Below are 115343 nucleotides of genomic sequence, written 5' to 3'. Positions count from 1 at the left end.
AGCGGGCCTCGAGTACAAACCATCCTTCGTTTTGCGGGAGCATGGCCAGAGACTGGCCACCCTCGAGTTCTAGACTGACGTAATAGGCGTCGGGTGCCCAGAGGGCGAACCGCGTGTGGCCAGAATCCAGTAAAACGGCGCCGTGGCGCCAGTTCTCGTCCGTACGCAGAGGCATCCGTTGACCCCTTAATCAATAATGAAGTGCGGCACCCACGTTCTTTTTCAACAGGTCCTGATAGAGCTCTGCGTAAGGCTCTACCGCTTGGTGCCAGTTAAACGGGGCTGCCATTGCCCGGCAACGCATGGCGTTGATCAGTGAAGGATTGGAGAACACCTTGAAGGCGCGGTTCAATGCTTCTTTGTAGCTTTCGACCGTTGACTCGTTGAACAGGAAGCCTGTCACGCCGTCTTCAATGGTGTCAGCGAGGCCGCCGGTGTTGCGGGCGACCGGCAGAGAGCCGAAACGCTGAGCGTACATCTGGCTCAGACCGCACGGTTCGTAACGCGACGGCATCAACAGGAAGTCACTGCCTGCAAACATGCGGCGGGCATCGGTTTCGTTGAAGCCGATACGGACACCTATTTTCCCGGGGAAGCGTTCTGCCAAAGCGCGCATGGCGTCTTCTTCTTCTGGCTCCCCGCGACCGATGATTGCGATCTGGCCACCATTGTTGACGATGTGTTCGGCAACACCGATGGTCAGGTCCAGACCCTTCTGGTAGACCAGACGCGAAACGACTGCGAACAGCGGGCCACTGGACGGCTCAAGCTCGAACAATTCACGTACGTGGTCGGCGTTGATTTCCTTGCGCTGCCATTCATTCGGCGCGAAGTGGCAAATCAAATGCTCGTCAGTGGCTGCGTCCCAACTGGCGTCAATGCCGTTCGGGATACCGCTGAGCTGACCGCGATTGGCTTTATGCTGCAGGAAACCTTCCAGACCGCAACCGAACTCGGGGGTGGTGATTTCCTTGGCATAGGTCGCGCTGACCGTGGTGATGTGGCTGGCGTAAGCCATACCCGCCTTGATGAAGGAAAGCTTGCCGTAGAACTCCATGCCTTCGGCGCTCAACGCTTCATCCGGAATGCCCAGTTCGCGGGCAGACGCGGTGCTGACAGTGCCTTGATAAGCCAGGTTGTGAATGGTGAAAATGGTCGGTGTAGTCTGTCCGCGCCACTTCATGTAAGCGGGAGCCAGACCCGCAGGCCAGTCGTGCGCGTGAACCAGCTCGGGACTCCACTGGGTTTTTACCGCGCCCGCCGCGAATTCAGCGGCAGCCAGGCCCAGACGGGCAAAACGAATATGGTTGTCGGACCAGTCACGTCCCTGATTGTCGGCGTAAGGCGTACCTTCGCGCTCATACAATTCCGGGCAGATCAGTACATAAATCACCAGGCCGTCCTTCATGTCCATCCGGCCAATCTTGCAAGGCGGCAGCGCTGCATGGCCACCCAATTGGCTGATGACATGAATTGGATTGCCACTGTTAAGGACTTGCGGGTAGCCGGGAATCAGCACGCGGACGTCGTGCAGGTGGCGCATGGCTCGCGGCAGCGCGGCAGAAACATCACCCAGTCCCCCGGTTTTCACCAGGTCAGCCAGCTCGGAAGTCACAAACAGGACTTTACGTCTGTTGCTCGACACGATCATGGGCTGTGTAGCGGCAGGCAGTTGCAGCATTGGAACGCTCGTCGTAGCGAAGACCGGCAGATGAGTCAGCTCGCTGGCCGGCTGGTTAAAACTCTCTCCCTTCTGGGTTTTGACAGCGGCGCTAATCATCGATTTCTCCCCATTCAATACAGTATCGGTACTGCATCAGATTTGTTATTGGCCATGTCCTATGGCCGGACACACAAGCACTACGCAAGATCAGTACCCATTTACTGTTTGCGTTCTTCACGGACAGACAGGTATTGCTAAAAAGTGCAGGCTCAGCCATCAGCATAGGCGCTGTTATCAGATGACCTGTGCGTTCATTGGAAAGTTTCGACTTTTTTTGTGGGAAATGTCTGGTCTGGGCTTCAGAGCCTGATTACAGGGGGGTGAGATCACCCGTTATGTGTGGCGAAATGCCGCACTGCGCTATGTTAGAGCGATAAAAAACACCATGGGGCAGGCGAATGACCGGCCGTCGGATTGTTGGACGATAGCGCGTTCAGGCTTAAGACGCGGGGATGGGAGGAGCCTGCATAGGGCAGAAATAATCTCCTACGACGACCTCGGCCTTTTATTGGTGCGTATGGCGCTATTTCATGGGGCAACCGTGGGTATTTCCTGATCTCAATCCGAAACATTTTCATGTGCGGCGATATAGAATCGGCTAACCGGCTCGATTCGAGTCCGGCACATTCATGATTATGCAGTTGTATAGAGGATGTAATGGATAGCCCTGAAGTTTTGGTACTGCAAGCCAGCTACACCAATCCGGTGCATGCGCAAGCGATCGGCTTCATGCTCAATCAGTACGCTGAAGATGTCATGGGAGGTGGTACATCATTATCGCTTGATGCCCAACAACAACTGGCCATCGAACTGGCCAAGCGCCCCCATGCATTCAGCGTCCTGGCATTCATCGCTGGCGAGCCGGTAGGGCTGGTCAATTGCTTCGAAGGTTTTTCAACCTTCCAGTGTCGGCCACTGGTCAACATTCACGATGTTGCAGTGCTGGGCCAGTATCGCGGTTTGGGTATCAGCCAGAAGATGCTGGCGAAAGTCGAAGAAATCGCCCGCCAGCGTGGCTGCTGCAAGCTGACCCTCGAAGTGCTGGAGGGCAATCTTATTGCTCAGGGTGCCTATCGAAAACTTGGCTTTGCCGGCTATGAACTGGACCCGCAGATGGGCAAGGCCATGTTCTGGCAGAAGACGCTTTAATCGCGGTAAACCTTCACCGGGGTTTAACGTTAGATAAGAGTGTCTGGTCGGAGATTTTGAGGTAGAGCTCCCCAGAAGCCAAACCTGGAAACGAGTGGTTCTCAGGGGGTGCCGCACTGTCTCATGTAAAGCGCCAGCCTTGTAGGAGACTCCTGTGTCCCTGATACCGCGTTCTTGCCCAGCAAAAATGGGACACTCCTGCAGAATACGTTTCAATTCCAGCAGGCGTTGCTGTGTTGAAACTCGAATTTAGAGTGGTTCTTAAGATAGATAACAAAGGAATTCGGAGGAGGGTGCTGCCAGGGGCAAGCCGACTGATAGGGCTTGCCGCTATTCGTCATGCTGCGTTGCTCGGAGGCAACGAGTGTATGGGGCTCAGGCTTGAAGGGCGTTGCTGCTGATCATCAGCTGGGATTGTTGCAGCATGAGGCTCAAATGAGCGACCTTGCTCAGCAACTGTTCGCGCTCTTCTCTAAGCTGGCGCAGTTCGTCACGACGGATAGTGACATAGAGAGTTTGTGGTGCGGTTGCCGGTAGTACAGTGCCCATTGCTCACCTCGCAAATGGCGGATTCAACATGAAAGGTCCTGGCAAATGACTATCGATCCCCGACTCGCCTCTGCTTACCTCTCTATCGGCCACAATTCTGATTTCTTTTGCGCAAAAATGGAACTTTTTTATTTTGGAGGGTCGCGAACGTTTCTTGTTCGTGATTGTGCCTGTTTTTATGGTGGTGTCCATTAGCCACCCTGTAGGCCCCGCAGTGACTGGGTTTGCGCGAATCTGCAGCTTTAAAAATCATGCTCATGGCTGGCTCACAACGAAGTGAGCTGTACAATGAGGTAACATTTTTTTGTTTTATCGCGAATTACGGAGCACCAGCATGCAACTTGGAATCATCGGACTGGGCCGCATGGGCGGCAATATTGCAAGACGCCTCATGCTCAATGGCCACACCACCGTGGTTTACGACCGTGATGAAGCGTCTCGCAGCGCCCTCGCCAAGGAAGGGTCGACTGCGGTAGCCGATTTGCCCGCGCTGGTAGCCGCCATGGACAAGCCGCGCGCCATCTGGGTCATGCTTCCAGCAGGTGAGCCAACTGAAGAAACCATCAATGTCCTGAGTGATCTGCTTGATGCAGACGACGTGATCATTGACGGCGGCAACACCTTCTATAAAGACGACGTTCGTCGTGCTCAGGCGCTGACGGCCAAGGGGCTGCATTACGTCGACGTGGGCACGTCCGGCGGCGTATGGGGCCTTGAGCGCGGCTATTGCATGATGATTGGTGGCGAAGCTGACGTAGTCACGCGCCTCGATCCGCTTTTCGCGACCCTGGCCCCAGGCATGGGTTCGGTCGAGCGCACCAAGGGCCGCAATTCTGCCGATGACCGTGCGGAGCGCGGTTACATTCACGCAGGTCCGGCCGGATCAGGTCACTTCGTGAAGATGATTCACAACGGTATCGAGTACGGCATGATGCAGGCCTTTGCCGAAGGCTTCGATATCCTCAAGCAGAAGAACTCGGAAAACCTCCCCGTCGAGCAACGCTTCGATCTGAACATGGCTGATATCGCCGAAGTCTGGCGTCGCGGCAGCGTAGTCTCCTCCTGGCTGCTGGACCTGACTGCCGATGCGCTGGCAACTGATCCGCAACTGGACGCTTATTCCGGTGCTGTGGCGGATAGCGGTGAAGGGCGCTGGACGATCGAGGCTGCCATGGAGCAGGCCGTTCCTGTCCCGGTGCTTTCCAGTGCGCTGTTTGCCCGTTTCCGTTCGCGTCAGAAGAGCTCTTACGCAGACAAGATGCTCTCGGCAATGCGCTTTGGCTTCGGCGGCCACAAGGAAGGTCCTAAATAATGGGGCTATCGCGCAGCAATACCCGGCAAACGCCTGAAGTTGCGCCACCTACCACGCTGTTCCTGTTCGGTGCCCATGGGGACCTTGTAAAGCGCCTGCTGATGCCGGCGCTGTACAACCTGAGCAGGGACGGTCTGGTTGATGAAAACCTGTACATCGTCGGCGTTGACCACAACGCGATCAGCGATGCGGATTTTGCGAAAAAGCTCGAGGATTTTATTCGTCAGGAAGCAGCCAGCAAGGTTGCTGATGACGGTAAGGATCCTCTGGATCCCGAGCTGTGGAGCAAACTGGCTGGCCGGATCAGCTATGTACAGGGCGACTTCCTTGATGACTCCACCTACGGCGATATCGCCGGCAAAATCAAAAGTACCGGTACCGGCAATGCGGTGTTCTATCTGGCAACCGCGCCGCGCTTCTTCAGTGAGGTTGCCACGCGCCTCGGGTCTTCGGGCCTGCTCAATGAAGCGGCCGGCCAGTTTCGCCGGGTAGTCATCGAAAAGCCTTTTGGCTCGGACTTGCCCAGCGCTGTCGCACTCAATGAATGCTTGCTCAAGGTCATGACCGAGAAGCAGATCTACCGTATTGATCACTACCTGGGCAAAGAAACGGTACAGAACATTCTGGTCAGCCGCTTTTCCAACGCCCTGTTCGAATCCTTCTGGAACAATCACTACATCGATCACGTTCAGATCACTGCCGCCGAGACGGTGGGGGTGGAGACACGTGGCAGTTTTTACGAAAACACCGGTGCATTGCGGGACATGGTGCCTAATCACCTGTTCCAGCTGCTGGCCATGGTCGCCATGGAGCCTCCGGCAGCTTTTGGTGCCGATGCGGTTCGCGGCGAGAAGGCGAAGGTCATCGGCGCGATTCGTCCGTGGTCTGAAGAGGAGGCACTGGCCAACTCCGTGCGCGGTCAGTACTCGGAAGGCAGCAGAGAGGGTTCTGATGTGCCGGGTTATCGCCAGGAAAACAAAGTTGATCCGGCCAGTACCACTGAAACCTACGTGGCGCTCAAGGTCATGATCGATAACTGGCGCTGGGTCGGCGTGCCGTTTTACTTGCGGACCGGCAAGCGCATGAGCACGCGCAGCACCGAGATTGCGATTTGCTTCAAGCCTGCGCCTTATGCGCAGTTTCGCGACACCGAAGTCGACCGTATCAAGCCTAATTACCTGCGCATCCATATCCAGCCCAATGAAGGCATGTGGTTTGATCTGTACGCCAAGCGGCCCGGGCCGACCTTGCAGATGGAAGATATTGAACTGGGCTTTGAATACAAAGACTTCTTCGAGATGCAGCCATCGACGGGCTATGAAACCTTGATCTATGACTGCCTGACCGGTGACCAGACCCTGTTCCAGCGTGCCGACAATATTGAAAACGGTTGGCGTGCTGTGCAGCCCTTCCTGGATGCCTGGCAGAAAAATCCTCAGGTCGAGCTGTATCCCGCAGGGGGCGATGGACCTGCTTCTGCGGATGCATTGCTGGGCAAAGACGGTCGAGAATGGCGGGATATCAATGCCTGAAGTACAGACACCGCAAGTTCGCTTCGTACTTTCCGATATCGATGGGACTTTATTGCGTCCCGACCACAGCTTGAGCCAGGCGACTGTCGACGCGGTTGCCAGATTGCGCGATGCCGGAATCCTGTTCACCGTGGCCAGCAGTCGTCCGCCGCGTGCCATGCGCGAACAGATCGAAGCCCTGGGCGTGGATCTGCCGACCGCAGGCTTTAACGGTGCAAATATCGTTGCCCCGGACGGCAGCGTTCTGGTTGCCTATCGCATTGACCCGGTCGCCGCACGGACATGCATCGAGCTGTTCTCCGGATATGCCGTAGCTGTTTGGGTATTCGCCGATGATCAGTGGTTCCTGATCGATCCGCAGGGGGATTACGTCGAGCACGAACGTACGACGCTCGGTTATGAACCGGTTCAGGTTGAAAGCTTCGAGCCGTGGCTGGATCGCGTCGACAAGATCGTCGCCGCCAGTACCGATTTCGAACTCCTGAAGCAGCTCGAAACAACCCTCAACCCGATGATTGCTGGTCAGGCCTTCGCCGCACGTTCGCAGCTTTACTATCTGGATGTGACTGCACTGGATGCCAACAAAGGCAATGCACTGGTCACGCTAGCCGGGCAGTTGGGCGTCGATATGGCTCATACCGCTGCCATCGGTGATGGCGGCAACGATGTCGCGATGTTCCTTAAAGCCGGGTTTTCAGTTGCCATGGGGCAGGCTGAGGAGAGCGTTCGCGATCAGGCCGATGTCGTTACCGGCAGTAATCAGGAAGATGGAGTCGCCAGCGCCATTGAGCGCTACATGCTGCCGCGCTGAACGGCAGTTGATGTTCCCCCGATGATGGAAGCTGTTCATGGCTGCATTGATCGAAGACTACGCATTGCTCGGCAATTGCAAAACGGCCGCGCTCGTCGCCCGAGATGGCTCGCTGGACTGGCTGTGTTTCCCGCGATTTGATTCACCGGCCTGTTTTGCCGCGCTCTTGGGTGACGTCGATAACGGACGCTGGAAGCTTGCCCCCAATGAGCCTTTGATCAGCACCGAGCGGCGTTATCGGGAGGGCACCCTGATTCTTGAAACGCTGTTCGAAACCGCTACCGGGCGCGCCATGCTCATTGACTTCATGCCGCCGGGCGAGGGTAGCCATGTGGTCAGGATGGTCGTCGGTCTGAGTGGGCAAGTGTCTTTCGAAATGGACCTTGCGATTCGCTTTGACTACGGCAGCAGTGTGCCATGGGTCGAAAACAAGGGCGGGAAGACGCTGACAGCGGTGGCAGGCCCGGAAATGCTGGTGCTGCGTGCCCCTGAACCCTTGCGCGCATTTGATCATCACACCGGCTGCCATTTCCAGATTGCTGAAGGTCAGCGCGAAGCGTTTGTCCTGACCCATCAGGCGTCCTTTGAAGGCCTCCATGACGCCATCGACGCTGAATCGGCGCTGGCCGAGACCGAATATTTCTGGCTTGAATTTTCCGAGCGCTGTCCTGACGTCGGACCTTGGACGCAGCAGGTCAAACGCTCGTTGATTACCTTGAAGGCAATGACCTATCAGCCTACGGGCGGTATTGTCGCGGCGGTCACCACGTCGCTGCCCGAACAACTGGGCGGTGAACGCAACTGGGATTATCGGTACTGCTGGCTGCGTGATGCGACGATGACGCTGCTGGCGTTCATGAATCTCGGCTTCTTCGAGGAGGCGGCCGCCTGGCGCGAATGGTTGATGCGCTCGGTGGCGGGTAATCCTGAGCAGATCCAGATCATGTATGGGCTTGGGGGTGAAAGACGACTGCCAGAGTTCGAGTTGCCTTGGCTCAATGGCTACGAAGGCTCGCGCCCGGTGCGGATCGGCAACGGTGCCGCTACGCAGATGCAGCTGGATGTCTATGGCGAAGTCGCCGACGCCATGATTCAGGCCATTAAAGGTGGTTTGCCCAGGCCGCCCCGCAGCATCGCGATTTCACGCGTGATAATGCCGTTCCTGGAGAAAGTCTGGCACATGCCTGACAAGGGCATCTGGGAGATTCGTTCCGAGCCGCGCCATTTTACCCACTCCAAAGTCATGACCTGGGTGGCCTTTGACCGCAATTCGAAGCTGCTCGCGGAGTCCGCACAAACCGAAGAAGAGCGGGCGCTGGCGGTTCATTACCGCAAGGTCGCTGATGAAATTCACGCGGATGTCTGCCTCAACGGTTACGATCCGAATGTGGGCAGTTTCACCCAGACCTACGGTTCCTCAGCGCTGGATGCCAGTTTGCTGCAGATTGCGCTGACCGGTTTTCTACCGGCCGATGATCCGCGAGTGGTTGGCACGGTTGCGGCCATCGAGAAGCATCTCATTCAGGACGGTCTTCTGTTGCGTTATGACACCGAGCGCAGCGTTGACGGTGTAGCCGGTCATGAAGGGACATTCCTGGTGTGTTCGTTCTGGCTCGCGGATGTCTACGTGCTCATGGGCCGTGAGGAGGAGGCCGCGGCGTTGTTCGATCGTCTGTGTGGGTTGTGTAATGACCTGGGGTTGCTCGCCGAGCAATACGACCCTCGGGAAAAGCGCATGCTGGGCAATTTCCCTCAGGCGTTCAGCCATATAGGCATCATCAATACCGCGCTTAACCTGCACCGGGTGGTTTGCCCCGTCAAATCACGCGCTGCCAATGAGCCTGCGGCCCGCTAGCCTAGTAGGCGCGCCTGAAGGTGAAGTTGATTCGTTGCTCGCCCAGCAACGGATGATGACCGGGCTTGATTGGCAGGACACCATGAAAGCGCAGTCGGTCTTCGCCACCCCAGACCACGACGTCGCCATGCAGCAGCGCTACGCGTTGGGTCTTGTCACTGCGCTGGTGGCCGCCAAAGAGAAAGATCGCGGGCAACCCTAGAGAAACCGAAACCACCGGCCATTCGTAGTGCGTTTCGTCTTTGTCCTGATGCAGGGACATCTTTGCCCCAGGGACGTACTGGTTGATCAGGCAGGCGTCGGGAGCAAAACCCGGAAAACCGCAGACATGGGCGGCACGCTGCGCCAGTTCCATGAATGCCGTGGGAATCTCCGGCCATGGGCGTTGGGTTTGCGGATCGGTTGGGGTGTAGCGATAGCCGCTGCGATCAGTCATCCAGCCAAAGCTGCCACAACTGCTCAAGGCTGCCGACATGGTGAAACCACCCGGCGTCACCATGTGCCGGAAGGGGGCTTTGCTGAGCGTGTCTTCCAGGGCGGGCAACAAGCGCTCAATATCCGCCAGCGCAAACCCGCGCAACACCCATGAGCAAGGGCCGATCTGCTCCATGGGGTTGCTTTGCATGGGCTCCTCAGCGAACAGGTCGAAGGTGATCGGCGTCGTGCTTTGCCGCTTCATGGAATTGGGATTCCTTCAAAGTGCCGTAGGCGCTGCCAAAGGCTGCGAAGCATTCATTCTGATACACCGCCATCGCAGCCTTCGGCAGCGCCTACAGGTGCAGTGTTTACCGCCCTTGAATATCTTGCGCCACTTGGATCAGTAGCGGAATCACAGGGCCTTACTGACCTTCACATCGCTAATGACATCGCCGCTATCACCGTGCATCTTCTCCAGAGCGCTTCTTGCCTCTTCGGCAGATGCGGACTGTAATTGAGCGAATTCAAAGCGGCGTTCGCCATTGAGTTTGTAGCTCACTGCGTATTTGGTGGTTCGTGGGGCAGGCGTGTTCACGTTGGCTCCTGATTTGCGGGTATTGATCAGCTCAGTCGGGACGTCGAACGACGAACGATTTTGATCGAATGCGTGAAATTGGTCTTGCGCCCACCATTGGTATCCATTTTGCGCCCGGCAGTATCAATGGTGATATTCCAGAACCCAGTGCTCGGAACGGCGATTTTGGCCGGAAACTTGTCGAATGCACCGCCGTGATAGGTATGACGGCCACCGTTTTTGAAGGTCCGGAAGTTCGAGTCATTCATCAGGCGGATGTTGCAGAGCTGAGAACACTCAATGACGACCAGATCGTCTTCATTGAGGTGCTCGCGCTGGTGTACGAATTTCATGGGTGTCTCCGGCGGTAAGGCTTTTTTCGAAAATCAAAACGATAACATGGTGCAGGTCGGCATTTATCGGCGATTCAGGGTTTATTGCAATCATCTCGCTAAAAACGACTTTATACGGGATTTAATTCACGTCAGGCTTGTCGTAGGACTTTTACCGGGAGGATTGTATGAAATTGGCTGTCGTAATTTTGGCTCTGGCGATGACTGGCTGCGCCACCGTCGCAGATATCGAACATTCCCCAGCGACCATGAACGTGATGTCTGGCAAAACTCCGAAGGAATACACCGACTGTTTCGTCGGCAAAATTGCTGACAGCCGCAAGCCGCCGCTGATCGAGCCTCATCATGATGGCTTGCGGGTAATCGTTGCGCAGAAATTCAGCAAAGATCCTGCAGCGATTCTGGATGTTGAAAACCGCTCAGGTGGCAGCACGATCAAGGTCTACGAGCGGTTGTCCAATATGCCGATCCGGCCCAAAGACGTACAGCATGCTGCGACGTTCTGTATTTCGGGTTAAGCCTCTTTACTTGCACACAACCAGCACGCTGCGGTTCTTGTAGTTGCCCACGTCGACCCCGAGAGTCTTGTCGCTTTCGGGAGGCTGTGGCGTGCCGTCGGTACCGACGATTTCATAGCCGGTCCCGGCGCAGGATGCATCTGCTTTTTCATAGCAGCTCGCCCATGACATCGCTTCGCCCGAGCAATCGATGTTCAAGCCCTGTCTGCCGTTTTTCAGGTATGTGTTGGAAGCGGTTGCACAGCCAGTAAGGCCCAGTACAGCAATAATGGACAAAACTCTGATCATGTCTTTGTACTTCTTCAGGATAAGCGGGGGAGTAGGTTCAAGGTTCTGGTGCTATGACTGATCTAGAGAGCCATCGTTCCGACATCATTCTATGCATCGCAAGCAGGGGTTGTTTTCAGGTCCGTCGGCGCGCAGCTTTTGGCTGATCCTGCAGGACGGCTGCCACTTCAACAGCAGCCTCTTCGCTGGCAAATGGACCCGCGATGGCTTCGCCTTCAGCCGAACATGCCCACCATTGGCCATCCTGGAGTTTTTTGATCAGGTAACCATTTATGTTTTTTACTTGTGACATTGCAGCGGTCTCGCGGTTGGCTATGCAGGTGCGCATCATAAAGCGTCAGTTGCGTGGCTGTCTCCTGCGCTTTGCCTTGAGATAATTCCTACGCGTCAAATCGCGTTCGGCTACGCTTGCATGGGGTTTCGGGCACTTGCTTAAACGACCGGATCTGTTGATCAGAACAGGGGTTTTTCGTAGGTAGGAAGTCGATGGGGTTTGTACGAAACCGGATACTCAACGACGCTTTGATGTTCTTTAAATCTACAATCGAGCGGAACTATCTGCTCGGGGATTCCTCTACCATGGCATCGAAAGGCCAGAGGCGTGCCATTGTAAGGTGATCGCCGCCTGATTAGACTGCGCCGCTAACGCCAACAGCCCTTATAAAGGACTTTTATGATCAAGAAATGCTTGTTCCCCGCAGCCGGTTACGGCACTCGCTTTTTGCCAGCGACCAAAGCCATGCCTAAAGAGATGCTGCCAGTGGTCAACAAGCCACTGATCCAATACGGCGTGGAAGAAGCTCTTGCTGCAGGCCTTAACGAAATCTCCATCGTCACCGGTCGCGGCAAGCGCGCGCTGGAAGACCATTTCGACATCAGCTACGAGCTGGAAACCCAGATCAAGGGCACCGACAAGGAAAAATACCTGGTTGGTATCCGTAAGCTGATCGACGAGTGCAGCTTTTCCTACACTCGCCAGACCGAAATGAAGGGTTTGGGCCACGCGATCCTCAGCGGCCGCCCGCTGATCGGTAACGAAGCATTTGCCGTCGTGCTGGCGGATGACCTTTGCGTCAACCTCGACGGCGAAGGCGTCCTGGCGCAGATGGTCAAGCTGCACAAGCACTATGGCTGCTCTATCGTTGCAATTCAGGAAGTCCCTGCCAACGAAACGCAGAAATATGGCGTTATCGCGGGCGAAGAAATCAAGCCAGGCCTGTTTCGCGTCACTGACATGGTTGAAAAGCCGAAGCCTGAAGATGCGCCTTCCAACCTGGCGATCATTGGTCGTTACATCCTGACTCCGGACATCTTCGCCAAAATCGAAGCGACCGAGCCAGGCAAGGGTGGCGAAATCCAGATCACCGATGCTCTGATGAAGCAGGCTGCAGAAGGCAACGTGCTGGCTTACAAATTCAAAGGCACCCGCTTTGACTGCGGCGGCGCCGAAGGCTACATCGAAGCGACCAACTTCTGCTTCGAGCACTTCTACAAGAAAGGCAGCTAAGCACCTGAGATCTTTTCAGACTTGCTTGCAGGACAAGGCCACCTTCGGGTGGCTTTGTCGTTTCTGGCTGATATGCTGTAGCTCTGCTTAGGAGATTTGCATGGCTTACGACTTCGACCTTTTTGTAATCGGTGCCGGTTCCGGCGGTGTGCGCGCCGGACGTTTTGCTGCTGGTTTTGGTGCGCGTGTGGCAGTGGCCGAGAGCCGTTACCTGGGCGGCACTTGCGTCAACGTAGGCTGTGTGCCGAAAAAGCTGTTGGTTTACGGCGCGCATTACGCTGAAGATTTCGAGCAGGCAAAAAGCTTTGGCTGGACGACGGGCGAGCCCGGTTTTGATTGGCAAACGCTGATTGCCAACAAGGATCGCCAGATCCAGCACCTCAACGGCATTTATCGCAACCTGTTGGTCAACAGTGGAGTGACGTTGCTTGAAGGGCATGCCGCGCTCAAAGGGCCGCACGAGGTTGAAATCAACGGCCAGACCTACAGCGCTGAACATATTCTGATTGCCACCGGCGGATGGCCGCAGATGCCGGATATCCCGGGTCGCGAGCACGCCATTACCTCCAACGAGGCGTTTCATCTCAATCAGCTTCCAAAACGTATCGTGGTTGTCGGAGGCGGGTATATCGCGGTCGAGTTCGCCTCGATTTTCCATGGCCTTGGCGCCGACACCACGCTGATGTATCGCGGCGAGATGTTTCTGCGCGGTTTTGATGGCAGCGTGCGCACCCATCTGCACGAGGAACTGGCCAAGCGCGGCATGGACGTGCAATTCAATGCGGACATCGAGCGCATCGAAAAGCTGGCCGACGGCAGTCTCCAGCTATTTCTCAAGAATGGTCAGCAGGTGAACACCGACTGCGTGTTCTATGCTACCGGGCGTCGACCCATGCTTGATAACCTTGGGCTGGAGCACGTTAACGTCAAGCTCGATAAGAAAGGCTTTGTCGAGGTTGATGAAAACTATCAAAGCAGCGAGCCGTCGATTCTGGCCATCGGTGACGTGATCGGTCGTGTGCAGCTGACGCCGGTGGCGCTGGCTGAAGGTATGGCTGTAGCACGACGTCTGTTCAAGCCTGAAGATTACCGGGCGGTGGAATACACGCATATTCCAACTGCCGTTTTCAGCCTGCCCAATATTGGCACTGTCGGCCTGACTGAAGAAGATGCCCGCAAGGCGGGGCATGAAGTGCGCATCTTCGAAAGCAGCTTCCGCCCGATGAAGCTGACGCTGACCGATAATCAGGAGCGGACGCTGATGAAGCTGGTGGTCGATGCCAAAACAGATGTGGTACTCGGTTGCCATATGGTCGGTCCGGAGGCAGGTGAGATTATCCAGGGCTTGGCTATTGCGCTGAAAGCCGGTGCCACCAAACGCCAGTTTGACGACACGATCGGGGTACACCCGACACTGGCTGAGGAGTTCGTCACCATGCGCTCACCGGTGGATCGTTAGGCACTGGTTGTACACATGATTTGATGCCCGGGATTCAGGATGAAGGCCGGGCTGATTACACTTTCCAGGAAGGACACCCGCGATGAGCAGTCAATTTTTTTGGGCGGCGATGCCATTGACTTTCGACGAGCAAGATATAGGTTCCATGCGCAACATTGATGCGTTGCTTGAGAGTGAGCGGCAGTTTCGCAGCCTCGCTGACAATATGAGTCAGCTGGCATGGACAGCGGATTCTGCCGGCAACATCTATTGGTACAACGAGCGCTGGTATGCCTATACCGGAGCATCCCTCGAAGCCATGCGCGCATTGGGCTGGCGTTCAGTGCATCATCCTGACCACGTCGCCCGGGTGACGGCGCGGCTGATGCATTGCTTTGCAACCGGTTCGATCTGGGAAGACACATTCCCGTTGCGTAGCAAGGATGGTGCATACAGCTGGTTTCTGGCGCGGGCGTTGCCGATTCGTGATGAGCATGGGCATATCACGCACTGGCTCGGGACTCACACCGATATCACCGCGCAGGTCAATGCTGAAGAAGCCCTCCGTGAGCTCAATGAAAGCCTTGAATTACGAGTAGCTGAGCGTACTCGCGAGCTGGCCAGTATCAATGAATTACTGCAGATCGAAATGGCCGAGCGTGAGCAGGCTGAAGAAACACTGCGTCACGCACAAAAAATGGACGCCATCGGCCAGCTCACTGGTGGTATCGCCCACGACTTCAATAACATGCTCACCGGCGTGCTGGGTGCGCTGGATCTGATGCAGCGGCGCATTGCCGCTGGCCGTAGCGGTGAAATCGATCGCTACATCACGGCCGCCATGACCTCTGCCAATCGGGCTGCCGCCCTGACTCATCGTTTGTTGGCTTTTGCTCGTCGACAATCGCTGAACAATAGCGCTGTCGATGTCAATCAGATGGTGACGTCTATGCAGGAGCTGTTGGCGCGAACCATCGGGGAGAGTATCGAGCTGTGTATCGAGCTCAACGATGGCCTGCAACTGACCAGTACAGACGAGCATCAACTGGAAAACGCATTGCTCAATCTGGTCATCAATGCCCGTGACGCGATGCCTGATGGCGGTCAACTGACCGTGTCCAGCGAGCACGTCAGTGTTGAGGGGCGGGCGAGCGAGATTTCAGCGGGTGATTATGTTCGCCTGAGTGTCCGCGATACCGGTTCAGGCATGTCTGACGATGTTCTGGATCGCGCTTTTGATCCTTTCTTCACCACAAAACCGATTGGGCAGGGCACCGGGCTGGGTTTATCGATGGTCTACGGTTTTATCAAGCAGACTGGAGGTCATGTCCTGATCGACAGCGCTGAGGGGCAGGGTACGGCGGTTCACCTTTACTTGCCTTGCCACCAGGACCTGGGTGAGCGCAGTCCGGTAGTCATCGATGGGCCGGAGGCGCCGCGCGCGGTCAATGGTGAGTGCGTGCTGGTGGTTGAGGATGAAGAGCCGGTTCGGATGCTGATGGTCGATGTGCTGCAGGAGCTGGGATATTCAACCTTGGAGGCGGCCGACAGCAAGGCCGCCTTGCCTTGCTTGCAGGGCTCCAGGCGCATTGACTTGCTGGTCAGTGACGTGGGGTTGCCGGGGCTGAACGGGCGTCAGCTCGCTGAAATAGCCCGGCAATACAGACCCGGATTGCGTGTTCTGTTCGTGACCGGGTATGCCCCTGAAGCTCAGGTTCGTGGAGACTTCCTCGGGAGCGGAATGGACATGATGACCAAGCCCTTTACGGTCGATGAGCTGGGTTTACGGGTGCGAACCATGCTCGAGCAGCGTGATCAGGCCTGATCATTTGCGGGCTTTTGGCGGTAAGGGTTTTGGATCGGGTTTGGGTTTGGACTTCGCCTGAGTCGCTCGCAGGTTTTCAAGGGCAAGCTCGGTCTTGATCAATATCAATTCCACTACCCGGTTCTGCTGTAACTGATCGGTCAGTTGCTGACGACTGTCGACGCTTTCCTGTTGCGCAATACGGGCGCGTTCTTCAAGCAGGGCGCAGCGGGTTTCCGAGTGTTGGAGCTGTTCATTGGCACTCGCTGCCTGAGCTACTGCTTTGTCCAGTTGCTCATGTTGTATGCCCAGTTCGCATTGAGCGTTGCGGGTTTCTGCAAGCAGGCGCTCATTGTCCCGATTGAGTCGGGTTATTTCTTCCTGATGCTGCATGGCGACCTTCTTCGCCTGACGCAGTTCTGTTTCCTGCTCATCATTACGTCGCTGCGCTAGCTCGCGCTGCTCTTTTGCAGATTCGCGGGCGTGCAGATTGTTCTCTTCCAGTGAGCGGATTTGCTCGTCTTTTTCGGTCAGGCGCGTCGCCGCATCCTGATTGGCTTGAGTCAGCCGGGCGTTATTGGTTTGCTCGATCTGAAGTCGCTCGCGAGTGGCAAGGAGAGTGGCGGCTTGCTCCTTTAGTTGTTCGGTCTTGCGCTCCATTCGCGTGGTGATTTCTGCGAGCTGGTTTTGGGTCTTCAGTAATTCTTCCTGTTGCAACTGGCAGGTTGCGTCGAAGCGCGACCGGGCGTCATTGATGGTTTCTTGTGCCTGACCTTGCAAGCGGTGGGCGAGGCGGGTGACCAATTCAGTCAACTCATCGCCGATATCGGCCGGGGCTGTACCTGCCCGATCGGCGGCGTCCAGCTCTTTCAAATAGCGATGAATCGTGGTTTTAGAGCCCGTGTTGCCCATTTCGATACGTACCGAATCGATACTCGGGTGTTCACCACGGGCCATCAATGCCAGCCGTGCTGTCTGCACCAATGCCTTGTTAACGCCGCCCCGGGCCATTTCGTTCGCCTTTATTTCATACTGTGGTATGTACCCTGTAATTACATACTATTTTTGCTGTTATATCGAGTAAAGTTTTATTTGTCGCAGGAGGGCACGATCCATGCGAGGCCCCATTAGCGTCAGGCCAGACGGTGATCTCTCGACAGGTCTATCGTTATCGCGAGCAAGCTCACTCCTACAGGTTCAGTGCTTTTCAGACTGAAGGCGCGGCGTCTTTGATTTATGGGTATTTCATTTCCTTCTATTAATAAGCGCCCGTTATAGAGAAAACCAATCGACTGCATCAGGTTTGCCAATGAGCCTGTATAGGTCATTATGCGTAAGCTCACTTCCATCGAATCAACAACCCACTAGGAGATCCACCGATGCCTATCATCAACAGCCAGGTAAAACCGTTCAAAGCCACTGCATTCCAGAACGGCTCTTTCGTAGACGTGTCTGAAGCTGACTTCAAAGGCAAATGGTCTGTCGTCTTCTTTTACCCAGCAGACTTCACCTTCGTATGCCCGACCGAACTGGAAGACCTCGCTGACAACTACGCTGACTTCAAAAAGCTCGGCGTTGAAATCTACGGCGTGTCGACTGACACCCACTTTGCCCACGCTGCATGGCACAACACTTCGCCAGCCATTGGCAAAATCCAGTACCCATTGATCGGCGACCCGACTCACATCCTGTCCCGTAACTTCGACGTATTGATCGAAGAAGCTGGCCTGGCTGACCGCGGTACTTTCGTGATCAACCCTGAAGGTCAGATCAAAATCGTTGAGCTGAACGACGGCGGTGTTGGTCGTGACGCATCCGAGCTGCTGCGTAAAGTCAAAGCTGCTCAGTACGTTGCTGCTCACCCAGGTGAAGTTTGCCCGGCTAAATGGAAAGAAGGCGAAGCCACTCTGGCTCCATCTTTGGACCTGGTCGGCAAGATCTAAGCCGCATGCATCGGCTGGGGGCGCTGAGCTCTTGAGCAAGTAAACCGCATCGCCCCTAAAAAACGCCCGGGCGACCATCGCCTGGGCGTTGTTTTTTCTACTACAGCAAAAAAGGAATCGCCCGCATGTTGGACGCCAATCTTAAAGCCCAGCTGAAGTCTTACCTGGAACGGCTTACCCGTCCGGTGGAGATCGTCGCGTCCCTCGATGACGGCGCGAAATCCCAGGAAATGCTCGCGTTGCTCAATGACGTGATCAGCGTTTCGAAAGACATTACCCTCAATGACAGCGGCACCGACGTGCGTACCCCGTCGTTCTCGCTCAATAGCCCGGGACAAAACATCAGCCTGCGTTTCGCTGGCATCCCGATGGGCCATGAATTCACCTCGCTGGTACTGGCGCTGCTGCAAGTCGGCGGCTACCCGTCCAAGGCGAGTGCGGACACTATCGAGCAAATTCGCGCTCTTGAAGGCGATTTCACGTTCGAAACCTATTTCTCCCAGTCATGCCAGAACTGCCCGGATGTCGTCCAGGCGCTCAATCTGATGGCTGTGCTCAATCCGAACATCAAGCACGTTGCTATCGACGGCGCGCTGTTTCAGGACGAAGTCACTGATCGCCACATCATGTCGGTGCCAAGCATCTACCTGAACGGCGAGCTGTTCGGTCAGGGCCGCATGGGCCTGGAAGAAATTCTGGCCAAGATCGACACCGGTGCCGGTGATCGTCAGGCGCAGAAGCTCAACAGCAAAGACGCTTTTGACGTATTGGTGGTTGGCGGCGGGCCAGCGGGTTCCGCGGCGGCTGTTTACGCAGCCCGTAAAGGTATTCGTACCGGCGTGGCGGCTGAGCGTTTCGGTGGTCAGGTGCTGGACACCATGGCGATCGAGAACTTTATTTCCGTACAACACACTGAAGGTCCGAAGCTCGCCGTTGCCCTTGAAGAGCACGTCAAGCAATACGAAGTGGACATCATGAACCTGCAGCGTGCTGACCAGTTGATTGCTGGCAAAGACGGCGCATTGCACGAAGTGAAGTTTGCAAGCGGGGCAAGCCTCAAGGCCAAGACCTTGATCCTAGCCACGGGCGCGCGCTGGAGGGAGATGAACGTTCCTGGCGAGCAGCAATATCGCAACAAGGGCGTTGCTTACTGCCCGCACTGTGACGGTCCACTGTTCAAAGGCAAGCGTGTTGCCGTTATCGGCGGCGGTAACTCCGGTGTTGAAGCGGCCATCGATCTGGCGGGTATCGTGGCTCACGTCACGCTGCTGGAGTTCGATGTGCAGTTGCGTGCTGACGCGGTGTTGCAACGCAAGCTGACCAGCCTGCCAAACGTCACGGTCATCACTAACGCGCAGACCACCGAAGTCACCGGCGACGATCAGAAGGTTAACGGCTTGCGGTACAAGAACCGTGTGAACGGCGAGAAAGTCACCGTAGAGCTGGAAGGTATCTTCGTGCAGATCGGCCTGCTGCCTAACACCGATTGGCTCAAAGGCAGTATCGAACTGTCGCCACGCGGAGAAATCGTTGTGGATTCACGTGGCGAAACTTCCATTCCCGGTATCTTCGCTGCGGGTGACGTGACTACCACGCCTTACAAGCAGATCATCATTGCTCTGGGGGAGGGCGCCAAAGCTTCCCTCAGCGCTTTTGATCACTTGATCCGGACCTCCGCGCCAGCCTGAGTAATGTTCAGGTAATAAAAAAGGGCCTCATGATTATTCATGAGGCCCTTTTTGTTTCTGGCTTACAGCGGCGTTGGCTGGATGATTTCTACCCAGTAGCCATCCGGGTCCTTGATGAACGCCAGGCTGTTCATACGGCCGTCAGCCAGGCGCTTCTGGAAGTCCACGCCCAGTGCTTCAAAACGTTCGCAGGCAACATGCACGTCCGGCACGGAAATGCAGATATGACCGAAGCCGCGAGGATCAGCGTTGCCGTTGTGGTAGGCGAACGCAGGGTCTTTTTCGGTGCCATGGTTGTGGGTCAACTCAAGGATGCCCGGGATCGATTTCATCCAGACGTTACGAGCGGCGTCGTCTGCCGGAATCTGGCTTTTGTCCACCAGCGCCAGGAAGTACAGGCTGAACTCGGCTTCAGCAAAATCGCGTTTTTCAACCAGGCTGAAACCCAGCACACGGGTGTAGAAGTCCAGTGAAGCGGTGATGTCCTTGACCCTCAGCATGGTGTGATTGAACACGAATTGCCGGGTCGCAGCTTCCGGCTCTGCGGTCACGCCAGGGAAGGTATTAAGGTCTTGCAGGCTCATGGATATCTCCGGTTGAGGTCTTCTGTATGTGCAAATGATAAGGGGTCACTGGTGTCCAAGCCAAACCTGAGTGGCAATTGAAGTGCGCCGGGCCTTGTTCCTGAGGAGCCGGGCGGGCAGACTTCCATGCTTATGCACTTCGGTGATGGCTTTCAGGTACTTCGGTGACGCCGCTCATGATTGACCCGCGATACAGATATTCATTCATTGGTTTTTGCCTGGCACTGATTGCTGGTGGGGCTCATGCAAGCGACGCAGTGATCATCTGGCCCAGTGGATGGGAAGTCGAAGACATGAGCGCCGGGCAGTCCGGTTCAGTTCAGCCCTCGCCACAGTCCCGGCAGCGGGCTGCCAAAAATGATCAGGCGGGCAATCCTGTAATGGTCATGGAGCTGACCGAGTCGCGTCTGGCGTCCGGTCATCAGGTGAATGTCGAGGGTGTACTGCTGGAAATGCGCAAGGCCGTGCAGGTTAATTTTGCCCGCAGCGGTTTCCAAAGCGTGTGTACCCGTGTGCACCCCACGGAGCTGAGCAAGATTCCGGCAGTCGAGACGACATGCACGATCACTCAGAACGGGGTGCACGTGATGACTCAGACACTGGTGGCGGCTGCGACAGCCAGTACTGCGTGGTCACTGTCCTACGCAGGCTCTGCTGCCGGTTACGCGCAGACGAAGGACGAGGCTTTGCAGATCCGCAGCACGCTACGTCTGCAGGCGCAATGATCGGTGCAGAAACACGAATTTCAGACAAAAAGAAGCCCGCCGAAGCGGGCATTGGGGCGCTAATCCTTTAGCAGCCTCTATCTTGGGATACGGCCTGTGAAAAAATCGTGAATCTCGTGAGAAAAAACTGGAACGACCGTACTTATAAATATCAGAATATTCTGACAAGTTCGTATGATAAAGCTGGTTGTTATTAGCAATGATTGATGATTACGTTTGGCGATTCACGTTCATCATTATTGGTGATAGGTGGGGTATATAAATAGGTATCGGTGTCCCCACCGCTAACAGTAGTAGGTGCGATGGCAGCAGTGATGGCTGTCGAACTATATTGAACGATATTGAACCGCGGTCGAGTATCAGCAGTGGTTAACTCGGAAGAGTTATATCTGACGCCAGATAGTTGTCGCTCCAATAAAAGAAGCCCTGCAATGCAGGGCTTTTTCATGCGAAGAACTTGATCACGCGCGAAGCCATGAGTCGACGGTATCAACACCGTATTGCTCTTTCCATGACTTCAGACCGCGGTGGTTACCACCTTTGGTCTCGATCAGTTCACCGGTATGCGGGTTCTGATAAACCTTGACGACGCGCGCGCGACGGCGCTTGGGCCCCGCGGGGGCTGGCAGAGATGAAGAGCCTTTAGGGTCAAGGATCGTGATGATGTCGCGTAGACCCTTGTCGTAGGTGCTCATCAAAGCCTGGAGCTTCTGTTCGAACTCTATCTCCTTCTTCAGGCCCGCATCATTCTTCAAGGACTCCAGCTGAGCCAGCTGTTCCTGAAGGGCTTTTTCTGCTGCACGAAACTCTGCAAGTCTGGACAAATAACATACTCCAACGGTGAGTGGCTGTTACCAGCGTCACAAAACGATATGACAAGAACCAGGGCTTACACGCGTATTCGATCCTCCGTTGGGGAACCCAAACGCGTTTTTTTGTCCTGATGAAAGTGTGCGTCCTGTCGTTTTCGTTTCGGTGATAAAAGGTAGTTGTAATGTGTAGCGGGTAAATCATGCACTTTTTTTTTGACTTAGAAAATAGTTTTGATGCGATTAACCAGTCGCGTTGATGATTACAGTTGGTCGCGACGCTACTCATGTTGTCTTATCTGATGAAGCCAGCTGTAAGTTATTTCTGATATTAGACTGCCACAGAAATAGACTGGTCTTATGGTCAAATCACGTCTCAAGGCTGCAGTTTCTGCTATAGCCCCTGCTGTAGCGCGGGGTCGTCAGGGTTCTGCTGTTCAAGCCCGGCTTGTAGCACCTGAACGTTTTGCAACTGCCCGGTTTCCTTCCAGTATCGAATCAACAATACCCGAGCCTTGCGGTTGGCTGGCTGACGCTGGAGGATTTCAGCCAATTGTTTTTGTGCCGCTTCTAACTGTTCCAGATCGTGAAGCGCCACGGCCAGATCATAGCGGTAGTCGGTGTTGTCAGGCTCCAGCTCCACGGCCTTGGCCAGTGCCAGCAAGGCGTACTCAGTCTGGTCATGCACCAACAGCCACATCCCCAACGCATGCTGAAGCCTTGAGGAGTGCGGGTGTTGCACCAGAAGTTGTGCCAGGAGCTGACGTGCATGCTCGGCTTGCCCTTGCTGGTCGAGCTGATCGAGGTAGGCAATGGCCACATCCAGATTTTTCGGCTCGGAGTCCATTGCTGCCTTCAGCACCGAGAGTGCAGCAGCCTTTTCACCACTGTGGGCGAGCAAGCGCGCTAGTTGCAGTTGGTTCGTGCCCGTAGCGGGCTGCGCTTTGAGGTTGGTTGTGCAGAGATCGACGCTGTGTTGCAAGGCTGCGAAGTACAGGCCGAGTTCGTCTGGAGACAGGTCGAGCAGGGCCATGGTCGCAGCCAGGCGAACCGCCGCTTCGGGATCTTCAAGCAGGGGCCCTAACAAGATACTGCGCTTGCCGTCGGGGAGCATTTTTGTGGTCACTTCAATCGCTGCCTGACGGATGAGGACTGAGTCGCTCTGCAACGCAGCATCAAGCAGCTTGAGTGCCTGGGGGCTTGGGTAGTTGGCGAGTTCGGCCAGCAGGCTGGCGCGACGAATATCGGATAGGTCATTGCGGGCAAGGTGTTGGTAGAGGACCCTTGCAGCGCCGGGTTTCCCGTTGTGCGCCAGTTCCAGGGCCTCGCCGTAAGTCTGGCTGAGCACCGGGGGAGCAGGCGGGGTGGACCATTGACGTGTCAGGTAAACGACGCCGATCAATGCGATCAGGATTAACCCGCCGATCAGCGTTATACGGCGGCGGGCCAATGTTTTTGAAAAAAAGCCTCGAACAGGCATGGGCATACCGATATCCATTTCTTTACGACTTGCAGCTTCGTGGAGGGATAGCTTGGTGTCAAACGGTGTATGTTGAGTGATGGGTATCTATAGCTCTTCCATTTAGTGATTTATGGGTACATATCCGTTATCGCGTTATTGGCTTTTATTGGTTGCGCCCTTACGGCGCCTCACTTTTGAACAGCGCAAAAGTAAGCAAAACGCTCTTGCCCCATCACTCGGCCCCTCGCTGGTGCTCGGTGTACCCGCCCGCAGATCCTGAACCGTGGGCCGCCGCAATGGGCCATCCATGGCCCGGTGCGGCTAACCCGGCGTCCTGCCGGGTTGCCCACGGTTCAGAATCTGCGTTCGGCCAGCGTGATTTAACGGGGCGCCTGAGATCAAAGTCAAAAGCGCAGCGGCCTGACAGCCGACCTGATGTTGGACTTTACCGCTGTTTTGTAGGAGCTGCCGAAGGCTGCGATGCGGTGTGTCAGACGATGCCTGTTTTGGCTGTGCTGGCGTCTCGCGAACAAGTTCGCTCCTACCGGTCCGAGGTGAAAACGCTGTTTTTGATCTGCTTTTGATTTTGATCTTAGGTGCCCCGTTAAACCACGCCGGCCGGAATTCGACATTGCTGCGTGGGGCAAACCGGCAGGGATGCCGGTTTAGCCGCCTCAGGCCATGGATGGCCGGTGGCGGCGGCCCCACGCAGCAATGTCGGATTACGGGTATGCCGAGCGACAGCGAGGCACCCAGTGGTGGGGCAAGAGCGTTTTGCTTACTTTTGCGCTCTATCAAAAGTGAGGCGCCGTAAGGGCGCAACCAATAGAAGCCAATAACGCGGTAACGGATATATACCCAAGAATAACCAAACGCCAGACACCAAAAAGCCCCGAGATCGGGGCTTCTTGGTTTAAGCATTCAATCCATCAAGCCTGTGGCTGCCAGCCTCCACCCAGTGCTTTATAGATAGCGACGATGCCGTGATAGAGCTCAATCTCTGCCTGAGCCTGCGAGTCCTCGGCCGCCAGACGCTCGCGTTCTGCGTCCAGCAGCACCAGGAAGTCTGCGGTGCCTTCGCGATACTGAATCGAGGCAAGATTGGCCGCAGCGCGACTCGCTTCACTCTGACGAATCAGCGAAACCAGCCGCTGCTGACGTTTGTCGTAATCGCTGAATGCGTTTTCCGACTCTTCCAGCGCCAGCAACACCTGTTGCTCATAGTTTGCCAGTGCGCCTTCTGCATCCGCATCGGCACCGCGAATGCGTGCTCGCACGCTGCCCAGGTCAAAAGCTGCCCAGGAAATGCTAGGCCCCAGCGACCAGGCTCTGGCGGCTGACGAGCCGATTTGCGATCCCCGGCCGGCGGTGAAACCCAGAAAACCACTCAGGCTGACGCGTGGGAACAAATCAGCCGTTGCCACACCGATACGCGCAGTGGAGGAGGCCAGCTGACGTTCAGCCGCACGAATGTCCGGCCGTTGACGCAGCACCTGAGTGGGATCACCAATAGGCAGAGCCTTGGCAATCGCCGGCAGTTTTGCCGGGCTCAGGTCGACACTCAGGCTTTCCGGACGCTCGCCCAGCAACGTTGCAATGCGGTTACGCTGACGAACCTGTTCGGCCTGCAATTGCGGAACCGACGCTTCGACGGCGGCAAGACGCGCATCAGCACGCATCACATCTAGCTCATTACCCACCCCGGCGTCGCGCAGTTGCGCCGTAACGCCTCGGGATTCCTGCTGGTTTTTCAGGTTTTCCCGAGCAATCTGTTCACGCAACTGCGCACCGCGCAACTGGCCATAGGCGTCGACCACTTCAGCCGTCAGAGTGACCTGAAGCTGATACAGATTGGCTTCGGCGGCGTCCTGATCGGCTTCGCTGGCTTCCAGTTGGCGCTGAATACGGCCGAACAAATCGAGCTCCCAGGCCATGTCCAGGCCCAGGTCGTAACGTTCACTGCTGACCCGGCGTTCAGTAATGCCTGGCTGCTGGCCTTTGCCCAGGTCACTGCTGACCCGGCTGGTAACCACGGGCATGGCGTCATTGCTGACGTCATCGCGGATTGCCCGTGCCGCTTTGAGGCGGGCGAAGGCGACGCGCAGTTCGCGGTTGTCATTCAAAGATTTGGCGACCAACTGGTTAAGCGTCGGATCGTCAAACTGCTGCCACCAGATGGTTTCCTGATGACTGCGGTCAAACTTGCCCTGGGTCGCCGAAGCGACCTTGGCAGCGGCGGTGTCAGGAGCCTTGTAGTCAGGGCCGACAGCACAGGCTGCCAGCGCCAGAACCAGCAGGCTGGGCATGAACAGCTTTAACGAATTCATCAATGCGCCTCCGGGTTCAGGTTTTGCAGGCGTTGTACCTTGGCCGCCTTGCGGGCCTCTTTGCGCTCTACATAGTTACGAATCAGCACGTAGAACACGGGCGTCAGCAGCAGGCCGAAGAAGGTCACCCCGAGCATCCCCGAGAACACCGCAACACCCATGGCGTGACGCATTTCTGCACCGGCACCGCTGGAGAACACCAGGGGCACAACACCCATGATGAACGCGAAGGAGGTCATCAGAATCGGACGCAGACGCAGGCGGCATGCTTCCAGTACGGCCTCCAGCGGCGACATGCCTTCGGTTTGCTTGTCCTTGGCGAATTCGACGATAAGGATCGCGTTCTTACAGGCCAGTCCCACCAGTACAATCAGTCCGATCTGGGTGAAGATGTTGTTATCGCTACCCGACAGAATCACCCCGGTGATGGCCGACAGCAGTGTCATCGGGACGATCAGGATCACCGCCAGTGGCAGGCTCCAGCTTTCGTACTGAGCAGCCAGCACCAGGAAGGCCAGCAGTACGCAGAGCGGGAAGACCAGCAGCGCGGTGTTGCCCGACAGGATTTGCTGATACGTGATCTCGGTCCACTCGTAGGTCATGCCATTAGGCAGTTCGTCCTTGAGCAGTTTTTCCACGGCGGCCTGAGCCTGACCCGAGCTGTAACCCGGAGCCGCAGCGCCGTTGATCTCGGCAGTGATGAATCCGTTGTAGTGCATGACCCGATCCGGCCCCGCGGTGTCGCTGACCTTGATGAAGGTCGCCAACGGGATCATCTCGCCCAGATTGTTGCGCACCTTGAGCTGACCAATCTGGTCTGCGTCCTGACGGAATTGTTGTTCAGCCTGAACGTTGACCTGATAAGTACGGCCAAAACGGTTGAAGTCGTTAGCGTACAGCGAGCCCAGATACACCTGCAGGGTGTCGAAGATATCGCTGATCGCCACGCCGTGAGTCTTGGCTTTTTCACGGTCGATGGCAGCATCGACTTGCGGCACATTCACCGTGTAGCTGGTGAACAGCCCGGCCAGTTCCGGCACGCTGTGGCTCTTGGCAATAATATTCATCGTCTCTTTATAGAGCTCGTCGTAACCCAGGTTGCCACGGTCTTCGATCTGCAGGCGGAAGCCGCCGATCGTGCCCAGACCTTGTACCGGTGGCGGCGGGAAGATCGCCATGTAGGCGTCCTGGATCTCGCTGTATTTGCCGTTCAATGCTCCAGCAATTGCACCCGCTGACAGGCTTGCGTCTTTACGCTCCTCGAAGGGTTTCAGGGTCACAAACACGATGCCGGCGTTTGGGCTATTGGTGAAGCCGTTAATGGACAGGCCCGGGAAGGCGATAGCGGCTTCTACACCTTCTTGCTTGAGCGCGATGTCAGACATGCGTTTGATGACGTCTTCGGTACGATCCAGGCTCGCCGCATCCGGGAGTTGAGCAAAGGCCACCAGGTATTGTTTGTCTTGCGGTGGTACGAAACCGGTCGGCGTGCTGGCGAACCCGAAATAGGTCAACACCATCAAACCGGCATAGAGAATCAACGCAATACCGCTGCCGCGAATCACCCGACCGACGACACCCACGTAGCTATTACTGGCTCGTTCGAACACTCGGTTGAAAGGACGGAACAACCAGCCGCCGAACATTTTGTCGAGGAATCTTGAGAAGCGGTCTTTCGGTGCGTCGTGCGGTTGAAGCAGCACCGCAGACAATGCGGGTGACAGCGTTAGTGAATTAAACGCGGAAATAACAGTGGATATGGCAATGGTCAGGGCGAACTGCTTATAAAACTGCCCAGTCAGCCCTGAAATGAACGCTGCGGGAATGAACACCGCACACAGCACTAATGCCGTGGCGATGATAGGGCCAGTAACCTCACGCATGGCGCGTTTGGTGGCTTCGACCGGGTTAAGCCCCAGCTCGATGTTTCGCTCGACGTTTTCCACGACCACGATGGCGTCGTCCACCACGATACCAATGGCCAGTACCAAGCCGAACAGAGACAACGCGTTGAGCGAGAATCCGAACATGTGCATCACAGCAAAGGTGCCGATCAGCGATACCGGAACAGCCACGAGCGGGATGATCGACGCACGCCAGGTTTGCAGGAACAGGATAACGACCAGGACTACCAAAATCAGTGCTTCGAACAGGGTGTGCACCACTGCCTCGATCGAGCCTCGGACGAATACTGTCGGGTCATACGCAATGGCGTAATCCATGCCCTCAGGAAAGCCCTTCTTGAGTTCGGCCATTTTCGCCCGAACATCATTGGAGATATTGATCGCATTGGAGCCTGGACGCTGGAAGATCGGGATCGCGACCGCAGGCTGGTTGTCGAGCAGAGAGCGCAAGGCGTACTGGTTGGAACCCAATTCAATGCGTGCTACGTCGCGCAGCCGGGTGATTTCCCCGTCAGCACCGGCGCGAATCACGATGTTCTCAAATTCTTCTTCGGTGACCAGACGACCTTGGGTATTGACTGACATCTGGAAGCTGGTGGCGCCGGGCGAGGGCGGTGCGCCCAGTTGGCCGGCTGCTACCTGACGGTTTTGTTCACGAATCGCATTGACCACGTCGGTGGCAGTCAGATTGCGCGAAGCAGTCTTGTTGGGATCAAGCCAGACCCGCAACGAGTAATCGCCCATGCCAAACAGTTGGACATCGCCGATACCGTCAAGGCGAGCCAGTTCATCCTTGATGTTAAGAATCGCGTAGTTCGACAGGTACAGCATGTCGTAGCGTTTATCCGGCGAGGTCAAGTGAACCACCATCGTCAGATCGGGCGACGCCTTGTCCACGGTAATACCAATACGCGTCACTTCTTCAGGCAGTTTCGGTTCGGTCCGGGTGACCCGGTTCTGAACCTGGACCTGCGCGTTGTCCAGGTCAGTACCCAGTGCGAAAGTGATGGTCAGGGTGATCTTGCCGTCAGCGGTGGATTGCGAGGACATGTACAGCATGTTCTCGACGCCAGTGATGGCCTGTTCCAGCGGAGCGGCGACGGTTTCGCCGATGACCTTGGGGTTGGCGCCGGGGAAGTTGGCGCGAACGACGACGGTGGGTGGCACAACTTCAGGGTATTCACTGATCGGCAACTGGAACAGTGAGATGGAGCCTGCGATCAGGATCAGCAGCGAGAGCACCGCCGCGAAGATCGGACGCGAAATAAAGAATTGAGAGAAGTTCATCAGTGGTTTCCCTTAACCGCGTGGCGCGGAGATGCCGGCAACTTTTTCAGGTGCTTTAGGCGTCACTTGCGGCAAGTTGCTGGCTTCCAGAGCCTGGCGTTGTTTGAGCAGCGCAGCGAGCGTCTCGGCGCTGGCCATCGGGGTCTCTTCCGGTGTGACCGGCTGACCGGGACGGACGCGTTGCAGGCCCTTGACCACGATGGTGTCGTCTTTGCTCAGGCCGCTGCGCACGATCCGCAGGCCTTCGACTTTCGGACCCAGTTCGACTGTGCGGTAAGTGGGCTTGTTGTCCTGACCCATGACCAGCACGAATTTCTTGCCGAGGTCAGTGCCCACCGCTTCGTCATTGATCAGCACAGCAGAGTAAACGCCGCTGCCCACCAGTTTGACCCTGGCATACAGGCCTGGGGTGAAGCTGCCGTCGCTGTTGTCGAACACCGCGCGGCCACGAATGGTGCCGGTACGCGGGTTGACCTGGTTATCGACGAAGTTCATCTGGCCCTGATGCGGGTTACCGGCTTCGTTGGAAAGGCCCAGATATACCGGGGTGGTCTGGCCACGCTGGCCCTTGCGCGCCAATTCCGTGTACTTGAGGAAGACACGCTCGTCAGCGTCGAAATAGGCGTACACCTTGTCGGTGGAAACCACGCTGGTCAGCGGGGTTACATCAGCGGTGACGATGTTACCGGCAGTGATTTCGGCGCGGCTGACTCGGCCACTGATTGGCGATGTCACGCGAGTAAAGCTCAGGTTCAGCTTTGCCAGGTCCAGTTGCGCCTGAATGGCGGCTACACCGGCGCGGGCTTCCTGTGCGGTGGTGGTGCGCGAGTCAGCCAGTTCGGCGGAAATGGCATTGTTGGTACGCAGGCGTTCACCGCGCTGGGCTTCGTTATCGCTGCGGTTTGCAGTGGCGCGAGCCTGTTGCAGCTGGGCTTCGAGGCGGCGAACTTCAGACTGGAAAGGCCGGGGGTCGATCTGGAACAGCACATCTCCTTTCTTGACCAGTGCGCCGTCGGTGAAGGCAACAGCATCGATCTGGCCGGAAACCCGAGGGCGGATTTCTACGGTTTCCGGCGCTTCGAGGCGTCCGGTGAATTCATCCCATTCGTTGACAGGTTGCTCCAGCACTTTCGCTACGCTGACTTTAGCGGCAGCAGGCGCGACCGTCGCTTCAGGTGCTCCGCCGCAAGCGCTTATCACCACCAGCGCCAACGCGGCGAGTGGGAAGCGCAATTGATTGAATTTCTGAGCCATGGGAGTGTCCGCCGGAATATTAAGATGGGCGGATTCTGTTCTTGAGGGTGGTATTGCACGAATCGAATGAAACAAAAGTTAATATCATTCGGAATGATATTGAGTATCGCTCGGCGGGTAATAATCGGGTGGTTTACAGCATCGCGCCGGATATTGAGAGTTTGCGCGCGGGTTTTAATCGGAATGCGATCTCTTGTGGGAGGGGTGCTTGCCCCCGATAAGGCTGGACGCGATCTAAAGTGAACCGCGTCCAGCCTTATCGGGGGCAAGCACCCCTCCCACATGGAAAAGTATTCGCAGGCCGTTGTCAGCCCATCAAATCAGAAATCATAAGCCAGTTTGGTGTACCAGTACCCGCCACCCGGGTAGAACGGCGGGTTGCCGTACGGTGCCAGGCCAAGGTTGCTGTAGACAGCGTTTTTGGAAGGCCGCACATCAAAGATGTTGGTGCCGCCAATACTCACCGTCAGTTGATCAATAAAGGTGTAGCTGATATCCAGATCAGTAATCCATTTGGCGCCGAAACTGCGGTCGCCGCCTGGGTTAACAGCCAGTGTCTTGACTGCTCCATAGCGGCTGGTCTGCAGGTTTACTGCCAGGTCTTCGACTTTCCAGTTGGCGCCCAGAATCCATTTGGTTTTCGGTGAGGCTTCGGTCAGGTCGCCTTCGCGGTCCCGGCCTACAAGGGTTACTCCGGAGCTGGCCAAGGCGGCGGGGGTGTTGGTCACGCCTTCGATAGTGGTCTTGTTCCAGTTGAAACCCAGGCTCCAGCGCACATCACCCCAGGCATTCAGTGGCGTGGTGTGGTCGGCAACGATATCCAGTCCGCGTGTGCGTGTGTCGAAGGCGTTGGTGTAATAGTTGACCCACGTTCCCGAGGGAACGCCTTGAGCGGCAAGGATGCTATTGATAACGCCATTACCCTGATCGTAGATGTTACTGGTCAGTGCAATGCGGTCATCAATGTCGATCATATAGGCGTCGGCGGTCACGCTGGTGCGCGGTGCCGGTTGCCAGGTCAAACCCAGTCCGAGGTTGCGCGACTTTTCAGGTTTCAGATCATCGCCGCCCAATGCTGCGGCGAGGTTGCTGCCTGACGGGGTCAGCCGGGTCACGGCAGGCACCACGTTTCCGTTCACATCGACGGCAACCCGATTGTCCGCAACCGTATAACCGATCTGGGTCAGGGAGGGCGCCCGGAAGCCGGTGCCCACGGTGCCGCGTACGGCGACCGTGTCGGTGAGTTCATAGCGGGAGTTCACCTTCAGGCCGAAGGTATTGCCTGAGTCATCATCGTAATGCTCAACCCGGCCCGCGATGTCGAGGAACCAGCGATCGGTCAGATCAAAGCCCAGATCCAGATAGCCCGCATAGTTATTGCGAATCAGGTTGACCTCATCCTCAGGGCGTATGGTGACTGCCGCCTGGGCGCCCGATGCGGCCGGATAGGTACCGGTGACATAAGCCTCGGGATCGCCTGCAAATGTACTGAAACGTTCCCAGCGATGTTCCAGCCCCGCTGATACTTGAACCGGAGGCGTCAACTGGAACAGACTGTCATAGCGACGCGTGAAGTCCAGATTGTTGACCCACTGTTCAAAGCGAAACGTCGCCAGGTTGTCGAATCTGGTGGGCGACGCGGTGCCCAGTGACGGGTTGATATTCAGGTCGCTGGAGTGATGAACGTTGTTGCGCCCGTAAGTGGTGCTCAAGTCCCAGTTCCAGTCAGCCACTTCGCCCTTGCCACCAAACAGGAACTGATAATCCGTGTCCTTGATGTTGTTCAGCGGGTAGTAACCGTCGGGGAATACTTCCGGTACTGCTGCGGTGCCTGTAGGCAGGCGAAAATAGTTAGCCGCCTCGGCGTCGCGCTCGCCATAGGTGGTGAAGGAGTACAGCGTCAGATCTTCCAGGGGCAATTCGGCGTTGTAAGCGAGGTTAAAGGCTTTAAGGTCCGGATCGCCGTTCTTGATCGCGACCCGATCCCAGGCGGCTTCTTTTACCGGATCGCTGAACGCACGAACGCTGCTGTCAGCCTTGTTGTTCCAGGAAGCCTCGCCACGTTTGCGTGCGTCGGCAGAGAAGTGGAAAAAGCCTTTTTCACCAAGGGTAAAGCCTTGGTCCCCCGCAATCTTGAGGGTTTCCCCGGCTCCGGAGAACAGCTTGCCGTAGGTGCTTTCATAGTGTCCGCCAGAATCAGCGGATTTGAGAATGATGTTGATCACTCCGGCGACGGCATCGGAGCCGTACTGAGCCGCGGCGCTATCCTTGAGCACTTCGATGTGATCTACGGCGCTGACCGGGATCAGGTCGATATCCACCGCATTGGCACCGCTGTTATCGATGGAACCGCGCTGGCCCACTGCGCCGTTGTGGCGGCGCTTGCCGTTCACCAGGACCAGTGTATAGGCGGGCCCAAGGCTGCGGTTGCTCAGTGGCCGAGTGACCGAGTTATAACCCGCAATGTTGGTGCCGAAGTTGAAAGAGGGCAGCAATTTCGCAATTGCCTCCGAAAGCTCTGCACGACCGGTCTTGAGTAGTTGCTCGCTATTAATGATGTCGATAGGTGCCGGGCTGTCCGCCACTGTTCGTTGTTGCCCGCGCACGCCGGTGGAGATGACGGTAACTGTACCGAGTCTGGACTCGTCGTCCGCGGCCACTGTGACGGGGGAGAACGCCCCCAGCAACAAAGCAGCGGCGAGTGTTGAAAGCGGAAACGTTTTGGCAGAGCTTGCAGTTAGCGTCGTTGTCATATCGGGCGGTGTCCATAGATCTGGCACTGGCCCGTGGTGAGGGTGCAGGTGAGTTGGCCTGATTAAAAAGGTTTGATGGCTGGAACGATGTCGTCTGCGATGGATAGTATTTGCATAATAAAAGCGTTGGAAATGCTATTTTGGAATATTGATATTATTCTTTATCTGCATCATTAATAACTTATAAATAAAATTAAATGATAGTTATTTGCTCGCTACAAACCTTCCATGTCCAACGCTTGCGCGCAAGGGGTACGTGATTCCCCAGCGAGGCCTTAAGGGTGGCACAACGCCACTCGTCGATAAAGCTCAATAAAAATCGAAATTCTGCCGAAACATAAATTAGTCGCGCAACTTTTTGCAGAATCCATGAGTCGGAGCTGTAACCTGAATGATGTCTCATAGCCATTATTTGAGTTAGCTTATGGAATCGTCGTTTGAAGTGCGCTTCAAGGGGCCAAAGAAGTCCCTGATTGTCTAGAGAAACGGATCGTTCTCACCCCCATCAAGAAAATATTGCCCACTAGGGCTGTGAGAATTTTCATGAACATCCTTGCACCTGCCGTGTACCTGTCCAGCCGTTTACGTTTTCCCGCAAAATTCGCATTACTTGCATTAATAGTCCTCGTTCCTTTAGCGCTATTGGGTGGCCGAATTGTCAGCCAGATCAATACCAGCATTGATGCGGTCCATTCCGAGCAGTTGGGCCAGCGCTATTTGATGGACGTCACGCCCGTGCTTCGCCTGTCGATGATGCAGCGTGCGCTGACCAATCGGTTGCTGAGTGGTGACCCGACTGTCCAGGCTGATTTTTCGGCCAACCAGGCCAAGCTGCTGGACGCTTACTCAAAGCTTGAATCCACTGACCGTCAATACAACGTAGCGCTGGAAACCGGCGACCGTGTGCAGCGTTTGCGCTCCGAGGCGCAGCGCCTTATCGATCAGGCCAAACCCGGTGCCAACCAGGGGAAGGCGTTCGACGACTGGAATGATCAGCTTGTTCAGACGCTGAACTTCATCTATTTCGTTTCCGCCACTTCCGGCATGGTGCTGGATGAAGATTACGCTTCGCTGTTCATGATCGACCAGAGCACGATCAGGCTTCCTCGCCAGATCAACGTCGTGGGGCAGCTACGAGGCTTATCCAGTGGACTGCGCAATGGGCAACCGTTGACTGACGGCACACGTTCTACATTACAGTCGCTGCTGAAGCTGGAAACCCAGATCCGCACAGAACTCCAGCAGAGCATCAGTCTGTTGCGCCGCAAGGAGCCCGTACTGGCGGACCGGATTCAACTGCCGGTGACCAACGCATTGGCAAATCTGGACAGTTTCCGCACTGATCTTGACAGGTTGATTGCTTCGACCAGCGATACGATCAGTGGTGTGCAGGACCTGCCAGCCAAAGGCAACGCTGTCGTGGCCGATTTGTACAAGGCCCAGGACATGCTCCAGGAATCACTGTCGGCTTTGCTGGATCAACGTATCGAAGAGAAGTCAGTCGAAAGAATGTTCATTCTGGGCGCCTTGGCATTCATGGGGCTGCTGCTGATTTACGGATTCAGCGGAATCTACAGCTCGATGCGTCGGGCGATTGATAGCGTGCTGAGTGCCACCCAGCTGATTGCGCAAGGCGATCTCACGGCCCGCGCAAAAGTGCAGGGTAAAGATGAGATGGCGGACATCGGCAATGGCCTCAACCATATGGCACAAGCATTCAGCGCATCGCTGACTCAGGTTGAGCAAAGCTCACATTCCGTGTCGGACGCGGCTCAACGTCTGGGGTTGTCCATTGAACGTGCCAGGCACTCAATGACTTCGCAGCAGGGTGAGACCGAACAGGTTGCCACGGCTATCAATGAAATGACCGCGAGCGTTGCGGATGTTGCCCAGAATACCGAGGGTGCCGCACGTGCAGCCGAGCAAGCCAGCCAGGCGTCGAGCACTGGCCTGGCAGTCATGCGCGACACTCGACTGACCGTTGAAGAGCTGGCCAGTGAAGTTGAAATGAGCGCTGAGAAGGTGTCGGCGTTGGCTGTGCACAGTCAGGAAATCGGTGGCGTTATCGAGGTTATCCGCAACATTGCCGATCAGACCAACCTGTTGGCACTCAATGCTGCCATCGAAGCTGCCCGTGCAGGGGAGCAGGGCCGTGGCTTTGCGGTCGTTGCTGATGAAGTGCGGACCCTGGCGTCGCGTACGCAAAATTCCACTGAGGAAATCCGCCGGATCATCCAGGAGTTGCAAACTGCAACCACGGCAGCGGTGGAGCAAATGAAAGCTGGCAGACACCGGGCGCAGGATTGTATTGCATCGGCAGATCAGGCGGCGGCCAGCCTTGATGAAATCAACGATGGTGTTGAACGGATTGTCGGGATGAACACCCAGATCGCCAGTGCGGCTGTGCAACAGCATGCGGTATCTGAAGACATCAATCGCAACGTCACTGAAATTCGCAATGGGAGCGAGGCACTCAGGGAAGAGATCGAAGATAACGCGGTGACCGCTAACGAGCTGTCGACGTTGGCGGGCGAGTTACGAATGGTGGTGTCACGTTTCAAGATGTAGAACGTGGCGCTGGCATTCATGACACGTAAATGGAGCGATCACCTTTGCCGGTCGCTCCCGTTATCTGGACAGCAGCAGGCTTGATTGCGCTATCCCGACTGAATTCTCTTTTGCTGTTCCGGTGCCCAATGCTAAATACCCTCCTGGATCGCCCAAGCGCCAAAGATCCTCAAATCCTGATCGAGGTCGAGCAGACCATCGCGTCAGGTGTGCGTGCATTGCGCTTCAGCGACGATCTTGAGCATCGCTATGAGGCCGAGACACTGGAACAGCGGCGTCAATTCATCACCATCGTCGGCATTGGAGGAGGTCTGGTTTATAACCTGTTCCTGATCAGCGACTGGCTGACCCTGCGTGATGTATTTACCTACGTAGCACTCGGCCGACTGTGCCTGATCACCCCGATGTTTATCGTGTTCCTCTTATGGGTACAGCGCCTGAAAAAGCGCTGGGCACTGGAAACCATTGCGGCAACTGGCACGGTCGTCGCCTCTTTGATGCCGCTGATCGTGATGATCCAAAGCGAGAGCCCATACCGTCTTCATTATCAATTGGGCATGCTGCTGCTCATGGTCTATTGCACCATGATCCAGCAACTGCCGCTGCGTTACGCCGCACTGGCCATGAGCCTGATGCTGGTCATCCAGCTCGTGACGACGTACATGGCTGACATCGCTGATTTTCTGATCTGGCAAGCCAATGCGTTGTTGTTCGTATCGACCGTGGCACTGCTGTTGATGGCATCGTATTTTCTTGAACGAGGTAGCCGGATGAGCTATCTGTTCGCTTTGCAAGGACGTCTGTTGCAGGTGCAATTGATGGAAATGGCCCGCACTGATGCCCTGACTCAACTGTTCAATCGCCGGTATCAGGACGAAGTGCTGACCTCGGTCTGGGACCACGCTTCGCGCTCACCCAAGAACGTTGCAGTCATCCTTCTGGATATTGATCACTTCAAAATCTATAACGACAGCTATGGTCATCCCCAGGGCGATACCTGTTTGAGACTGTTGAGCGGCGCTATCCAGCAGATTGCTAAAAAAGAGGGAGCGTTGACGTTCCGTTTTGGTGGCGAAGAGATTCTGGTGTTGATGATGAATGCTGATCTGGCCAAGGCCAGTGTGTTGGCCGAGGCGCTACGAGAGGCTGTCGCTGCGCTCAATGTACCGCACCCGGTCCTGGGCGAAGGTGCTCGGGTCAGCATCAGTCTCGGCGTGGCGGCTGCAGCCGCGCCTCAGGTCAGCGCCGGCGCCTTGATCGGGGCCGCTGACGCCGCGCTTTACTCCGCCAAGCATGCAGGGCGTGACTGTCTTCGTTGTGCTTAGACCGAGCGATCAGTCGTTGACTGCTCCTACTTGCCAACAACTATCAGCAGTCGCGACCTGAGGTTCAAATCGCTGTTATGCCACAGCCTGTTTGGAGTTTCAGACATAGTTTTCGTGCTGGCCACAGGCAGACGCAGGCGATTAACGCTAAGCCCAGTAACAGCCGTGGGTAACCCAAATAATGCGCGACTTGCAAAGTAGCCAGTGAGGCGAGCATCGCAACAGCCGCATCAGTCGATTGCAGCAGCGCATAATCAGAGGCCGGTTGATGAGGGCGCACTTGACCCATCAGCAGGTTGTACAAGGTGACGAAACCTGTCGCGGCGGCAATATTCACGGCGGTGAACAGCACCAGCCAGGCCTGCAGATCAAATATCCTCGCGCCGCATGCAGCCGCCAGCGCTATACCAGCGTGGATCAACATGCTCGGCATCAGGCAGCGCCAGGTTCCCAACCGCCGGGCCATCCAGCTTCCGAGCAAGATGCCTAGCCCGCTTGCAAACGTGCCGAAAAGGGTGGTGATGAGCCCCAGTCGGCTGAAATCCAGGCCGTTATCCAGCAGCAGGACCGTTTGCAGTGTCATCAAACCTCGCATGGCCAGGTAATAAACAGCCACCAGACAAAGGATTGGCCACAGGGCTTGAATACTTCGGCGATCCAGGCGGGGTGGCGAGTTGGTTTCAAATGGTTCCCGGCTGGCGGGTAGCCAACCCAGTGGCAGCAACAAACTGAAGGACAGCAGCGCCATCGCCATGAACCCACCACGCCAACCCCAGTGCTGGGCCAGATACAAAAAAACCAGGCTGCCGAAGACTACGCCGAGGTAGCTGCCACCCACTTGGGCGGCGTTGGCGAACGGCCGCTCATGGCTGTCACAGGTGGCAATTGTGATGGCATCGGCGTAAATATCATGTGTAGCCGACAACACCGCCAATAACAGCAGTGCTATCAGAATGGGGTAAAGCGGGTGCTCTGGTGCCAGCGCGCTGATCATCAACAGAATCGTAGCCATGCCCAACTGCAGAATGACCAGACTGCCCAGATAGCGATTACCTCGTAAGCCCAGGCAGTGCCTTTCGCACCAAGGCGCCCAGAGGCACTTACCGACCCATGGCAGAAACGTAAGCCACAACAGGCTTAGGCTGGCAAGGTCCAGCCCTTGATGGCGAAAATAGGCCACCACTCCTTGCAACATCAGGGCGGTGAGCATCCCTTGATGCAGGTAGTAACACCAGTAGGGCAGATAGCGGCGCATGTCAGAATGAAGCCTTTATGCTCAGCCCCAATTCCCTGCCATTGCCAGGCTGAGCAAACTGTTGCCCCGCCGACTCATAGGCATAGGTACGGTAGAGCTTGTCGCCCAGATTGTTACCATATAGCGCAAGTTCCAGTTCTGGCTTGGGCAGCCAGGCAAGGCGGGCGTCCATCAGGCTGTAGCCGCTTTGGGCGACGTGGTTATCGACGTCAAAATAATGCTTGCCGGTGTAGCTCAGGCCAACACTGGGGCGGATCTCGCCCAGCACGCCACTGACGTAAAGGCTGTGTTCCGCCGAAACCCGCAAAGTGCGTTTCGGGGTGAAGGTCAGTTGATTACCCTGACGGTCCGAGTTCAGCAGGTGGTTGCGGTTCAAGGTGCCCGCTACGCGCAGACGGGTCGCCTGGGTCGCTTGCCAGTCCAGGGATAGCTCGGCGCCTTCGCTGCGGGCCTTGCCGATATTGGCCAGAGACTGAGTTCCTGTACCTGCGTCGCCGACGAATTGCTGCACGTCTTCGATATCAATGCGGTACAGCGCACCATTGAGCCATACACGCTTGTCCAGCAAGCTGGCCTTGATGCCGACTTCCATGTTCAGGGATTTTTCCGGTGAGTAGGCCACAGCATCGGGAGTAATGGCGCCGATGCGGTTGTAGCCGCCAGCCTTGAAGCCCTTGCTCACCGATGCGTACAGCCGAGTGTCAGGTGTTGCCTGGAAACCCAGAGCGACCTTTGGCGTGGTGCTGGTGAAGGTGTCGTTGCCACTGTATTCAAAGCCGGGGGTGAACAACGCGTTTTGCTGCACATAGCGAGTCTCGGCTCTTTCCTGGCTGTGACGCGCACCCAAGGTCAGGTCCCAACGGGGCGCCAAATGCCAGGTGAACTCACCAAACACAGCTTTTTCGGTATTTTCGATGCGGCTGTCCGCCTGGCCGTAGACGCCGGATAAAGGTGCGCCGGCATCAGGTTCACGTTGCGAATGACTTTTGCTGTTCTGCCAATAAAGGCCCGTCACCAGATCCCATGCCCGATCAGCGCCTTGAGTCGACAGGCGCAACTCTTGGCTGAGGGTGCGCTGGGTTTCCGGCCAGAGGAAGCCCAGATCCCCGAACAACCGCTCATGCCGGTAGTTCTGCAGGGCACTGATGGAGGTCAGGCGCCAACTGTCATTAAGGCTCCAATCAACGGTGGCGCTGCTGCTTTCAACACGGCGTACGTACACAGACTCCATCAACGGCACGCTGGCCCGGCGCTTGCCATAAGTCTCGTCGGCGAGATATTGCTCATCATACGATCGTAGTTTGTCCCGCGCGTAGGCCAGACGCAGGCTCAAGTCTTCATTGGCCTTGAACAACAGGCCAGCGCGACCGCCACCATTGTCGCTGTCCCCATGGTGTTCGCTGCGGGTCAACTCGCCGTCGGTGTCGTCGTGGTAAACCGCACCTTGTATGTACAAACGGTCACTGATCAGTGGAGCGGAGCCACTGGCAGAAACTTGCTGATGCAGGTTGCTGAAACGGCTTTGTACCGTGGCGGTCGGGGTTTCTTCGGACTGACGGGTAGTGATATTCAACGCTCCCGCATGAGCGTTGCGACCATACAAAGTTCCTTGCGGGCCTTTGAGCAGTTCGATTTGTTCGATGTCCAGCAACTCCTGATTGAAGGTGCCCAGATACTGTGGAACACCATCGACATAAATTCCGACCGGAGCGTTGTAGGGGTCTGAAGATGAGATGCCGCGCATGCTCAGGCTGGGGAAAAGGCCTGCGCCGGTATTGCGCACTAATAATTCGGGAAAGACGCGTTCCAGCTCCCCGCTGCGGTAAACATTGGCTTGTTCCAGGTCTGCCGGGGTGGCTACGGCCAGAGCCAGATCTGTCTGGTTTTGAGACTGGATACGCTTGCTGGCGGTGACTTGCAGTTCAGGCAAGGTCAGTACCGAGTCAGCAGAAGCGTGGGGCGTAATGGCGAACAGTATCGCAAGGCTGAGCAAGGAGCGTTGCATGGAGATAACCTGAGGAAGGGGGATGGCCAAATGGTCGGGTTATAGCGGTTGGCCTGCGCGCGTGATCAGGGTGTCGGCGCGCGTGATCGGGTCAATTGTTGATATTGATTATCATTTGACTGGGGTCTCACAGCGATTGCGGTATTCGCTGGGAGCAATCCCGTGATGACGACGAAACACCTTGGCGAAGTGACTTGGATTGGTGTACCCGACTTCCAGAGCCGCATCGACCACTCGTTCGCCTCGCTGCAGGCGCTCAGCGGCCAACTCCATGCGCATGTCCTGAAGCAGCGTGTAAGCACCTTTGCCATATACCTGACGAAACCCTTGCTTGAGTTTGCGCACATTCAGGGTCACAGCGTCGGCCAGCGCTTCAAGCGTCCAGGGTTCGGCGGGGCGTGCTTTCAGTAATCCGTGTGCCTGTTCGATACGGGCGCGATCACGTGCACCGACGGCAGGCTGGAGATGGCCGCTTTGCAGATAGCCGACCATTTCGCCGAGCATCTCGAACGCCTTGCCCCGCAGGAAAATCTCCCGTGCTACCCCTTGTAGCGGGCAATCAAGCATTGCCATACCGACTTTGCGCAGCACGGTTGGCGCAGGGAATTGCACCAGCCGTGCCTGACCGTCAGCGGAGATGCGCCTCTCCCATAGACCCGCCTGGTCGAGCAACTGTTGGTCAAGCCCGATGCGACTGAGGACCTGAGGCGCAAAGCTGATATTGACTCCGCGCACCCGGGTATTTGCCGCCAACATTCCTTCACCTTGAATCGCAACTGTTCCGTGGTAAAGGCAGCAGGTATCAGGGCTGAGCAGCATGAATGGCGTATCGGCAAATTGCCGCCAGCCACCCCCTTGTGCGTAGTAGGCGATGGACAGCGATGGCTCACTGTTCGCCTGGATACGGCACTCCTCGGCAGGCAAAAGGTCAAGCACGCGAATGTCGAGTTCCTCATCGGCCAGATTGGCGAAGGTGGGGGAGAGTGGTTGATTGGCGACGTAATGATTGATGGACATGGCAAAAGCCCTGAATGCGCGATGACAAATGATAACACTTATCATTAAAGGCCTGATCACGCGCGTTTCATCCCTGATCGCGCGCGCTCAACCATCGCGCCGCCCGCAATCTTGACCGCATTAGCCGAGGTGCGAACGCAAGGGATAACACGTGTCAGCAAAGATTCTGATTCAAGGCGCCGGCATTGCCGGACTGGCCGCTGCCTGGTGGCTGAAGCAACGAGGATTCTCGCCAACCATTGTGGAGAAATCTCCCGACTTGCGCTGCGACGGCTTTGTCCTCAGTCTGGGCGGAAGCGGTTACCGGATTGCAGGGCTGATGGGTATCCTCGAAGGCCTTGAGGCCAAGGGCGTGGAGTTGGGTCGTACCCAGTTTCGGGACAGTCAGGGGCGCGATGTATTGCTGATCGACCACCGTAAGCATTTGCGCCAGACCAATCTGCTGCCGGTATGCCGTGATGATCTGGTGATTGCCCTGCATCGAGCATTGCGTGATCAAGTACCGATTCGCTTCAGTACACAGGTTCATGAGCTGGAGCAGCGGGACGACGGAGTGGAGGTGTGGTTCAACAACCACGAACACGAAAACTTTGACTTTGTCGTAGCGGCCGATGGCTGCTTCTCGTCTTTACGTCAGCGCTATTTTGCCAGTGATGGAGAGTGTCTCAAATCTCTTGGTTACAGCGCGGCTGCTTTTACCTTGCAAGGTCGGTCGGCTCAGGTTGGCGAGCGCCATGTATCGTTCTCCGAACCCGGCTACACTGTCGAGCTCTACGGGATGCGCAAGGACCTGCTGGCCGCGCTTTTCGTCTGGCAGGACCGAGAGGGATCAAGGGTTCCCCGCGAAAAGCGTGCTGCCTGGCTGCAGGATGTGTTCTCACATGCTCATCAGGACATTCAGGCGGCATTGGCCGCCCGGCCAGAAGGGTTTTATCTTGATCATTTGATGCAAGTGCATCTACCCACCTGGCACCGGGGCCGGCTGGTGCTGCTGGGCGACGCAGCGCATTGTCTGACCCTGGCTTCTGGGCGTGGGGCGAGCATGGCCCTCACCGGCGCCTGGTTACTGGCTGAAGAACTGACACGCAGCTATGACATTCAAGCCCTGAGCCGATACGAGGCGCGTCTGCGACCGGACATCGACATCCTGCAGGCGCTGGCGCCGCGCATGGCCAACTGGTATGTACCGAGGACACGCTCCAGCTGGCACATGCGTAATCTGTTTATGCGCTTTACCCCAGACTGGCTGGCAGGCTGGATGCTACGGCGGACTTTTACGCAACTGGACCAAGGGGGGTTGAGTGAAGCGATACGTTTGGCGGCCCCCGTGCTTCGAGTCAACCCGGTCGATTGAGCGAATCGTTTAGGCTAAGCGTGCTCGGCCAAAGGTGTATCCGGCCTCAGCGACTTGATAATAGCCTCGCGACTCGCCGCCAGAATTTCATCAGCCAATGGCGAGTCATCCGGACATGCCCGCGACAAGACGATGGCGCCCAGTGCTTGCGCCATTATGGCCAGTCGCCGGGCGCGTGCCTTGGCAGAGTCTTCATCCTCCGACTGCCCAGCGCCATCTTGCAAGGCGGCCACCTGGGTTTCGATGCCCGCAGCGAACGTGGCGCGGACCTCTTTTTCCTTGCGGGCTGCATCTGCGCACAACGCGGCCATGGTGCAACCCGTCGCGCGGTTGTCGCGATGCTCGCGGGAAAGATAAACCTCCACGAACTCCTGCACTGACGCGCTGGCTGTCAGCGCAGCAGACTGTTTGATCCCGCAGGCCGCTGCCTCCGCCATCAGATCGGCTTTCGAACCGAAGTGCTTGTAGAAGCCGCCCTGAGTGAAGCCTGCTGCCGCCATCAGATCGGCAATGCCAACTCCGTCATAACCGCGCTCGCGAAAAAGGGCCGACGCGGTTTCAACGATATGTACGCGATTTGCCTGTGCCTGTTGCTTGGTGACTTTCATCGCTCATCCAGCAGGTTGGTTCAACATGATTTCAGCACTATACATTGATGTCGTTCGACATCAAACCGTTGACATTTTAGATTGTGATCGTAATCATTGGCTTCGTTCTCACACCAGAGCCAGACCAAAATGCCCGACAAGCGCTTTTCGAACCCTGGAAAAACAGAGCACCTCGGGCGCAGCTCAATCCAGCCAAGCTCCATGGCGGCCGTGCCATCGGTTACACCGGTCAACCCGACTATTGCGTGCTGAAACGCTAGTTCCAACTCATGTAAAACCCGATTATTTGAAGGAATTCCCCATGACAAAGCCTGCAACTGTACTCATCACTGGCGCCTCCAGCGGCATCGGCGCCGTCTATGCCAAGCGCTTCGCCAGCCGTGGTCACGATCTGATTCTGGTTGCGCGTGACAAGGCACGCCTTGAAGCCCTGGCCACACACCTGCGCGAGGAAAGCGGGGTCGCTGTCGAGGTGCTTCAGGCCGATTTGACCCAGTCAGCAGAGCTTTCCGCGCTGGAAACCCGTCTGCGCGAAGACGCGCAAATCGGCATCCTCATCAACAATGCTGGCATGGCTCAGTCGGGCGGGTTCGTTCAGCAAGGGGCGGACGCTATCGAAAAGCTGATCACCTTGAACATCACCGCGCTGACCCGGTTGGCCGCCGCAGTCGCCCCGCGTTTTGCCCAGTCGGGTACTGGCTCAATCGTCAATATCGGTTCGGTAGTGGGTTTCGCGCCGGAATTTGGTATGACGGTTTACGGTGCTACCAAGGCGTTCGTGCTGTTCTTGTCTCAAGGCCTGAATCTGGAATTGTCGCCAAGTGGCGTATACGTCCAGGCCGTGCTGCCTGCGGCGACGCGCACGGAAATATGGGAGAGGGCGGGAATCGACGTCAACACCATTGCTGATGTGATGGACGTTGAAGAATTGGTCGACGCGGCGCTGGTCGGCTTTGATCAGCGCGAACTCGTCACCATCCCGCCACTGCATGTAGCAGAGCGTTGGGATGCACTGGATGCCGCGCGCCAGGGATTGCTGTCGGATATCCGCCAGGCCAATGCCGCCGAGCGCTACCAGCCGAAAGCCTGATTGAGATGAGTGGCGCCGGTGTCCGTGAGGCCACGCTGTCGCGAAGCAAACATTGGATCTGTAGGCGCACGAGCACCGCGAGGCCGCAATGGCGGTGTATCAGACAGCACGCCATCGCGGCCTCGCGGTGCTCGTGCGCTCCTACAGAAAATCATTCCAGACCGTCACGGAATCCAAGCACCATGAAAGCGCTGACCTTCAAACGCTATGGCAAATCCCCGGAAATTGGCTTTGCTGAGGTGTCCCTTCCAGTCTTGAAGTTCAATGAACTCTTGGTCGAGGTGCATGCTGCCGGGATCAATCCCATCGACAACATGATCCCTACCGGTATTTTCAAGCCTGTGCTGAAGTTTCAACTGCCCGCTATTCTGGGCAGTGATCTGGCGGGCGTGGTGACTCAGGTAGGGAGCGGCGTGACGCGCTTCAAGGCAGGAGATGAAATATATGCCAGCCTGTTCGACCTCGGTACCGGGTCCATTGCTGAGTGTGCGGTTTTACCGGAAAGTGCTGCCGCGCTGAAGCCTGCCAATCTGGACTTCGTTCAAGCAGCGTCCATTCCGATGGTAGGACTTACCTCGTGGCAAGCACTCAAAGAGCGCGGCGATCTTCAACCGGGCCAGAAAGTGTTCATCCCGGCCGGGTCCGGAGGCATTGGCAGTTTCGCGATCCAGCTTGCGAAACACCTCGGCGCCAGGGTGGCGACCAACACCAGTACGGCCAATGTACAAAGGGTCAGCAGCCTCGGCGCAGATGAAGTAATCGACTACAAGCAGCAAGCGTTCGAGGGCGTTCTGCGCGACTGTGACCTGGTGCTCGGTACGCTCAGAGGCGACGTGATCGAGAAGTCCGTTGAAGTCCTCAAGCCTGGCGGAAAGATTGTTTCTTTGGTTGGCCCTCTGGATAAAGCGTTCGCCCAGGCTCGAGGATTGAATGTCTTCCTCGGTTTTGTCTTTGGGTTGATGAGCCGCAGGATCATCCGGCTTGCGAAGAGCAAAGACGTTGCCTATTCATTCCTCTTCGTTCGCCCCGACGGCGCCCAGCTTGGGGAGATCGGTACACTGCTTGAATCCGAACGGATTCGTCCGGTGATCGACAAGGTCTTTGCGTTCGAGCGGGCGAAGGAAGCTCTGGAGTATTTAGCCAAGGGGCATGCTAAAGGAAAGGTCGTTGTGAAGATCAGATGATGTCGAACCCAGTCGGAGTTGCATTGACTCAGCAAGGCATGTGGTTTGCTTTTTAACGAGAGCCCATATTTCAGGACGAGGTTTTCAATGTCGTCTTTCTTGGGTAAGCGAGCGACAGATGTCTCATTGTGCAATGAAGGAATGCGAACCTGTCGGCGACTTCAATCGAGGCATTCTTAAGCCGTTCGCCAGTATATTCAACAGACGAACGGCCCGGGCAGTGAGTACCTGCCGCTGTTTGTGAACTACGACGTTGATCAGCCTGGAGTGATTTCAGCTGGCCTGAATAACGCCATTTTGCTTGGCTACATGTGTTGCCAAGGCGTCCATCAGTGCCGGTGAAAGGCAGTCATACGTGGGTAACCCAATTTCGTTGAAACGGTTGCGGATCTCGTCCATTTCAGTTGGCGGGGTACCTGTTTCAATGACTGATGAAACGAACGCGGCAAAACCTGGTGCCGCCCAGCCGCTCTGAGGGGACAGTTCGGTGTGCACAAAATCCAGGCCGTGGAACGCGTGGTTCTGGTTCTCGATCCGGCCGTACAAGTGTGCGCCACAGTCCTTGCAGGCGTGTCGCTGGATGGTAGCGCTTTCATCGACGATGGCCAGTTTCGCTGCGTTGGCGATGACGCTCACTTTGTTGCGAGGCACAACGGCGATCACGGCAAACCTGGCGCCTTTTGGCTTCCAGCATTTGCTACAGCCACAGGCGTGGTTATGCAGGGTTTGGGCTTCAATCTTGATCTCAACCTTGTCGGTCATACACAGGCATTGCAGAGTGCCGCCTGCGAAATCGGCAGTTGCCGGTTTAATGCCGTTATCCAGCAAGGGGTGAAGTTTTACATCGCTCACTTTGTATCTCCAGATCTATGGGTGATGTGGAATAAGTTCCGGGGCAAGTGCCCCGGAACAGGGGAATACATCAGTATTTGATGACGGTGCGGATTGACTTGCCTTCGTGCATCAAATCAAACGCTTCATTGATACGATCCAGCGACATGGTGTGAGTGACAAAAGGCGCCAGCTCAATCTCGCCTTTCATCGAGTCTTCAACCATCTTCGGCAGTTGGCTGCGACCTTTTACGCCGCCAAACGCCGAGCCTTTCCAGGTCCTACCGGTGACCAGCTGGAAGGGGCGGGTCGAGATTTCCTGACCGGCACCGGCGACACCGATGACAATCGATTGACCCCAACCACGATGAGCGCATTCGAGCGCTGCACGCATGACATGCACGTTACCGATACATTCGAAGGAGTGATCAACACCCCAGCCCGTCATCTCGATAATCACTTGCTGGATCGGCTGTTCGTGGTCTTTCGGGTTGACACAGTCGGTGGCGCCGAACGAACGGGCCAGTTCGAATTTGGCAGGGTTGGTATCGATCGCAATGATGCGTCCAGCCTTGGCCTGACGGGCGCCTTGAATTGCCGCCAGACCAATGCCCCCCAGACCGAAGATAGCGACTGTGTCGCCTGGCTGGACTTTGGCCGTGTTGTGGACCGCGCCAATCCCCGTAGTCACACCACAGCCAAGCAGGCAGACGTGCTCAGGGTTGGCATCCGGATTGATCTTCGCGACAGAGACTTCAGCGACAACGGTATATTCGCTGAAGGTCGAGCACCCCATGTAGTGATAGAGCGGCTGGCCATTGTAGGAAAAGCGCGAGGTGCCATCCGGCATGACACCTTTGCCTTGAGTGGCGCGTACGGCGGTGCACAGGTTGGTTTTGCCGGATTTACAGAACAGACATTCGCCACATTCGGCGGTATACAGCGGAATGACGTGGTCGCCAACCTTCACGCTGGTCACGCCTTCGCCTACTTCAACCACAATCCCGGCACCTTCATGGCCCAGCACTACCGGGAACAGACCTTCCGGATCATCACCCGAAAGGGTGAAGGCGTCGGTATGGCATACACCGGTATCAGTGATCTTGATCAGAACTTCACCCTTGCGCGGCGGCTCAACGTCGATCTCGACGATCTGGAGCGGCTTGCCCGGTTCGAATGCAACTGCAGCACGAGATTTCATAAGATTTTCTCCAAGTGATCATGCTCATTGACCAAGGCAATCAACAACGCCTATATCAGGTCAGCGTGCGTGTTTGAAATATTTGCGCCCATGAAACGCCCTTCCAGTCGGCGAGCGTTGCGCCTCTGTCGTTTCTATATAAAGGTGCAACGTTTAACTGCGAGGGCTTTCAGGTCTGATGAGTGTTTCAACGAATCGCCAGATCCTTGCCACTCAAAACATGTGGTCAGGCCGGTTTGCAGCTAGTTAGTGCAGTGGTTCAAGCGTAAGGAAAAGACGCCTGGCTGGTTGATGCCGAAGAGCTTAGCGCTGAATGCGATAGCCAAAAACAGCCGAGAGGCTTGGACACTCCCATCACTTTGTTTGTAATAGGGCGCTCTGAATGTTCATGCGAATATCGGCGCGGAGGGTGCCTGCTTGATCACTATCAATGCTCAACCCCGTTGATCGATGACCTTGGGCTTGAGCATCAATAAGTTCGGGTCGTTACGCTTTGGAAGCCTTCACCGCCAACGCGCCGTCACCCAACAAAGCGACAACCAGCGCGGTTACGGACAAATAGATTGGGTACTCCCAACCGCCGTTAGCATTGGTAAAGCTCCAGCCGTTGCCGAAATGCACAGTCGCTGCAACGAACAGTTGAACCACAGCGATTGCGGCAATCCAGCGGGCATACACGCCCAGAACCAGCATCAGGCCGCCGATGACTTCGAACGCCATGACCGGATAGGCCAGAAAACCTGGAAAGCCAATGGACTCGAAAAAGCCAGCGGTTCCTGCCGGGGTGAAGACCAACACTTTGGTCAGGCCATGGGCGATGAACATGATGCCCAGCGCGAGGCGCATAATCAGTGCGGCGTATGGAGCGGTGCGTGAATCAATCATGATGGAGCTTCCTTTGGTTTATTAGACGTATCAGTTGGAAAGTGAAAGTGTCTGATCCAGCCACTGAGAGAAGTCAGCCAGTTCTTCCGGAACGATTTCGTGGGCCATGTAATAAAAATGAGTCTGGTGCTCCACACCGATCCGGCTCAGCCAGGCGTCAGCTTCATGTGCCCAGTCGATCGGCAGCACGTTGTCGTGATGACCATGAGCAATAAACGCTGAGACGTTTTTCAGTTGCTCCTGTGTCGCAATTCGCGGTTCGATTTCCCGCAGCATTCGCCCGCTAAGCAGCGCAAAGCCTGCCACCAGTTCAGGCTGTGTAACGCCAACGCTGGAGCTCATGATGCCGCCTTGGCTGAAGCCTGCAATCACAGTGGGAAGCGGAGGAAGCGCCTCGATAAACCGGATTAATAGTTGGCGACTGGACTCCGCCTGTTCCTGATTGAACGAAGGTCCATTGCTGGTGAAATTGACCTGATACCAGGCGAAGCCTTGAGGGCTGACCTGCAACGGGCCGCGGAGCAACAGGATTTCGATGTCTTCTGGCAGGGACGCAGCCAGACTGGCCAGATTGGCTTCGTTTGATCCTACGCCGTGCAGCAACAACAATCGTGCTTTAGGGCTGGCGGTATTGCAGGCTTTACGGAAGAAAATACCTGATTCGGATTCGCGTGCCGGTTCAGAAAAAGTGGTGTTTTGCATGACGTTATTTCACACCTTCAACGGGTTGAACTGAATCGAACCCTTCGTTATCGATCGAGGTAAACAGGTAGCTGTCCATGGCCAGTACGCCGTGGGTGATTCCGCCATCCAGAACCATCGTCTGATAGCTGTTACCGGCTGCGCCCAGCGCAATGAACAACGGTAAAAAATGCTCATCGGTTGGATGGGCGCGTTCGGCTGAAGGCGCGTACTGCTTGTAGTCCAACAACTGATCTATGGTTCCCGCCTGCAGGGTCCTGGCGGTCCAGGCTGCGAACTGCTTGACGTAGTCCGCACCGTGGGCTGTTGCGCCACGGAATTCGTATAGGTTATGGGTGAGGCTTCCTGACGCCACGATCAAGACATTCATCTCACGCAGAGGCTTGAGTGCCACGCCAAGTTGCCATGCGCTGCGCGTATCAAGCGTTGCCGGCATGGAGACCTGAACCACCGGTATGTCTGCTTCCGGTGCCAGGTACAGAAGCGGTACCCATGCCCCGTGATCAAGGCCGCGAGCTGGATCCAGCCGGGATTTCCAGCCCGCTGTCTGCAGCAGATCAACAATATGACTCGCTAACTCTGGTGCGCCGGGAGCCGGGTAGGACACCTGATACAGCGCGTCCGGAAAACCGCCAAAGTCGTGAATGGTTTTAGGTGCGGTGCTCGCCGTAACACTGACTTCGCCACGGGTCATCCAGTGCGGCGACAGCACCACGATGGCGTCAGGTTTTGGTAGCTCGCGACCGAGCTCAGCCAGCTTTGGGCCAGCCAGGCCGGGCTCGATTGCGAACGTAGGAGCACCATGAGACACAAACAGCAGGGGGAATGAAGTGTTCATGGTGACGACTCCTGATGGATTAAATGTTGATTACTTGCTCAGCCAGACCGGAGCGACCGAAGTGCCCAGACCTGCGCCGTAACCTAGGTAGATGTTGAAACCTGCCAGGGGCTCCAGGTAGCGAGCGTTGACCAGGCCGCCAGCATCCACCGTGTTCCAGCCCAGGCTGCGAGCCAATGCGATAGCGGTCTGCTTGGCGCGCTCACTGTCACTGGCGACAAACACGCTGCCGGTCTGGTCATTGGCGAACTTCGGACCATCGGCGAGCACTTGAGCGAACAGGGTGTTGAACGCTTTCACCACATTGGCTTGCGGCACAGCCTTGGCGATCTCTTCCGAGGCACTGGTAACGTGGCCGACGGTCAGCGACATGTAGTCGGCGCTCAGCGGGTTAGTGATGTCGATGACCACCTTGCCGGTCAGATCACCCAGGCTTTGCAGCGCTGCGGCAGCATCGTCATAGGCGGTGGCGACCACGATCACATCGCTGTCGCCCAAGGCTTCGGACGCTACGAAAGCGCTGACATTTACGTACTGATCAGCCAGCGCTTGGGCCTTGCTGATGTCGCGGCCGGTGATACGCACGCTGTGCCCTGCGGCAGAAAGCTGTTTCGCAAAGGCTGAACCCATGTTGCCGGTACCAATTACTGTGATTTTCATGATTACCTCTTTCTGAGTTGAGTTGAGTTGCGTTTCGATGAGCTCAGTTTATAGATTGCCTGATAGGGATAAACTGGGCTAAATGTGATGGATAGTTCCACTAGGTGAGACAATAATGGATCGGGCGCTGGAAATGCAGGTGTTCTGCACCGTTGTAGATAAAGGCAGTTTTGTCGGAGCCGCGGAGCCACTCGACATGTCCAAAGCGGCCATATCGCGTTACGTAAGCGGGCTGGAGGAGCGGCTCGGCGCGCGGTTACTGCACCGCACGACTCGCAGGCTGTCATTGACGGATGAGGGGCGTCAGTTCTATCACCAGGCCCGTGAGGTGCTGGCAATGATGGATGAGGCAGAAGAAGCCGTATCGTCCACCTCGCCTGAGGCCAGCGGCGTTCTTCGCGTCAACGCCCCAGTGAGTTTTGGCGTGCTGCACCTGGCGCCGATTTGGGCTGACTTCATGAGCGCCTATCCCAAAGTCGAGTTGGAGATCAGCCTGAGTGATCGTCTAGTGGATTTGGTGGATGAAGGAATTGATGCAGCTGTACGTATCGCACGCATGGAAAATTCTTCGTTGGTGGGGAGACAGCTGGCCAGCACCCGGATGTGTTTGTGTGCATCGCCTGCGTATCTGGCCAGTCATGCACCCATCCGCAAATTGTCAGATGTCGAACAGCATGAGGTGGTTGCCTACAGCAACTTTGCCAGCGGGAATGAATGGCATTTCGAAGGACCACAAGGCATTGAAAGCGTAAACACGCGCTCAGTGGTCAGGTGCAATAACGGGGATACTTGCCGAGCCATTACCTTGGCCGGGGGTGGCATTTCGTTGCAGCCCAGTTTTATGGTGGCGCAGGATCTGCGGCGAGGCGATCTGATTGAAATATTGCCCGAGTACCGCTCCGTCGAATTGGGTATCTACGTGGTCTACCCGACCCGTAAACATTTGCCTGCGAAGGTGAGGGCGCTGATCAACTTTCTGGTGGAACGATTCGCCCATCCGGTATGGGAGCAGTGATTCACGCTGACCAAAAAGCCGGCTGATAAAAAGGGGAAATCAAGCCATCAGCCGGATAAAAGGAGCGCTGTATCAGGATCGTCCGCACTCCCAGAAAATCAGGGCGCGGTCATCCATCGAGTTAGTGTCGTTGCAAAAAGCTGTGCAGGTCCGCGGCAAATTTCTCCGGGTTCTTGAAGGCCAGAAAATGATCGCCTTGCTCAGCCTTGGTGTACACGTGAAGCACCGAGTCCTGGATGACCGAATTCATCCAGCGCTGACTCTCCAGCCAGTCGCTGTACTCGCCGGTGAAGATCGCGGTCGGCACATTGATCTTTGACCGGATCACATCTCGCCAGTCGTTGGTTACGTGATCGAAAAGCACCTGTGAGGTAAATGCCATGTCATCTTTGACCACCTCTTGCACGAGGCTGATGACGTTATGAAAGTGGGGTGAGTCCATCGCCATCGCACGCTCGACAACCCGGCTTCCAGAAACGAGCATGTTGGTGGCGGTGCCCTGCGCATAGGAGGCAATCATCCGCTCGGGTGACGTGGTGAACGCCCCTGCCTCCAGTCGCTCCTGCTCTGTCCAGTCAGCGTGGCAATAAATCGAGGGTGCCTGGTCAATGATGCTCAGTGTACGAATGCCTTGAGTACCGAACAGATCAATGTAGGCCCACATCACCGAAGCGCCCATGGACCAGCCGCAGTAGTTGGCCTGCGACACACCCAGGTGGTCGGCAAATTCCTTCACGTCCATGGCATAGCGGGGAATGCGATGACCAAAGGCTACCCGTTCAGAAAGACCCTGGTTTCTTACGTCCAGCACGTACACACGGTAGTGCGTGCTCAAGAGGTGCATCAGGTGAAAGTACATCGCACCATTGGCCGACCAGCCGGGGATGAAAATCAACGGTTGCCCGTTACCTGCTTCCCAGTAACTCAGGTTGATCGCGTCGCTGGTAGTGAAGCTGCTTATCTTTAGATCAGCGAAGTCAGATGTGCGAAAGGGCTGGCCAATGATCTCGTGGGGGAAGTAAAAATCTTCGGTGAGCAACGTGTTAAGCGGGACAGCTTTTAATGGGTATTTCAAGAAGGAAGCACCTGCAATCTGGAAATGGCGATGGACATGTCATGGCACCTGTCGCGACCTCTGGAAGTCCGGTTGATGATGATCTTCGCCAGCGGTTATCAGGAATGTTGATCGAGAATAGGGCTTGAACAGTATTGGAATAAATACTCAAAATGCGGCGACATTCGAAACGGATCATTGTTAATGGATCGGCTTGGCAGTATGGCGGCGTTCGTCAAAGCAGTTGAGATGGGCTCGTTCAGTGCAGCCGGTGACGCGATGCAGATGTCCGCGCAATTGATCGGCAAGCACGTACATCATCTCGAACAGCATCTGGGCGTGCGGTTGTTGAACAGAACGACCAGGCGGCAAAGCCTCACCGACTTCGGACGCGAGTTTTATGAGCGCTGCAAGACCATCCTTGCAGAGGTTGAAACCGCCGAGAACATGGCGGCCGAAACACAAGCAACGCCTACGGGAAGGCTTCGGGTTAACGCACCGGTCAGTTTCGGAATGCAATCGCTTGCACCAAAACTGCCGGAATTCATGAAAGCCAATCCCATGATCAGTGTCGAGCTGACGCTGGCAAACCGCGCGGTTGACGTTATTGATGAGGGCTTCGACGTGGTGTTCAGGGTCGGTCAGCTTTCCGACAGTGGCCTGGTGGCTCGTCCCCTGGCGCCTTATCAGCTGGTGCTGTGCGCTGCGCCGTCCTATCTGCGGGATAAGCCTGCCATCAAAACTCCATGGGACCTTCAGGATCACGAGTGTCTGGGCTTTACGCACACAGAACTAAGGACCCATTGGACGTTCGACGGGCCGGAAGGCAAGGTGATCGTCCCCATTAACAGCCGATTGATGGCGGATCACGGTGAACCGCTTTTGTGCGCGGCGCTGGCGGGTTTGGGGATATTGCTCCAGCCGGTAGAACTGGTGCGTAAGGCATTGCTGGCGGGCGATCTGGTTCCGCTCCTGCCGACGTATCCCATCCCCTCACGTCCGCTGCATGTCCTTTACGCACCTGACCGTCGGTTGACGCCCAAGCTGCGCAGTTTTCTGGATTTTGCGCTGATGACATTTGGCCCAGATGCAGTGAATCCTCAACTGTTTTGAAACGCTGCGTTTTGAATGCATCTCCAGAATCGGCATTTATCCAGCGGTCTTAACGCTCTACAGTCGTCGATTGCTTCTATACAGGCTGTGGAAGCTCCAATAGGGTGGCTTATGCCCACCCGATCATGATGGAGTGAAGATGAACATTCAGTTGAATACCAAGCGTGCGCTGGTCACCGCCTCGACCGGCGGGATAGGTTTTGCGATTGCCAAAGGACTCGCCCAGACTGGCGCAGAAGTGGTGATCAATGGCCGCAGTGAAGGTTCTGTAAAGGGTGCGGTGGCCAAATTATCCAGCGAAGTTCCGGGTGCGAAAATCACTGGCATTGCCGCTGACCTAAGCTCTGCAAATGGTGTTGAAACGCTGGTGCAAGGCGCTGGGCATATCGACATCCTGGTGAACAATGCCGGGATCTATGGCCCTCAGGACTTCTTTGAAACTGACGACGAGGTCTGGGACAGCTACTGGCAGACCAATGTCATGTCAGGTGTGCGTCTGAGCCGCGCATTGTTGCCTGCAATGGTTGCGAAAAACTGGGGCAGGGTAGTGTTCGTGTCCTCTGAGTCCGCACGCAACATCCCGGCGGACATGATTCACTACGGCGTTTCCAAAACTGCCCAACTGGCATTGGCCCGCGGTCTGGCCAAGCGCGTCGCCGGTAGCGGCGTGACGGTCAACAGTGTCCTGCCGGGACCGACGTTGTCCGACGGCGTTGCAGGCATGTTGCAAAGCGAAGTAGAGCGTACGGGCAAATCCCTCGATGACGTCGCCAGGGCATTTATCACGGAGCATCGTCCCAGCTCGATCATCCAGCGTGCCGCTACCGTCGAAGAAGTCGCGAACATGATCGTGTATGTGTGCTCGACTCAGGCGTCAGCCACCACCGGTGCGGCGCTAAGGGTTGATGGCGGCGTGGTCGATGACATTGTTTGATGCGAACCGGAGCTGTCGACAGATGTTGTAGCCACGGACGCTTTGATCTTCGTTGACGCTGTACTCGTAAACCAGTGTCCCGCCACTGGATCTAGCAGAGCGTTGGGATGCACTGATTGCTGTCGGATATCCGCCAGGCCAATGCCGCCGAGCGCTACCAGCCGAAAGCCTGATGGTTGCTGCTTGTTGCCACGAGCCTCGCCGGTTTCGTGACACCACGCTGTCGCGAAGCAAACATTGGATCTGTAGGCGCGTACGAGCACCGCGAGGCCGCAATGGCGGTGTATCAGACGGTACGCCATCGCGGCCTCGCGGTGCTCGTGCGCTCCTGCAGAAAATCATTCTCTTCTTCGTCCGCCCCGACGGGCCCCTGTTTTTTTGGTGATCAGACCTCTCGGAGGTTAACCCAGCGTTGCTCGCGTGCAGCCAATCGAATCGCCGTAGCCAGTCTCTCCACTTCCAGCGCTTGGCCGAAATCAGTGCCGAGTTGTCCCTTGCCGTCCAAGGCCATGATCAGCTCATGCACCTCCAGCGTTTTCAGCTCGTTGTAGCCCAACTGATGACCCGGCGCAGGACTGAACGCGGCATATCCGGGCAGGTCTGGTCCGGCCAGTAAACGCTGAAAACCTGCCTGGCCCATTTGGCACAGGCGCAGCTCGTTCAAGCGCTCCTGATCGAACGACAGCGTGCCTTTTGTGCCGCTTATTTCAAAACTCAGGTGGTTTTTGTAGCCGTGCTTGAGCCAGCTACTGCTGAAGGTGCCACGCGCGCCGTTGGTGAAACGCAGCAACGCATGGGTCAGATCGTCCACCGCGATTGAGCGCAGTTCCTGGCTTCCGGCCGTGGCAGGGCGTTGGCGGTGCACGGTCTGGAGATCGGCGCATACCGCTTCCACATCGCCGAGCAGATATCGCGCCATGCCCAGCAAATGGCTGCCCAGATCCGCTAGCGCACCTCCCGCGTGTTCAGCCTCACAGCGCCATGACCAGGGCGAGGTCGGGTCGCCCATGAAGTCTTCGCTGAATTCGCCTTGAAAACTGATGATCTCACCGAGCTCGCCGCTAGTGATCAGCTCTCTCGCCAATCCTATGACCGGGTTGTGCTGATAGTTGTAGCCGACACGGGTGACCACGCCTGCATCCCTTGCCGCCTGGTACATGGCAGTTGCCTGTTCAAGACTCACCGCCAGCGGTTTTTCGCAATAGACCGGCTTGCCAGCGGCAATGGCGGCCATGGCCATCGGATAGTGCAGGTGGTTGGGGGTGGTGATGGCGATCAGATTGACCGCAGGATCATTGATCAATTGTTGCCAGTCACCATGGGCGCGTTCAAACCCCCAGGCGGTCGAGCACGATTGCGCACGAACGGGATCAGCATCGGCCAGGGCAGCGAGGTGAAGCGTGAAAGGCAGCTCGAATACCGCACTGACGTTTCGAAAAGCCAAAGCATGAGCACGGCCCATAAATCCTGTGCCGATAAGTCCGATTCCGAGTTTGCGCATGACACACCCTTTTTGATTTTTATTTTCAGAGGGGTATTTATAGAATAAATATTCACTTCCAACAATTAATGGAATAAAAATTTACATCCGGGATGTCAATGAGGCGAATGAGGGCAGTGCTGGCTGCTCTGGTATGGCGCAATGTCTACGTGGGACCGGCTTTAGCCGGGAAGAGGCCCGAGTAGTCACTGAAAACGTGTCATGGTTTTCATATCCTCCCGAAGCCTCGATGCCAGCATCGGTCAGTCTTCAAAACCCGACTGCTCATGCATCTCATCGACCTTCAATTCCAACCGGTACGCCACGGCAATAAACAGCGCCTGACACAAACATAACGTCGCACTCAAAGACCGGAATGCGAACGAACTTCCTTCATTCACCAAGAGCACCGTACTCGCGCGCTTTGCCAGTGGCGACAGATTGCTGTCAGTGATAATCAGCGTCTTCGCCTGATGATGCTGGGCAATGCGCAAGCAATGCTGGGTTTCCTTGCCGTACGGCGTGAAGCTGATGGCGATCACCAGATCATTGGCCCGCACGCTGCGCATTTGCTCGCGATAGCTGCCGCCCAGACCGGAGATCAGATGAATGCGCTTATTAGTGTGCTGCAGGTTGTAGACCAGATAGTCGGCGACAGCGAAGGAGCGCCGCACGCCGACGACGTAAATGTTGTCTGCATTGACCACCAGATCTACCGCCTTGTCGAAGGCCGCATCGTCTAGCTCCATCCCCAGCCGTTCGATACCCGAAAGCGTTGCGTTGACGCATTCTCGTGCCAGGTCGCCGCCACTGGCTTTCTGCGACTTATTGACGATCATGCTGCGGATGCGTTGCTGATAGTTCTGCACCGGCGTGGTTTTGTGGGTGTACGCCTCGCGAAACAGCGCCTGCATTTCACTGAACCCACTGAACCCGAAGCGCTGGGAAAAGCGCACGATGGCTGAAGGGTGCACTTCGCATTCGCCAGCAATGTCGCTGATGCGGTCGACCATGATCCGGTCGCTCTGCTGGCTCATGTAGCTGGCGATGCGTTTGAGCTGGCGCGGCAGACTTTCGTACTCATCGGTGATCATTTGCAACAGGCGTTCGGCATTGATCGGGGGGCTGGCGAGAACGTCTTCCGAAGTCGTCTCTGGCGTGGCCGGCTGATCGGAGCGGGGCATGGGCAATCCTTCTGCTTGTTATTCTGGTGCGCTGATGGGTGGCGCAAGTCTACAGGGTAGGCGCAAAAAAATACCTTGGCACCACGTCGACCCTGACTGACTGAAACGATGCACGTCGGCTACAGGAGTATACGCCGGACCATTGGAATATAAATTCCATATAAAATAATTATGGAATAAATATTGATTGGGGCTTCTGAACGTTTTAGTCTGCTTGCACCAAGAGCGTTTGCCGTCGCGATGGCGGTGCAACGCAGGCTTATAAAAATAACAGGAGCCAGCATGGGCCAGACTCGTTTTGCCAATGGGCGTCAGTTGGATTTGATTTGCCTCGGACGCCTGGGCGTCGATCTCTATGCACAGCAAATCGGTGCGAGACTTGAGGACGTATCCAGCTTTGCCAAGTATCTCGGCGGCTCTTCCGCCAACATCGCATTCGGCACAGCCAGGCTGGGTTTGAAGTCGGCAATGTTGAGCCGGGTAGGGGACGACCACATGGGGCGCTTCCTCCTGGAATCCCTGGCTCGCGAAGGCTGTGACGTCAGTGGCATCAAAGTTGATCCCGAACGCCTCACCGCCTTGGTACTGCTGGGCCTGAAGGACCGCGAAACCTTCCCCCTGGTGTTCTACAGGGAAAACTGCGCCGACATGGCGTTGCGTGCTGAAGATATCAGCGAAGCCTTCGTTGCTTCCAGCAAAGCACTGCTGATTACCGGTACGCATTTCTCTACCGATGGCGTTTACAAGGCCAGCGTCCAGGCTCTGGACTACGCTGCCCGGCACAACGTCCGGCGTGTGCTGGACATCGACTATCGTCCCGTGCTGTGGGGATTAGCGGGCAAGGCGGATGGAGAAACCCGTTTTGTCGCCGACCAGACGGTCAGTCAGCATGTGCAGAAGATCCTGCCGCGCTTCGACCTGATCGTTGGCACTGAAGAAGAATTTCTGATTGCCGGTGGCAGTGAGGATTTGCTGACGGCTTTGCGTACCGTACGCGAGATTACTTCGGCGACCCTGGTGGTCAAGCTCGGCCCGCAAGGCTGTACAGTGATTCATGGTGCGATCCCGATACGCTTAGAGGACGGTGAAGTCTACCCTGGCGTGCGGGTTGAAGTGCTTAATGTGCTAGGCGCGGGCGATGCCTTTATGTCGGGCTTCCTCAGTGGCTGGTTAAACGATGCCAGCGACGAGCGTTGCTGCCAGCTGGCCAATGCCTGCGGTGGTCTTGTCGTTTCACGTCATGCCTGCGCGCCTGCCATGCCGACGCCCGCTGAGCTGGACTATCTTTTCAGCAGCCCGGTTCCAATTACTCGCCCCGATCAGGACCCGATCCTGCAACGCCTGCACCGGGTCACAGTGCCACGCAAGTCCTGGAAACAACTGTTCGTGTTTGCCTTCGACCATCGCTGGCAGTTCGTGGACCTGGCGCAGAAAGCTGGCCAGGAACCGGCGCGCATCAACGCTATCAAGCAGCTGTTTATCCAGGCGGTGGAGCGGGTCGAGGAAAAATTGCACACGCAGGGTGTAGAGGCTGATGTGGGTCTGCTTGCCGACCAGCGTTTCGGCCAGGATGCGCTCAATGCTGCCACTGGCCGTGGATGGTGGATCGCCCGTCCGGTGGAGATTCAGAACTCGCGTCCGTTGGGCTTTGAGCACGGGCGCTCGATTGGCAGCAACCTGATCGCCTGGCCTCAGGAGCAGATCATCAAGTGTCTGGTGCAGTTTCATCCCGATGACGAACCTGTGTTGCGTCTGGAACAGGAGGCGCAACTCAAAGCGGTGTATGAGGCTTCTCTGATCAGCGGTCACGAATTGCTGCTGGAAGTCATTCCGCCCAAGGATCATCCGTCCACCTATCCCGACGTGCTCTATCGCAGCGTCAAGCGCCTTTACAATCTGGGCATCTACCCGGCCTGGTGGAAGATTGAGGCACAGTCAGCCCAGGACTGGAGAAAGCTCGACGAACTGATTCAGGAGCGTGATGCGTATTGCCGCGGCGTTGTACTGCTGGGCCTTAATGCGTCGATCGAATCCCTTGCCGATGGCTTCAGGCAAGCCAGTCAGAGCACAACCTGCCGTGGTTTTGCTGTGGGCCGCACGATTTTTCAAGAGCCGAGCCGGGCGTGGATGGCGGGTGACATTGATGATGAAACCCTGATCCAGCAGGTGCAGGCCACGTTCGAGCAGTTGGTCAATGCCTGGCGCAGCGCGCGAGCCTGAGGCGGAATAAAGCAGCTCTCATTGCTTTCTAAAACAATAAAAGGTGCAGCCATGCCCGCAATCCGAATTGGCATCAATCCGATCTCCTGGAGCAACGACGACCTGCCGGCCTTAGGCGGTGAAACGCCTTTGAGCACTGCCCTTGAAGAAGGCAAGGACATCGGCTATGAAGGCTTCGAACTCAACGGCAAATTTCCCAAAGACGCCAAGGGCGTTGGCGATGTGCTGCGGCCCTACGGTCTGGCCCTGGTCTCCGGCTGGTACTCCAGCCGCCTGGCGCGGCGATCAGTAGCCGAAGAGATCGATGCCATTGCCGGTCACCTCGAACTGCTGAAGCAAAATGCCGCTTCAGTGCTGGTCTATGGCGAAGTCGCCGACTCTATCCAGGGTTCACCCACACGCCTCATCGAACGACCACGCTTCCATAGCGAGCAGGCCTGGCAGGATTACGCCGACAAACTCACCGAACTGGCGGGCTTCACCTTGTCGCAAGGTGTGCATCTTGCCTACCACCACCATATGGGCGCGTACGTCGAATCCCCTGAAGACATCGACCAGCTCATGAGCCGGACGGGTCCTGAAGTGGGCCTGCTGTTTGACTCAGGCCATTGCTACATGGGCGGCGGCGAGCCCATCGAAGTGCTGCGCAAACACATCGACCGTGTCTGTCACGTCCATTTCAAAGACGTGCGCAAGCCGGTGGTGCAGTTGGCTCGTAACCAGATGTGGAGCTTTCCCGACTGCATCGTCAACGGCACCTTCACGGTGCCCGGCGATGGCGATATCGACTTTGCGTCGTTGCTGGACGTACTGCTCGCTGCGAACTACAAGGGCTGGCTAGTGGTGGAGGCCGAGCAGGACCCGGCCGTGGCGCCCAGCTATATCTACGCCAAAAAGGGTTATGACACTTTGCGTGCACTTCTCAACGAGAGGGTTGGACAATGAGTCTTTTGGTCAAAAGCAATAAACATGGACAAACCATGGTCTCCCTGGAAGACGGTCGCCTGGAGTATGTAGGCTTCGCCGCTTACCACCTGAGTCTGGGCGAGACCCTGCCGGTCAGTGCTGGCGACAAGGAGCTTTGCCTGGTGCTGCTCTGCGGTCGCGTAAACATCGAGGGTGAAGCCTTCAACTGGCAAAATCTGGGGGATCGCCAATCGGTCTTTGACGACAAGTCACCGTTTGCCGCTTACCTTCCGCCGGGCACCAACGCTCAGGTGACTGCTTTGAGCGACGTGCAGATCGCCGTTTGCGCTGCACCGGGTGCGCAGGGCTATGAGCCGCGTCTGATTCGCCCCGAAGCCTGCAAGCGCAGCGTGCGCGGTAAAGGTGCCAACACTCGCTATGTGTGCGACATCCTGCCGGACAGCGAGCCAGCACATTCATTACTGGTCGTAGAGGTGCGCACGCCGTCCGGACATTCGTCGAGTTACCCACCACACAAACACGACACTGATGACCTGCCTCATCAGAGCTTTCTTGAAGAAACCTACTACCACCAGATCAATCCGCCACAAGGCTTTGTGTTCCAGCGCGTTTACACCGATGACCGCAGTCTCGACGAGGCCATGGCCGTGGAAAACAGCGATCTGGTGGTGGTGCCAAAGGGTTATCACCCGGTGAGCGTGCCGTATGGCTACGAGTCTTATTACCTGAATGTGATGGCCGGTCCCAAACGCGCCTGGCATTTCCATAATGACCCACAGCATAGCTGGCTGCTCGACCTTTAACCTTTTCGACGGAGAACAAGAACAATGAGTAGCACCCCGATAATTGGCCACTACATCAACGGACAGGTGCAGGACCGCGAAAGCGAGCGTTTTAGCAAGGTATTCAACCCGGCCACGGGCGAAGTACAGGCGCGTGTAGGCCTGGCCAGTCAGAAGACCGTCGATGCTGCCGTCGCTTCGGCCCTCAAGGCGTTTCCGGAATGGTCGGAGCAATCATCCCTGCGTCGTTCGCGGGTGCTTTTCAAGTTCAAGGAACTGCTTGAGCAGCACCATGACGAGTTGGCCGAGATTATCTGCCGCGAACACGGCAAAGTTTTTTCCGACGCCAAGGGTGAAGTGACTCGCGGCATCGAGATTGTCGAGTATGCCTGCGGTGCGCCCAACCTGCTGACCACACGTTTCAGCGACAACATCGGCGGGGGCATTGATAACTGGAGCGTGCGTCAGCCACTGGGTGTATGCGCCGGCATCACGCCGTTCAACTTCCCGGTCATGGTGCCGTTGTGGATGATCCCGATGGCCCTGGCCACCGGTAACTGTTTCATCCTCAAACCGTCCGAGCGTGATCCATCCGCCAGTTTGCTGATGGCGCGCCTGCTGACCGAAGCCGGTCTTCCCGAGGGCGTATTCAACGTGGTGCAAGGCGATAAAAGCGCGGTCGACGGTTTGCTGCAGCATCCGGACGTCGAGGCGATTTCCTTTGTTGGCTCTACGCCGATTGCCGAGTACATCTACCAGCAGGCGACGCAACGCGGCAAGCGCGTGCAGGCCTTGGGCGGTGCTAAGAATCATATGATCGTGATGCCCGACGCTGATCTCGATCAGGCAGCAGACGCGTTGATTGGCGCAGCCTACGGCTCGGCTGGTGAGCGCTGCATGGCGATCTCGATTGCCGTTGCGGTTGGCGACGTCGGTGACAAGTTGATCGACAAATTGCTGCCGCGCATCGACCGGCTGAAGGTCGGCAACGGCATGAACAACGACAGCGATATGGGGCCGTTGGTCACCGGGGAGCACAAGGCCAGAGTCGAGGGTTTTATAGAACAGGGCGTGGCACAAGGCGCCAGACTGCTTGTCGACGGGCGTGGCTTCAAGGTACCGGGTGCGGAGGGCGGGTTCTTCGTCGGGGCGACGCTGTTCGATAACGTCACCCCGGAAATGAGCATCTATCAACAAGAAATCTTCGGACCGGTGCTGGGCATTGTGCGTGTGGCGGATTTCGCCAGCGCTGTGGCCTTGATCAACGCCCATGAATTCGGGAATGGCGTGTCTTGCTTCACCAGCGATGGCGGCATTGCCCGAGCCTTCGCCCGCAGCATCAAGGTGGGCATGGTCGGCATCAACGTGCCGATCCCGGTGCCCATGGCCTGGCATTCCTTCGGCGGCTGGAAACGCTCGTTGTTTGGTGATCATCATGCCTATGGGGAAGAGGGCATTCGCTTCTACAGCCGTTACAAAAGCGTGATGCAACGCTGGCCCGACAGTATTGCCAAGGGCCCCGAGTTCAGCATGCCGACGGCCAAATGACCATTCCCGGTTGAGCACAACCAACAACTAGTGGAGCACAACAATAATGCAAACGCCTCTACATATTGCCCTTGACCGAAGGGGCGCTCTCAAGCGTTCCCCGGTGGACATTCAGCAGGCATCGGTTGCCTGCTTCGCCCTCCAGAAAAATCGATAGGGCGCGCGACATGACTACAACGCGACTGACCATGGCTCAGGCCCTGGTGAAGTTTCTGGATAACCAATACATCGAAGTCGATGGTGTGCAGAGCAAGTTTGTCGCCGGAGTCTTCACGATTTTCGGCCACGGCAACGTGCTAGGCCTTGGTCAGGCCCTTGAGCAGGACAGCGGCGATCTGGTGGTGCATCAGGGGCGCAATGAGCAGGGCATGGCCCATGCCGCCATCGGGTTTGCCAAACAACACCTGCGGCGCAAGATCTACGCATGCACCTCGTCGGTAGGTCCGGGCGCGGCCAATATGCTGACCGCTGCCGCGACTGCCACGGCCAATCGTATTCCGCTGCTGCTATTGCCCGGCGATGTGTATGCCAGTCGACAACCCGACCCGGTGTTGCAGCAGATCGAGCAGTTTCATGACCTGAGCATCAGCACCAACGACGCTTTCCGATCCGTGAGCAAATATTGGGACCGCATCAACCGCCCCGAGCAATTGATGACGGCTGCAATCCACGCCATGCGTGTGCTGACCGATCCGGCGGAAACCGGCACTGTCACCCTGGCCCTGCCGCAGGACGTACAGGCCGAAGCCTGGGACTATCCGGATTACTTCCTGCAAAAACGCATACATCGTCTGGATCGTCGACCACCGACTGAAGCTATGAAAGCGGATGCCCTGGCCGCCTTCCACGGTAAACGTAAGCCGCTGATCATCTGTGGTGGTGGGGTCAAGTACTCGGGTGCGAATGCTGCACTTCAGGCGTTTGTAGAGCGTTTCGACATTCCGTTTGCCGAAACCCAGGCTGGCAAAAGTGCAGTGCTTTCCAGCCACCCGCTGAATCTCGGCGGTATCGGTGAAACGGGATGTCTGGCGGCCAACCAGCTGGCGCCGCAGGCTGACCTGATCATCGGCATCGGCACGCGTTATACCGACTTCACCACGTCGTCGAAGTCACTGTTCAAACACCCTGAGGTGCAGTTTCTCAATATCAATATCAATCCTTGCGACGCGTTGAAACTGGACGGCGTGCAAGTGCTGTCCGACGCGCACCTCGGGCTGGAGGCATTGGCTGATGTATTGGGCGATTACCGTTCCGGCTGGGGTGAGCAGATTAGTACTGCCAAGGCGCAGTTGGAGGCAGAAGTGGACCGGGTTTATGAGGTTCGCTACCAGGGCGACGACTTCGTCCCCGAGGTTGATGACCGTCTTGATCGTGCGGTATTGCGTGAGTTCATCGAGTTGACTGGCTCGTGCCTGACCCAGAGCCAGGTGCTTGGTGTGTTGAATGAAGTGTTGGCCGACGACGCGATCATCGTCGCTGCGGCCGGCAGCCTGCCGGGTGACCTGCAGCGTGCGTGGCGCAGCAAGGGCGTCAACACTTACCACGTCGAGTATGGCTATTCGTGCATGGGCTATGAGATCAACGCCGCCCTTGGCGTGAAACTCGCCGAACCCACCAAAGAGGTCTACGCCCTGGTCGGTGACGGCTCTTACATGATGCTGCATTCAGAACTCGTCACCTCGATTCAGGAACGGCGCAAGATCAACGTTGTGCTACTCGACAACATGGCGTTCGGGTGCATCAACAACCTACAGATCGGCAATGGCATGGACAGTTTTGGCACCGAATTCCGCTACCGCGACCCTGAGAGCGGCAAACTCGATGGCGGTCTGGTGCCGGTGGATTTCGCCATGAGCGCGCAGGCCTATGGCTGCAAGACCTACAAGGTCAGCACCGTCGAGCAACTGAAGGACGCTCTGGCCGATGCGCGTACGCAAACCATCTCGACCCTGATTGATATCAAGGTGCTGCCCAAGACCATGATCCATGGCTACCTGTCGTGGTGGCGGGTCGGTGTGGCTCAGGTGTCCACCAGCGAGCGCACGAATGCTGCAGCGAAGAAGGTCAATGAACAGCTGGCGAAGGCGCGGCAGTATTAACGACAGAAGTCTCTGCGGTGTCGCGCAGCAAACGATAGCGGGTGTATCAAACAGGACGCTATCGCTGCCGCGCGGTGCTCGTGAGCTTCTACAGAAATGAATTCCAAATCAGGTAACTTTTTTTTGTTTTACGGGAGTGTGCGTATGTCATTGAAGCTAGGAGTGATCGGGACCGGCGCCATTGGCCGTGACCATATTCGTCGTTGCAGCCAGACCCTGCTCAACAGCCATGTAGTGGCGGTTACCGACATAGACCTCGACCAGGCAGCCAGGGTGATTGCCGACCTCAAGCTGGACGCCGAGGTGTACCCCGACGGACATGCGCTGATCAATTCGCCACAGGTCGATGCCGTGCTGGTGACGTCATGGGGTCCGAGTCACGAAGAGTTCGTACTCGCCGCCATCGCCGTTGGCAAACCGGTATTCTGCGAAAAACCTCTGGCGGTCACCGCTGCTGGCTGCCGCACTATCGTTGATGCTGAAGTGGCTTACGGCAAGCGTTTGGTACAAGTCGGTTTCATGCGCCCGTACGACGAAGGTTATCGCGCGTTGAAAGCAGTGATCGACAGCGGCCAGATCGGCGAGCCATTGATGCTGCACTGCGCGCACCGCAACCCGACAGTGGGCGAGCACTACAGGACCGACATGGCGATCACCGACACGCTGATCCACGAGCTGGATGTGTTGCGGTGGCTGCTCAACGATGACTACGTGTCGGTACAAGTGGTATTCCCGCGCAAATCCAATAAAGCCCTGGCGCACCTGCGTGACCCGCAGATCGTGCTGCTGGAAACCGCCAGGGGCACGCGTATTGATGTAGAGGTGTTCGTCAACTGCCAGTATGGCTACGACATTCAGTGCGAAGTGGTGGGGGAGACCGGTATCGCCAAACTGCCTGAACCGTCCCAGGTGCAATTACGCAGTGGCGCAAAGCTTTCCAATGCAATTCTGATGGACTGGAAGGATCGATTCATTGGTGCCTATGACGTGGAATTGCAGGCTTTTATCGATGGCGTGCGCGCAGGGCAAGTGGGTGGACCTTCTGCATGGGACGGGTTTGCGGCAGCGGTGGCGGCAGATGCGTGTATTGAAGCGCAAGGCAGCGAGCAGATTGTGAAGGTCAGCTTGCCGGAACGTCCGCGCTTCTACGGCTGATCTCATCGAGGAGATCTCGTCAGAATGTGCACGCAGGTAGTCTGCGCCTGCTATTGATCGGGTTTTTGCCTCGATGCATGCCGAGCCCGGGAGAGAAATTTAAACAAAAAATGGAATTAAATTCTAAAACATATTGATATAGAAATTATTTTCCAATAAAGTCTTCTTCAGGTTGCATAAAGTACGTCCCGAACCCGATTTGGGCGACTCAACAAAAACAAGATCAAACAACCAGGTACCGTCAGATGAAAGTCTTCAGCGTTGTACTGCGAGTCAATGCCCTGCCTGCCAGCCCCGCGTTCTGCCACGCGCCCGGCCATCCTGCTTCTCCTTTCCCAATATGCTGCGTGTTGAACACAGTGGTTCCCGGCTTTGCTGCATCCAAGTGAACCGGTGATTCCACTGCTGACTTCGCACGAGCCGCTCTGATCAACGCAACGTCTTAAAAACAAAAATACTGGAGACAGACCGTTCATGAAGACCCCGATCCGTTTTACCGCGCTGGCCATGTCCATGTTGCTCGCCAGCGGCTTTGCCACGGCTGCCGATCTTAAGATCGGCGTGAGCATGTCGCAGTTCGACGACACCTATCTGACCAACGTCCGTGAACATATGGACAAGCAAGCCAAGGCTTACCCCAAGGGCGATGGCGTGCAACTGCAATTCGAAGACGCACGCGCCGATGTCGTCAAGCAACTGAGTCAGGTCGAGAATTTCATTAGCCAGAAAGTCGATGCGATGATCGTCAACCCGGTTGATACGGCGTCCACGGCGCGGATCAGTAAGGCGGCAATCGAGGCGGGTATCCCGCTGGTGTATGTCAACCGCCGTCCAGATCAGGCCGACCTGCCCAAAGGGGTTGCGGCTGTGACATCCAATGACGAAGAGGCGGGCAGGCTGCAAATGCAGTACATCGCCGACAAGCTCGGCGGCAAGGGCAAGATCGTGATTCTATTGGGGGATCTGGCGAACAACTCCACCACCAACCGCACCAAGGGGGTGAAGGAGATTCTGGCCAAATACCCGGATATCAAGATTGAACAGGAACAAAGTGGCGTCTGGCTGCGCGACAAGGGCATGACGCTGGTCAACGACTGGCTGACCCAAGGGCGTGAGTTTGATGCGGTGCTTGCCAATAACGATGAAATGGCCATTGGTGCAGCCATGGCACTCAAGTCGGCCGGTACCAAGCCAGGTAGCGTGTTGATTGCGGGTGTGGACGGCACCCCTGATGGACTGAACGCGATCTCCAAAGGCGAGATGACTGTGTCGGTGTTTCAGGATGCCAAAGGCCAGGGAGTCGGTTCTCTTGAGGCGGCTCGCCGGATGGCGAAGAAAGAGACGATCGAACAGAACATCGTCATCCCGTTCAAGTTGATCACTCCGGATAACGTGAAAGACTTCAAATAGCGCTGACATAAAAACAAAACAATAAGCTGACAGTGCGGCTTCGGCCGCCTCGCAGATGGAGTACCGCTTTATGTTCGCTCAAGCGACTGTCTCGCAGCCTCCCGCCATCCAGCCCCGGCTGCCGGAAGAGCCTTACCTGCTGGAAATCGTCAATATCAGCAAAGGTTTCCCCGGCGTTGTCGCTCTGGACGATGTGCAACTGCGCGTACGGCCGGGCTCGGTGCTGGCGCTGATGGGCGAGAACGGTGCAGGCAAGTCGACGCTGATGAAAATCATCGCCGGCATCTACCAGCCTGACGCCGGTGAAATTCGCCTGCGCGGCAAACCGATAGTGTTTGAAACACCGCTGGCGGCCCAGAAGGCCGGGATCGCCATGATCCACCAGGAACTCAACCTGATGCCCCACATGAGCATCGCCGAGAATATCTGGATCGGCCGCGAACAGCTCAACAGCCTGCACATGGTCAACCACCGTGAAATGCACCGCTGTACCGCCCAACTGCTGGCCCGCCTGCGTATCAATCTTGACCCTGAGGAGCATGTGGGCAACCTGAGCATCGCTGAAAGGCAAATGGTTGAGATTGCCAAGGCCGTATCTTATGACTCCGACATCCTGATCATGGATGAACCCACCTCGGCCATTACCGAGAAGGAAGTGGCCCACCTGTTTTCGATCATTGCCGACCTCAAGTCTCAGGGCAAAGGCATCATCTACATCACCCATAAAATGAACGAAGTGTTCGCTATTGCTGATGAGGTGGCGGTATTTCGCGATGGTCGTTACATCGGCCTGCAGCGCGCCGACAGCATGAACAGCGACAGCCTTATTTCGATGATGGTGGGCCGTGAACTGAGCCAGTTGTTTCCGGTGCGCGAGAAGCCCATCGGCGATTTGCTCTTGTCGGTACGAGACCTGCGCCTGGACGGCGTGTTCAAGGACGTATCCTTTGACTTGCACGCTGGCGAAATTATGGGCATTGCCGGACTCATGGGCTCGGGTCGGACCAACGTGGCGGAAACCATTTTTGGCATTACCCCCGCCAGTGGTGGCGAGATACTTCTCGACGGCCAGGCGGTGCGCATTACCGATCCGCATATGGCGATCGACAAAGGCTTTGCCCTGCTGACCGAGGATCGCAAGCTGAGTGGCCTTTTCCCATGTCTGTCGGTGCTGGAAAACATGGAGATGGCCGTGCTGCCGCATTATTCCGGCCACGGTTTCATTCAGCAAAAAGCCCTGCGCGCATTGTGCGAGGACATGTGCAAGAAACTGCGGGTGAAAACCCCCTCCCTTGAACAGTGCATCGACACGCTGTCCGGTGGCAACCAGCAGAAAGCCTTGCTGGCGCGCTGGCTGATGACCAACCCGCGCTTGCTCATCCTTGACGAACCCACCCGTGGCATCGACGTTGGCGCCAAGGCCGAGATCTATCGCCTGATCTCTTTCCTCGCCAGTGAAGGCATGGCAGTGATCATGATTTCTTCAGAGTTGCCGGAGGTGTTGGGCATGAGTGATCGGGTGATGGTGATGCATGAGGGCGACCTGATGGGCACGCTGGATCGGGCTGAAGCGACCCAGGAAAAAGTCATGCAACTGGCCTCCGGAATGACGGCGCTCCACTGATCCGCAGAATAAGCAGAACAAAAAAGGTGACGGGCTATGAACGCAATAACGGAAAACAAATCGGCAACAGTGCCCACCAAAAATCGTCGACGTATGCCTACCGAACTCAGCATCTTCCTGGTGTTGATCGGCATTGGCCTGGTATTTGAACTATTCGGCTGGATCGTGCGCGATCAAAGCTTTCTGATGAACTCCCAGCGTCTGGTGTTGATGATCCTGCAGGTATCGATTATCGGCCTGCTGGCAATCGGCGTGACTCAGGTGATTATCACCACGGGCATCGACCTGTCCTCGGGATCAGTGCTGGCGTTGTCTGCGATGATTGCTGCCAGCCTGGCACAAACCTCCGACTTCTCCCGAGCGGTGTTTCCCAGCCTGACGGATTTACCGGTATGGATCCCGGTGGCTGTTGGGCTTGGAGTGGGGCTACTGGCGGGCGCAATCAATGGCAGCATCATTGCTGTCACGGGTATCCCGCCGTTTATTGCGACCCTGGGGATGATGGTTTCGGCCCGTGGCCTGGCACGTTATTACACCGAAGGCCAGCCAGTGAGCATGCTTTCGGATTCGTACACTGCCATTGGTCATGGTGCGATGCCGGTGATTATTTTTCTGGTAGTGGCGGTGATTTTCCATATCGCTTTGCGCTACACCAAATACGGCAAGTACACCTACGCCATTGGCGGCAACATGCAGGCCGCGCGCACGTCGGGGATCAACGTCAAGCGCCATCTGATCATCGTCTACAGCATCGCCGGTTTGCTCGCAGGGCTGGCCGGTGTGGTGGCTTCGGCACGCGCTGCTACCGGTCAGGCGGGCATGGGCATGTCCTATGAGCTGGATGCGATTGCTGCGGCAGTGATTGGCGGCACCAGTCTGGCGGGTGGAGTCGGGCGCATCACCGGCACGGTCATCGGTGCGCTGATCCTTGGCGTAATGGCCAGCGGGTTTACCTTTGTCGGTGTGGATGCCTACATCCAGGACATCATCAAGGGATTGATCATCGTGATTGCGGTGGTAATCGACCAGTACCGCAACAAGCGCAAACTCAAGCGCTGAAATCCTAAGCGTCGCCGGTCTTGAGTGAACGCTCTGATTGACTCAGACAGTTGCCGGATGAAGTTTTATATCGCTCAATGTGGATCGAGTGCCTCAACATGAGCTGCCAGCATTCCCAACTGTTCAGTCAGTCGCGCTGGCAGCTTTTTTGGTTACACGAACTGAAGAACCTCGTTGACCGCTTTACGCGGCTTTTGCGGCCAGTTGGTTTCTCCCGGATAACCCACGGTCACCAGCATCACAGGGATTTCGACAGCTGAAAGATTGAAGGCCTGCGCAACGGCAGCTTGGTCGAAGCCGATCATCGGGGTCGAATCAAGACCCTGGCCTTTGGCGGCAAGCATCAGCGTCATGGCGGCGAGCGAGCCAGATCGGATGGCTTCGTCGCGCTGCAACTTCGGGTTTTCAGCGTACATTCCCTGAGCCGCACCTACCCACATGTCGTAAACGGCTTTGTCGATGACCCCGGCATCCATTGACGGTTTCAGAGACGCAGAGATCGTTTCGTGCGGATTCAAGGTGCCGCAGACGATGAACGTCACGGCTGAATCCATCACTTTCTGTTGGCCGTAGGCCAAGGGCAGCAATCGTACTTTTGCCTCTTCGCTGCGCACGGCGATGAATCGCCAGTTTTGAAGGTTGAACGCAGAAGGCGCGTGGGTGGCGAGATCAATCAGATCGGCGATCTCCTGGTCTGACAGTCTGCGCTCGGTGTCGTAGTTGTTGGCGGAAATTCGGGTCTTGATAACGTCAGCGATGGCGGACATGGTGCTCTCTGTGCAGTGAAGGGGGCGAGTTGGCGCAGCCCGTTTTTCAGTCGGCGAGTCTGCGCGGATCAGATGAGTTAGCGGCTGAAGCCGTCGAACGGTGTCATGTACACAGCACCAAACGGATCCAGACGTTTACGAATCTCGGCATCAGGGGTGCCATACACCACCAGGCTGGTGATGGTGCACAGTTCGAGGAAGCGTTTGCCGAATGGAGCAAAGGTGGTGTCCACATGGCTGACCACGGATTCGACGTTATAGCGCTCAAGAATATGCGCAACGCTTTGATCTTCGTTGACGCTGTATTCGTAAACCATTGTCCCCGGTTCAAGCCTGGTCGCCGGAACGATTTGCGCGATCAGCGCTTTGAACTCAGGAAAGTCGCCGGGTTTGATTGCCAGGGAGAACAGGCAGGAAATATATGGATGCATACGAGGGGCTCTTCCATCGGCGGCGTCAGATGACACCCGGGGAGGATGCATCGCTGGCCAAGCCGATGCATTCGGTGAAAAGGCTCAGGATTTAGCGGGGGCTTCACCGAACAGCTTGCCTGAGCCCGCCCAGTCCGATGGCGCTACGTCCTCGAAAATAACGTAGATGTATTCGGCAGGGGTGCCGGTGTTTTTAACGATACTTTCAGTGATTTCGGCAGCAACGGTGGCTTTCTGAGCGTGCTCTTTACCTTCGAACCAGCTAACGCGTACTACGGGCATGATGTGTTCCTCTTGGGATAAAAACTCGGTCTGAAGTGATCAGCCCGCGACATTCAGTAATCCTAGAGTAGAGGCGTCTGGCGATAAACAGCCTGAAACTATAAAGTGGGTAGCATTTATATCTACAGTCGAAGGTGCTCATGATCCCCCCCGATTCGTTTCAAGGCGTTCTCACCTTCGTCATGGCGGCGCGTTCGAGTAGCTTCACCGAGGCAGCGGGGCGATTGGGTATTTCCAAATCGGCTGTCGGCAAGTCTATTGCCCGCCTTGAAGAACGCTTGGGAGTGCAGCTGTTTCACCGCTCTACTCGCCGAATTTCTCTGACGGCTGATGGCGATGCGTACTTCATCGCATGCTCCACTGCGCTTGAAGAAATCGGGGCAGCGGAGAGCGGCTTGGGAGCGGGGACTCGGGAGCCCTCTGGCCGGTTGCGAGTGGATATACCCGTCGCATTTGGCCGTCGGGTAGTGGCGCCTTTGTTATTTGAAATCGCCAGAAAGTATCCAGCGTTGCAGTTGAACATGACCTTTTCTGATCACCTGGTCGATCCGATCGAGGAGGGCATCGACCTGCTGGTGCGTTTTGGCGAACTCAAGGATACAAGCGGCCTGGTCGCTCGCAAGCTGGCGCGACAACGTTGGGCTATCTGCGCTGCGCCGGATTATCTGGAGCGTTTCGGCGTACCTGACACCCTGGAAGATCTCAATCGTCATCATTGCATCGTAGGCCATCGACGGGGCCAGCCACTGTCATGGCGAGTCAGGGAGGGAGAACAAACCGTGCGCTATGCGCCACCCTCTACTCATCAGATAGGCGACGGTGAGGCCATGATCCTTGCAGCGGTCGCGGGTATTGGCCTCTGCCAGATGCCGCGTTGCCTTTTCAAGGACGATATGGAAGCGGGCAGGCTGGTAGAGGTGTTGGGCGGCTATGAGCCGGAGCCAGTGGAAGTCCATGCCGTCTGGCCGAAGGTGTCACATCTGCGGCCCAAGGTGAGGTACGTGGTCGATGAGTTGGTCAAGCTGTGCGAGCATTGGCAGTAATGGGTCGATGCCGCTATCGACCCGATACCACCGCTCGCAAGTCATTGCCACAGCCAGCCTGTCTTCGGGCCTATTCCACGGCCTCGACTACGCCCTGATCCTCCCCGAGAAACCCGCCGCTCTGGTGATGCCATAGCCGCGCATAGGTGCCATTCTTTGCAAGCAACTCGGCGTGGGTGCCTTGCTCAATGATACGGCCGTCGTCCATGACGATCAGCCTGTCCATGGCAGCAATAGTGGACAGGCGATGAGCGATGGCAATCACGGTCTTGCCCTGCATCATTTCATCAAGGCTCTCCTGGATGGCCACTTCGACTTCCGAGTCCAGCGCGCTGGTGGCCTCGTCGAGTAGCAGGATCGGGGCGTTCTTGAGCATGACCCGGGCAATTGCCACGCGTTGACGCTGGCCGCCCGACAGCTTGATGCCGCGCTCGCCTACCAGGGTGTCATAGCCGGAATGGCCTTGCTTGTCACTCAACTGGCTGATGAAGCCATCGGCCTGGGCATTGGCTGCGGCGGTACGGACCTGCTCGTCGGTTGCATCGGGCCGACCATAGGCGATGTTGTCGCGAATGGACCGGTGCAGCAGGGACGTATCCTGCGTGACCATGCCGATGGCGCTGCGCAGGCTGTCCTGGGTGACGTGCGCGATGTTTTGTCCGTCGATGCTGATCGTGCCGTTGTCCACGTCATAGAAGCGCAGCAGCAGATTGATCAGCGTGGATTTGCCAGCACCGGAACGACCCACCAGACCGATTTTTTCACCGGGGCGGATGTTCAGGGTCAGGCCTTCAAGCACCTGACGTTCGCCGTTGTAATTGAAACTCACGTTGTCGAAGGTGACTGCGCCGCCCTTTGTCTCCAGTGTCGCCGCGTTCGGCGCATCCTTGACCTTGGGGCCGCGGGTCAAGGTGGCCATGCCGTCCTGTACGGTGCCGATGTTCTCGAACAACGACGTCATTTGCCACATGATCCAGTGCGACATGCCATTGATGCGCAACGCCATGGCGGTAATCGCCGCCACAGCACCCGTGCCGACCTGACCCTGATGCCACAGCCACAGGGCATAACCACCGGCACCCATGATCAACGCCACCACCAATGCCTGGTTGACGATCTCGAACTGGCTGACCAGACGCATCTGATGCAGACCAGTAACCTTGAAGTCCTCCATTGCTGCACGCGCGAAATGCGCCTCACGTTTGGAATGGGAGAACAGCTTCACCGTGGTGATGTTGGTATAGGCATCCGAGATACGCCCGGTCATGGATGACCGGGCATTGGCCTGCTCCTGGCCGACCTTGCCCAGACGAGGCACGAAGTACCGCATGGCCAGACCGAACAACGCGATCCAGGCAATGAAAGGCAGCATCAGCCTCAGGTCGAAGTTACCGGCCAATGCGATGATCGCAATGAAGTAAACCCCGATCCCGGGTGCGATCTCGATAAGGGTGAACAGCACCTCACGCACGGACAGCGCCGTTTGCATTACCTTGGTGGTGACCCGTCCGGAGAACTCATCGGAGAAGAAAGAAAGGCTCTGCCGCAACATCAGCCGATGGAAATCCCAGCGCAGCCTCAAGGGCAAATTGATCGCCAGGACCTGGTGCTGCACCATTGTGCGCAACGCCACCAGCCCGATGCTGGTCACCAAGATGATGCCAATGCTCCACAGCACGCGGCTTTCCTGAGCGGCCGCGTCGCCCCCGGCCTGCCAGGTCGACAGCATGTCCACAACCTGCCCGAGGAATGAAAACAGCCACGCTTCGTAAATCGAGACACCTGCGCTGAGTAGTGCAAACGCGAGGATATAGCCGCGGGCGCCCCGCGTGCAGGCCCACAGAAAACGCGCCAGTCCCTCGGGCGGCGGCGGTACTTCATCGGGTGGAAACGGGTCGAGCCATTGTTCAAACGCGCGAAGCATGGTGATCTCCAAAACGATCCAGTGCGAAGATTCTGGCACTTAAAGGCGGCTTTAACGATTTTTGATTAGGTGGGAAGTGACTTGTTCAGAACTTTTTCCATGATGATCGTCCGCTCTGCGCCGTGAAATTCGTCCCTGAGTTTCTGGAAACCCAGCAACAGATAAAACCCTTCAGCGGTGATCGAAGAGGGCACGCGCAACAGGCTAACGCCGTTCTGCGTAGCTACCGTCTCCAGAGTCGACATGAGCCGATGCCCTAGACCTTTCCCTTGATGGGCCGGGTCAACGAACACGCTCCGCACGATGTCCTGGTCAAGACTTGCGGTTGCAACGACATGATCATCAAGGCTCGCGACATACACCTGGCGGCAGGTCAGAAAATGCAGAATCGCCGAGGGTGAAAAGCTTTGCTGCACTTGCTCGATGATATCTGGCGAATAATCCCGAGCATTGGATTTGCGCAGTGCTGCCACGATAATCCTGCTGATGGCGGGGGCGTCCGTATTTATTGCGTTTCGAATGACACAGTCCATTGGGTACTCGTATGTCCGTTAGAAGCTTTTAATACTGGCTTTGATTCCGGCTCGTTCAGCCAGCTCAGTCAGATCGCCCTCAGGCCCACTCATGCTTGGTCAGTCTTTTGAATTCTGACAAGGCGTCCAGAAACTGGTCCCTGGGGAATGACACTCTCTGATTCATCTCATTCCAGTGTACGGCCGTGATCACACCGGAAATGGTGTCGACGGCTCGACCAAAACGCTCCCAAATGACGGTGTCACTCCGTATCACTTGCTCAACCACCGCAACCGTGCAGCTCAGGTCCATGTCATCCGCACAGATCAACAGCGGCACGATCGTCGAACAGTCTTCCATGACAGGTTCGAGAATCCTCCACGCGTAGTTCGAGTCATCATCATCAATCAACCAGCCTTGCGCAGGAACCAGTCCGTTGGTTTCGTCGTCGCCCTCACCGTCGTAAACGACGCCTTTGATCCAGTTCGCAAGTGGAATGGAGTCAATGGTGAGTACCGGGTGTGGAGCGCTCGTGTGTTTCGATTGGTACATCGTGGCGCTGATGATATTCATGCTGGTCTCAAGGATTGAACTGACCATAGCGTATCGGGAAGTCATTTAAGGTTTCATATAAGCCTATCAAAAACTGGCGATTTACGTGGTGTGTCCGACTCCGGTCGCCCGAAAACAGGCTGTCGACATCTGCGCTTATGACCTGCCAGAGTATCAATCGCACGCCACATTCCTTACAGAAGGTATATTTTTGATCCGCCCAGCTGAAGCAAAAGATGAGCCTGCCATAAGACACTGCGCTGAACAGGCCTACGCCCGCTATGTATCTGCAATAGGTCGCAAGCCTGCTCCGATGACTGCCCACTTTGCGGCGCAAATCGCGGCGGGGATCGTTTACGTGGCAATCGATGAAAACGCCAGGTTTGAAGGTTTCGTGGTGTTTTATGCCGAGCAACAGCATGTGCTGCTGGAAAATGTGGCGGTGATGCCCAGCGCGACAGGACGCGGGGTAGGCAAATCACTGATCCGCTTTTGTGAAGAAACCAGTCGACAGCTCGGAATGAATGCCGTGCATCTTTATACCAACGAGAAGATGACGGACAACCTCCTGATTTACCCCAGGCTTGGGTATATCGAGGTGGGGCGGCGCACCGAGCATGGTTTCAAACGCGTCTATTTCGAAAAAAGTCTGGTCTGATGAAGTTCAGAGGTGTGTTCCGTCTGGCTAATGGAGTTGCTCGGAAAACAACTTCCCGGGAAGAAAACGTGAAGCCCGGGGACGTCTATCGCGATGTTATCAGCCTGAACGCCGGACAAATCCATTCTATGGGTTAACCGCGACAGCCGAGAAAACTGTCGCGGTCTGTTTGCATGTTTAGCGGCTAGCGTCTGCCAAGCCAATCTCAATGAAGCGGACGGAACTCTCCATCGCTTGCTGACCTTCCGGCAACAGGGTGGCGTAGAAGTGCCAGGCATGGAACATCGCTGGCCATACTTCCAGATTGACGCGAACGCGGTTATCAGCAAGGTGAGTTGCGAGACGCATCGCATCACTCAACATCAACTCGTTTTCTCCGATTTGTACCAAAATTGGCGGAAGACCTGTGACGTCCGCGAATACAGGAGAGGCCAGAGGATGATTGGCCAATGTGTCGCCCAGGAAGGCTCTGGCAAGGATATCCAGCACAGGCTTGGAGTTCAGAGGATCCAGCCCCTCACGATTGCTCATAGAGGCGCCGGTATGTTCAAGGTTTGCCCACGGAGAAATGGAGGAGCCAACCGCAGGTAATGGAAGTCCTTTGGATTTCGCCGCCACCATCACGCTGACAACCATCGCACCGCCAGCTGACTCACCAGAAAATGCAATTTTGTTAGCCGGGATTTTCTGCTCCAGCAACCACTCGTAGGCGCGCAATGTGTCACCGATGGATGCGGGAAATTTATGCTCTGGTGCGAGGCGATAGTCCGGCATATAAACACGAGCACCAAGCATTTTTGCGTAGTTGCCGCCGATCCCGTGATAGCCGTCTGGACGCCCGACAATGTAAGCCCCGCCGTGGATGTACATCAATACCGCATCGGTTTTGACTTCGTCTGGAGTAACCAGTGTGCCAGGCACACCACCCATGTCGACTGATTCAAATTTGACGCCAGCAGGCGCAGGATTTTGCGCGAGCATCTTTGCGTAGGAGTCGCGGATGTCGCTCATTTTTGTAGTGGTGTCGATTCCCTTCAGAACGGGTACTAGATCGCTAAGGCTGTCGGCCCAGGTTTGGACGGCTGCTTGTACTTCAGTTTTCATAAGACCTCAATTGATGGTTGGGCAGTGGATTAGCTAATTGAGATACTATGCTTGGCATTGGAGAATAGGGTTCCCCATAGTAGGTGCCAAATAGCCCGAACCTTGAGACTGCAGAGGCTCCATGGAACTTCATAACCTGAACGATATCGCCGCCTTTGTAAGTTCGGTAAACGCCGGAAGCTTCACTGGAGCGGCAAAGCACCTCGGTCTCACGCGCTCGGCGGTGGGGAAGTCGATAGTCAGACTCGAGACTCGTTTACAGGTACGTTTGCTCAATCGCACCACGCGTAGTTTGAGCATGACGGATGACGGTCAGGTTCTTTATGAGCGCTGTGTGGGGGTTCTTCAGGATCTGGACGACGTAGAAGATGCCCTTGCTTTTCGTCGTTCGACACCCAGTGGACGACTGCGGATTAGCCTGCCAGTTGCACTGGGCAGGCTCCATGTCCTCCAGCACGTGGAGCGTTGCCTGAAGGATTGGCCATCATTGAGCGTGGATATCGCTTTTTCCGACAGGCTGGTGGACCTGATTGATGAGGGTTTTGATTTGGCCATTCGCATCGGGCCTCCCAAGGAAGATTCTAGGTTGCTGACGCGCACAGTGGCCTATCAACAAATGATTACCTGCGCTTCACCCAAGTATCTTGCTCAGCATGCCCCACCTGAAACGCCTGAAGATTTATCCGAGCACCAGTGCCTGCATTTCGTGAGCGGGGGGCGATTGCTTCCATGGAATTTCCGAGTGAGTGGCAGCTCTATGCCCGTTTTTCATGGTGGGAGGCTACAGATGGACAGTGCTGAGTCGTTGCATCAGTCAGCTGTCGCTGGCCTCGGTGTCACTACTCTGCCTTCCTACGTGGTTAACGAAGATTTGAGAAACGGCAAGCTCGTTCAATTGCTCGCAGCCTATGCGGAGGCCGCAGAGCCTATTCGGGTTATTTACCCTAGCAAGCGGCATCTTTCCCCAAAAATCCGACTCTTCATCGATAGGCTTGTGGAGGCTTGGTCGCCTCGTCCGCCATGGGGGGCATGATTCGGTTGAGTACACTGAAATTGACTTGAAACGTTGGCATTCCCCATCGCTCAGTGGAAACCTGATCGGCACCGATGTCAGCAAATCAAATCCGTCCACAATCTCGACATTCATGCTCCAGCGCGTTTTTTGCACACTCTTCGCCGATGGAGGTAGCTCTGATGGAACATGATGCTACGGACACTCCCTTTCTTGTCGTTCATGTCATCAAACAGAGCCAGCCACCGGTTTGCCGAACAGCCTCAATCGACTAACGCCGCCATCCGGAAAGACGTTCAATCGTACGTGGGTGATCGCTCCCAGGCTGGCCAGTTCTGCCTCATAGAAATGCTCTCGATCCATCTCCATTTTTTGCTCCGGCAAAAGCTCGCGCCAGAAGAGGCTTTGCGTTTCGATCTGGCCGTCAGTGCCACCTTTTACGCAGGCGGCCTGGATCGACAAACGATCCGGATAATTGCCTTTGTAGTGCAGCGTATCGACCACGATGCGTTCAACGACTCCGGGGACACCTAACGCAACGATCACCCAGTCATTACCCGGTGTGCGACGTCTGGCAGTTTCCCAGCCTTCGGCCATGACGGCGGCGCGACCGGGATTGATGATATTGCCCATCTGGCCGTAATGCTCGTCCGAGCAGGCGATGGCGCGACCGCCGTTGAGGGCGGCGCACAAGTCCACGTTCTCGTCCGGATCGATGTTTGACCAGTCCTTGTGCGGGATACCGTAGACCCGCAACCGCGCCACGCCGCCATCTGGAAAGATGTTCAGGCGCAAGTGGCTGTAGGGTTGATCGTCGTTGATGGCGTGATAGTGATGACTGTCACCGCTCAGCTCCACTGCACCGAGCACTTCGGTCCAGACGGTATTTTCGTCGGGATCGGCGCCTTCCAGAAAGCAGGCTTCGATGGATGCCGAGGGTGGGAAGTTGCCGGTGAAGAACGAGGTGTCGATGTCCACGCCCTTGAGCGTGCCTGCCACACCGAGGCGGATCACCGCGTGGTCATAGCCTTCGTGGCGCTTGCGGCGGGATTCCCAGCCGTCCATCCATTTGCCGTTGTCGTCGAATACATCGGCCTTGAATACCGCGGGCGTGTGCTGAAACAGACGATTGACGTCGGCGAACCAGTCATCGGTAACGGACAAGGCGACTGCGCCCAGGCGTGCGTCTGCCAGGTTCAGGTATTTTTCGAATGCGTGTTGGGGAATCTTCATGACGCTACCTCTGAAATGTGGCGCAAAGCGCTGTTCACTGTTGCGCTGACTTCACGTGGTCCGGCACCCAGGGGCCTTTCACCTGAATGGCTGGAAATGCCTGGTCAATAATCTGCAAATCAGCATCCTTGGGTGTGTTGTCGCCCTGGCCCTGAATGTTCACGATGTCCTGCGGGCATGCGGAAAACGCGACAAAGCAATCCATCTCCGCGCGCAACGTGATGTAGTCACCCGGGTTGGTAACTGTGGGCAATGTGGCCAGGGTGATGTTGTCTGGCTGAACGCGGATGTTCATGAAAATGTTGAACGAAGCCAGGTTCCGTCGCGGCGGCGTCACGCCCAGTTCCAGCATTCCTTCGAACAGGTTATCGCTGCAGTTGCGATGGTAGTGGGTGCAGCCGAGCAGTTCATAACGACGACGGTCACAGGCTGCCATGAAGGTGTCATGCACGCCCGGCGATGTGTCTTCAACCAGCGTCAGGATCGGGTGGCGCGCACTGGTGACGAAGCTGTCACCCACCACAGGATTCAGGTGCTGAGTCCATACGCGGGTCGCTTCCATGCACATGAACTCTTCAAGGTCATAGGCATTCCAGGCCCAGCAGTCCACCACTTGGGTGCCGTGAGTATTGATCACACGCACCGATTGCCCGGCTTTCAGGCGTACAGCTTTACCGTGGCCAGCGGGAATGGTCAGGGAGGAAGTCGGCATTACAGGCATGGGAAACTCCAGTTCAGATTCAGGTTCGGGCCAGACGATGGCGATTGAGACGGCGCTCAAAAGCGCCCGCAGCGGTATCGAGCAACAGGGTGATCAGCCAGTAGGCGAGAGCGACGACAAGGTAAATTTCCAGTGGGGCATAGCTGGTGGAGATGGCTTGCTTGGCCGCGTACATGAACTCTTCCACGCCCACTACCGAGAGCAGCGCGGTGTCCTTGATCAGGCCTATCAACAAACCTACCGAGGGCGGTAGCGCCACGGGCAGTGCCTGCTTGAGCAGCACATGACGCAGGGTTTCCCAAGGACGCAGGCCCAGCGCGGCGCTGGCTTCATACTGGCCCCGGGCAATGCCACCAAATGCGGAACGCAATACTTCACCCATGTACGGCCCGTAATACAGGGTCAACGCGGTAACCCCCACTACCGGTGAACTGAGGGTGATGCCATATTCCGGCAAGATGAAAAACAGCAGATAGATGAGCACCAGCATCGGCAAGCCCAGCACGAAGTCGATGTAGGCGCGCACTATTGCGTGCAACCACGGCTGACCTCGTTGAAGAGCCCACGCCAGCAGCGCACCAAGGGTGAGGGCGGTGCACGCCGAGATCAGGCTGAGGCGCAAGGTCACCAGCAGGCCTGCTGCCAGATCAGGTGCGTTATCGAGAATCGCGGACCAATCCATCATTGCCTCCTGGAGCGGTTGAAGCGACTTTCCAGGCGTCGCGCGAGCTTGAGTGTTGGCCAGCAAATCAGCAGGTAACCGGCGACGACGATCGCCAGCACCGGGGTGGCTTCGTAGGTGCGAGCGATCACCAGTTGCCCGGCGTAGGTCAGTTCGGTCACTGCCACCACCGACGCCAATGGCGTGGTCTTGACCACCAGGGTGAATTCATTGACCAACGCGGGCAGGCTGGCGCGCAAGGCTTGCGGTGCCGAGACATACCACCACGTTTCAAAGGCTGACAGCCCGAGCGCCGAAGACGCCTCGGTCTGGCCGCCGGGCAGGTTCCGGTAGTTGGCGCGCAGGATTTCCGCGACATACGCGGCACTGTTCAGGCCTATGGCGAGTACCGCAGCCAGCAAGGGTTTGCCACCCAACCCGATAAGGGGCAGAGAGAAGAACACTATGAACAACTGGACAATCGACGGGACCCCACGCATCAGGCTGACGTACAAATGCCCAAGGCCGCGCCACATTGGCGTCGATCGTCCGCGTAGCCACCAGATGACATGGCCCATGCCGAAGCTGGTAACGGCGGCAAGCACCGTCAGTTCAAGCGTGACCACCAGCCCGTTCGTAAGATCAGGCAGGGCATTGAGCAGTTGCGCGTATGAACTCATGGATTAAACCGGAAACTCACTGAGGTCTTCAGCCACTGACAATTCGACCGCGCCGGGTTGATCATTGCCCGCGATCCCCGTGCAGCAGGTGGACACCACGAACAGCGTGTCCAGCACCACGCGACAGGTCACCGAGTCACCGGCTTTGACCGTATTCGGTAACGGCTTCAGCGTTCCTCGCTGATCCAGCTGCACGCTCATGAACAGGTTGATCGGGTCCGGCAGTTTGGGTTGCTGACGGCTGAGACGTTGCAGCTCTGCCCTGAGCGATTCCACGCAGCCGGTCTGGTCTGGATAGCCGTTGGCTGCCAGGAAGGCGGTCGTGGAGGCCGGCATCAGCAGGTCATGTTTGCCGACGCTGTCCTTGCCCAACACCATGACCGGACGTCGACGATTATTGACCATGCGCATGCCCGCACCCAGCACGTACGAGTTGCTGAACACCCGGGTGTGATGCACCGACAAATGGACGCTGGGCTCCAGTTCGCTAAAGCCGAACAGGCTTGCCACGGCGCCGTCTTGCAGGGCTGTAACACGCAGCAACTGGCCGCGCTTGACGAGGATTGATCCGGCGCTGGCGGCGGGCACCCTGACGGACTGTGGTGGCAGTGGCGCTCGGGTTTCGATGGCGTCTTTCATGATCAGCATGGGAGGGGCCTCAGGCGTGCGACGGTTCGTCATCGGAAATGACGATGTCGATTGGAGTAACGAGCAGCCCGTTACCCGGAATGATGTCCTGCGGACAGGAGGACACCGCGCAGACCAGGTCTTTCAAAGCACGAAAGACGATTCTGTCTCCTGCCTTGCTGGTCGGATCGGTGACCTGCATCCGGCAGTCGGCGGTTACCGGGCCGTTCTGGAACAGGTTGAAAGGCTCGGGCACGTTTACCGGCAGCACTCCGTAATGGCTCAGTCCTTCGTGCATGTTGTCCAGGCAATTGCGATGGCCGTCGACCCCGAAGTCAACGCTGAAGCGCGTGCAGTCACAGGCTGGAACGTTGGCGTCGTGCACACCGACGGTGTCATGTAGTACCTGCAATAAAGGCTCATCGGCGTTTGAGTAGAGGCTGTCGCCGATGGCAAAAAACAGCGAGTTCAAACGTCGACGGGTGTGGGTGGGCGAAAGATATTGCTCGGGCTGACCGTTGACGATGGCGACGAAGTCGGCGGCTTGCTGGCCGTCACGGTCGATCACCGTGATGAATTGGCCGCTGCGGACTTCGAACGTGCGGCCGTGCCCGGCCGGTACATGGACTTGGGTGACAGGGGAAGACATGTGGGTTCTCATTTGGCAGGAATGAAGTCACTGGAAGGCAGGTCGAAGGTCACCCCGAGATACTGCTGTTGCAGCTTCTGCAATTCGCCGGAGTTCTTCATGGCGATGATCTGATCGCTGATGACTTTGTTCAGGCGAACGTCATCTTTGCGTGTGGCCCAGCTGATCCACTGGCTGTCGCCCAGTTCGCCGACCTGGCGCAGGTTTTGAGGATGCTGCTTGCGCAGGCTCCCCAGTACGGTGATGTCGTCGAGGATGAAGTCGGCCCGCTTGGTCATCAACGCTGACAGGGTCTGATCGACGCTGTCGACGCCGACGATCTTGATCGGTGCCAGCCCCTTGGCTTTGAGTTCGAGGTTGAATTGTTTGACCAGTTGTTCCGGCGCGGAGGTGGTTTTAACCGCTGCGCTCAAGCCTGAGAGGCTTTCGATTTTCAGGCTGGCGGGGTCCAGACGCTTGTCATCGGCACGGGTCATGACTGCGTTGACGCTTTTACCGAACGGCGCCACGAACAGCACTTTGCTCGCGCGCTCGGCGGTGACGTTCAGGGAGGAGCCTTCGGCGTCCACTGACCCTGAAATCAGCGCGGGGATAATGCCGCTGAAGGCCATCTTCTGGTATTCGACTTTTACGCCCAGGGTCTTCGCCACCTCAGCCATGATCGCCGGGGTGTAGCCGATGATCGAGCCGCTGTCATCGGTGTATTCATAGGGGGCGAAGGTTGGGTCGATCGCTACGGTCAGCGTGCCTCGAGATTTGATTTCATCGAGTGTATCCGCAGAAGCCACTGTCGCGTACAGCGTGGCGCCGAAGGTCATTGCAGCCAGAACAAACAGTATACCTGGGAACATTTTTTTCATGATGGCGCCCTTTGGTTCGGTATGAAGACCAAAGGGGTATCGCAGTTTCTGTGCCAGCGTTGCTTGCGGACTTGAAAGAAGATCAGCAAGCCTTAAGAAACATAGGTTTCAAGAATTAAAATCATGGAACCATTGTTTCTCGCTCGTATGGTCATGAGCTATGGCAGTAGGGTGGCCCGCCCCGCGCTGGTGCGCGGCCGTCCTGTTATGGTGCTGTATCGGTCGTATCGGGATCTATTCCAGCTCGCCCAGTTCCTGATGCAGAACCTCGGCGTTGGCCAGATGCGTCGATTTTTCGCTGGACAGCTCCCTGCCGACCAGCGAGCAGAGGAGGTTGGTGATGCCCGCAATGCTCGAGTTGCTGTCGAACATCAGGGTGCCCTCGGTGTGGCAGCGTATGACCCACTTCGCCAGCTTCGCAGGCTTACCGGCCAGGACATCTGAGATGTAGAGAATTTTTACGCCAAGCGCTTTCATCGCTGCCATGCCGCTCTCAAGCTGCGGCACGCGACGACGCAAGCCAATGCAGATGGCGACGTCGCGCTCGTCCAGCCCTGCGAGGTACTCGGCCAGAGAATCGCCGGGTGCAGGAAGCAACAGGATGTCGCTGCGTACCTGGATGAGGTTGCTGCGAAACATGACGGCGATGGTCTGACTGTGGCGATAACCGATCAGCACGACCCGACGGGCTTTGGCGATGGCCTGTGCGATCTGAAACAGATCAGCCTGAGCGAGGGACTCGTAGGTTTTGATCAGGTTGGTGACTTCCTGATTCAGGTGATGCTGAATCAGTGTCTGAGGGTCGTGGTCCTCTTCACCTAAATGCTGCAAATACAAGGGCGAGCCGCCGGTGCTGGCTTTGCGCGCATCTCGGCGAGCCTTCTCGTACGAGTCATAGCCCAACGAGCGGAAGAAGCGGGTGGTAGTGGCCTTGGAAACACCGGCACTGATCGCCAGTTCAGTCGCGGTCTGCATCGCCAGGTGGCCGGGCGAGGCGAGGATCACGTCGGACAGCTTCTGCTCAACCGCTGACATCTGTTCATACCGGCCACGAATACGGCTTTCCAGTGAGGCGGCTTGCTCGGCTGCTCTGGATATGACCTTGGAAGACATGGACGCTCTCACTGACAGACGAAAGCTGAAGTTTATAGAAAAGCAGGCGTGGGAGGTGATACCCGGGATGGTATGGGGCAAATGACAGTCAATTCTTGAGATCCGTACGCTGCGCGAATACCGGCCACCTGTACCTGTTAGCTACGTTTTCTGAAACAGGCCTGCAGGCGCTAAGTGTTTAGTGGAATTCAGCATTGTTTAACTTCATTCCTCGGCAACGATGCGCAAGCTATCCCAAAGCCCCATCACCTGAGTCACTGCGGCCTCCAATGTGGCGTCCGAAAGCCAGGCCTTCGTAGGCTAGTCGCTGCTGCTACCCATTAGAATCCATCGTTTACCGTCGGCAAGGATATCGAACGAAAACTCCCAGAATACCGGGTACGCCGGATGGCCTTTCGTGAGCCAAAACGAAGTGACGGCGTTGGCGTGGTCGAGGTTTACATTCTTTAATAGGGTTTCAAGAAGGTTCAGGATTTCTGCCTGCTTTGCAGGTAGATCTATCGGGCCATAACCTTCATCTCCCACGTGCAGCAATCGCTCTGTAATTTCGCCGCGGGCTTCGCTTGCCGTCACGCTGGCATGGTTACCAATGATTACTTCGTTACCAATGGAATGAGACAGTTGCTCCTCAAGCGTTCTGTTCAGCTCAAAAGGCCCGTATGCGTTGATCCAGACGGTATAGTTGAACCCCTCCAGGAGATGCTCAAGCCTGAGGATTTCGTCTGAGCGGGAATCGTGGACTATATACATAGTGGCTCCATCGAGCAGTAGGTCAGCACGCTTTGAGTCAAATTCACGCCGCAGTCTAAAGAGTCTGGATGGTAATAACCGGTTCGTCACACGATGCGATATTGACGATGTGGTCCAGACATACGATAGCCCAATGTTTAAACGGCCCGGGATAAACGTCGCTTGCGAAGGTCACTTTCGCTAAATAGTCCAGATAGGCTGATTTGCTATAGAGTCTGAACAGCCTCCCTGTTCTTTCATCTGTGGTGCAGTTACGGGAGTAGCTTTCATTTTCGACTGCGTATGATATGTAGCCTGGCCAATGTAACGTGAAGGCTCTACAGCCTGGACCGTGCCTTATCAGTATGGCCTTTTCCAAAAGCGAACTTAGATCCAGTTGTAATGCTTTGGCCTTCGCAATTTCCTCAGGGGACCTGCATTCTTGACCTTCACGAACGACCAACTGAAGACCTCCCTCATCTGGCTCAGTAAGGGAGGTAAGAAAGAGATACTTGCAGGATTCAATCGTCACAGTACCGAGCTCGAATAATGATTGGAGGCGTGTAAGGATCCATCGTATTTCAGTATGTTCCAGGATTCTACATCCCTTGTTTCCATCGGAAAGGTAAAGTAAACAGAAAAAGATTCAAGGGCTACGTTATCTCGCGCCCTCGCAGCCCTTGTCGCGTTCGCCGGGCTGGTCCCCAAGCATGAAACCTAAGGAGTATCGAGTCTCGCGTGTAGCCGAGTAGCTAAGGTCGATCCTGAGCCCGTTCTTGCAAAAAAATCTTCCTTCTTTGCCATATAGGTTCGTTAGCCAGCCTGCTGACTCCAGTTGGTGCGTAAAAAATGATGAGACCCATTCTTTGGATTGAACACTTGTATAGTCGTAGCGGCTGAACGCCCGGTAAGTTTGATAGCTGCTACTCTGATCCCCTAACCGGTCACCCGCGGGTGGGGTGATGTTGGCGAGTTCGGCTCGTGCACGTTGATACTCTTTGATAGGAACAACTTCTGCCTGAAATGTTTTGTAGATGGAGAAAACGAATCCCGGCAGGAATAGCGCTAACGCAAGATATCTATAATTCCAATGACGCATAAACAACATCCTTCTTGGCTGCGGCGCTTCAATCTGTTCACCATCATTCCAGCGCAACAATACGCAAGCCATCCCACAGCCCCATCACCTGACTCACTGCGGCATCCAGCGTGGCATGTGGAACGCCGTCGCGCGCCAGCGTCGACAGGCCCAGCATGAAGCTGTCGAACACGGCTGCAAGAGTCTCCGGCATCACCGTCGCAGGCAATTCGCCTGTGCTAATGGCGCGTTCGATACAGGCGACTATACCTGCACGATTCAGGTTTCTCGCCCGTGCGAGTGGCTCGGAGATAGCCTTGCTCTCGTCCGTGCAAGCGCTCATCAGGCCTAACGACACCAGACATCCCTTGGGATGATCGGCCTCGCACTGCATTTTCGCCGAGCGGCGAAGGGTGAGTTCAATGGCTTCCCTGGGCGGCAGGGTCGCATCGAAAAGGCTGTCGGTAACCCTGCCGTGGGTGGCGAGATAGCGTTCCATTACCTCAGTGAACAGTGCCTGTTTCGAGCCAAAGGCGGCGTAGAAGCTGGGTGCGGTAATGCCTCCGCCGATGTGAGCCTTTAGCTGACTGAGAGATGTCGCATCGTAGCCATGCTCCCAAAATACATGCAGTGCTTGAGTGATTGCCACGTCACGGTCAAACGTGCGCGGACGTCCCATCTGTGCCATGTCCACAGTCCTCCAAGCGTAAGTGATCAAAGTCACTTAAATACTAATCGATACATAAGTCGTTGACCACCTCGTTGCTTCTCCCTATATTTATACCGATCAGTATATTAGTCGGGAGACTCGAATGGCTACAGACGAGAGACAGGCCGAAAGGCTTCCGCTTGGGGCGTTGCTCGCATTGGCGATGACGGGGTTCATATGCATCGTGACTGAGACGTTACCTGCAGGTCTGCTGCCCGAGATCGGCAGTGGCCTGGGAGTATCGGCATCGTTTGCCGGACAGATGGTGACGGTTTACGCGTTGGGCTCACTGCTGGCAGCCATACCGCTGACCATTGCCACACAAAGCTGGCGTCGCAGAACAGTTTTGCTGCTTACAATTGTCGGCTTTCTGATTTTCAACTCCATCACTGCGTTGTCTTCAAATTACTGGCTGACATTAGTCGCGAGATTTTTCGCAGGCGTTTCGGCGGGTCTGGCCTGGAGCCTGATCGCAGGCTATGCGAGACGGATGGTTGTGCCTCAATTGCAGGGCCGCGCGCTGGCAGTTGCCATGGTGGGAACGCCCATCGCGTTGTCGCTCGGCGTGCCTTTGGGTACCTGGCTGGGTAGCTTCATGGGCTGGCGCATGGCATTTGGTTTGATGTCCGCGATGACCCTGGTGCTGATCGTCTGGGTGCTGCTCAAAGTGCCGGACTATCCCGGCCAGTCTTCGTCACAGCGCATGGCGCTCCGTCAGGTGTTCTTTACGCCGGGTGTGCGCTCTGTATTGGGCGTCGTGTTCACCTGGATGCTGGCTCATAACATCCTTTATACCTACGTCGCGCCCTTTGTCGCCGAGGCCGGGCTCGCAAGTGACGTGGATCTGGTGTTGCTCACCTTTGGTGTCGCCGCGCTGGCGGGCATTTGGGTCACGGGACGGTTGGTTGATCGTCATCTGCGAAAGACTGTGCTGGCCAGTCTGGCAACTTTCGCAGCGGTTTCGGTGTTCCTCGGTTTGTTTTCAAGCACTGCCTCGGCTATTTACGTCGGCGTATTTATCTGGGGCCTGACCTTTGGTGGCGCGGCTACGCTTTTACAAACTGCGCTTGCGGACTCGGCAGGTGAGGGCGCTGACGTCGCGCTTTCGATGAACGTCGTTGTCTGGAACAGCGCAATTGCGGGCGGTGGGCTACTGGGTGGCGTGCTGCTTGGGCAATGGGGCGTGAGTTCTTTCCCTTGGGTTCTATTGGTACTTTTGCTGCTAAGTCTGGCGATTGCATCCCGAGCGCGAGCCCATGGCTTTGCACAGGGCGACAGGCAGTCCGGTGAAGTGATCGCCGGTGACTGATAGGCCGGAGGTATTCAGGGGGCTGACTGCAGCTTTAACTTCCATGAGCGGCGGCAGGCTTTGAGCGTGGGGCTAGCGATTCTGGCGCATCGGCATTTTGTCGATCGTCGCGAAAATCACACTGATGTCCAGCGGCGCATACTGGTCCACCTTTGTGCCGCCGTCCTTGCCCACCAAGAGCAAACGGGTCGGGCCATCTGGCTTTACACCCAGAGTACTCAGTAGCGCCGAGGTAGCTTTTGGGTCCATGGCCTGATCATTGCGCTTGCCGACGCCATTGACCACGGAATACAGCACCATTTCGCGTTCGACAAAGGCCTCGCGGTTGGCGGGCTTCATCAGGTCCTGCTGAAATTCAAGCCAGGTTGCGTCGCTCGCGTCGGGGGCAACTACGATCAATGGCCGTGACTGCCAGCGCTCGCTGTCCAAGGGATTGGAGGCGGTGTCGGCCATCACTTGACTGCCTGCCATGCCAAGCAGTAACGCCAGTGGAGTCATGAGGTTTTTCATTGGCATCTCCTGAACAGGATGGGTGAAGTCTTGGACCCTGACACTGTCGGTTTGCTCGCGATGACTGACCAAAGGCAGGCCGGTTCTACACGCCTGCACGTCTAAAAATCCGGAACCCGGTTAGTAAACCGGCGTGCCAGGTCAAGACTGCGCTCGAATAAGTCGAGTTAGCTCAAATCATGTAAGTCTCGCCCCAAGGGAGGCGTCAAAGACCATTCAGAAAATCTTACCTTCAAACCTTGGCGCTGCGGTGTGCAGCAAATAGGACCAACCTGATAACTTTCGGCGTCTGGAAATGGGGCAAGTCTGAGCAATGGCCAGCTCACTCCGTCTGTTGAATACTGCAAGCGCAGCACACCCTCGGAAACGGTCACACGAAGCCAGAAGTCGCCGGGATCTCCCGTAAAGCAACCAGGCGCCCAGTCTGATCTGCCTTCGGTGAGCACGCTGCTGATCATTGGATTTCCATCGTTGAACTCAATTCCCGCCTTGACCCATGTCTGCTCATCAAGCCTGACCATAATCCCGGCTTGATCATAAAGCTCACGGAAATCGGCCGTGACCCTGACTTGAGCAGTGAAGCCACCCGTGGTTTTAAACCCTAGAAAATGCCCACTGTCTCGTATGAATCCGTAGTGAGTTACACGCCAGAAATCGGTCTGAAATTCAGTGACCACTTCCAATGAGTCGTCTGAATAGGCGAGGCAATGGCTTGGTTCATTTAGCCAGTGGGCAGTTCGCCAAATTGACTCTTCAAAGCGTTGACCAGCCGCTGCAATCGGTTTTTTATCTGGCAAGATACCCTCCATGATTTGATCGCTGAGTGTGGCGGATGAGTTACGGGAAAGCCGTATCGGGCCTGGAACGCAGTCACGCGCATCGAACGCCCCTGTCACTGAATCAGGGCGACAGCGCTACCGGCGGTACGCCCATCTTACATAGCCATGTATGCCAACTTAAAGTCGCTGCAATGATTCAACCGGCCACCTGAATCAGCCATTACTTATTAACTCTCCCGCCTGGTCAAACTTCATCCGGGCCGCTTCAACCTCGGGTAGTTTATCGAGCGTCCATTTATGCAATTCGCGAAATGGCTGCTGCAGTGTCTGACCCAGATGGGTGATCTCATACTGGACTGCTACGGGGGAGAAAGAGATGACCTGGCGCGACACAAGGCCGTTTCTCTCCAGGCGCCGCAGGGACTGCGTGAGTGCCTTCTGAGTGACCCCCTCCAGACGGCGCCTGATGGCGTTAAACCGATGCGGCCCATCATCAAGAACGGTCAGAATCATCATCGACCATTTGTCTGCGATTTGATCGAATAACGCCCGGCTTGGGCAGTCAGACGAAAAACATTGCGGCTTTAATTCCAGCATCGAAGTTTCCTCGTGTATATCTAGGCTACTCTAAGTGCCTAATTGACATCTGGTTTACAAAATATACTTATATGGCTTCCGAAAGCAAATGGAGTCCATACAATGTCAAACCCTGATACCAGCATCCTGTTTCGTCCTCTTTCCATCCGGTCGCTTGAGCTGAAAAACCGGATTGTCATGGCACCGATGACCAGGCAGTTTTCGCCTGAAGGCATTCCCGGCGAAGGGAGCGCGGCTTACTACCGTCGGCGGGCCGAGGGGCAAGTCGGATTGATCTTGTCAGAAGGAACAGTCGTCGATCGTCCCGCTTCACGTAACGGGCCCGGCATTCCTTTTTTCCATGGTGAGCCAGCGTTGGCCGGATGGAAGAATGTGATCGATTCCGTTCACAATGCTGGAGGCCGCATGGGGCCGCAACTCTGGCACACCGGTGCCGTGCGTGATGTCAGTGGCTGGGAACCTGATGCGCCAGTGGAAAGCCCATCTGGCCTCGATTCGCCAAACCAGCCACGCGGTGTGGCTATGCGCGAAGAGGATATTGCAGACGCAATAGCTGCCTTTGCCAAGGCGGCGGCGGATGCCAAGCGACTAGGTTTCGATACCGTTGAAATCCACGGGGCCCATGGCTATCTGATCGATCAGTTTTTCTGGGCGGGCACCAATCAGCGCACCGATCGCTACGGCGGGCCGACCATCAAAGAGCGCTCTCGTTTTGCCGCAGAGATCGTCTCTGCTGTTCGTCATGCGGTCGGGCCCGAATTCCCGATCATCATGCGCGTCAGTCAATGGAAGCAGCAGGACTTTGGGGTGCGCCTCGCCGAGACACCTGCGCTGATGGAAGACTGGCTGCTGCCGTTGGTCGAGGCGGGTGTCGATGTTCTGCATTGCTCACAGCGACGCTTCTGGGACCCTGAATTTCCCGAAATTGACGGTGAGAACGGGCTGAATTGCGCAGGGTGGGCGAAGAAAGTGACTGGGGCGACAACTATCAGCGTCGGTTCGGTCGGTCTGGATAATGATGTTACTCACGCATTCGCTGGCGAGGGATCCGCGCCTGCCAGTCTGGAGCGCCTTATCGAGCGCATGGAGCGTGAGGAGTTTGATCTGATCGCTGTAGGGCGTGTGCTGTTGAGCGACAAGGATTGGGTCGCCAAGGTCGCAAAAGGCGATTACGGGGATTTGAAGGGCTTCAATCCCGCATCTTTAGCCGAATTGGTTTGAGACTTGAATCGGAACTGGGTGTGCGTCTGAAAGCAGGCGCATTACCTTGAGGTGTTGGTGGGGGCGTTTGCAAAGTCGCAATGTGCCCCCCCCATTTTTGTCATCAGTACATGAATCGGCGTTTATTGAATCGATGAATGCTGTAATTGTTCTCAAGCGCGCTGATGCTTATCGTCATGAGTAAACGAAATTGATCAGCAGATCCGCAGCGAGTAATGCCACCGCCAACATGAATAAGACTCGCAGGCTCATGGGAGTTGTCTCTACAGTGACGCGTTAAGCTCGTCGATCAGCGTTTCTCGGTACTTCAATGCTGTTACCGACATCTCGCCGAGCTTGCTCGCAACAGCGCTCAGTAAACCCTGTGCGAGTAACATGAAGGCGCACATGCTGTTGCTGAAAAAAAGACTGTGATTGGGGACGTAAAAGCTGTGTAACGCTACCTTGGCCAGCGGCGAACTGGCCGAGTCGGTCAATGCAATGACCTTGATCCCGTGGCGGGCTGCAACCTCGGCAGTGGCGAGGACGCTGGGCGTGTAGGGGAAACAGCTGGAAACGACCAGCACATCACCCTCATCCAGTTGCGCAAGGGCATCCGCCACGCCTTGGCGACTGGAGTCGAGAACCGCTACATCCGGGCGCAACATGCCAAGTCCATAAGACATGAACAGTGCCAATGAATTGAACTGTCGCATGCCGTGGATTCTGACTCGCCGAGCACCGGCCAACAGTTCGACCGTCTGCACAAACACGTCGGGGTCGACCTGTTCAATCATGCTGGCGATGTTGGCACTTTCCTGACGACCCAGTCGAGTCAGCTGATGGAGGATGTCCTTGTCTTCATTATTGATGACCAGCCGCGAAGCCTGATCGCTGTAGAAATGCTTACCTTCGGTAATCTCCCGACGAAACACATCCTGTAATTTGCTGAAGCCCCCATAGCCGAGGCGCTGAGCCAGCCGCGACAGTGTCGAGGCGTTGACGTCCAGTTGCGCCGCCAGCTCGCTGATGGAGGAAACCGCAGTGCGTTGCGGTGATTCGATCAGCGCCATCAGCACACGCCTGGAACTGCTGCCCAGCGCAATATCGACCTCGCGCCGTTCTATGGCCGCGAGCAATTGCTTGAGGCCGTCCAGCGTATCGGGGAGGGCTGTCGGGGCGTTATTCATCAAGGGTATCCATTATTTAGTGAGCGCCTGCGCTTTGTCCTCAACGACCCGAGCAGGCGTCAATCAATGCGCGGTAAACCACGCCTTCGGCGTTTGGCTGGTCCGTGTTCGGTTGCGTATAAATACGCCACTCTACAGTGTCGGCACTGATCAGAAAAATGCCGGTTGCCAGGGTATTTTCATCATCGGGATCATTCGGCGCGCAGCGGTAAACAGGCAGCGCTCCTCCAGAGATGTCGCGCAGAATGTCCAGCGAAACATTAGCATCAAGGTCACCGGATATCTGTTGCAGTTGCAGATCGACACACCGCTGTCTGGCGCCTGAACTGGCTGTAACACGCTGTTCCACGCGGCTTAGCGACAACGACACCAGATGGTTCGAGTGCCCGGCCGGCCACTGCACTTCACTGACATTACTGCCTTCGGCGCTGGCCTCGACACTGACTAACCGGGCGCTGCCCACTTGGCCAAAAGTGTGGTGAAAAGCCCCAGCGCGATCAGTACGGGTTACTACGCTGATCGCCTCATCAATACAGGCGGCATCCAAAGTAGCGCGCGCCAGAATCTGCCTGGGCACACCCGCCGGAATATGCGCCGGACGGATGTTGTTGACAGTCGCCACCAGCCCACGCTCATTGACTGCCAGTGTATGGCCGGGCAAAGACCCGGGGTAGATAAAACTGGTGAAAGCCAGGCCTTCCTCTGGTGTCGCGTGCAGAAGTGCGCAATGACCGCGCAGTTGGGGCAGGCCATCTTCGTTGTGAGCGATCAGTGTGCCGCCACGTGTAGGGCCAAAGACAGTCGTGCAGCCGTCCACACTCTGTTGATGAACGTAATCACCCCGGCAGTTCCACATGAATACCTCATCAAGGGGCAGTTGCAACCCGTCGGCCAACCCCTCGATCTCCTGCCAGTAACGCGGGAACCCGGTTTGTACCTGTTGGCGCATTTGCTGCGCCTTCAGGGTATTTGCCTGCGAAGCAAGGTATTGCCAGAGCGCGAGAGGTCGCAAATGCTCAAGCACTGCATCACGGCCGAATACTCCCAGTCCGTGGCCAATCGCGTAGGCGCTTCCATCAAGATGAATAGAGGGCAGGGTCATGACTTCTTCTCACGAGACATGTTGCAGGAATTCGCGCAGGCGCGGGCTGGGCGGGTTAGCGATAAGATCGGCAGGCGCGCCATCTTCAGCGATACGGCCCTTGTCGATGAAGATCAAGCGCGTGGCCACCTTGCGGGCAAAGTCCACTTCGTGAGTAACGATCACCATCGTCATGCCTTCATCTGCCAACGACTTCATGACGGTCAGCACCTCATGGCGCAATTCCGGGTCCAAAGCGGAAGTCGGCTCGTCAAACAGCATGAGTTTGGGTTTTACCGCCAGCGCCCTAGCGATGGCTACGCGCTGTTGCTGGCCGCCGGACAGCTCGGAAGGGTAGTGACTGGCACGGTCGGCCAGCCCGACTTTTGCCAGGAGTTCGGTGGCGAGTTGCTCCGCCTCTTTGCGATTGGCACCGCGGACCCGCATCGGGCCGAACGCGACGTTTTGCAACGCTGTCATCTGCGGGAAGAGGTGAAACTGCTGGAACACCATGCCCGCTTCCTGGCGGATCAAGCGCTCATCCACCCTGGGGTCATTAACCTTCAGTCCATCGACCATCAATTGCCCGTCGGTGATCTCTTCCAGCTTGTTGATGCAGCGCAGCAGTGTCGATTTTCCCGAACCTGAAGGGCCGATGATCACGACCACTTCGCCGCTGGCGATATTGAGGTTGATGTCATGCAGTACTTGAGTACTGCCGAAGTGCTTGGAGACACCTTTGAACTCGATCATAGGATTTTCAGCCTCGATTCCATACGCCTCAGCACGTAGCTCAGCACCAGGGTAATGATCAGATAAATGACGGCGACCGCTGACCAGATCTCCATTGCGCGGAAATTGCCAGCGATGACCTCTTGGCCCTGACGCGTCAGTTCGGCGACACCGATGACGATAAACAGCGAGGTGTCCTTGATACTGACAATCCACTGGTTGCCCAGGGCCGGGATCATGCGCCGAAATGCCAGCGGCGCAATGACGTAGCGCAACGTGTCGCGCCTGGACAAGCCCAGCGCCAGTCCCGCTTCGCGGAAGCCGCGGTGGATCGACAGCACTGCGCCGCGGGTGATCTCGGCGATGTACGCCCCCGAGTTGAGCATGATAGTGACCACTGCGGCAGTGAACGGATCAATACGCACCGGGATCATCATGGGTAAGGCAAAGTAGATGAACATGACCTGCACCATGATGGGCGTGCCACGAATCAGTTCGATGAAAACGAGCGCTGCACGGCTGCTGATAAAACCGCCGTAGGCGCGAGCAAAGCCCGCAACCACGCCGATGATGGCGCCACCGATCAGACCCAGGATCGAAATCCACAAGGTCAGCCTGGCGCCTTCGAGCAGGACCGGCAGCGCATCCCAAATGGCGCTCCATTGGAATTGCATGCTGAATTCTCTATTGATGAATGGCAGGGATTATTGCGGGTCAGTGCCGAACCACTTGCGATAGATCTGCGCGTAGGTGCCGTTTTCACGGATTTTCTTCAGCGCTGCGTTAACCGGTTCTCGCAGCTCACTGCCTTTTGGAAAGCCTATGCCGTATTGCTGGGCGAGCATCTGCTGGCCTACCGCTTTCACCTGACCTTCACCGGCGGTCTTGATGTAATACAGGACGTTTGGCGTGTCGTGCATGGCTGCATCAACACGGCCGGTGCGCAGCTCCAGGTAGGCATTGTCGATGTTGGGGAATTGGCGCAGGTCGCTCGCCTTGAGGTTGGCCTTGGCATAGTCAGCCGCAGAGGTCCCGCTTTTCACGGCCAGAGTTTTGCCGGCGATGTCCGCTTCACCCTTGATCGTGTCGTTGTCGCTTTTGACCATCAGCAGGAAACCGCTGTTGTAGTAGCCGTCTGAAAAGTCGATGGCTTGTTTGCGCTCTTCCTTGATGGTGATCCCGGCCAGTGCGACATCGACGTTCCGGGTTTGCAGGGCCGGAATGATGCCGTTGAAGTCCATGGGTTTGAGCTGGTAAGTGACACCCATTTCTTTAGCGATTGCGGCCCACAGATCGATATCGAAACCCACGTATTCGTTGCCTTGCTTGAACTCGAACGGCACGAACGCCGTGTCGGTTGCCACCAGCAATTCTTTGCCTGCCGCAAAAGAGCTTGAGGTGGTTATCAGTGTCATGACCGCCAGTGAGACCTTCAGAAAGTTCTTCATGGGTATTTTCTCTTCATGGGATTCAAGCTCCAGAACACGCCTGGAGCGGTGGGGATAGCGGCAGTCAATTTTTTGAGTGATTCATCAAGCTCACTCCATTTTGTTGTTGTTGTTGGCCCGGCTAGCCACCTGAGAGAGGGGGCGCACGAAACACTTGCTCTTTCGCAAAATATACATGCATTTAATTTTCTTGCAATTTTATTTTGCGCGAAGAGTTCGAGAGTTACAGCGCTTTTATAGCCCGTGATCTCTGGGTTTTATGGCTCTTTGTGTAAGTTTTTCCAAGGTGAGCGTGTCTGCAAATAATAATTGCATTTAAATTTATTGCATCTATTATTTGCAAAAATATCGGGAGCGGCACCATGAGCCATGTCTTTCATCGCAGCCTTAAACACAGCTATCCAACAGCCGTTCAGGGTGAAGGTCCTTATCTGATCGATAGCAATAATCGTCGTTACCTGGATGCCAGTGGTGGTGCTGCGGTGTCTTGCCTGGGTCACAGCGATCCCGATGTAGTCGAAGCCATACGCCAGCAGATTGGCCAATTGGCCTATGCACACACCTCGTTCTTTACCACTCAGGTGATGGAAGAACTGGCGGACTTCCTGGTGGCCCGTGCGCCCGAGGGGATTGACTCGGTGTACTTCGTTTCGGGCGGGTCCGAAGCAATTGAGGCGGCATTGAAACTGGCCCGCCAGTACTTCATCGAGATTGGCCAGCCCCAGCGCAAGCACCTGATTGCTCGTCGACAGAGCTACCACGGCAATACCCTGGGTGCGCTGGCCACCGGCGGCAACGAATGGCGACGCAAGCAGTTCGAGCCGTTACTGATTAACGTCAGCCATGTCAGTCCCTGCTATGCCTACCGTGAGCAGCGGCCTGAAGAGTCCCCTGAAGCCATGGGCGTTCGCCTGGCGGCAGAGCTGGAGGCGGAGATCCTGCGGTTGGGCGCTGAAAACGTCATGGCCTTTGTAGCCGAGCCCGTGGTGGGTGCAACACTCGGGGCTGTCACTGCGGTGCCCGGCTATTTCAAGCGTATCCGCGAAGTGTGCGACCGCCATGGGGTGTTGTTGATCCTCGATGAGGTTATGTGTGGCATGGGGCGGACGGGAGCGTTGTTTGCTGCGCAGCAGGAGGGTATTTCGGCCGATTTGATCACCATCGCCAAAGGCCTGGGAGCAGGTTATCAGCCTATCGGTGCAACACTGGTCAGCCAGAAGATCCGCGATGCCATCGCCAGTGGCTCGGGCTTCTTCCAGCATGGGCACACCTATATTGGGCACGCCACGGCATGCGCCGCCGCTCTGGCCGTGCAGAAAACTATCGAGTCGCGTGGGTTACTGGCCCGTGTCAATCACTTGGGCGAAGAGCTGCGCGCGCGATTGCTGGATCGGCTCGGAAATCACCCGAATGTGGGTGACATTCGCGGTCGCGGACTGTTTCAGGGCATCGAGCTGGTTGCTGAGCGCGACAGCAAAACGCCGTTCGACCCCGCGCTCAAGCTACATGCTAAATTCAAGCAGGCCGCCATGGGCGAGGGCCTGATGTGCTACCCGATGGGCGGAACAGTTGACGGTTTGCGCGGTGATCACATCCTTTTGGCTCCGCCGTTCATTCTCGAGGACCACCACCTGGATGAGATTACCGAGAAACTCCAGAGTGCACTGCAACTCACGTTGAAAAGTCTCTGAGGAAATACCGATATGGCCATTCAATCGCGGCTAAGCGAACTGACTGAGGCATCCATGGATGAAGCCCAGCGTTCGGTACTCAAGGACATTCTTGCCGGCCCGAGGGGCAACCTGGATGGACCTTTTCTGGCCTGGATTCACAGTCCCGAACTGGCCAGTCATGCCCAGCGACTGGGAGCGTTCTGTCGATATGGCACGCGGCTGGAGTTGCGCTTGACGGAATTGGCTATTCTCTTCACCGCCGCATGGTGGCAGTCGCAGGCTGAGTGGCAGATTCATGAGCCGATCGCCCGTGCCGCGGGTATCACAGACTCGGTTATTGATGCACTGCGGCAGCAAGTAGCCCCGCAATTTGCACGCGAGGATGAACAATTGGTCTATAGCCTGGGCAAGTCGTTGTACGAGACGCGTCGTATTGACGAGGATTTGTATGCGACCGCAATCCAGACGTTCGGGGAGCCTGGCCTTGTAGAGCTTGTCGGGGTTTTTGGGTATTACTCGTTGGTGGCAATGACGTTGAATGTGTTCGCAGTGCGTCGTGATACCGATGCACCGCTGCCATTTGTTGAGCGATGAGTACGTTATTGAACGTGATGCCCTGAGCTCTTGGTAATTCAGCACGTTGCCAAGGTGTTGCTACACGCCCTGATACGACCATACCCCGGGCGCCACTACAGAAAAGTATTCCAATCAGATAGTTGCAGTTTTGTTTGATGAGAACGAAGGTCTTGTTTTGCGGCACGACTTACGAAGTCCACTTGACCTGACGGGGTTCCCGGTGCCGATCTGAATACATTACGCAGTTATGAGCGGCTTAAATCCGGCATCTCTGGTCAAGTTGGTTGGCCGTTGGCCGGTAGCGACCGGGTAATAGAAGGGTGTGTCTAAGTATACCTGGTATAGATTTAGTGCCTGATTGAAAGCAGGCAGGTAGCGTATATCATTGGTTTCTTTAGCCATCGCCTCTATTCGAAGTCTGGAGGTGAGGAACAGGACTGATCATGACACCTACCAGCCAATCAGTGACGCACAAAGAAAACAACGTCACGCGGTTTACCTGCAACGGGTGCGGTACTTGCTGTAAAGAACGTCTTATTCCTTTGACTCTTCAAGAGGCGGAGGAATGGTTGAATCGAGGTGGCAACATCGCAGTCATACTTGAAGCTTTCGACGTGTCAGTCTTCCCATTGCTAGAGCATTACAATCACAGCATGCAACGCGCGGTAGATGTAGCCAGTGGAGATGCACGTATTCAGGTAATAGCCATTTTTGCAGGTAACGCACTGGCACGGTGTCCAAGTTTAGGGGCAGATAACCACTGCCAGATTTATGAAGATCGACCGTTGGTCTGTCGAGTCTACCCGATGGAAATCAACCCATTTCTAACCATGCGCCCCGAAGAAAAGGTTTGCCCACCGGAAGTCTGGGAGGCGGGAGAGGTGTTCTGTTCTGACCGTGAAGTTGATCCTGTCCTGGAGGATCAAATTCAACGCTCCCGTCAGGCTGACCGCGACGATGCCAAGGCTAAAGTCTTGGTATGCGCGGCAATGGGGATGAATGTTGCCGCCTGGAAAGGCAACGCGCTGGCCGTTTACTTGACCGACCGAGCGCAATTGCAGCAGGCCATCAATCTCGTTCGAACGGGAAGTGACGTGTCGGCCAATGTGTCCTGGAAAGTACGCGTCGATGATGCTGACCTTCACACTCGTTTGCATGGGGCAGGTGTTGAACTGGATCTTCGCGCACGGACTGAATATATCTTTCACTCGCTTTAATCAGAGAGCTTGGTGAATACCTGATTTTAGGAGTGTAGATAACCTGGTGGCATGGCTCATCAGTCTGCACTCTATCAGTGCTCTTCGGCCTTCGTGGGCATGGTTTTTAATAATTTAGCCGCCAGCACCAAGGCCTCATCTTCAGTAGCTGCCATGAGCATGGGATAGCCCCAGAACTTTTCGTATACAAGTGCAAAGGCTTTGCCTGCCAGGCGTTTTGTGGGACTTGATTCAATATGAATAGAGGCTTTGACATACCTCTTGAGCTCGCTTTTATGGCGCTTCATCCACAGCGATATTTGTTTCATTTCGCCTGGTGATTGTTCGGTTCGCTCTTTATCCAGCCCTTCGTTACTCAAGAGGACGAAAGGTTCATGACGAGCAAGCAACGCTTCGAATTGGACAAGTGAGTCTTGTTGGCTATAGCCCTGTGTAGTTTTATGCAACCACACGAGCGGGAACTGGTTAGCCTCTATACGCATTTCAATACTCCTCTGGCGAGATTGCCAAAACTGTGTGGTGGTCTGCAGTTTCAGGATACTCTGTAAGTGAGCTGGCGCTGTTGCACAGGCTGGCCAAAATATTGTTCGAATCAGCCAGATTCCTATTGGTTTAGGGAGGGTGCGCACCTGCTATGGCGAACACGGTTGATAGACACGCGATTTCCACATTGGATGTCGATAGCATTTCGCGGCCAGTCGTCGCGCTCAGTGCCTCGATGGTCAGCAGGGATTGGGAGCAAACAAGCCATCAACATCGCAAGGCGCAACTGCTTTATTCCGTCCGCGGCGTCCTCAACTGCGAGATTGAAGAGGGAGTGTGGATCGTTCCGCCGCAATGCGCCGTATGGATACCCGGTGGTTTGTCACATGCGACACGTGGATCGGGAGGAACAGAATGTTACTGCCTGTTTGTCGAACCCGATGCAGCCCCTGATCTTCCGCGGGGTTGCTGCACGATAGGGGTGTCTCCACTGTTGCGTGAATTGCTGCTGAAGGCGGCGGGATTCCCGGAAGACGCCGCCACCAGCGCGCGCGAAGACCGCCTGATCGCAACGTTGTTGGACGAATTGTCGGCAGCCCCCGTGCAGGACCTGCATTTGCCGATGCCTCGCGACAGGCGTCTGCGCAAGCTTGCTGAAATGCTCCTGGCCGACCCTGCGGTCAAGATTTCAGTGCACGACTGGGCCTCTCGCATAGGTATGAGTGAGCGCAGTATGAGTCGGCTTTTGCTGCAGGAAATAGGGATGAGCTTCGGACGCTGGCGTCGGCAGTTGCATGTGATTTTGTCACTGCAACGCATGATCAAAGGGGAGAGCGTACAAACCGTAGCAGCGGAGCTCGGGTATGAAGGCCCTAGTGGTTTTATCACCATGTTCCGCAAAACAGTAGGTAAGCCCCCGGTGCAATATCTTTCCACCCGCTCAAGTCCTCTTACTGCGGCGAATTCTTTGCATGTGCCTTCAATCCTGCTTCCTGATGACGTTTAACCTCGGCGAGTAAGCGGTCTTGCCGAGAAGCTGCGCGCCTATTTGTTGCGCAACCCGCATGGTCAGGTGCATGCGCCCGAGCATCACATCTTGCTTGATTAACCTGGTTGCCGCTCTCGCGCGGCAACTGGTCTATTTCACTCGTTCGTTGCACAACCTGCGTGAAAAGCCGATGCTCAGCGAGCAATCATTCCGGCAGCTTGTTCGGTTGCTTCAGTAGTACGCGTCGCGAGTTTTCGAACCTCGTCGGCCACGACAGCGAAACCGCGCCCAGCCTCACCAGCACGTGCCGCTTCAATGGCCGCATTCAGCGCCAGTAGATTCGTCTGGCTCGCAATGCTTTGAATCGTACCTACAATTTGCGACAACTGAGCAAGGCTGGCTTCCAGGTTCCGTTGATGCGTAACTTCCGCCTCTCGCAGCGCATTCTGCTCGTGCTGCAGGTGGACATCCACAAGAGCTCCGACGACGCGAAGCGGAGATCCTTTCGGGTCGCGCCGAGTCTGACCTCGTGCTCTGAACCAACGATATTCGCCACTCTTCATCTTCAATCGGTACTCGATGTCGAATGGCGTCTTTCCTGACTTATCATTCAAGTGAGCGCCGAAAGCGTTAAGGCTTCGCTCTTTATCATCCGGGTGCAACCTGGATGCCCAGCTTTCCAGGACATCAGGAAATTCTTCAACCGTTTCAAAACCAAGCAGTCTTCGGAACTGAGGCGACCACCAGAAAGGGTTCCTGGCATTTACAGGATCTCCGGCAATGACTTCCATATCCCACAAGCCATCGGAGAGCATTTCCCTGGCCAGTTCGAAACGGGTGATGATGACGTCGTGTTCCTGATCGCGTTCCAGCTGATCATGGATATCCCGTAGCGAGCCCGCGACCCGAATTGGCGTTCCTCGTTCGTCACGAAGTGTCTCACCTTGGGCATGGAACCAACGATAGGAACCATCCTTCATCGCGAGCCGGTTTCTCACCTCATAAGGCGTGTTTCCCGACTTATCGTTGAGATGTCGAGCAAAGGCGTCAAGCGTCCCCTGCTTGTCCTGCGGATGAAGGCGATCAGCCCAACTGGCCAGGACATTCGGGAAATCACGTTCGTCATTGAACCCAAGAAGATTGCGAAATTGCTGCGACCACCAAAACCGGTTTTTTGGATTAAGCGGGTCGCCCGCCACAACCTCCATATCCCAAAGGCCCTCGCTGGAGGCGCGATTCACCAAGTCGAATCTGACGGTTTGGGTTGACGCGCTAGCTGCCGACTCGCGAAGTAGTTCACGTGCAGTTTCAAGTTCGCTTTCAAGTTGGTCTATGCGCGATTGGGAATCGCGCCTGGATGATTCGAGAGTACCCCAGGCATCAAGGATTACCGGGGCCTCCTTGCAACCTTTGAAGTCAGGTGCTTCGCCGCTTTTGATGGCAGCTATCAGCTGTTGAAGTGCATAACGATCACGGCGTAAGAACGGGATGGGCATAGTGCGAGACTCGATAGACTTGATTGGCCTCATCCATGGCACGTTGACATCTATTTTTGTCGGCACATGCCTGGAAAACTGTAGACCCGATCAAAACTTGAATTGATGGGGTCATGCTCAATTGCAGTCGGGAAACGCCTCGCCGCAAACATTGGCTGAAGTGAAAAATAATCTGGCCATCCCTCGATATCTGGCAACGGGCGCATGTTGCTAAATTGCGCAACAACGAATGCTAATCAGTTCCACTTGAGATTAGTTCGTCACTTCTGTTCTCCGGTCTGGTTTCGGTTGAGTCGTCGGTCTTCACATCCGCGTCTCAATGGTCGGCCGTCTTCTGTTTTATCTTGATAAGGAATGGCTAATGTCGAGTCCGTTGATTTATTGCGGTGGAAGGGGTCATCGCGCGCCTCAACGTCTGGTTAAAAAACCTGTTGCTGCAGCGCTGCTCGTGCTTTTGGGGCATTCGAATTGTGTGATGGCGCAGGACGGGGTTGAAGCCGATGAGAGTTCTCCGTCTCAGGGCGTGATGTTCCTGCCATCACTGACGATAAGCGGGACAGGTGCACCCGACGGCACCGAGACAGAAGGGACGGGACTTTACACCATCGGCCAGACCACGGCCGCGACTCGCTTGCCGCTCACGCTCCGGGAGACGCCGCAATCCGTTTCAGTGGTGACACGTCAACGCATGGACGATCAAAAGCTGGATTCAGTTCAGGGAGTGCTGGAGAACTCGACTGGCATCGCGTCGTATCAATCAGACAGCCAACGCACTAGCTTCTACTCCAGAGGCTTTCTGATCGACAACATTCAGTATGACGGCATACCAGCGGTCATCGGTGATGTCATAAACGGCAGCGGTATCAGCGACCTGGAAACTGCGTTTTATGACCGTGTCGAAATTGTGCGCGGGGCGAACGGACTTCTCACCGGCACGGGCAATCCGTCGGCGGCGGTCAACCTGGTCCGCAAAAGACCAACGCCGGAGTTTTCGGCGTCTACCTCCATCAGTGCGGGGTCGTGGGACAACTTTCGAGAGGTGGGGGATATTTCCGTACCCCTGACAACCGACGGTCGCGTTCGGGCACGTGTGGTAGGGGTCAATAACGATGGCCACTCTTACCTCGACGGTTATCAAACACAAAAGCAAGCGCTCTACGGAATCATTGAAGCAGATCTCACTGAAGACACTACCTTGGGTATAGGTTACGACTACCAGAATAGTTCCCCCAAGCGACCGACCTGGGGCGGTACTCCTTTATGGTTCAGTAATGGTTCAGAGGCAGAATGGTCGCGTTCCAAATCTGTGGCAGCGGACTGGAGCCGCTGGGACAGCACCCGGCAGAGTGCTTTTACCGAACTGGAGCACCGGTTTGATAACGGTTGGAAAGTCCACGGTGTCGTGAATCAGTACCGTACCAAGTATGACACCCAGCTAATGGGGAGTTCTGGTACACCTGATCAGGATACCGGATTAGGCAGTTTTCCTAATGGCGCTTATCCAATAGCGTTGGCCGGCAAAGGTAAAAGCCGTCAAAACACCTTTGATGTGATGGCGAGCGGTCCCTTTGACTTGATGGGGCGCCAACATGACCTGGTGGTGGGAGGGATGACTTCTCGATATACCTCGAACAAAGACGACATCAGCCCCTTTTTTTCAGGGTTCACGCCCATCAATATCTACGATTGGAACAGTCACTTCCCCAAGCCTGATTTCGATGCAATGACGTCAATACCGACCAATACCGAGATCAAACAGCGCGGTTTCTACAGTACGGCGAGATTCTCTTTGGCTGATCCATTGAAGTTGATTCTCGGCGGGCGGTTCAATCGGTACGAGATCGACGAGACAGCAGGCGGGACGCCGTTCAGTTATAAAAAGAGTAATGAATTTACGCCTTATGCAGGTTTGATATACGACATTGACGATACGTATTCTGCTTATATCAGTTATACCGGCATCTATAATCCTCAATCATCATTCCGGGACAGCAACGGCAACGTCCTTACGGCTACTGAAGGTAAAACGAAAGAAATTGGCCTCAAGGCTGAATACCTGGAGGGCAGACTGAATGCGTCTGTCGCGTTGTTTGACACCGAACTGGACAATGCTGCACAAGCGGACGGCAGTCTTCGTACGCCAGGCGGAGCCCAGGCTTATAAAGGTGTTGACGGAACCAAATCCCGCGGGATCGAGTTAGACATGCAGGGTGAGGTTGCTGCCAATTGGAACGTCTACGCTGGCGTTGCTGCTTTCACGGCCAAAGATGGCAATGACGCCAGGCTAAACGCTCAGGTGCCTCGCACTACCGCCCAGATGTTCACGACGTACAGATTACCCGGAATATGGGAGAAGCTTACGTTGGGAGGAGGTCTCAGATGGCAAAGCCGCTTCTTGAGCAGTAGCACCAGCACCAGGGTGGCGGAACAGGATCCCTATGCGTTGACGTCACTGATGGCGCGTTATGAGATGACAAGTCACATGGATGTATCAATCAATGTGAATAACGTATTTGATAAAAAATATGCAACGCAGAAGGGCGACTTCGACACGGTCAGTTATGGAGCGCCGCGAAATGCGTTTTTAACAGTGAACTACAAACTTTAGCCCGGGCTGGTTAACCCCCGGGCCTGATCCGGGCGTTCTTCACATTGCCGCTGATATCGAGTTCAGGTTTGTGCAGCCTGCCGGCCGATCACTGAACATTTCAAAACTGAAAGGTACTAAAGGCTCTGTCCAGGCCGAGACGAGCGCCTGGTAGAACAAGTCGCGAAGCTCAAGCCTGAACTGAGAGGCCCAACCATAGCAGTCTCCTCCTTCAAACGACTCAAAACTTATCCAGCAGCCTGCCGTCATTAAAGCGCCTCAAGGAGTTTAACAGCCATTATGAATAACGCTGACAACCTGACTCTAGTGGCTCCACCCCCTGGCACAGATTTCCATCGCGGGAGCGGCTTGAGTGCGACGTTCGTTGCCTCGAAGTGCCTGGTATTTGCAGTGTCGCTTGGGCTATCGACATTAGCTTCGGCCGCGTCCCAACCCCGGCCGTGTGAAACACCGCCGGGCGGGATAATGTTCATTACTCAAGACTGCATCGATCCGGAGTTCGACCGCCCGGTAATTGACAGCCGAGAAGATTTGAAAAGTCCTGTTCTGACGCATCGCGTTTCCGGGCACTTCGAAGGCACCGATGTAAAGTTCAGCTTTTTCTTCCCGCCGAAGGCCCAATGGAAGGGGCGTTTCTTCCATAAGGTTTATCCCTTGGGAGAGGGTAACGTTCCGGACCGGGTAATCAAATTTGGTGCTGACAGCGGTGCTTACACCGTGGATTCTGTTTCGCCTTCTGGCTATCGAGCCAACGCTGCGGCAGCAAAGTTCTCGAAGAGGGTCGCGGGGGAATACTATGGAATGTCCGCTTCTCAGATCCACGGCTACATCTATGGTGGCAGCGGCGGGTCTTATCTGACCATCGCTGCGGCTGAGAACTCGTCGGGAGTATGGGACGGTGCAGTCCCATTCGTCATTGGCGTTCCAACATCCATTCCAACCAATTTTTTTGTACGTGCTTTCGCACGTCTTGTACTCGAAGACAAGGCGTCACGCATTGCCGATGCTATGCGGCCGGGAGGTAGCGGAGATCCTTTTGCGGCACTTGACCCCACGGAAGCATCGGTCCTTGCGGAGGTCAATGCAATGGGGGTGCCCCTGCGCGGTTGGGATAATTACGCTTACATCCTGGGGCTCAACGACCCGCAGGGGTTACTGGGGTTTGCCAGTTCGGTCAAGGGCATTGATCCTGGTTATGCAGATGACTTCTGGAGTAAACCTGGCTACCTCGGTACCGAGCAATCCACTCTGGGCAATATGGTGCGAAGGGCGAAAATTGATCGCGTGGTGTCGGTTCAAAGGATAGATCGTGACTCAGCGGGTAAGCCATTACGCTTGCATGTGGCCGGACTGTCCCACGTCAAAAACAGCGCTTGGTTGGACTTTACCCTTGAAGGGGCGGAAGGGGGCAATCGACAATTGCTTGGGTCGCTAGATGCCGGGCACGGAGTCATTACGCTGTCCGCGCAAAATCAAGCCGATATGCTCAACGCGCTGAGAAATGGAGCCAGGGTTCGTGTCGATAATCGCTGGGCAATTGCGTTGACCTCCTACCACCGGCATCAGGTCCCGGCGTCTGGTGGATTTGCTGCGTGGGACCAATTTCGCAATGCAGACGGTTCGCCGCGCTACCCGCAACGCCCTCAAGAGGTAGGCCCAGTCATCAGCGCAGGCGTCAGCGGAGGCGGTAGTTTCACCGGCAAGATAAACAGCAAGATGATAATCATAGCCAACGCACTTGATGTCGATGCCTACCCTTGGGATGCCGACTGGTATGGCCAGCGATTGAAGGCAGGAGAGGGTGAACAGTACGACGCTAAGGTGCGGATCTGGTTGAACGACAATGCAGACCATCTGGATGGCAGCGTGGTTGCCTCGGGTTCGGCTGACAATCATTCTGTGAGGCTCATCGATTACAACGGCATCCTCGAACAAGCCGTCAGGGATGTAAGTGCCTGGGTGGAAAATGGTGTCGCACCGCCTCTCTCGACTCAGTATGCGCTCAATAAAGGCCAGGTCTCATTACCCGCAGACGCATCAGCAAGGCAGGGTATCCAGCCCGTTGTGAAGCTCACGTCCAGGAGCGGTGAAAGAATCCTTGCCAAAGTCGGGGAGCCGCTCACGCTGCTGGGTGACATTACCGTCCCGGCATCTGCGGGCAAAATTGTGAAAACAGAATGGAGCCAGACAGGGAACGACGACTTTCTAGACGCGCCACTTCCTCATCAGCCGTCAGAAACGCTCGCGGTGCATAACACCCTCATTTACTCGGAGCCTGGCACCTACTATCCCGTGCTCCGCGTTACTGTCCAGCGTGAGGGCAACGCCACGACGGAGTTTACGCGGGTCGAAAATCTGGCAAGAGTGCGAGTAATAGTGGAATAGGAAATGCGGCCGCATGCCGGTGTTATCGATTCATTCTGACACGCTAAACTGAGCAGCCTCATCATAGGTCTGAGCCTTTTCACCTACGCCACGGTGGCGAGCGTATGGGAGGTGTACGCGCCAATAGGGTAGGGGGAACGACTTGCTGCTCAAGTAGCCCAGGCAATGAGCGGATACTCTCTAATGCTTATTCGCTTATGGAATAAGCATAAACAAATATATTCCTTGATCGTATCGATCGCCGTGCTACCTTGCTGTCACCGGACCGCCGGATATGTTCAATCCTATTGTTATGGTACGACTATGTCCGGCGCCCGAATCTTACAAATCAGCCTTGAGGCTCTGTCGCATGACGGATCCCATGCAGCGATTTTTCATGCCGACAACTTCCGCATCAGTCCTTTCTCTTCCATTGCCGTTCAATTGATTACCGGCAAACCTCTCCCTTGTCAGGCTAACAGCGAAGCCTGCAGTGCAATCAGCGAAGGCTTGGCGTTTCTTCTTCACGCCATGTGAATCGTCGTTACCAGACACTTGCACACCGATAGTCCAATCAATGCTCTTCAGATAACACCCTGTTTGGTGTTGCAGTTTGAAGTGTGAGTGATTGGGCACTTGTTCCGAACAAGATCTATCACGACTAACCGCCATGCCAAACTATTTGGATGAAGCTCATCGAGCTGAAATCGTTAAGCTGAGCACTACCTTAACCAGTAAAACTGAATGGCCCACCTGGCTTTTGTTAGCCGGCTTCTATCTGGCCTGGGCGGTTATTGTTTTTTATGGAGGGGTACTTGGCGAAGGATTCACCATCGTTCTGTTGGTTCCACTGGTTGTGCTTTGGATGTCGATTCAACATGAGCTTATCCACGGTCATCCGACACGGTGGCCTACCATTAACAGAGCCTTGGGATTTCTGCCGTTTGCCGTGTGGTACCCCTACGATATTTATAGGGACACCCATTTGGCGCATCACAACGACACAGTCCTGACGGTGCCGGGTCAAGATCCAGAAAGTCGGTATGTTAGCGGTGTTTTCTGGTTGCGCTCGCCTCGCTCTATCAGAATGTTGCTATGGGTAAACAAGACCTTGGGTGGCCGTTTGCTTGTGGGCGCGCCGTTGGCGGTAACAGGTCTCGTGATCAGTGAAATTGGAGGGTTATTTCACACCGGGCGATTGGCTTGGCGGATGTGGGCCGTTCATATGTTAAGTGTTGGCGTAGTGCTGGCTCTCGTTGAGCAGTACAGCGCGATCAGTGCCGTACAGTACATATTCCTGGTTTCGCTACCGGCCATGTCGATTGCCATGATCAGGTCGTTTTACGAGCATCGCCCGTCGGCGCTTCCGGAACACCGCACGGTTATCAACGAATCGTCAGGGTTGTTGAGTTGGCTGTTTCTTAATCTCAATCTTCACCTGGTTCATCACGATCTTCCCGGGCTGCCCTGGTTTTATTTACCCCGAGTCTATAGAGCCAGGCGTGAGCAATGGATTGCGCGAAATAACGGCTATGTCATTGATGGCTACTTCTCGTTGTTGAAGAAACATCTGGTCAGTCCCGTTGATTGTCCTCGCTATCCAGTCGAGCACTGAAATATGCAAGCTAATCTGAGCGTCGGAAAATGATACGTTTTGAAGCCATTAAGAAAACTCATAAAGGCAGCCCTAATACGGCCGTGAGCGATTTGACGCTTCACGTCCGGGAGGGGGAGATCTGTGTATTTGTCGGTCCCAGTGGGTGTGGCAAAACAACCATTTTGCGAATGATCAACAGGCTGGATACACAGGACAGTGGCCGCATCTGTGTCAACGGCGTGGCAACCGATGAGCTTGACGTCGTCACTCTACGCCGCGGCATTGGTTTCATGATGCAAAGCGCGGCGTTGTTTCCCCATCAGACGGTTGCAGAAAATATTGGCGCAGTACCGCGGCTCCTGGGCTGGAGCAAACATAAAATCCGCGAGCGCGTTAGCGAGCTCATCTCCCTGGTTGGACTTCAGCCGGAATTTCTTCAGCGCTACCCTGATCAGCTGTCGGGCGGGCAGCAAAGTCGCGTGGCTCTGGCGAGGGCGTTGGCCTCGGATCCACCGGTTGTATTGATGGACGAACCCTTCGCCGCGCTTGATCCAGTCATACGTGAGCGACTGCAGGATGAACTGGTTGCGCTACAGAGACGTTTGCATAAAACCATTATTTTGGTGACCCATGACATGGAGGAGGCCATCAAGATTGGTGACCGGATTGCCATCTTCGAGGGCGAAGGAAAACTTGTTCAATTCGATACACCTCACACTGTCCTTGCCCATCCTGCCAGCGAGTTTGTGAGGAACTTTATCGGCAAAGATCCGTTATTAAAAAGACTTTCGCTGATGAAGGTTTCTGATCTTCCGGCGGATGAATTCAGTTGTGAGTTCAAACTTCTGCTGGATGACAAGTCCAACCCGTTGAAGTGGGTCAGTGAATCGGACGTGCCTGTTCCGGAGTTGACCACGGTGTCGAGTAACGACTCGTTGCATCACGCACTGGTTAAAATTCTGACGGCGCCAATCGGTGTGGTTGTTCGTGTGGACGAGGCGGGCGGTTACGAAGGTTGTCTCTCGATTGCCAGCCTTCACAGCGCACTCAATGAGCACCGCTTCGTAGGTGCGCAATGATTGACTGGTCCTGGATTGTTGAAAACGGGCAGCAGATTGGCCAGCTGTTAATTGATCATATTCAGCTGGTGATCCTGGGCCTGTGCACAGGCGTCCTGTTAGCGGGCGCTATGGTGCTCTTGACGTTGTGGCACCCGGGTTTGGCGCGGCCAATGATTTATGTCTGCGGCATACTCTTTACCATACCGTCCCTGGCACTGTTTATTTTGATAATGCCATTTACCGGGTTATCCAAGACCACGGCGGTCATTGGTTTGAGCCTGTATTCCTTGCTTATTGTGTTGCAGAACACCTTGGCGGGGCTTGCAAGTAACCCCGCGGACGTATTGGAGGAGGCCCGTGCGCTCGGGTATACGCGCATGCAGAGATTCCTCGGGGTTGAGCTTCCACTGGCGCTGCCTGCGTTATTGGCGGGCTTGCGAACAACCTCGGTCACGTTGGTGGGGCTGGTGACTGTTACTGCCTTGATTGGACAAGGTGGACTGGGCCAGCTGTTCATTACCGGGCTGGCTCAAAGTTTCACTACACCTGTGGCAGTCAGCCTGGTCCTGACCGTGATGTTGGCATTAGGTTTTGATTTTCTGTTTTATTCAATCAATAAATGGCTGCTGCCCTGGGTGCGCTGATGAACATGATCGCGGGCGTCTACCTTTGGTTTTCTCTTCCTGATAATTGGTTGGGTGAAAACGGCATACTGACTCGGCTGGCAGAGCATATTTATTATGTGTCTTTGAGCCTGGTTATTGCTTGCGCAATAGCGTTGCCGCTTGGCGTACTTTTGGCTAACTACCGCAAAGGTGCGCAGGTGGCGATAGGGCTGTTCAATATTGGGCGAGCGTTACCTTCTCTGGGTATTGTGATACTTGCAATCATGCTCATTGGCTATGAAACCAGCACGGTAATTATCGCGTTGGTAACCATGAGCATCCCGCCAATATTAACCAATACCTATGTTGGAATCGATCAGGTGGATTCATCTCTGAAGCAGGCTGCCAGATCGATGGGCATGCGCAGAGGGCAGCTGTTTTTCCAGCTCGAGTTGCCGCTGGCTTTTCCGCTGATCTTTTCAGGGTTCCGATCAGCCCTGGTGCAACTTATCGCCACGGCCACTATCGCCGCGTATGCCGGCTTCGGTGGGCTGGGCAGGTTTCTTATAGATGGACTGGGCCGAAATGATACGCCGCAAATTATTGGCGGCGCACTGATGGTGTCGGCGCTGGCGATCCTCAGTGAGTGGGTTTGTTCAATGATAGAAACATCCATGCTCAGAAAATGGCGGGCGGGGAAAATCGAACTAAGGACTACATGACCTGAAGCATTTGAAAGTATGTATTAACTTTGCAGAGGTGCAAACCCACATGAAAAACAAACAACGTTCGAAGGCTCGCTCAGCGCACTCGGTTTCATTGCTGCTGGGGCTAGGCTTGCTGGTGGGCAGCGCGTTTGCCAGCGCTCAGTCCATCACCATTGGAGGGGCCAATTTTTCCGAGCAGACGATTCTCGCCAACATCTATGCGTCAGCCTTGAAAAATCAAGGGATAGACGTCAAGACCCGACTCAATCTGGGCAATCGCCAGATCATCGCCCAGGCCCTGGAAAACGGCGATATAGACGTCGTACCCGAATACCTGGGGTCACTGTTGAGTTTCTATGACGACAAGACTGCCCTGACCACCCGAGAGGAAATCCTCAGTGCGTTGCAACAGAAGTTGCCGGCGGATCTTCAACTGCTTGAACCTTCGTCCGCAGGCTCCACTACCGCATGGGCCGTCACCAAAAAAACCGCAGAGAAGTACAACTTGCACACCTTGTCCGACCTGGCGCCCGTCTCGGGAGACTTGACGCTGGGCGGGCCTCCCGAAGTCGCCACAGCTGCATTAGGCGTGCCCGGGTTGAAGGCGGTCTATGGCATCAACTTCAAGAGCATCAAGTCGCTGGACATGGGCGGGCCCTTGTCACGGCTGGCGTTGAACTCCGGCGCTATCGACGTGGCGACGATGGTCTCCACGCAAGGCATCCTGGCAAAAGAGCCCTGGGTTGTCCTCGAGGACGACAAGCACCAACAGCCCCTGCAAAACATCACGCCATTGGGTCGCAAGGCGTTGCTGACCCCGGAGGTCACGAGGGTGCTTAACCAGGTCTCCGCAAAGCTGACCGATGACGACCTCAAGCAACTCAATCGCCTTGTTGATATCGATCACAAGGATCCAGCAAAAGTCGCGGCGCAGTGGGTCGCCGAACATACCGCCAAGACGGCCCAGTAAAAATGAATGTGACGCTGGTAAGGTCGCGGAGGCGTTATGTCGAATAAAAGCATGATCTTGAATTTTTTCTTTTTTAACCCCCAGGGGGACCATCGTTTTTCATGGCGCCACCCGAAGTCACCGACCAGAGAGATATTGACGCTGGGTTACTACGTAAAACTGGTGCAGGCGGCGGAGGCGGCGAAGTTTGATGCGGTTTTTGTCGCGGATCACGTCGCGGTCTGGGACTCTGTGGCCAGCGGGTTGAGGCACTATGCCAACGCCCGCCTTGAACCGGTTACGCTGCTGTCCGCACTGGCTGCGGTTACCGAGCACATCGGGCTGATGGGCACGGCTTCGACCTCTTATAACGAGCCGTTCAACCTCGCGCGATATTTTGCTTCGCTTGACTACCTCAGCGCAGGGCGAGCCAGCTGGAATATCGTGACTTCGTGGCTGGAAGAGGAGGCCTCGAATTTCGGATTGTCAGGCGTGACGAAGCATGGTGATCGCTATCTGCGGGCCGAGGAATTCATCCACGTCGTCAAGCAGCTTTGGGACTCCTGGGAGGAGGGTGCGCTAGAGTTTGACAAGGGGACCGGCGACTTTGCCGACCCATCGAAAATTCACCCGATCAATCACAAAGGTGCACATTTCAGTGTGCGTGGGCCGCTTAACGTGCCGCGTCCACCTCAGGGGCATCCGGTCTTGGCTCAGGCGGGGTCTTCTGAAGCCGGCAAGAACCTGGCCGCTGCGCACGCGGACGTGCACTTCTGTTTTATCAATTCGGTCGAAGAGGGGTTGGCGTACCGGGCCGACTTGAATCGCCGACTGGAGTTGCAGGGCAGGCATTCCAGTGATCTGAAAATAGTCACCGGCGTACTTCCGGTGGTGCTCGGCGATGAGACTGAGGAGGCGCGACGTCGGCAACTGGAGGACAGCCTTATCATCGATGCCGTGGCAATTGATTTGGTCTCCAGCTACACCCGTCTGGACTTGACAGGGTTATCACCAGACGGCCCATTACCCGCGTTGCCGGATGAGTCCGAGTTTGATGGTATTCGAACTGAGCTGGCCCTGCTCAAGCAGTACGACACTTCCCTGTCCATCCGTGAAATAGGACGCCGGTTGGTCAAGAGCTCGAGTACCTGGCTGCTGATCGGAACAGCGGAGCATATTGCCGATAAGCTCTCAGCGTTATACGAGTCAAATGCCGTCGATGGCTACAACCTCATGTTTCCGTTTTTGCCCACTGACTTCGAAACATTCACCCGTGGCGTGGTGCCTTTGCTGCAAGCCAGAGGAGTGTTTCGCCAGGAGTACGAACCGGGGACACTCAGGGATCGCCTGGGCTTGAAGGTGCCTGCCAACCGTTTCCTGCTCTAATCAGCGGAAATCGTACACCCTGCATGGATTCACGATCAGCGATCCATCCATGGACCTTGCTCCGGCCGGGGTTTTACAGGCTCAGGTCGGTTGGCCTTTCAATCGCCGGATTGCTGCTCAAGATGTGGAGAATCCTTAGCTGCTCGATGTTACTGAGCGCTGTTATAAAACAGCTATGTGGAATTTTATGGAACTCCATTACAAACTATCCGGATCCCCAAAGAACTTTTTGACAGGGCTCTAGAACGGTTGTTTAAGATCGCAAAATAACAGTTGTGCCCCCATTTTTGCCCCCAGTCGCGTCGAGTGTGCGAGCGACTGCGAATGGCGATTTATGAAAGCTACTAATACGGCACTTGCTGGCTTTCAGTGTGTCCACCCACTATGAGGGGGAGTGGCGGCTACGCGCTTGCGATGAGCTGGGCCCCCCTGATTTCAAGGCTACAATACGGCCTGCTCATGATACCGATGGGACAAATAAGCGTAACCCAGATGTGATAACGTCTCGCGCCTCAGCAAGCCGCGTAGACAAAGGAGTTCGTGTGGATAGGGATTGGGTAAGAGATCTGATTGAGAATTTTTCTTCGGCCACTATCGGTGACATGGACATCCCGAAGCTAATTAACGACAAGTACCTGCACACACCCAATCGACTGTTCAAAATCAGAACGTGCAGCAAGCTCGCGCTGAAGAATCTGGCTGAGAAAACACTCTATCTGAGCGTAGCCAATGGATTCAACGATCCCTACGACACGGCTTTCTGGGTTGACTACCGAAAGCTCGCCGCTTGGGAAAAACTCGACGAATTGGGTTTTAGCGAAGATCAAATCGCCACTACGCTTAAATCCGAGGATCCCATCGCAGCTGCAGTAGCACTGGCTTCGGCTCAGGATCCACCCACCCTGAACGTTAAGCACTGGCTTCATGAAGTCGGAGTATTGGCGCCAAATCACCAGGCCGGGCAGCTCCCATGGCTAATTGACCAACTCAAAAGCAGCTACAAAATCTGCAGCCTGAGCGAACGTGTGGATTCGGTGCTGATGTGGAGCCACTATGGCCTCGACCACACCGGATTCGCCATGGAGTACGACTTCACAGGCCTTCATCGAAATCACCTTTCGACCCTTACGCTATGGCCCGTCGCATACTCAAATCAACTGTTCGACATCACGCACATTCTCAGAGCCCAACGCCGGGAGAAAAACTACAACGAGCTGTATGGAATTGCCGCCTCTCTGTGCAAGGCTATCGATTGGCAGTACGAGCGAGAGTGGCGTTTAGTGGTTCCAGACGACGATAGAGAAGTTAAAGGATTCAATGTCCCTGCGCCCCTGAAGGCCGTTCATCTCGGGGCCAAAATCTCGGATCATGATGGGCTCAAGATCTTGAAGATCTGTAGTGAAATCGACATCCCTGTCTACAGGGTCAGGCTTGCACCCCACGAGTACCGGATGATCTCGGAGCTTACTAGCCTGGACGATTGGCGTTCCTATCGTTGAAGGAAAGGTGCCAACCTACCTGGTAGACACCATCGTCCCTAGTCTCTAAATTTTGAAGGGGTCTCTGCGAGACCCTTACGTATCAATTCACGGAAAATCACAATCAGGAGACTTGCATGGACGGTATCCGTCCGGCGAAGTCATCTACCCAGCCCCGCAAAGCCAAGACATGGTGTGCACTTAAATTTTAGTGGACACCATTTCTAGCCTTTTAAGCGGGTCTTTCATGCAGCCAGAACGCCGTTCCTA

103 protein-coding genes and 4 pseudogenes (1 of these 107 running past the window's edge) are annotated in these 115343 nt (G+C 55.9%); 49 read left to right on the top strand and 58 right to left on the bottom strand.

Annotation, left to right across the window (positions count from 1 at the left end; all coding sequences use genetic code 11):
• Both treZ and glgA read right to left on the bottom strand, forming a co-directional pair.
• Positions 1-175, bottom strand: the start of a protein-coding gene (treZ, locus tag CKW31_RS17880; RefSeq protein WP_095097883.1) for a malto-oligosyltrehalose trehalohydrolase. Its footprint begins 1640 nt before the window's first position; 175 of the gene's 1815 nt are visible here — the first part of the coding sequence; it begins with the start codon at positions 173-175; its stop codon lies beyond the left edge, outside the window.
• Positions 176-190: 15 nt separating this feature from the next.
• The gene (glgA, locus tag CKW31_RS17875; RefSeq protein WP_095097880.1) at positions 191-1780 is read right to left on the bottom strand and encodes a glycogen synthase GlgA; all 1590 of its coding nucleotides are present in this window, start codon (positions 1778-1780) and stop codon (positions 191-193) included.
• Positions 1781-2380: 600 nt separating this feature from the next.
• On the opposite strand from glgA, the gene CKW31_RS17870 reads away from it, so the two are divergent.
• Positions 2381-2872, top strand: a complete 492-nt coding sequence (locus CKW31_RS17870; RefSeq protein WP_095097877.1) for a GNAT family N-acetyltransferase — start codon at positions 2381-2383, stop codon at positions 2870-2872.
• Positions 2873-3247: 375 nt separating this feature from the next.
• Here the strand turns inward: CKW31_RS17870 and CKW31_RS17865 are convergent, their stop codons facing one another.
• Positions 3248-3421: a DUF6026 family protein gene (locus tag CKW31_RS17865; protein WP_095097874.1), complete on the bottom strand. Its 174-nt coding sequence runs from the start codon at positions 3419-3421 to the stop codon at positions 3248-3250.
• A gap of 334 nt (positions 3422-3755) precedes the next feature.
• On the opposite strand from CKW31_RS17865, the gene gnd reads away from it, so the two are divergent.
• From gnd to CKW31_RS17845, 4 genes are read left to right on the top strand one after another with little or no spacing between them, the layout of a single operon-like run.
• Complete coding sequence (gnd, locus tag CKW31_RS17860) at positions 3756-4733, top strand: phosphogluconate dehydrogenase (NAD(+)-dependent, decarboxylating) (RefSeq protein WP_095097871.1); 978 nt, start codon at positions 3756-3758, stop codon at positions 4731-4733.
• Positions 4733-6265 (top strand): glucose-6-phosphate dehydrogenase, encoded by a 1533-nt coding sequence (gene zwf, locus CKW31_RS17855; protein ID WP_095097868.1) that lies wholly within the window; start codon positions 4733-4735, stop codon positions 6263-6265. The genes gnd and zwf overlap by 1 nt, the downstream gene beginning before the upstream one ends.
• Positions 6258-7076 carry an HAD family hydrolase gene (locus CKW31_RS17850; protein WP_095097865.1) on the top strand — a complete coding sequence of 273 codons (819 nt, stop codon included), beginning with the start codon at positions 6258-6260 and terminating at the stop codon, positions 7074-7076. The genes zwf and CKW31_RS17850 overlap by 8 nt, the downstream gene beginning before the upstream one ends.
• A 37-nt stretch (positions 7077-7113) precedes the next feature.
• On the top strand, positions 7114-8931 hold the full coding sequence (locus CKW31_RS17845) for a glycoside hydrolase family 15 protein (RefSeq protein WP_095097862.1): 1818 nt from the start codon (positions 7114-7116) through the stop codon (positions 8929-8931).
• A gap of 1 nt (position 8932) precedes the next feature.
• On the opposite strand, the gene alkB is transcribed toward CKW31_RS17845, so the two are convergent.
• From alkB to CKW31_RS17830, 3 genes are all read right to left on the bottom strand, one after another.
• On the bottom strand, positions 8933-9610 hold the full coding sequence (gene alkB, locus CKW31_RS17840; protein WP_095097859.1) for a DNA oxidative demethylase AlkB: 678 nt from the start codon (positions 9608-9610) through the stop codon (positions 8933-8935).
• Positions 9611-9760: 150 nt separating this feature from the next.
• Positions 9761-9943 carry a hypothetical protein gene (locus CKW31_RS17835; RefSeq protein WP_095097856.1) on the bottom strand — a complete coding sequence of 61 codons (183 nt, stop codon included), beginning with the start codon at positions 9941-9943 and terminating at the stop codon, positions 9761-9763.
• Between the two features lie 26 nt (positions 9944-9969).
• Positions 9970-10275 carry a DUF1883 domain-containing protein gene (locus CKW31_RS17830; protein WP_095097853.1) on the bottom strand — a complete coding sequence of 102 codons (306 nt, stop codon included), beginning with the start codon at positions 10273-10275 and terminating at the stop codon, positions 9970-9972.
• 167 nt (positions 10276-10442) lie between these two features.
• Here CKW31_RS17830 and CKW31_RS17825 point away from each other — a divergent pair, with 167 nt between their 5' ends.
• Positions 10443-10793: a hypothetical protein gene (locus tag CKW31_RS17825; protein WP_095097850.1), complete on the top strand. Its 351-nt coding sequence runs from the start codon at positions 10443-10445 to the stop codon at positions 10791-10793.
• 6 nt (positions 10794-10799) lie between these two features.
• On the opposite strand, the gene CKW31_RS17820 is transcribed toward CKW31_RS17825, so the two are convergent.
• Together CKW31_RS17820 and CKW31_RS29870 are read right to left on the bottom strand one after the other, a co-directional pair.
• Positions 10800-11081 (bottom strand): hypothetical protein, encoded by a 282-nt coding sequence (locus tag CKW31_RS17820; protein ID WP_095097847.1) that lies wholly within the window; start codon positions 11079-11081, stop codon positions 10800-10802.
• A 115-nt stretch (positions 11082-11196) separates the two neighbouring features.
• Positions 11197-11373 (bottom strand): hypothetical protein, encoded by a 177-nt coding sequence (locus CKW31_RS29870; RefSeq protein WP_176469911.1) that lies wholly within the window; start codon positions 11371-11373, stop codon positions 11197-11199.
• A gap of 381 nt (positions 11374-11754) precedes the next feature.
• Here CKW31_RS29870 and galU point away from each other — a divergent pair, with 381 nt between their 5' ends.
• From galU to CKW31_RS17800, 3 genes and pseudogenes are all read left to right on the top strand, one after another.
• Positions 11755-12588: a UTP--glucose-1-phosphate uridylyltransferase GalU gene (gene galU, locus CKW31_RS17810; protein WP_095097841.1), complete on the top strand. Its 834-nt coding sequence runs from the start codon at positions 11755-11757 to the stop codon at positions 12586-12588.
• 100 nt (positions 12589-12688) lie between these two features.
• Positions 12689-14047, top strand: coding sequence for a glutathione-disulfide reductase (gorA, locus tag CKW31_RS17805; RefSeq protein ID WP_095097838.1), 1359 nt, complete (start codon positions 12689-12691; stop codon positions 14045-14047).
• A 145-nt stretch (positions 14048-14192) separates the two neighbouring features.
• Positions 14193-15851: pseudogene (locus CKW31_RS17800) on the top strand (ATP-binding protein); the annotation flags it as partial.
• On the opposite strand, the gene CKW31_RS17795 reads toward CKW31_RS17800, so the two are convergent.
• On the bottom strand, positions 15852-16841 hold the full coding sequence (locus CKW31_RS17795) for a DNA-binding protein (protein WP_095097835.1): 990 nt from the start codon (positions 16839-16841) through the stop codon (positions 15852-15854). It lies immediately after the preceding pseudogene.
• Positions 16842-17209: 368 nt separating this feature from the next.
• Between CKW31_RS17795 and ahpC the strand changes: the two genes are divergently transcribed.
• Together ahpC and ahpF are read left to right on the top strand one after the other, a co-directional pair.
• The gene (ahpC, locus tag CKW31_RS17790; RefSeq protein WP_027902690.1) at positions 17210-17773 is read left to right on the top strand and encodes an alkyl hydroperoxide reductase subunit C; all 564 of its coding nucleotides are present in this window, start codon (positions 17210-17212) and stop codon (positions 17771-17773) included.
• 125 nt (positions 17774-17898) lie between these two features.
• Positions 17899-19461, top strand: a complete 1563-nt coding sequence (gene ahpF, locus CKW31_RS17785) for an alkyl hydroperoxide reductase subunit F (protein WP_095097832.1) — start codon at positions 17899-17901, stop codon at positions 19459-19461.
• Positions 19462-19523: 62 nt separating this feature from the next.
• Here ahpF and gloA read toward each other — a convergent pair whose 3' ends face one another.
• Positions 19524-20045 carry a lactoylglutathione lyase gene (gene gloA, locus CKW31_RS17780; RefSeq protein WP_095097829.1) on the bottom strand — a complete coding sequence of 174 codons (522 nt, stop codon included), beginning with the start codon at positions 20043-20045 and terminating at the stop codon, positions 19524-19526.
• A gap of 176 nt (positions 20046-20221) precedes the next feature.
• Between gloA and CKW31_RS17775 the strand changes: the two genes are divergently transcribed.
• Positions 20222-20770, top strand: a complete 549-nt coding sequence (locus tag CKW31_RS17775) for a DUF4946 domain-containing protein (RefSeq protein WP_095098187.1) — start codon at positions 20222-20224, stop codon at positions 20768-20770.
• A gap of 461 nt (positions 20771-21231) precedes the next feature.
• On the opposite strand, the gene CKW31_RS17770 is transcribed toward CKW31_RS17775, so the two are convergent.
• The 6 genes from CKW31_RS17770 to CKW31_RS17740 form a co-directional block, all read right to left on the bottom strand.
• Positions 21232-21594 (bottom strand): histone-like nucleoid-structuring protein, MvaT/MvaU family, encoded by a 363-nt coding sequence (locus CKW31_RS17770; protein WP_095097826.1) that lies wholly within the window; start codon positions 21592-21594, stop codon positions 21232-21234.
• 379 nt (positions 21595-21973) lie between these two features.
• The gene (locus CKW31_RS17765) at positions 21974-23065 is read right to left on the bottom strand and encodes a tetratricopeptide repeat protein (RefSeq protein WP_256582650.1); all 1092 of its coding nucleotides are present in this window, start codon (positions 23063-23065) and stop codon (positions 21974-21976) included.
• 905 nt (positions 23066-23970) lie between these two features.
• Positions 23971-25368, bottom strand: a complete 1398-nt coding sequence (locus tag CKW31_RS17755) for an efflux transporter outer membrane subunit (protein WP_095097823.1) — start codon at positions 25366-25368, stop codon at positions 23971-23973.
• Entirely contained in the window at positions 25368-28559 is a 3192-nt protein-coding gene (locus tag CKW31_RS17750; RefSeq protein WP_095097820.1) for an efflux RND transporter permease subunit, read from the bottom strand. The genes CKW31_RS17755 and CKW31_RS17750 overlap by 1 nt, the downstream gene beginning before the upstream one ends.
• Before the next feature lie 12 nt (positions 28560-28571).
• Positions 28572-29813, bottom strand: a complete 1242-nt coding sequence (gene mexE / locus CKW31_RS17745; protein WP_095097817.1) for a multidrug efflux RND transporter periplasmic adaptor subunit MexE — start codon at positions 29811-29813, stop codon at positions 28572-28574.
• A 320-nt stretch (positions 29814-30133) separates the two neighbouring features.
• Entirely contained in the window at positions 30134-32566 is a 2433-nt protein-coding gene (locus CKW31_RS17740; RefSeq protein ID WP_095097814.1) for a TonB-dependent siderophore receptor, read from the bottom strand.
• A gap of 543 nt (positions 32567-33109) precedes the next feature.
• On the opposite strand from CKW31_RS17740, the pseudogene CKW31_RS30435 reads away from it, so the two are divergent.
• The 3 genes and pseudogenes from CKW31_RS30435 to CKW31_RS17730 form a co-directional block, all read left to right on the top strand.
• Positions 33110-34270: pseudogene (locus CKW31_RS30435) on the top strand (HAMP domain-containing protein); the annotation flags it as partial.
• Complete coding sequence (locus tag CKW31_RS30430; RefSeq protein ID WP_371856773.1) at positions 34271-35134, top strand: methyl-accepting chemotaxis protein; 864 nt, start codon at positions 34271-34273, stop codon at positions 35132-35134.
• Positions 35135-35262: 128 nt separating this feature from the next.
• Positions 35263-36459 (top strand): diguanylate cyclase, encoded by a 1197-nt coding sequence (locus CKW31_RS17730; RefSeq protein WP_095097808.1) that lies wholly within the window; start codon positions 35263-35265, stop codon positions 36457-36459.
• A 64-nt stretch (positions 36460-36523) separates the two neighbouring features.
• Here the strand turns inward: CKW31_RS17730 and CKW31_RS17725 are convergent, their stop codons facing one another.
• The 3 genes from CKW31_RS17725 to CKW31_RS17715 all read right to left on the bottom strand — a co-directional run bounded on the left by CKW31_RS17725 (position 36524) and on the right by CKW31_RS17715 (position 40736).
• Positions 36524-37714 (bottom strand): MFS transporter, encoded by a 1191-nt coding sequence (locus CKW31_RS17725; RefSeq protein ID WP_095097805.1) that lies wholly within the window; start codon positions 37712-37714, stop codon positions 36524-36526.
• 1 nt (position 37715) lies between these two features.
• Complete coding sequence (locus CKW31_RS17720) at positions 37716-39719, bottom strand: TonB-dependent receptor (protein ID WP_095097802.1); 2004 nt, start codon at positions 39717-39719, stop codon at positions 37716-37718.
• A gap of 111 nt (positions 39720-39830) precedes the next feature.
• On the bottom strand, positions 39831-40736 hold the full coding sequence (locus CKW31_RS17715) for a helix-turn-helix transcriptional regulator (protein WP_176469910.1): 906 nt from the start codon (positions 40734-40736) through the stop codon (positions 39831-39833).
• 151 nt (positions 40737-40887) lie between these two features.
• On the opposite strand from CKW31_RS17715, the gene CKW31_RS17710 reads away from it, so the two are divergent.
• Entirely contained in the window at positions 40888-42090 is a 1203-nt protein-coding gene (locus CKW31_RS17710) for an FAD-dependent monooxygenase (protein WP_095097796.1), read from the top strand.
• A 14-nt stretch (positions 42091-42104) separates the two neighbouring features.
• On the opposite strand, the gene CKW31_RS17705 is transcribed toward CKW31_RS17710, so the two are convergent.
• Positions 42105-42698 carry a TetR family transcriptional regulator gene (locus CKW31_RS17705; RefSeq protein WP_095097792.1) on the bottom strand — a complete coding sequence of 198 codons (594 nt, stop codon included), beginning with the start codon at positions 42696-42698 and terminating at the stop codon, positions 42105-42107.
• Between the two features lie 301 nt (positions 42699-42999).
• On the opposite strand from CKW31_RS17705, the gene CKW31_RS17700 reads away from it, so the two are divergent.
• Together CKW31_RS17700 and CKW31_RS17695 are read left to right on the top strand one after the other, a co-directional pair.
• Complete coding sequence (locus CKW31_RS17700; protein WP_095097789.1) at positions 43000-43788, top strand: SDR family oxidoreductase; 789 nt, start codon at positions 43000-43002, stop codon at positions 43786-43788.
• Positions 43789-43970: 182 nt separating this feature from the next.
• Entirely contained in the window at positions 43971-44972 is a 1002-nt protein-coding gene (locus CKW31_RS17695) for an NADP-dependent oxidoreductase (RefSeq protein WP_095097786.1), read from the top strand.
• Positions 44973-45245: 273 nt separating this feature from the next.
• Here the strand turns inward: CKW31_RS17695 and gfa are convergent, their stop codons facing one another.
• The 6 genes from gfa to CKW31_RS17665 all read right to left on the bottom strand — a co-directional run bounded on the left by gfa (position 45246) and on the right by CKW31_RS17665 (position 50089).
• The gene (gene gfa / locus CKW31_RS17690) at positions 45246-45824 is read right to left on the bottom strand and encodes an S-(hydroxymethyl)glutathione synthase (protein WP_095097783.1); all 579 of its coding nucleotides are present in this window, start codon (positions 45822-45824) and stop codon (positions 45246-45248) included.
• Between the two features lie 70 nt (positions 45825-45894).
• Complete coding sequence (locus tag CKW31_RS17685; RefSeq protein WP_095097780.1) at positions 45895-47004, bottom strand: S-(hydroxymethyl)glutathione dehydrogenase/class III alcohol dehydrogenase; 1110 nt, start codon at positions 47002-47004, stop codon at positions 45895-45897.
• Positions 47005-47490: 486 nt separating this feature from the next.
• Positions 47491-47889, bottom strand: a complete 399-nt coding sequence (locus CKW31_RS17680; protein WP_095097777.1) for a DoxX family protein — start codon at positions 47887-47889, stop codon at positions 47491-47493.
• Positions 47890-47919: 30 nt separating this feature from the next.
• Positions 47920-48591 (bottom strand): alpha/beta hydrolase, encoded by a 672-nt coding sequence (locus CKW31_RS17675; RefSeq protein WP_095097774.1) that lies wholly within the window; start codon positions 48589-48591, stop codon positions 47920-47922.
• A gap of 4 nt (positions 48592-48595) precedes the next feature.
• Positions 48596-49429: a class III extradiol ring-cleavage dioxygenase gene (locus tag CKW31_RS17670; protein WP_095097771.1), complete on the bottom strand. Its 834-nt coding sequence runs from the start codon at positions 49427-49429 to the stop codon at positions 48596-48598.
• Between the two features lie 30 nt (positions 49430-49459).
• Positions 49460-50089: an NADPH-dependent F420 reductase gene (locus CKW31_RS17665; RefSeq protein ID WP_095097768.1), complete on the bottom strand. Its 630-nt coding sequence runs from the start codon at positions 50087-50089 to the stop codon at positions 49460-49462.
• Between the two features lie 115 nt (positions 50090-50204).
• Between CKW31_RS17665 and CKW31_RS17660 the strand changes: the two genes are divergently transcribed.
• On the top strand, positions 50205-51104 hold the full coding sequence (locus CKW31_RS17660; protein ID WP_095097765.1) for a LysR family transcriptional regulator: 900 nt from the start codon (positions 50205-50207) through the stop codon (positions 51102-51104).
• Positions 51105-51225: 121 nt separating this feature from the next.
• Here the strand turns inward: CKW31_RS17660 and CKW31_RS17655 are convergent, their stop codons facing one another.
• Positions 51226-52179, bottom strand: coding sequence for an alpha/beta fold hydrolase (locus CKW31_RS17655; RefSeq protein ID WP_095097762.1), 954 nt, complete (start codon positions 52177-52179; stop codon positions 51226-51228).
• A gap of 183 nt (positions 52180-52362) precedes the next feature.
• Here CKW31_RS17655 and CKW31_RS17650 point away from each other — a divergent pair, with 183 nt between their 5' ends.
• The gene (locus CKW31_RS17650) at positions 52363-53271 is read left to right on the top strand and encodes a LysR family transcriptional regulator (protein ID WP_095097759.1); all 909 of its coding nucleotides are present in this window, start codon (positions 52363-52365) and stop codon (positions 53269-53271) included.
• A gap of 139 nt (positions 53272-53410) precedes the next feature.
• Positions 53411-54205 (top strand): SDR family NAD(P)-dependent oxidoreductase, encoded by a 795-nt coding sequence (locus CKW31_RS17645; protein ID WP_095097756.1) that lies wholly within the window; start codon positions 53411-53413, stop codon positions 54203-54205.
• A gap of 385 nt (positions 54206-54590) precedes the next feature.
• On the opposite strand, the gene CKW31_RS17640 is transcribed toward CKW31_RS17645, so the two are convergent.
• The gene (locus tag CKW31_RS17640; RefSeq protein WP_095097753.1) at positions 54591-55706 is read right to left on the bottom strand and encodes a Gfo/Idh/MocA family protein; all 1116 of its coding nucleotides are present in this window, start codon (positions 55704-55706) and stop codon (positions 54591-54593) included.
• A gap of 242 nt (positions 55707-55948) precedes the next feature.
• Positions 55949-56869: a MurR/RpiR family transcriptional regulator gene (locus CKW31_RS17635; protein WP_095097750.1), complete on the bottom strand. Its 921-nt coding sequence runs from the start codon at positions 56867-56869 to the stop codon at positions 55949-55951.
• 282 nt (positions 56870-57151) lie between these two features.
• Here CKW31_RS17635 and iolC point away from each other — a divergent pair, with 282 nt between their 5' ends.
• The 9 genes from iolC (at position 57152) to CKW31_RS17590 (ending at position 69693) form a co-directional block, all read left to right on the top strand.
• Positions 57152-59089: a 5-dehydro-2-deoxygluconokinase gene (gene iolC / locus CKW31_RS17630; RefSeq protein WP_095097747.1), complete on the top strand. Its 1938-nt coding sequence runs from the start codon at positions 57152-57154 to the stop codon at positions 59087-59089.
• A gap of 51 nt (positions 59090-59140) precedes the next feature.
• A complete protein-coding gene (iolE, locus tag CKW31_RS17625) occupies positions 59141-60034 on the top strand; it encodes a myo-inosose-2 dehydratase (RefSeq protein WP_095097745.1) in 894 nt (297 codons plus the stop codon).
• A complete protein-coding gene (gene iolB, locus CKW31_RS17620) occupies positions 60031-60819 on the top strand; it encodes a 5-deoxy-glucuronate isomerase (protein ID WP_095097742.1) in 789 nt (262 codons plus the stop codon). The genes iolE and iolB overlap by 4 nt, the downstream gene beginning before the upstream one ends.
• A gap of 24 nt (positions 60820-60843) precedes the next feature.
• Positions 60844-62346: a CoA-acylating methylmalonate-semialdehyde dehydrogenase gene (locus CKW31_RS17615; protein WP_095097739.1), complete on the top strand. Its 1503-nt coding sequence runs from the start codon at positions 60844-60846 to the stop codon at positions 62344-62346.
• A 167-nt stretch (positions 62347-62513) separates the two neighbouring features.
• The gene (gene iolD / locus CKW31_RS17610) at positions 62514-64445 is read left to right on the top strand and encodes a 3D-(3,5/4)-trihydroxycyclohexane-1,2-dione acylhydrolase (decyclizing) (RefSeq protein ID WP_095097736.1); all 1932 of its coding nucleotides are present in this window, start codon (positions 62514-62516) and stop codon (positions 64443-64445) included.
• A gap of 144 nt (positions 64446-64589) precedes the next feature.
• The gene (locus tag CKW31_RS17605; protein WP_095097733.1) at positions 64590-65600 is read left to right on the top strand and encodes a Gfo/Idh/MocA family protein; all 1011 of its coding nucleotides are present in this window, start codon (positions 64590-64592) and stop codon (positions 65598-65600) included.
• 474 nt (positions 65601-66074) lie between these two features.
• Entirely contained in the window at positions 66075-67010 is a 936-nt protein-coding gene (locus tag CKW31_RS17600) for a sugar ABC transporter substrate-binding protein (protein ID WP_095097730.1), read from the top strand.
• 70 nt (positions 67011-67080) lie between these two features.
• Positions 67081-68634: a sugar ABC transporter ATP-binding protein gene (locus CKW31_RS17595; RefSeq protein ID WP_095097727.1), complete on the top strand. Its 1554-nt coding sequence runs from the start codon at positions 67081-67083 to the stop codon at positions 68632-68634.
• A 36-nt stretch (positions 68635-68670) separates the two neighbouring features.
• Positions 68671-69693: an ABC transporter permease gene (locus tag CKW31_RS17590; RefSeq protein WP_095097724.1), complete on the top strand. Its 1023-nt coding sequence runs from the start codon at positions 68671-68673 to the stop codon at positions 69691-69693.
• Between the two features lie 152 nt (positions 69694-69845).
• Here CKW31_RS17590 and CKW31_RS17585 read toward each other — a convergent pair whose 3' ends face one another.
• The 3 genes from CKW31_RS17585 to CKW31_RS17575 all read right to left on the bottom strand — a co-directional run bounded on the left by CKW31_RS17585 (position 69846) and on the right by CKW31_RS17575 (position 71173).
• Positions 69846-70460, bottom strand: a complete 615-nt coding sequence (locus CKW31_RS17585; RefSeq protein ID WP_095097721.1) for a nitroreductase family protein — start codon at positions 70458-70460, stop codon at positions 69846-69848.
• A gap of 77 nt (positions 70461-70537) precedes the next feature.
• A complete protein-coding gene (locus CKW31_RS17580) occupies positions 70538-70891 on the bottom strand; it encodes a putative quinol monooxygenase (protein WP_095097718.1) in 354 nt (117 codons plus the stop codon).
• An 84-nt stretch (positions 70892-70975) separates the two neighbouring features.
• Positions 70976-71173, bottom strand: coding sequence for a 4-oxalocrotonate tautomerase family protein (locus CKW31_RS17575; RefSeq protein WP_095097715.1), 198 nt, complete (start codon positions 71171-71173; stop codon positions 70976-70978).
• 140 nt (positions 71174-71313) lie between these two features.
• Between CKW31_RS17575 and CKW31_RS17570 the strand changes: the two genes are divergently transcribed.
• Positions 71314-72216 carry a LysR family transcriptional regulator gene (locus tag CKW31_RS17570; RefSeq protein WP_095097712.1) on the top strand — a complete coding sequence of 301 codons (903 nt, stop codon included), beginning with the start codon at positions 71314-71316 and terminating at the stop codon, positions 72214-72216.
• A 70-nt stretch (positions 72217-72286) separates the two neighbouring features.
• Here CKW31_RS17570 and CKW31_RS17565 read toward each other — a convergent pair whose 3' ends face one another.
• The 3 genes from CKW31_RS17565 to CKW31_RS17555 all read right to left on the bottom strand — a co-directional run bounded on the left by CKW31_RS17565 (position 72287) and on the right by CKW31_RS17555 (position 75226).
• Positions 72287-74140 (bottom strand): ABC transporter ATP-binding protein, encoded by a 1854-nt coding sequence (locus tag CKW31_RS17565; RefSeq protein WP_095097709.1) that lies wholly within the window; start codon positions 74138-74140, stop codon positions 72287-72289.
• A 65-nt stretch (positions 74141-74205) separates the two neighbouring features.
• On the bottom strand, positions 74206-74673 hold the full coding sequence (locus CKW31_RS17560; RefSeq protein ID WP_095097706.1) for a GNAT family N-acetyltransferase: 468 nt from the start codon (positions 74671-74673) through the stop codon (positions 74206-74208).
• A 79-nt stretch (positions 74674-74752) separates the two neighbouring features.
• Complete coding sequence (locus CKW31_RS17555) at positions 74753-75226, bottom strand: hypothetical protein (protein ID WP_176469909.1); 474 nt, start codon at positions 75224-75226, stop codon at positions 74753-74755.
• Positions 75227-75518: 292 nt separating this feature from the next.
• Between CKW31_RS17555 and CKW31_RS17550 the strand changes: the two genes are divergently transcribed.
• Positions 75519-75863: a GNAT family N-acetyltransferase gene (locus tag CKW31_RS17550; RefSeq protein WP_371856767.1), complete on the top strand. Its 345-nt coding sequence runs from the start codon at positions 75519-75521 to the stop codon at positions 75861-75863.
• Positions 75864-76040: 177 nt separating this feature from the next.
• On the opposite strand, the gene CKW31_RS17545 is transcribed toward CKW31_RS17550, so the two are convergent.
• Positions 76041-76967 (bottom strand): alpha/beta hydrolase, encoded by a 927-nt coding sequence (locus tag CKW31_RS17545; protein ID WP_176469908.1) that lies wholly within the window; start codon positions 76965-76967, stop codon positions 76041-76043.
• Between the two features lie 121 nt (positions 76968-77088).
• On the opposite strand from CKW31_RS17545, the gene CKW31_RS17540 reads away from it, so the two are divergent.
• The gene (locus CKW31_RS17540) at positions 77089-78000 is read left to right on the top strand and encodes a LysR family transcriptional regulator (protein WP_095097703.1); all 912 of its coding nucleotides are present in this window, start codon (positions 77089-77091) and stop codon (positions 77998-78000) included.
• A 207-nt stretch (positions 78001-78207) separates the two neighbouring features.
• Here CKW31_RS17540 and alc read toward each other — a convergent pair whose 3' ends face one another.
• From alc to CKW31_RS17485, 11 genes are all read right to left on the bottom strand, one after another.
• Positions 78208-79212 (bottom strand): allantoicase, encoded by a 1005-nt coding sequence (alc, locus tag CKW31_RS17535; protein WP_095097700.1) that lies wholly within the window; start codon positions 79210-79212, stop codon positions 78208-78210.
• 34 nt (positions 79213-79246) lie between these two features.
• Positions 79247-79933: a DUF1989 domain-containing protein gene (locus CKW31_RS17530; protein ID WP_095097698.1), complete on the bottom strand. Its 687-nt coding sequence runs from the start codon at positions 79931-79933 to the stop codon at positions 79247-79249.
• Between the two features lie 19 nt (positions 79934-79952).
• Positions 79953-80615 (bottom strand): amino acid ABC transporter permease, encoded by a 663-nt coding sequence (locus CKW31_RS17525; protein ID WP_095097695.1) that lies wholly within the window; start codon positions 80613-80615, stop codon positions 79953-79955.
• Complete coding sequence (locus CKW31_RS17520; RefSeq protein WP_095097692.1) at positions 80615-81274, bottom strand: amino acid ABC transporter permease; 660 nt, start codon at positions 81272-81274, stop codon at positions 80615-80617. Before CKW31_RS17520 ends, CKW31_RS17525 begins: the two co-directional genes overlap by 1 nt.
• Before the next feature lie 3 nt (positions 81275-81277).
• Positions 81278-81922, bottom strand: a complete 645-nt coding sequence (locus CKW31_RS17515) for an urea carboxylase-associated family protein (RefSeq protein ID WP_095097689.1) — start codon at positions 81920-81922, stop codon at positions 81278-81280.
• 10 nt (positions 81923-81932) lie between these two features.
• Positions 81933-82550: a DUF1989 domain-containing protein gene (locus CKW31_RS17510; RefSeq protein WP_095097686.1), complete on the bottom strand. Its 618-nt coding sequence runs from the start codon at positions 82548-82550 to the stop codon at positions 81933-81935.
• Positions 82551-82558: 8 nt separating this feature from the next.
• Positions 82559-83410, bottom strand: coding sequence for a transporter substrate-binding domain-containing protein (locus CKW31_RS17505; protein ID WP_095097683.1), 852 nt, complete (start codon positions 83408-83410; stop codon positions 82559-82561).
• A gap of 234 nt (positions 83411-83644) precedes the next feature.
• Positions 83645-84523 carry a MurR/RpiR family transcriptional regulator gene (locus CKW31_RS17500; RefSeq protein ID WP_095097680.1) on the bottom strand — a complete coding sequence of 293 codons (879 nt, stop codon included), beginning with the start codon at positions 84521-84523 and terminating at the stop codon, positions 83645-83647.
• A gap of 300 nt (positions 84524-84823) precedes the next feature.
• The gene (locus CKW31_RS17495; protein WP_095097677.1) at positions 84824-85273 is read right to left on the bottom strand and encodes a hypothetical protein; all 450 of its coding nucleotides are present in this window, start codon (positions 85271-85273) and stop codon (positions 84824-84826) included.
• 637 nt (positions 85274-85910) lie between these two features.
• Positions 85911-86423, bottom strand: coding sequence for a hypothetical protein (locus CKW31_RS17490; RefSeq protein ID WP_141230163.1), 513 nt, complete (start codon positions 86421-86423; stop codon positions 85911-85913).
• Complete coding sequence (locus CKW31_RS17485; protein ID WP_095097657.1) at positions 86395-87018, bottom strand: TetR/AcrR family transcriptional regulator; 624 nt, start codon at positions 87016-87018, stop codon at positions 86395-86397. The genes CKW31_RS17490 and CKW31_RS17485 overlap by 29 nt, the downstream gene beginning before the upstream one ends.
• A 124-nt stretch (positions 87019-87142) precedes the next feature.
• On the opposite strand from CKW31_RS17485, the gene CKW31_RS17480 reads away from it, so the two are divergent.
• Positions 87143-88348 (top strand): MFS transporter, encoded by a 1206-nt coding sequence (locus CKW31_RS17480; RefSeq protein WP_176469907.1) that lies wholly within the window; start codon positions 87143-87145, stop codon positions 88346-88348.
• A 72-nt stretch (positions 88349-88420) separates the two neighbouring features.
• Here CKW31_RS17480 and CKW31_RS17475 read toward each other — a convergent pair whose 3' ends face one another.
• The 3 genes from CKW31_RS17475 to CKW31_RS17465 all read right to left on the bottom strand — a co-directional run bounded on the left by CKW31_RS17475 (position 88421) and on the right by CKW31_RS17465 (position 90234).
• Complete coding sequence (locus CKW31_RS17475) at positions 88421-88858, bottom strand: DUF4174 domain-containing protein (protein ID WP_095097654.1); 438 nt, start codon at positions 88856-88858, stop codon at positions 88421-88423.
• 167 nt (positions 88859-89025) lie between these two features.
• Entirely contained in the window at positions 89026-89604 is a 579-nt protein-coding gene (locus CKW31_RS17470) for a DUF1349 domain-containing protein (RefSeq protein WP_371856772.1), read from the bottom strand.
• A 246-nt stretch (positions 89605-89850) separates the two neighbouring features.
• Entirely contained in the window at positions 89851-90234 is a 384-nt protein-coding gene (locus tag CKW31_RS17465) for a helix-turn-helix domain-containing protein (RefSeq protein ID WP_095097648.1), read from the bottom strand.
• Between the two features lie 102 nt (positions 90235-90336).
• Between CKW31_RS17465 and CKW31_RS17460 the strand changes: the two genes are divergently transcribed.
• Entirely contained in the window at positions 90337-91455 is a 1119-nt protein-coding gene (locus tag CKW31_RS17460; RefSeq protein ID WP_095097644.1) for an NADH:flavin oxidoreductase, read from the top strand.
• Positions 91456-91718: 263 nt separating this feature from the next.
• Here the strand turns inward: CKW31_RS17460 and CKW31_RS17455 are convergent, their stop codons facing one another.
• From CKW31_RS17455 to glnH, 5 genes are read right to left on the bottom strand one after another with little or no spacing between them, the layout of a single operon-like run.
• The gene (locus CKW31_RS17455; protein ID WP_095097641.1) at positions 91719-92624 is read right to left on the bottom strand and encodes a MurR/RpiR family transcriptional regulator; all 906 of its coding nucleotides are present in this window, start codon (positions 92622-92624) and stop codon (positions 91719-91721) included.
• Positions 92625-92664: 40 nt separating this feature from the next.
• Positions 92665-93726, bottom strand: coding sequence for a C45 family peptidase (locus tag CKW31_RS17450; protein WP_095097638.1), 1062 nt, complete (start codon positions 93724-93726; stop codon positions 92665-92667).
• A gap of 9 nt (positions 93727-93735) precedes the next feature.
• Positions 93736-94458 (bottom strand): glutamine ABC transporter ATP-binding protein GlnQ, encoded by a 723-nt coding sequence (glnQ, locus tag CKW31_RS17445; RefSeq protein WP_095097635.1) that lies wholly within the window; start codon positions 94456-94458, stop codon positions 93736-93738.
• A complete protein-coding gene (gene glnP / locus CKW31_RS17440; RefSeq protein ID WP_095097632.1) occupies positions 94455-95111 on the bottom strand; it encodes a glutamine ABC transporter permease GlnP in 657 nt (218 codons plus the stop codon). Before glnP ends, glnQ begins: the two co-directional genes overlap by 4 nt.
• Positions 95112-95141: 30 nt before the next feature.
• Positions 95142-95885 carry a glutamine ABC transporter substrate-binding protein GlnH gene (glnH, locus tag CKW31_RS17435; RefSeq protein ID WP_095097629.1) on the bottom strand — a complete coding sequence of 248 codons (744 nt, stop codon included), beginning with the start codon at positions 95883-95885 and terminating at the stop codon, positions 95142-95144.
• Positions 95886-96247: 362 nt separating this feature from the next.
• Here glnH and CKW31_RS17430 point away from each other — a divergent pair, with 362 nt between their 5' ends.
• The 3 genes from CKW31_RS17430 to CKW31_RS17420 all read left to right on the top strand — a co-directional run bounded on the left by CKW31_RS17430 (position 96248) and on the right by CKW31_RS17420 (position 99351).
• On the top strand, positions 96248-97576 hold the full coding sequence (locus tag CKW31_RS17430) for an aspartate aminotransferase family protein (protein WP_095097627.1): 1329 nt from the start codon (positions 96248-96250) through the stop codon (positions 97574-97576).
• Positions 97577-97588: 12 nt separating this feature from the next.
• On the top strand, positions 97589-98152 hold the full coding sequence (locus CKW31_RS17425; RefSeq protein WP_095097624.1) for a carboxymuconolactone decarboxylase family protein: 564 nt from the start codon (positions 97589-97591) through the stop codon (positions 98150-98152).
• A gap of 425 nt (positions 98153-98577) precedes the next feature.
• Entirely contained in the window at positions 98578-99351 is a 774-nt protein-coding gene (locus CKW31_RS17420; RefSeq protein WP_095097621.1) for a YkgJ family cysteine cluster protein, read from the top strand.
• A gap of 74 nt (positions 99352-99425) precedes the next feature.
• Here CKW31_RS17420 and CKW31_RS17415 read toward each other — a convergent pair whose 3' ends face one another.
• Entirely contained in the window at positions 99426-99833 is a 408-nt protein-coding gene (locus CKW31_RS17415; RefSeq protein ID WP_095097618.1) for a hypothetical protein, read from the bottom strand.
• A 152-nt stretch (positions 99834-99985) separates the two neighbouring features.
• On the opposite strand from CKW31_RS17415, the gene CKW31_RS17410 reads away from it, so the two are divergent.
• Positions 99986-100840 (top strand): helix-turn-helix domain-containing protein, encoded by an 855-nt coding sequence (locus CKW31_RS17410; RefSeq protein ID WP_095097615.1) that lies wholly within the window; start codon positions 99986-99988, stop codon positions 100838-100840.
• A 185-nt stretch (positions 100841-101025) separates the two neighbouring features.
• Here CKW31_RS17410 and CKW31_RS30425 read toward each other — a convergent pair.
• Positions 101026-101253 (bottom strand): annotated as a pseudogene (locus tag CKW31_RS30425) (methyl-accepting chemotaxis protein); the annotation flags it as partial.
• Positions 101254-101310: 57 nt separating this feature from the next.
• Positions 101311-102030: pseudogene (locus CKW31_RS30420) on the bottom strand (PAS domain-containing protein); the annotation flags it as partial.
• Positions 102031-102679: 649 nt separating this feature from the next.
• Here CKW31_RS30420 and CKW31_RS17400 point away from each other — a divergent pair.
• The 10 genes from CKW31_RS17400 (at position 102680) to CKW31_RS17355 (ending at position 115094) form a co-directional block, all read left to right on the top strand.
• Positions 102680-104926 (top strand): TonB-dependent siderophore receptor, encoded by a 2247-nt coding sequence (locus tag CKW31_RS17400; protein WP_256582647.1) that lies wholly within the window; start codon positions 102680-102682, stop codon positions 104924-104926.
• A gap of 465 nt (positions 104927-105391) precedes the next feature.
• Complete coding sequence (locus tag CKW31_RS17395; protein ID WP_095098169.1) at positions 105392-107311, top strand: Tat pathway signal sequence domain protein; 1920 nt, start codon at positions 105392-105394, stop codon at positions 107309-107311.
• Positions 107312-107614: 303 nt separating this feature from the next.
• Complete coding sequence (locus CKW31_RS17390; protein WP_095097606.1) at positions 107615-107827, top strand: hypothetical protein; 213 nt, start codon at positions 107615-107617, stop codon at positions 107825-107827.
• Positions 107828-107960: 133 nt separating this feature from the next.
• Positions 107961-108905 (top strand): fatty acid desaturase, encoded by a 945-nt coding sequence (locus CKW31_RS17385; RefSeq protein WP_095097603.1) that lies wholly within the window; start codon positions 107961-107963, stop codon positions 108903-108905.
• A 29-nt stretch (positions 108906-108934) separates the two neighbouring features.
• Positions 108935-109966: an ABC transporter ATP-binding protein gene (locus tag CKW31_RS17380; protein WP_095097600.1), complete on the top strand. Its 1032-nt coding sequence runs from the start codon at positions 108935-108937 to the stop codon at positions 109964-109966.
• A complete protein-coding gene (locus tag CKW31_RS17375) occupies positions 109963-110592 on the top strand; it encodes an ABC transporter permease (protein ID WP_095097597.1) in 630 nt (209 codons plus the stop codon). Before CKW31_RS17380 ends, CKW31_RS17375 begins: the two co-directional genes overlap by 4 nt.
• Positions 110568-111275 (top strand): ABC transporter permease, encoded by a 708-nt coding sequence (locus CKW31_RS17370; RefSeq protein ID WP_256582646.1) that lies wholly within the window; start codon positions 110568-110570, stop codon positions 111273-111275. Before CKW31_RS17375 ends, CKW31_RS17370 begins: the two co-directional genes overlap by 25 nt.
• 49 nt (positions 111276-111324) lie before the next feature.
• Complete coding sequence (locus CKW31_RS17365; protein WP_095097594.1) at positions 111325-112230, top strand: ABC transporter substrate-binding protein; 906 nt, start codon at positions 111325-111327, stop codon at positions 112228-112230.
• Between the two features lie 36 nt (positions 112231-112266).
• The gene (locus CKW31_RS17360) at positions 112267-113595 is read left to right on the top strand and encodes an LLM class flavin-dependent oxidoreductase (RefSeq protein ID WP_095097591.1); all 1329 of its coding nucleotides are present in this window, start codon (positions 112267-112269) and stop codon (positions 113593-113595) included.
• A gap of 542 nt (positions 113596-114137) precedes the next feature.
• Positions 114138-115094 (top strand): DUF2971 domain-containing protein, encoded by a 957-nt coding sequence (locus CKW31_RS17355; protein ID WP_095097588.1) that lies wholly within the window; start codon positions 114138-114140, stop codon positions 115092-115094.
• Positions 115095-115343: the final 249 nt, after the last annotated feature.

It is taken from the genome of Pseudomonas sp. Irchel 3A5, assembly GCF_900187575.1.
Classification (GTDB): Bacteria; Pseudomonadota; Gammaproteobacteria; order Pseudomonadales; family Pseudomonadaceae; genus Aquipseudomonas; species Aquipseudomonas folii.
This window is presented reverse-complemented; position numbering and strand designations above follow the sequence as displayed.

Excerpts from the sequence above, each read along its gene's own strand:
- glgA (WP_095097880.1), bottom strand. The coding sequence starts at position 1,780 with ATGATTAGCGCCGCTGTCAAAACCCAGAAGGGAGAGAGTTTTAACCAG.
- CKW31_RS17870 (WP_095097877.1), top strand. The coding sequence starts at position 2,381 with ATGGATAGCCCTGAAGTTTTGGTACTGCAAGCCAGCTACACCAATCCG.
- CKW31_RS17865 (WP_095097874.1), bottom strand. The coding sequence starts at position 3,421 with ATGGGCACTGTACTACCGGCAACCGCACCACAAACTCTCTATGTCACT.
- gnd (WP_095097871.1), top strand. The coding sequence starts at position 3,756 with ATGCAACTTGGAATCATCGGACTGGGCCGCATGGGCGGCAATATTGCA.
- zwf (WP_095097868.1), top strand. The coding sequence starts at position 4,733 with ATGGGGCTATCGCGCAGCAATACCCGGCAAACGCCTGAAGTTGCGCCA.
- CKW31_RS17850 (WP_095097865.1), top strand. The coding sequence starts at position 6,258 with ATGCCTGAAGTACAGACACCGCAAGTTCGCTTCGTACTTTCCGATATC.
- CKW31_RS17845 (WP_095097862.1), top strand. The coding sequence starts at position 7,114 with ATGGCTGCATTGATCGAAGACTACGCATTGCTCGGCAATTGCAAAACG.
- alkB (WP_095097859.1), bottom strand. The coding sequence starts at position 9,610 with ATGAAGCGGCAAAGCACGACGCCGATCACCTTCGACCTGTTCGCTGAG.
- CKW31_RS17830 (WP_095097853.1), bottom strand. The coding sequence starts at position 10,275 with ATGAAATTCGTACACCAGCGCGAGCACCTCAATGAAGACGATCTGGTC.
- CKW31_RS17825 (WP_095097850.1), top strand. The coding sequence starts at position 10,443 with ATGAAATTGGCTGTCGTAATTTTGGCTCTGGCGATGACTGGCTGCGCC.
- CKW31_RS17820 (WP_095097847.1), bottom strand. The coding sequence starts at position 11,081 with ATGATCAGAGTTTTGTCCATTATTGCTGTACTGGGCCTTACTGGCTGT.
- CKW31_RS29870 (WP_176469911.1), bottom strand. The coding sequence starts at position 11,373 with ATGTCACAAGTAAAAAACATAAATGGTTACCTGATCAAAAAACTCCAG.
- galU (WP_095097841.1), top strand. The coding sequence starts at position 11,755 with ATGATCAAGAAATGCTTGTTCCCCGCAGCCGGTTACGGCACTCGCTTT.
- gorA (WP_095097838.1), top strand. The coding sequence starts at position 12,689 with ATGGCTTACGACTTCGACCTTTTTGTAATCGGTGCCGGTTCCGGCGGT.
- CKW31_RS17795 (WP_095097835.1), bottom strand. The coding sequence starts at position 16,841 with ATGGCCCGGGGCGGCGTTAACAAGGCATTGGTGCAGACAGCACGGCTG.
- ahpC (WP_027902690.1), top strand. The coding sequence starts at position 17,210 with ATGCCTATCATCAACAGCCAGGTAAAACCGTTCAAAGCCACTGCATTC.
- ahpF (WP_095097832.1), top strand. The coding sequence starts at position 17,899 with ATGTTGGACGCCAATCTTAAAGCCCAGCTGAAGTCTTACCTGGAACGG.
- gloA (WP_095097829.1), bottom strand. The coding sequence starts at position 20,045 with ATGAGCCTGCAAGACCTTAATACCTTCCCTGGCGTGACCGCAGAGCCG.
- CKW31_RS17775 (WP_095098187.1), top strand. The coding sequence starts at position 20,222 with ATGATTGACCCGCGATACAGATATTCATTCATTGGTTTTTGCCTGGCA.
- CKW31_RS17765 (WP_256582650.1), bottom strand. The coding sequence starts at position 23,065 with ATGCCCATGCCTGTTCGAGGCTTTTTTTCAAAAACATTGGCCCGCCGC.
- CKW31_RS17755 (WP_095097823.1), bottom strand. The coding sequence starts at position 25,368 with ATGAATTCGTTAAAGCTGTTCATGCCCAGCCTGCTGGTTCTGGCGCTG.
- CKW31_RS17750 (WP_095097820.1), bottom strand. The coding sequence starts at position 28,559 with ATGAACTTCTCTCAATTCTTTATTTCGCGTCCGATCTTCGCGGCGGTG.
- mexE (WP_095097817.1), bottom strand. The coding sequence starts at position 29,813 with ATGGCTCAGAAATTCAATCAATTGCGCTTCCCACTCGCCGCGTTGGCG.
- CKW31_RS17740 (WP_095097814.1), bottom strand. The coding sequence starts at position 32,566 with ATGACAACGACGCTAACTGCAAGCTCTGCCAAAACGTTTCCGCTTTCA.
- CKW31_RS30430 (WP_371856773.1), top strand. The coding sequence starts at position 34,271 with ATGGCACAAGCATTCAGCGCATCGCTGACTCAGGTTGAGCAAAGCTCA.
- CKW31_RS17730 (WP_095097808.1), top strand. The coding sequence starts at position 35,263 with ATGCTAAATACCCTCCTGGATCGCCCAAGCGCCAAAGATCCTCAAATC.
- CKW31_RS17725 (WP_095097805.1), bottom strand. The coding sequence starts at position 37,714 with ATGCGCCGCTATCTGCCCTACTGGTGTTACTACCTGCATCAAGGGATG.
- CKW31_RS17720 (WP_095097802.1), bottom strand. The coding sequence starts at position 39,719 with ATGCAACGCTCCTTGCTCAGCCTTGCGATACTGTTCGCCATTACGCCC.
- CKW31_RS17715 (WP_176469910.1), bottom strand. The coding sequence starts at position 40,736 with ATGTCCATCAATCATTACGTCGCCAATCAACCACTCTCCCCCACCTTC.
- CKW31_RS17705 (WP_095097792.1), bottom strand. The coding sequence starts at position 42,698 with ATGAAAGTCACCAAGCAACAGGCACAGGCAAATCGCGTACATATCGTT.
- CKW31_RS17700 (WP_095097789.1), top strand. The coding sequence starts at position 43,000 with ATGACAAAGCCTGCAACTGTACTCATCACTGGCGCCTCCAGCGGCATC.
- CKW31_RS17695 (WP_095097786.1), top strand. The coding sequence starts at position 43,971 with ATGAAAGCGCTGACCTTCAAACGCTATGGCAAATCCCCGGAAATTGGC.
- CKW31_RS17685 (WP_095097780.1), bottom strand. The coding sequence starts at position 47,004 with ATGAAATCTCGTGCTGCAGTTGCATTCGAACCGGGCAAGCCGCTCCAG.
- CKW31_RS17680 (WP_095097777.1), bottom strand. The coding sequence starts at position 47,889 with ATGATTGATTCACGCACCGCTCCATACGCCGCACTGATTATGCGCCTC.
- CKW31_RS17675 (WP_095097774.1), bottom strand. The coding sequence starts at position 48,591 with ATGCAAAACACCACTTTTTCTGAACCGGCACGCGAATCCGAATCAGGT.
- CKW31_RS17670 (WP_095097771.1), bottom strand. The coding sequence starts at position 49,429 with ATGAACACTTCATTCCCCCTGCTGTTTGTGTCTCATGGTGCTCCTACG.
- CKW31_RS17665 (WP_095097768.1), bottom strand. The coding sequence starts at position 50,089 with ATGAAAATCACAGTAATTGGTACCGGCAACATGGGTTCAGCCTTTGCG.
- CKW31_RS17660 (WP_095097765.1), top strand. The coding sequence starts at position 50,205 with ATGGATCGGGCGCTGGAAATGCAGGTGTTCTGCACCGTTGTAGATAAA.
- CKW31_RS17650 (WP_095097759.1), top strand. The coding sequence starts at position 52,363 with ATGGATCGGCTTGGCAGTATGGCGGCGTTCGTCAAAGCAGTTGAGATG.
- CKW31_RS17645 (WP_095097756.1), top strand. The coding sequence starts at position 53,411 with ATGAACATTCAGTTGAATACCAAGCGTGCGCTGGTCACCGCCTCGACC.
- CKW31_RS17640 (WP_095097753.1), bottom strand. The coding sequence starts at position 55,706 with ATGCGCAAACTCGGAATCGGACTTATCGGCACAGGATTTATGGGCCGT.
- CKW31_RS17635 (WP_095097750.1), bottom strand. The coding sequence starts at position 56,869 with ATGCCCCGCTCCGATCAGCCGGCCACGCCAGAGACGACTTCGGAAGAC.
- iolC (WP_095097747.1), top strand. The coding sequence starts at position 57,152 with ATGGGCCAGACTCGTTTTGCCAATGGGCGTCAGTTGGATTTGATTTGC.
- iolE (WP_095097745.1), top strand. The coding sequence starts at position 59,141 with ATGCCCGCAATCCGAATTGGCATCAATCCGATCTCCTGGAGCAACGAC.
- iolB (WP_095097742.1), top strand. The coding sequence starts at position 60,031 with ATGAGTCTTTTGGTCAAAAGCAATAAACATGGACAAACCATGGTCTCC.
- CKW31_RS17615 (WP_095097739.1), top strand. The coding sequence starts at position 60,844 with ATGAGTAGCACCCCGATAATTGGCCACTACATCAACGGACAGGTGCAG.
- iolD (WP_095097736.1), top strand. The coding sequence starts at position 62,514 with ATGACTACAACGCGACTGACCATGGCTCAGGCCCTGGTGAAGTTTCTG.
- CKW31_RS17605 (WP_095097733.1), top strand. The coding sequence starts at position 64,590 with ATGTCATTGAAGCTAGGAGTGATCGGGACCGGCGCCATTGGCCGTGAC.
- CKW31_RS17600 (WP_095097730.1), top strand. The coding sequence starts at position 66,075 with ATGAAGACCCCGATCCGTTTTACCGCGCTGGCCATGTCCATGTTGCTC.
- CKW31_RS17595 (WP_095097727.1), top strand. The coding sequence starts at position 67,081 with ATGTTCGCTCAAGCGACTGTCTCGCAGCCTCCCGCCATCCAGCCCCGG.
- CKW31_RS17590 (WP_095097724.1), top strand. The coding sequence starts at position 68,671 with ATGAACGCAATAACGGAAAACAAATCGGCAACAGTGCCCACCAAAAAT.
- CKW31_RS17585 (WP_095097721.1), bottom strand. The coding sequence starts at position 70,460 with ATGTCCGCCATCGCTGACGTTATCAAGACCCGAATTTCCGCCAACAAC.
- CKW31_RS17580 (WP_095097718.1), bottom strand. The coding sequence starts at position 70,891 with ATGCATCCATATATTTCCTGCCTGTTCTCCCTGGCAATCAAACCCGGC.
- CKW31_RS17575 (WP_095097715.1), bottom strand. The coding sequence starts at position 71,173 with ATGCCCGTAGTACGCGTTAGCTGGTTCGAAGGTAAAGAGCACGCTCAG.
- CKW31_RS17570 (WP_095097712.1), top strand. The coding sequence starts at position 71,314 with ATGATCCCCCCCGATTCGTTTCAAGGCGTTCTCACCTTCGTCATGGCG.
- CKW31_RS17565 (WP_095097709.1), bottom strand. The coding sequence starts at position 74,140 with ATGCTTCGCGCGTTTGAACAATGGCTCGACCCGTTTCCACCCGATGAA.
- CKW31_RS17560 (WP_095097706.1), bottom strand. The coding sequence starts at position 74,673 with ATGGACTGTGTCATTCGAAACGCAATAAATACGGACGCCCCCGCCATC.
- CKW31_RS17555 (WP_176469909.1), bottom strand. The coding sequence starts at position 75,226 with ATGAATATCATCAGCGCCACGATGTACCAATCGAAACACACGAGCGCT.
- CKW31_RS17550 (WP_371856767.1), top strand. The coding sequence starts at position 75,519 with ATGACTGCCCACTTTGCGGCGCAAATCGCGGCGGGGATCGTTTACGTG.
- CKW31_RS17545 (WP_176469908.1), bottom strand. The coding sequence starts at position 76,967 with ATGAAAACTGAAGTACAAGCAGCCGTCCAAACCTGGGCCGACAGCCTT.
- CKW31_RS17540 (WP_095097703.1), top strand. The coding sequence starts at position 77,089 with ATGGAACTTCATAACCTGAACGATATCGCCGCCTTTGTAAGTTCGGTA.
- alc (WP_095097700.1), bottom strand. The coding sequence starts at position 79,212 with ATGAAGATTCCCCAACACGCATTCGAAAAATACCTGAACCTGGCAGAC.
- CKW31_RS17530 (WP_095097698.1), bottom strand. The coding sequence starts at position 79,933 with ATGCCTGTAATGCCGACTTCCTCCCTGACCATTCCCGCTGGCCACGGT.
- CKW31_RS17525 (WP_095097695.1), bottom strand. The coding sequence starts at position 80,615 with ATGGATTGGTCCGCGATTCTCGATAACGCACCTGATCTGGCAGCAGGC.
- CKW31_RS17520 (WP_095097692.1), bottom strand. The coding sequence starts at position 81,274 with ATGAGTTCATACGCGCAACTGCTCAATGCCCTGCCTGATCTTACGAAC.
- CKW31_RS17515 (WP_095097689.1), bottom strand. The coding sequence starts at position 81,922 with ATGCTGATCATGAAAGACGCCATCGAAACCCGAGCGCCACTGCCACCA.
- CKW31_RS17510 (WP_095097686.1), bottom strand. The coding sequence starts at position 82,550 with ATGTCTTCCCCTGTCACCCAAGTCCATGTACCGGCCGGGCACGGCCGC.
- CKW31_RS17505 (WP_095097683.1), bottom strand. The coding sequence starts at position 83,410 with ATGAAAAAAATGTTCCCAGGTATACTGTTTGTTCTGGCTGCAATGACC.
- CKW31_RS17500 (WP_095097680.1), bottom strand. The coding sequence starts at position 84,523 with ATGTCTTCCAAGGTCATATCCAGAGCAGCCGAGCAAGCCGCCTCACTG.
- CKW31_RS17495 (WP_095097677.1), bottom strand. The coding sequence starts at position 85,273 with ATGTATATAGTCCACGATTCCCGCTCAGACGAAATCCTCAGGCTTGAG.
- CKW31_RS17490 (WP_141230163.1), bottom strand. The coding sequence starts at position 86,423 with ATGGCTTGCGTATTGTTGCGCTGGAATGATGGTGAACAGATTGAAGCG.
- CKW31_RS17485 (WP_095097657.1), bottom strand. The coding sequence starts at position 87,018 with ATGGCACAGATGGGACGTCCGCGCACGTTTGACCGTGACGTGGCAATC.
- CKW31_RS17480 (WP_176469907.1), top strand. The coding sequence starts at position 87,143 with ATGGCTACAGACGAGAGACAGGCCGAAAGGCTTCCGCTTGGGGCGTTG.
- CKW31_RS17475 (WP_095097654.1), bottom strand. The coding sequence starts at position 88,858 with ATGAAAAACCTCATGACTCCACTGGCGTTACTGCTTGGCATGGCAGGC.
- CKW31_RS17465 (WP_095097648.1), bottom strand. The coding sequence starts at position 90,234 with ATGCTGGAATTAAAGCCGCAATGTTTTTCGTCTGACTGCCCAAGCCGG.
- CKW31_RS17460 (WP_095097644.1), top strand. The coding sequence starts at position 90,337 with ATGTCAAACCCTGATACCAGCATCCTGTTTCGTCCTCTTTCCATCCGG.
- CKW31_RS17455 (WP_095097641.1), bottom strand. The coding sequence starts at position 92,624 with ATGAATAACGCCCCGACAGCCCTCCCCGATACGCTGGACGGCCTCAAG.
- CKW31_RS17450 (WP_095097638.1), bottom strand. The coding sequence starts at position 93,726 with ATGACCCTGCCCTCTATTCATCTTGATGGAAGCGCCTACGCGATTGGC.
- glnQ (WP_095097635.1), bottom strand. The coding sequence starts at position 94,458 with ATGATCGAGTTCAAAGGTGTCTCCAAGCACTTCGGCAGTACTCAAGTA.
- glnP (WP_095097632.1), bottom strand. The coding sequence starts at position 95,111 with ATGCAATTCCAATGGAGCGCCATTTGGGATGCGCTGCCGGTCCTGCTC.
- glnH (WP_095097629.1), bottom strand. The coding sequence starts at position 95,885 with ATGAAGAACTTTCTGAAGGTCTCACTGGCGGTCATGACACTGATAACC.
- CKW31_RS17430 (WP_095097627.1), top strand. The coding sequence starts at position 96,248 with ATGAGCCATGTCTTTCATCGCAGCCTTAAACACAGCTATCCAACAGCC.
- CKW31_RS17425 (WP_095097624.1), top strand. The coding sequence starts at position 97,589 with ATGGCCATTCAATCGCGGCTAAGCGAACTGACTGAGGCATCCATGGAT.
- CKW31_RS17420 (WP_095097621.1), top strand. The coding sequence starts at position 98,578 with ATGACACCTACCAGCCAATCAGTGACGCACAAAGAAAACAACGTCACG.
- CKW31_RS17415 (WP_095097618.1), bottom strand. The coding sequence starts at position 99,833 with ATGCGTATAGAGGCTAACCAGTTCCCGCTCGTGTGGTTGCATAAAACT.
- CKW31_RS17410 (WP_095097615.1), top strand. The coding sequence starts at position 99,986 with ATGGCGAACACGGTTGATAGACACGCGATTTCCACATTGGATGTCGAT.
- CKW31_RS17400 (WP_256582647.1), top strand. The coding sequence starts at position 102,680 with ATGTCGAGTCCGTTGATTTATTGCGGTGGAAGGGGTCATCGCGCGCCT.
- CKW31_RS17395 (WP_095098169.1), top strand. The coding sequence starts at position 105,392 with ATGTTCATTACTCAAGACTGCATCGATCCGGAGTTCGACCGCCCGGTA.
- CKW31_RS17390 (WP_095097606.1), top strand. The coding sequence starts at position 107,615 with ATGTCCGGCGCCCGAATCTTACAAATCAGCCTTGAGGCTCTGTCGCAT.
- CKW31_RS17385 (WP_095097603.1), top strand. The coding sequence starts at position 107,961 with ATGCCAAACTATTTGGATGAAGCTCATCGAGCTGAAATCGTTAAGCTG.
- CKW31_RS17380 (WP_095097600.1), top strand. The coding sequence starts at position 108,935 with ATGATACGTTTTGAAGCCATTAAGAAAACTCATAAAGGCAGCCCTAAT.
- CKW31_RS17375 (WP_095097597.1), top strand. The coding sequence starts at position 109,963 with ATGATTGACTGGTCCTGGATTGTTGAAAACGGGCAGCAGATTGGCCAG.
- CKW31_RS17370 (WP_256582646.1), top strand. The coding sequence starts at position 110,568 with ATGGCTGCTGCCCTGGGTGCGCTGATGAACATGATCGCGGGCGTCTAC.
- CKW31_RS17365 (WP_095097594.1), top strand. The coding sequence starts at position 111,325 with ATGAAAAACAAACAACGTTCGAAGGCTCGCTCAGCGCACTCGGTTTCA.
- CKW31_RS17360 (WP_095097591.1), top strand. The coding sequence starts at position 112,267 with ATGTCGAATAAAAGCATGATCTTGAATTTTTTCTTTTTTAACCCCCAG.